Raw genomic sequence first — 115343 nt, 5'->3', positions numbered from 1 at the left:
TGGACGATGCCGATACCAAGCCGAGAGACGCTGGACTTTTTAGGGCAGAGCTTCGCGGGACTTGCGAAAGCGGATCGTGCCAACGGTTTTCGCGCGCTGGCCAGCCTGTCGGGCAGATACCAGCCCGAAGCGTCAGAGCTGACGTTCGCCTACGGGTTGATGTGTCACGATCAAGGCTATCCGGTGCATCGGATGGCCGCAGCGGTGCTAGACGGGGCGAAACTGCGCGGCATTTGCATCGACGCGCCGCCAAGTCGACCGCTCGACCTGAGCGGTATCTCCCTGCGAGGAGCTGATCTACGCGACGCCGTAATCCGAAACGTCCGTCTGCGAAACGCACGATTCGATAACGCCAACCTTACTCTGAGCGAGATCCACGACTGCGACCTCAGTCGGGTTTCACTGCAGAGCGCGACCCTCATCGGCACGGTCTTTCGCCGCTGCAGCCTCGGTGGCATCGACTGCGTCGGTGCCACGGTGTACAGAGCGCAGAACCTAAGACCAGAGCGAACGGGCACACTGCCGCAGCCCGGATGGCTCGTCGAACACCCTGCGGCGCAAGCAGATCCGCGGCTCAGTTTGCGATCGTTGATCGGCTACCGCGGCCCCGCATCGGCCGTCGCATACAGTCCGAACGGCGCGCGCCTGGTCACTGCCGGGGACGATGGGTTTGTACGGGTCTGGGATGGGGCGACCGGCGAGGGATTACTCACGCTGGCCGGCCACCACGGCTCGGTGTCAGTGGTGATCTATAGTCCTGACGGCAGCCGCGTCGTTAGCAGCGGCCGCTTGGATGGGTCCGTGCGGGTATGGGACGCGGCGACGGGCGAGCTACAACTCACCTTCCGCGCTCATCAAGACGGAGTCGCGGCGCTGGCCTACAGCCCCGACGGGACCCAGCTGGCCAGTGCCGGCGAAGCCGATGAGTCGGTGCGAGTATGGGACGCGGCGACGGGCGAGCTACAACTCACCTTCCGCGCTCATCAAGACGGAGTCGCGGCGCTGGCCTACAGCCCCGACGGGACCCAGCTGGCCAGTGGCGGGGGAGCCGATGAGTCCGTGCGGGTGTGGAACGCCGCCACCGGCGAGCCACTCCTCGCGCTTCACGGCCTCAACGGCCCGGTGTCGGCGGTGACTTATAGCCCCGACGGCGTGAACCTGGCCACTACCGGCCACGATGGGTGGGTACGGGTGTGGGACGCTGCGACCGGCGAAGCGGTCCTCACCTTTGCTGGCCACCGCGGTTGGGTACCGGCTGTGACGTACAGCCCGGACAGCACCCGCCTAGCAATCGTCGGCCGCGGCGATGGGTCCATTCAGGTTTGGGACGCGGCGGACGGTGAACCACTCGTCACGTTTCCCAGCGGCCGCGGGGCCGTGTCGACAATGACCTACAGCCCTGACGGCACCCGCATTGCCTTAGCCGGCAACGCTGAAGAAGCAGTACGGGTGTGGGACGCGACCACTGGCGAACCGCTCCTCACATTCCCCAGCGACCGCGGGGCGGTATCGGCGATGACCTTCAGCCCCGACGGCACTCAACTCGCCACAGCCGGCAGCGGCGACGGAGCCATACGGATCTGGAATCCAGCCACCGGCGAACCACAGCTGACCTTCACCGCCCACCACGGCGACGTATCGGCAATGACATACAGCCCCGACGGCACCCAACTCGCCACAGCCGGCAGCAGCGACGGAGCCATACGGATCTGGAATCCAGCCACCGGCGAACCACAGCTGACCTTCACCGCCCACCACGGCGACGTATCGGCAATGACATACAGCCCCGACGGCACCCAACTCGCCACAGCCGGCAGCAGCGACGGAGCCATACGGATCTGGAATCCAGCCACCGGCGAACCACTCCTCGCCTTCACCGCCCACCGCGGTGGCGTGGTCGCGGTGGCCTACAGCCCTGACGGCACCCGTCTGGTCAGCGGCGGCGGGTACAACGATCCGGTGCGAGTGTGGGATGCGGCCACTGGCCGAGATCGGCTCTCCTGCGCAGGCCACCGCGGCGCGGTGGCGACCGTGGCCTATAGCCCCGACGGCAAACGACTGATTAGCGGCGGCAAAGGCGATGGGGCCGTTCGAGTTTGGGACGCGGTCACCGGCGAGGAATTGCATACCTTTCCCGGCCACGCGGACGGAGTTGCGGCGGCGGCATACAGCCCCGACGGCACCACACTGGCCATAGCCAGTCGCTTCAACAGGTCGGTACGAGTGTGTGACGCTGCCACTGGCAAGACCGTCCGCAGCTTTCCCGGCCACCAGGACGGAGTAGAGGCAGTGACATACAGCCCTGACGGCACCACACTGGCCATAGCTGCTGGCGATGGGTCAGTACGGCTGTGGAACACGGCCACTAGCGAGCCGCTCAACTGGCGGATCGAGCATCTCCCCGAAGGCGAGGTCGCTACATGGCACGAACCGTCAGGCACTCTGCTGGCCGCGAGTGAGGCGGCTTGGCGCTGGCTCGGGTGGGTCGGCGTGATCGAAGGCGAGGCGGTTCGGCTACCAGCCGAAGCCTTCGGCGCACTGCCCGCCATGTGACTCTTGGCCGACGTTCGGGGGTGTCGTTCCCAGTCCGGCAATGGAATGCGCCAGTGCTGTGGCCGACAACAGCGGCAGACGACTTGAAAGCAATGAGACGGGGCAAGAAACTAGCTAATTGCGGGCTCCCCCGCCACTGGAATGCGCACCTCGAGGTCCTGTAGGACTAGCCGGGTACGGATGGGCTGTCGGTGGCTGGTGGCGGCCCTGGCCTGGCCCCGATCCGTCGATCCACGCGGACCAGTTCACGGGGTCCGGCCACTGTCCGCCCGAGCAAACAACCAGGCCGCAGCCAAAGATCGCTAATTCAACGCCTGTTGACCCCTCTTTGGGCTGCCCTGAACCCATGGTTAGACAGCCTTATGTTCCCAAACGTGTTCCCAAATGCCATGAAAACGGCCCCCGGAGAAGTCTCCGGGGGCCATTTCAACTGGTAGCGGGGACAGGATTCGAACCTGCGACCTCTGGGTTATGAGCCGGTCACTCGCGGTCTTACGGTTACGCTCACTTCGCTGACGAGCAGGTCAACCGCGATTTGGCGTCTCGCTTGCCACGCTGTGTCGAAGCGGTCGCCCCTGTCGCGCACGGTTTCGTTCACAAATCCGTTCACATCGAATGACACCGGCTCAACCATTGCTGCGCTGGATCGTGCACGTTGCCTGCCACTGTAGGATTGTGGGACGATTCGAGCCATGCGCACACCGTTGTCTAACCGAGTCGCTGGTATCCGCCCGTCGGCCACACTGGCGATTGACGCGAGAGCCAAGGCCCTGGCTGCCGCTGGTGAGCCCGTGGTGAACTTCGGCGCCGGCGAGCCCGACTTCGCGACTCCTGCTCATATCGTCACCGCAGCTGTGGCCGCCTGTACGCGGCGCAGCAGTCACTCGTACTCACCAGCCGGCGGTCTGCCGGAGCTCCGCGAGGCGGTCTGCGAGAAGACGCGGCGCGATTCCGGCTTGTCCATGATGCCGGAACAAGTGCTCGTCACCAACGGCGGCAAGCAGGCGGTGTACGAGGCTTTGGCCGCCTTGGTGGACGTCGGCGACGAGGTCATCATCCCGGCACCGTTCTGGACCACCTACCCTGAGATCGTCCACATGTTCGGCGGCTCACCAGTCGTCATCCCGACCGACGACACGACCGGTTTCAAGGTGTCGGTGAGTCAGCTCGACGATGCCCACTCCTCGCGGACCAAAGTTCTCATCTTCTGTTCGCCATCGAATCCGACGGGTGCGGTGTACACCCCCGATGAGGTTCGTGCGATTGGGCAGTGGTGCCTCGACAACGACGTCTGGGTGCTCACCGATGAAATCTATGAGCACCTCTACTACGGAGCCTCCGTTCCGGCGTCGATGCCAGTGCTCGTGCCGGACCTGGCCGATAGGTGCGTCGTGATCAACGGGGTGTCCAAGGCCTACGCGATGACGGGTTGGCGCGTCGGATGGCTGCTCGGGCCACCCGACATCGTCCGCGGCGCAACGGCGTTACAATCTCACGCGACGTCGAACGTGGCCAACGTCAGTCAGTACGCAGCCCTGGCTGCGCTCACGGGAGATCAGACCTGTGTCGGCGACATGCGTTCCGCATTCCATCGTCGACGGGACGTGATAGTCGAAATGCTTTCCGCCACACATGGTGTCGACTGCCCCACACCCGAGGGTGCCTTCTACGCCTTCGCGAGTGTCAAGCGACTGTTGGGGACGGTGATTGCTGGTCGCAGGGTCAGGTCGTCGGCAGAACTCGCTGACGTCATTCTCGACGAGGTCAGGGTTGCGGCCACACCCGGCGAGGCTTTCGGGTCCCCTGGCTACCTTCGCTTCTCCTACGCGTTGTGTGACGCAGATCTGACTTCCGGCATCGGTCGTCTACAGCACCTGCTTGTCGATCAACCTGCTTAATTCGCCTGCGGTCTTCCTTGTAGACACACTGGCCTCTCCGCCGATCTCGTCGCGTTGTCACCGACCCAGCTAGAGGTTCCGCCCCTTCGGAGCTGTCACGCGCAGCGCCGCCGAGATGGTCATGCGTCGTCATTGCTCGCGACCGACTCGCGTCCGCGACAGGCTTGCCGTGATCTCGACGACGGGTGGCCTCCGCTAGAGCTCGATACTCAGTCAAATTGTCTATTGACCAATTGTGGGTCAATCACCTACGTTACTTGTGGGGCCGATCACATGAACAGGGTCGCCCCTCACTCGAACCCTGAAAGGCTTCCCATGTCGCAGACGTTGATGACTCCCCTCGAAACTGAAAGTGGCGTCCGGCGATACGGCCTGTTCATCGACAACGAATTCATCCCCGCCTCGACGGAGACGTACATAGACGTCACGAACCCTGCGACCGGCGAAGTCTGGGCGCAGGTGCCCGATGCGTCGGAAGCTGACGTCGATCGCGCAGTTGCCAGCGCTCGCAAGGCATTCGAGGGCGACTGGGCAGGGTGGCGTGCCGCCGATCGGGCCAAGTTCCTCATCCGGTTCGGGCAGGCCATCGCCGACAACGCCGACGAGATCGCACAACTTCAGGTCGACGAGAACGGCAAGCTGATCCGTGAGATGGCGGGTCAGGCCAGGCTCATGCCCGAGTACTTCAACTACTACGCCGGTCTCGCGCAGATGCCCACCGGGAACACCAACCCGCTGCACCTCAAGGACATCTTCAACTACACGGTGCGCGAACCGCTGGGTGTCGTTGCGGCCATCACACCCTGGAACTCGCCGCTGCTGTTGCTGGTGTGGAAGCTCGGGCCGGCTCTGGCTGCGGGTAACACCGTCATCGCCAAGCCCTCGGAGATCACGCCCGTGTCGACGCTACGCATCGCCGAACTGGCTGCCGAGGCGGGTTTACCGCCCGGAGTCTTCAACGCGATCACGGGGCTCGGTGGACCCGGTGCCGCTCTCACCACGCATCCCGGGGTCGACAAGATCGCCTTCACCGGGTCGACGGCGACCGGACAGGCCATCGCCTCGGCAGCGGGCAAGTCCCTCAAGAGCGTGTCGCTCGAACTCGGCGGCAAGTCGCCCAACATCGTCTTCGACGACGCGGACCTGGACAGTGCGATGAACGGTCTGATCGCGGGAATCTTCGGCGCCAGCGGCCAGACGTGCATGGCGGGTTCACGAATCCTGGTGCAGGACAACATCTACGACGAGGTGGTCGAGGAACTGGTCATCCGGACCGAGCGCATCAAGGTCGGCAATCCCCAGGACGACACCAGCGAGATGGGCACGATCGCCTCCAAGGCCCAGTACGACAAGGTTCTGCACTACATCGAGGTGGCCAAAAATGAGGGCGCGAAGCTCGTTGCAGGCGGATCGCCCGCAAGAGTCGAAGGTTTCGAGGACGGCTTGTTCATCCGACCGACGGTTTTCGCCAACGTCCGCAACGACATGCGCATCGCCCAGGAAGAAGTGTTCGGCCCCATCGCTGCCGTCATCCCCTTTACCGACGAGGCGGACGCGATCCGCATCGCCAACGACACCGAGTTCGGCCTCGCCGCAGGTGTCTGGAGCCAGAACATTCAGCGCGCACACCGCGTCGGAGCTCAGCTGAAGGCCGGCACCGTGTGGATCAACAACTACCGCAAGACCGGCTACGCGACCCCCTTCGGTGGATACAAGCAGAGCGGCGTTGGGCGAGAGAACGGACCGAACGCCCTCCTGGAGTACACCGAGGAGAAGAGCGTCTGGGTCGACACCGGCCAGGGCGTGAAGGATCCGTTCAACCCGCGCGCGTGAGCATCACAACCTCCACGCCCTAAGCCCGCCAGGGCTTCAATACCTCGAGATCCGCGGCGCCACAACGCCGTTCCAGCACGAAGGAAGACGACATGACCACGGCTAGCAAAGGTGCTACGACCTCCGCCGACGTAGTAGTGATCGGCTCCGGCATCGCGGGGATGTCCGCCGCGGTATCCGCCGCGCAGACCGCAGTAGAGGACGGGGGCGGTCGGGTCATCCTCATCGACCGCGCCACCAAGGCCGAGGCGGGAGGCCTGACGAAGTGGACGTCGGCCTACTTGCGCATCGACGACGTCTACGAACCCGGAGAGTCCTTCGTCCCCGACATCGTCGAGTTCTCCGATGGCCGCACCCCGCAGTGGTACGTGGAGGAACTCGCCGAGCGCCTTCCCGAAACCATGGAATGGATCCAGACTCTCGGCATCCGGTTCAAGCGGTTGCCGACCTATTTCATCAACAGCTCCCGCAAACGGCTTCAGCCCGTCGGCGGGGGCGAAGCCCTGCTCAAGGCCCTCCAACCCGAGGCCGAGCGGCTCGGTGTGGAGACCCGCTACAACACCACCGCCCACCGGCTCGTCCTCGGCCAGGACGGCGCGGTCACCGGGGTGGAGGTCGCGGGCCCGGATGGGCCTGAAACCGTGTACGCCGGCGCCGTCATCATCGCCTCCGGCGGCTTCGAGGGGGACCCGGACTTTCTGGCGCGCGAACTCGGATCCGAGGAACCGCTCATCCCGATCGCTCCAGGCGTGCACTTCAACCGCGGCGAGGGCATCACCATGGCCCTGGACGTCGGTGCGGCACGCGCGGGTGAGTGGAACAACTTCCACGCCGAACCCGTCGACCCCCGATGCGAGTCGCCCGAGCCGCTCGTCATGGTCTTCCCCTACGGAATCCTGGTGGACCAGAACGGAAACCGTTTCATCGACGAGGGCCGCGGAACCGTCGACGAGACCTACGAGAGCACCGCCCGAGCAATCTGGGGGCTACCCGGTGGCATCGCCTACTACATCACCGACCGGCAACTGGACAGGGTCGAGGCGCGCGAGCGGGGCATCCTGACCACCGTCAAACCGGTCACCGCTCCCTCCATCGAAGAACTCGCCGAGGCCCTGGGCCTACCCATCGATCAGCTCCGCCAGACGGTCGAGGGGTTCAACGAGGCCGTCGTCGCCGGCCCGTTCGACTGGCGGCAACCCGACGGCAAGTCGACCGTCGGCCTCGAACCACCCAAGAGCAACTGGGCATTGCCCATCGAAGACGGCCCCTACCTTGCCTACCCGATCAAATGCGCCATCGTCTTCACCTTCGGTGGGCTGGACACCGACAGAAACGGACAGGTCCTCACCGACGCCGGCGAACCGATCGGCGGGCTCTACGCAGCAGGTGAATGCACCGGGCTCTACCACGGGAAGTACCCAGGTGGGACATCGGTGCTGCGCGGCATGATCTTCGGCCGCATCAGCGGCGCGGTCGCGATGAAAGCCACACGTTCACGCACGCCAGCGACGACAGCGCACTAAACCCTCTATCCCCCAGACGAAGTGCAGCGCCGTTGCGCTTCGTCGTCCGCTCAGGAAGCCGCCCATGACCACCTCGCCACCGACCAGTCCGGCTCACCCGACTGCTGAACACACCCCGCCGGATGGCCGACCGGGCCAAAGCAAGTTTCGCACCCTTCTCGGAGCCGGTGTCGGCAACACCCTCGAGTGGTACGACTGGAGCGTCTACGCGATCTTCGCCCCATTCTTCGCCGCTCAGTTCTTCGTCAGCGACAATCCCACCAGCGCATTGCTGTCGACTCTCGCGATCTTCGCCGCAGGATTCCTGATGCGACCCATCGGCGGATTCTTCTTCGGTTGGCTCGCAGACCGCCACGGTCGCCGCTTCGCTCTCACGACATCGATGATGACGATGGCAGCCGGGAGCTTGTTGATCGGGATAGCGCCGACCCACGACGTCATCGGGGTGTGGGCCGGGCTCGTTCTCCTCGTGGCAAGGCTCATCCAGGGGTTGGCCCACGGCGGCGAGATCGCCGCGTCCTACACCTACATCGCCGAGATCGCACCGCGGGCCAAACGCGGCCTGTGGTCCACCAGCGTGTACGTCTCGGTGACCGCAGGGATCGTCCTCGCCTCGCTGATCGGCGCGGGAGCGTCGAGCACCATCGGTCCAGATGCGTTGCGCGACTGGGCGTGGCGCGTACCGTTCCTCATCGGCGGACTGCTCGCCGTGGCCGGGCTGTACATCCGACGCACGATGCACGAGACCGAGGCCTTCGAGAACGAGCGCAGCACCGGCGAGCATGCCACCACAGGGGATCTCGTCCGCGGACTGCGCCGCAACAAGACGAGCATTGCACGCATCCTCGGCATGAGCGCCGGGGTCACGGTCGTGTACTACACCTGGGCGGTGGGAATCCCCGGCTTCGCCATTGCGAACCGGGGGCTCGACCCGACGCACGGACTGTGGGCCAGCGTCATCGCGAACGTCTTCTTCATGATCTCGCTTCCCCTGTGGGGCAAGCTGTCCGACAAGGTAGGCCGCAAACCGATCTTCATCACCTACGGCGTGGCGATGCTCGTGTTGACGTTTCCGCTCATGGCGCTCGTCGGCGACTCGGCGGTCGTGCTGACGCTGGTCATGATGGTGGCCCTGTTCTTCCTGGGCGCCTTCGTCGGGATCATGCCCGCCTACTTCGCGGAGCTGTTCCCGACAGACGTGCGGGCCTCAGGAGTCGGCGTCCCCTATTCATTGATGGTCGCCATCTTCGGCGGAACAGCTCCCTATGTGCTGACCTGGCTCAACAGCCACCACATGAGCTGGCTGTTCTCCGCCTACATGGTCGGACTGGTCGCGGTAGGTCTGCTGACGACACTGCTCACGCCCGAGACCAAGGGCATCGACCTGCGATGAGGAACCCGGACGTGTGACGCCGTCATCCACCGCCAAACCGCGGAGCCAGGACGCCTGCGCAGCCTCCCATCGCGGCCAGCCGAACCCATGAAGCCCCACCGTTAGTAGTATCGTCCCTCAGTTGGACATTCCAATAAGGTGTCGCTGGAGGTTCGTATGAAGATCACCCGCATAGTGGCCCCGGTGCGGGCTCAGGCGGTCGAGGCGATACGCGACGAGATCATCCGAGGCAACCTGCTGCCCGGCCAACGACTGGTCGAACGAGAGCTGTGCGAACAGCTCGACGTGTCCAGGAACACGATTCGCGAGGCCTGTCGGCAGCTGGAGGCCGAAGGCTTCATCGAGATTCCACCGCATAAGGGACCCGTCGTATCGACGATCTCCGATCGAGACGCTCGCGACCTCTATGAATTCCGGGAAGCCCTCGAGTGTTTGGCGGTCCGCCTCTTCGTCGAGCGAGCAACCCAGGATGCCATCAACGATTTGCATGACTCCTGCACAACGCTCTTCGCTGCCCACGATTCGCTCGACGTCGCCGCAATGATCGACGCAAAGAACCACTTCTACGAAATCATCTATGCCGGAACGGAAAACAAGGTCGTCGGCGCGCAGGCAAAATTGTTGAACGGACGCCTCGCCGGCCTGCGCGCACAGTCACTGTCGCAACCCGGGCGCCCTGCCCGGAGCAAGAACGAAATCAAAGACGTTCTGCTCGCGATCGAAGCGCGCGACGCCGCCGCCGCGGCGGACCTGTGGCGTCAACACATCGGCAATGCTGCGCGCACGGCGCTCAACGATCCACAGACCACCCCTGATTCACTTTGACCTATTGTGGGACAATAGGTTGACAGGGCGACGGCCGCCGACTTCAATGTGTTCATGGCCACAACCACGCCCGTCGGTTCACCTGGACCCGACACACTAGACGCTTCGCATCCGGTCAGCCGTGGGCCGCTCGACGGCTTACGGGTGCTGGACGCAGGATTCGTTTATGCGGCGCCCATTGCGGCGATGATGCTGGGTGACTTCGGTGCCGACGTCATCAAGATCGAACATCCTGATGGGGATCCGGCGCGCGCGCATGGGTGGCAGAAGGACGGCCATGGCCTGTGGTGGAAGGTGATTGCCCGTAACAAGCGAACGGTCACACTGAATTTCAGCGCCGACGAGGGTCGCGAGCTTCTCTGCGCCCTGCTGCGGGAGGCCGACGTCTTCATCGAGAACTTTCGTCCCGGCGTTCTCGAAGCATGGGGGCTTGGCCCAGACGTCATGCACGACATCAACCCACGTCTCATCATTCTGCGGGTCACCGGATTTGGGCAGACCGGCCCGTATGCGAAGCGGCGGGCCTTCGGAACTCTCATAGAAGCCATGAGCGGATTTGCGCATCAGACCGGACAGGAAACGGGACCACCGACTCTGCCGCCCTTCGGGCTCGCCGACGGCGTTGCAGGGATCACCGGAGCGCTCGCAATCTCACTTGCTCTCTACCATCGCGACGCTCGTGGTGGCGAGGGTCAGGTCATCGACCTGTCCCTGCTCGAACCGCTACTCGGAATTCTCGGCCCCGGCCCCACGGTCTATGACCAACTCGGCGAGATCCCCGGGCGCCACGGCAATCGGTCACCAAACAACGCCCCGCGCAACGCCTATCAGTGCAGCGACGATCGGTGGGTGGCCATCAGCGCCAGCGCCACCAGCATCGCGCGGCGTGTGCTGCAACTGGTAGGGCATCCCGAGATCGCCGAAGAGGCATGGTTCGCGCACGCCGGGGAACGCGCTCAACGGGCAGATCTTCTCGACAAACTCGTCGGCGAATGGATCGCGGCACGGCCCTTCGAAACCGTCGTCGAAGCATTCACCAATGCCGGCGCCGCCATCGCCCCGATCTACGACGTCGAACAGCTCGTGAACGATCCACACGTGCGACAACGCGAGTCCGTCATCACCTGCAAGGACGAAGACCTAGGACCACTACAAATGCAAAACGTCTTCTTCCGGATGTCCAAGACCCCCGGATCAGTGCAGCACACCGGCCGGCGTCTGGGCCAAGACAATGACGACGTCTTTGCCGAGCTGGGCGTCGACCGCATCACGATGGACAGACTGCGACAAGACGGGACCATGTGATGGACCGCAGCTATCTATTCGCTCCCGGCCACGTCGACAAGCTGGTGAGCAAGGTGTTCACCGCCGGCGCCGACGCGGTAATTCTGGACCTCGAGGATGCGGTACCACCTCAGGACAAGGCCCACGCACGGCGCAACGTGGCCGTCTCGACCACGACGAACGCCGCGTGGGTACGGGTCAACGCCGTCAGGTCAGAGGACTGTGCGGCCGACCTCGACGCCGTTGGCCCTGCTGTGGCCGGCATTCGGATTCCCAAGGTGGACGACCCCTCCGACGTCGAATGGGTAACCACACGCCGTCCGGGTGTCCCCATCATGTGTGCGATCGAGACTGCCCGCGGGGTCCTTGCCTCGGCTGACATCGCTGCTACCCCTGGGTGCAGATTCCTCGCGATCGGAGGGGTCGATCTGCGCCGTGACCTTGGTGCCGGGGCTGGCTTCGCACCGCTGCAGCACGCTCGCTCACAGATCGTCCTGGCAGCTCGCGCAGCAGGCTTACCGCCACCAATTGACAGCGTGTTCGCTCACATCGACGACGACGCCGCACTGACATTGGAGGCGGAGCAATCCCGAGATCTTGGCTTCTTTGGCAAGTCTGCGATCCATCCCATGCAACTGCCGGCAATACACCGCGTCTTCACGCCCACTGCTCAGCAAATCGATTGGGCACGAGCAGTTCTCACCGCCTTCGACGAGGCTGGTCACGGCGCCCTCAGAATGCCCGACGGCGAATTCGTCGACGCGCCCGTCGCTGCCCGGGCGGCGGATCTACTGCGAGCGGCCGAGCCACCCCTCAGCGCCTGCCGCGACCACTGAGTCAGAGCCCAAAAGACGGCGGCTGGACCTGCCAGAACACCCCCGTTGCGGCAGCTTGGATAGGTGCCTCCGTCGTTCTCGCAACGCTGAGGCACGTTTTCGCGCGGCTGGTCGCCTAGACGCTCGGCTGCAGCGAACGAACCATGGATGACGATTGACATCCACGACACTCTGACAACTGAGCCGTGCCACAGCCCGTTCGCCGACGCCCCCGCACCCGTCCGTCCTGAGTGTTTCGCCGACCCACGCCAATCGCGTAACCGGCACGCCGTCTGTCGGCGACGCTTGAAATGTCGACCAGCCGCGAAGTGGTGAGTTCTCGTCGAGGTCGCCAGCATGCCGCGGCGACCGCCATCGGGCCCGGGAAGAACGTGTCAGCGCCTCCCATTGAACGGGTCGCCCAACTCCAGCCCCGTCAGCGGTGCACTCGGCGGGCTGTACCAGGGACCGTGAGTCGCGCCAGACACCCTGCCAGGGATTCGTTCACAAACCGTACACAACGGCCATGAAAACGGCTCCCGGAGTTGCCTCCGGGAGCCGTCTTACCTAGTAGCGGGGACAGGATTCGAACCTGCGACCTCTGGGTTATGAGCCCAGCGAGCTACCGAGCTGCTCCACCCCGCGTTGGTGAATACAACGTTACAGAAGGGGTGCGTGCAGATCCAAATCGAGTGCTCAGAGGCTCTTTTCGGGCTGTTCTGGGGCTGGGTGACGCACGACTTGACCTGTCCGGAACACGCCGTCGGGGTCATACCGGTCAGCGAGGGCGGCCAGCCAGTGCCGGGTGTCCTCGTCGTACACCCGCGCTATCCGCGCGGGATCGGCCGACGGCACGAAATTCGGCATCAGACCACCGGTTGACCACGGCTCCAGTGCCCGCCCCAGCGCGCCGGCCTGGGCAGGCACCAGCTGCGCTGCGGGACCGGCGAGCACGCCGATGGTGGTGACCGCGTAGGCGGCGTTTCGGTGGCAGAACGCGCTGCTGTGCTCGGCCTGCCGGGCGAATGCTCCGCCGAGCATCCGCACCTCGACGATGGTCTGCACCGACGCCGACCCCGGCCCGGCCGCGGCGAGCAGAATGTCGACCGCATCAGTGGTGAGCTCGCGCAACAACGTCTGCTCCTCGTGCACCGGCATCGGATCGACCGGATCCGCATGTACCGCTGCGATCGCCGCATAGGGCTGGACCTCGACGGTGTCGAGGACCGGTGTTCCGGCGGCCCGGATGGGGTCCAGCAGCGTTGCCGCTTCGGCGAAATCGTCGAGGGCTGCGTAACGCACCGCAACGGTCAGTCGGCCGGCCAGTGGTTCCGGCACGCCGGGCAGCGGCGGCAGATGCTGCAGCGCGATCGAGGTGTTGACATTCTCGGGCAACGTGGCACACCAGTCGCGCCATGTCCGCAGCACCGTGGCAGCCTCATCGCCATCGAAATAGACGGCGCCGCCGTAGAATTCGGGAATCGGCAGCAGCTCGATCTCCACTGCGGTCACAATCCCCAGTGTCGCCTTCCCGCCGCGCAGTCCCCAGAACATGTCGGCGTGTTCGTCGGGGGTTACATGCAGCAACTCCCCCGCCCCGGTCACCACGTCGAAGGACCGCACATAGTCGGAGGACACCCCGACACTGCGCGCCAACGGTCCGACACCACCACCGGTGAGGAATCCCACCACCCCGACGCTGGTCGACGATCCGCACAGCGGCGCAAGGCCATACGGTGCAGCGGCATCGATCACCTGCTGCCATCTCACACCCGCGGACACCCGCGCGATGCGGACGTCGGCATCGATGACGCATTCGGTCATCGCCGAGGTGAGCACCAGAATGGCGTCCGGCCCGATCGGGATGGCCCCGTGACCGGTCGCCTGCACGGTAACCCGCCTACCGCACCCGGCGGCAAACCGGACGGCCTCGGCCACGTGGTGTGGTTCGGTGGCGAAGACCACCGCCGCCGGCTGCACCTGCGCAGCCACATTCCACGGGGTGCAGCGTTCGTAGCCGGGCTCGCCGGGCAGCGCGACCAGCGCGCTGACGTGGTCGGGCAGCGTGGACAGAACATCATCGCCGACAGTTTCGGCCAGGGTCATCGGAGTCCTTTCAACCATGCACGTATGACAGGCGAAAAGAATGGACGAACCCACTTGGGATCTTCTTGGAACGCACTCCAAGCACACGGGCGACGCGTTTGTGCGGTCTCATACGCTCGCACCGGCGAGTGACGTATGAAACCGCACAAACGCGGCTACATCGAGCTACTTGGCCTGGCCAGTCGGGCCAATCCGCAAGCTACTTGGCCTGGCCAGTCGGGCCAATCCGCAAGCTACTTGGCCTCTCGATACTTGTTCATCGCGTCGTCGAGCCTCTGCAACGCCGCACCGTAGTCGGAGAAATTGCCGGTGTGCTGCGCCTGCTGCACCGCATCCAGCGCGGTGTTGACGTCCTGCAGCGCAGCGGCTTTGGCGGTCGACAGCTGGACGCCACCACCGGGGATGGCCCCGACCGGCACCGGGACCTCGGGCGCCTGGCCCTGCTGCGGCGGCGAGGCCGGGGTCTGCGCCGCAGGCGGCGACGTGGGCGGCTTGGCACCCGGGACGTCGGTCGGAGCCGGTCCGGTGGCCGTAGCCGCCGCGCCGGGACCGAAGATCTCGGTGAGCGCATCGCCGACGGTGGGGCCGTATCCGACCTTGTCGTTGTACATCATCGCGACCCGGATCAGGCGTGGGTATGACGATGCGGCGTCACTGGCGCCCGGCGAGGCATACACGGGCGCCACGTACAGCAGGCCGCCCGCGCTGACCGGCAGGGTCAGCAGGTTGCCCCACCGGATCCGGTTCTGGTTGTCCCGGCCGATGACACCGAGGTCCTGGCTGACCGCGGTATCGGTACTGATGGCGTTGAACGCCAGCTTCGGACCGTTGACCTGACCCGGGATGGTGAGCACGGTGATCTTGCCGTACGTCTGCGGGTCGGAACTGGCGCTGATATAAGCGGCCAGGAAGTCGCGCCGGAACCGGTTCATTGCACTGGTCAACTGGAACGACGCCGAATTGTCGTTCTGCGCAATGTCTTTGGCAACGATGTAATACGGCGGCTGGTAACTGCTGGCGGTCGGGTTGGGATCCAGCGGCACGTCCCAGAAATCCGAGGTGGAGAAGAACGTCACCGGATCGTTGACGTGATAGCGGGCCAGGAGTTGACGCTGCACCTTGAACAGATCCTCGGGGTAGCGCAGGTGAGCCTGCAGCTCCGGAGACATCTCGCTCTTGGGCTTCACCGTGTTCGGGAACACCGACATCCACGCCTTGAGCACCGGATCGTTCTCGTCCTGCGCATACAGCGTCACGGTGCCGTCGTAGGCATCGACGGTGGCCTTCACCGAGTTACGGATGTAGGACACCTGCTTGTCCGGAAGCAGCCGGTTGACCGCCACCTCATTGGAGTCGATGGTTGCGCTGGACAGCGAGGTCAGCTCCGAATACGGGTAGTTGTCCAGCGTGGTGTAGCCGTCGACGATCCACACCATCCGCTTGTTGACGATGGCCGGGTACACCCCGTTGTCGGTGGTGAGCCAGGGCGCCACCGCCTCGACACGCTCGGACGGATCCCGGTTGAACAGGATCTTGCTGTTGGAACCGATCACGTTGGAGAACAGGAAGTTCCGCTCGGCGAACTTCGCCGCGAACACGCTGCGCGCCAGCCAGTTGCCGATCGGGACGCCACCGCTACCGGTGTAGGTGTAGTTCTTGGTCTCGGTGTTGGTCTCGTAGTCGTATTCGCGGTCACCGCCGTTGCGGCCGACGATCGCGTAATCACCGGGCGCGCTGGCGATCACCGGGCCGTAGTAGATCCGTGGCTGATCCAGCGGCGCGGGGCCGGGCGAGACCACGCTGCCGTTGGCGCCGACCACGCTGGCCAGGAACTCCGGGTAGCCGCCGTTCTGGTTGGGGTCGTTGGCGACACCGCGCACGGTGTTGGCCGGCGAGGCGATGAAACCGTTTCCGTGGGTGTACACGGTGTGCCGGTTGATCCAGTCGCGCTGGTTGTCGATCAGCCGTTCCGGGTTGAGCTCGCGGGCGGCGACGACGAAGTCGCGCAGGTTGCCGTCGGGCCCGTTGTAGCGGTCCATGGCCAGCTGTTCGGGGAAGCTGTAGAAGTTCTTGCCCTGCTGGAACTGGGTGAACGCCGGGCTGACGATGGTCGGGTCCAGCAGCCGGATGTTCGACGTCGTCGCCCGGTCGGCCGCCACCTGCTGGGCGGTCGTCGCCGCGTTGCCGCTGTAATCGCGGTAGGTGACGGTCTGATCGGTCAGCCCGTAGGCCTGTCTGGTCGCGGTGATACTTCGGCTGATGTATTCGCTTTCCTTCTGCGCCGCATTCGGTTTGACGCTGAACTGCTCGACGATCATCGGCCAGCCCGCGCCGATGATCAGCGAGGACAGCAGCAACAGCACCAGCCCGATGGCGGGGATGCGCAGGTCACGCAGCACCAGGGCGGAGAACACGGCGGCCGCGCAGATCAGCGCGATGGCCAGCAGGATCAGCTTGGCCGGCAGCACGGCGTTGATATCGGTGTAGCCGGCACCGGTGAACGGCTTGCCGCCGCGGGTGTTGCTCAGCAGCTCATAGCGGTCCAGCCAGTAGGCCGCGGCCTTGAACAGCACCAGCGTGCCGACCAACGACACCAGTTGGATGCGCGCAGCCCGGCTCAGTACCCCGGCGCGTCCGGACAGCCGGATTCCACCGAACAGGTAGTGCGTCACCAGGTTCGCCAGGAACGCGATGAACACACCGGTCATCAGCAAGTCCAGCAACCACCGGTAGAACGGCAGATCGAAAGCATAGAAACCGAGATCGCGGCCGAACTGCGGATCGGTGACGCCGAAATCGCCACCGTGCAGGAACATCTGCACGATCGTCCAGGAGTTCCAGGCGAAGACCGCCGCCCCGAGGCCGATGATCACCGGGACGCCGATGCCGAAGAGCCGCAGCCGGCTCATCACCGTGGTGCGGTACCGCGCGACCGGGTCGTTGGGCCCGTTCGAGGGCACGAACACCGGCCGGGTGCGGTAGGCCAGCGTCATGCCGGCGAACACCAACGCACCGATCACGACTGCGGCCGCGACGGCCAGCACCATCTCGGTGAACAGCCTGGTGGTGAAGACCGACCGGTAGCCCAGCTCACCGAACCAGAGCCAGTCGACATAGGTGTCGATGATCCGTGGTCCCACCAACAGCAGTAAGACGACGGCCAGGGCCACCCCGATGAGAATTCGGCTACGTCGTGTCAGCTTCGGCATTCGCGCCGCGGGCCGCATACCCACTCGTCAACTCCAGTCTGTGGTTCATGCTGATCGGGTGGCCGCCGCCACCGGAAGGGCCGCCACAACTGCAATAACTCTACGCATGGCCTGCCAAGCGCACTCTCAGCAACGCGGCGGTTCGCCACCGGCAGAAATGGTGTGCAAGGCGTCGACGGCCGTGGTGAGCGTATCGACCTTGACCAGGGTCAGCCGGTCGTCGCGCGCCGTCAGTGCCTCGGCGCAGTTGTCCGTCGGTACCAGGAACACGGTGGCACCGGCCTCCTGCGCGGCCATCATCTTGTGGGTGATCCCGCCGATCGACCCGACGACACCGTCGGCACTGATCGTGCCCGTGCCCGCGACGAACTTCCCGTCGTTGAGGTCGCCGGTGGTGAGTTTGTCGATGACGGCAAGGCTGAACATCAACCCGGCCGACGGCCCACCGATGTTGGCGAGGTTGAATTCGATGTCGAAGGGAGCCCATGGCGCGTCCAGCACGCCGATGCCCAGGAACCCGTGATCGCGGTCGGGATTGGAACCCAGGGTGACGGTGACGGTGCCGGCGGGCTGATTCTTCCGCCGGTAGTCGATCACCATCTGCTCCCCCGGCTTCGTGCTCTTCACGATCGCCTGGAATGCCTCCATGTTCGGCACCTCGACATTGTTGACCATGTCGATCGCGTCACCGGCCTTCAACTTGCCCGCCGACGGCCCGGGATCGGTCACCGATTCGACCGTCACCGCCTTCGGGTACTTCAGATACGACAGTGCCGCGTACTCGGCGTTGTCCTCCGAAGCCTTGAAGTCGTTGGTGTTGGCCTTGTCGATATCGTCCTTCGACTTGTCCGGCGGGTACACCAGCTCGCGCGGCACCAGCTGATCGCGTCCGGACATCCACAACGCCAGCGCCTCACCGAGGGTCAGCCCGTCCCGCTGCGACACCGTGGTCATGTTCAGATGCCCGGAGGTGGGATGCACGATGGAGCCGGCCGTGCTGTCGGTGCTCTTGATGTCGACGACCTGCTTACCGTCCACCTCACCGAGGGTATTGAACGTCGGGCCCGGGCCCAGCGACACATAAGGGACCGTCACCAACGACAGCAGTACGCCGAACGCCACGATCGGCACCAGCGCGACCACCAGCGTCATAATCCGCCTGTTCACGCCGCCCACAGTAGAGCGCGTTCACCCACAGCGTGACCCGCGGCCCCACGGCGATCGCCAGGTATGAGTACCGTTGAAGCCATGGCTGACCTGCCCTTCGGCTTCTCCCACGGGGACGACCCCGACCGTGACAAGCGCAAAGAAAACCCCGGCCAGGGGTCTGGCGCGGACCCGTTCGGACTGGGCGGGGCCGGATTCGACATGGCCGATCTGGGCCAGATCTTCACCAAACTCGGCGAAATGTTCAGCGGTGCAGGCAATGTGACGGGCACCGGCCAACAGGCCGGTCCGGTGAACTACGACCTTGCCCGTCAGCTGGCCTCCAGCTCCATCGGATTCGTCGCCCCGGTATCGGAGAAGACGAACTCCGCGATCGCCGACGCCGTCCACTTGGCCGAGACGTGGCTCGACGGTGTCACGGCGCTGCCCGCCGGCACCACGAAGGCCGTGGCCTGGACGCCGACCGACTGGATCGACAACACCCTGAACACCTGGAAGCGGCTGTGCGATCCGGTCGCCGAACAGATCTCGACGGTGTGGGCGTCGGCGCTGCCCGAGGAAGCCAAGGCCATGGCCGGCCCGCTGCTGGCGATGATGTCGCAGATGGGCGGCATGGCGTTCGGCAGCCAGCTCGGCCAGGCGCTGGGCAAACTGTCCAAAGAGGTCCTGACCTCGACGGATATCGGCCTGCCGCTGGGCCCCAAGGGCGTCGCCGCGCTGCTACCCGAGGCCGTCGAAACCCTGTCCGAGGGACTGGAACAGCCCCGTAGCGAGGTACTCACGTTCCTGGCCGCCCGCGAAGCCGCCCATCACCGGCTGTTCAGTCACGTGCCGTGGCTGTCCAGTCAGCTGCTGAGCGCCGTCGAAGCGTTCGCCAAGGGCATGAAGATCGACATGAGCGGGATCGAGGACATGGCCAGCGGGCTCAACCCGGCCATGCTCGCGGACCCGTCGGCCATGGAGCAACTGCTCAGTCAGGGCATGTTCGAGCCCAAGGCCACCCCAGAACAAGTCGCGACGCTGGAACGGCTGGAAACCCTGCTCGCCCTCGTCGAGGGCTGGGTGCAGACGGTGGTGACCGCGGCCCTTGGCGACCGCATCCCCGGCACGGCCGCCCTGTCGGAGACACTGCGCCGCCGGCGCGCGACCGGTGGCCCCGCCGAACAGACCTTCGCCACCCTGGTCGGACTGGAGTTGCGACCCCGCAAGATGCGCGAGGCGGCGGCGTTGTGGGAGAAGCTGACCGAGGCGGTCGGGCCCGACGCCCGCGACGCCGTCTGGCAGCACCCCGATCTGTTGCCCGGGGCCGACGATCTCGATGAGCCGGCCGCCTTCATCGACCGAGCCGTCGGCGGCGACACCACCGGCATCGATCAGGCCTTGGCCGAGCTCGAAGACGAAGGGAAACAAGGCCCCGAGGGCCCTGTGAATAACTGACGCGACCGGGCTTCGGGCCGTGGCACAGTCGATACATGAGGCGCTACCTGCTGAATCCGTCGATGCCGGTGCTGCTGCGACCCGATGACACGGTGCAGGTGGGCTGGGATCCGCGCCGGGCGGTGGTGGTACACCCGCCGGCCGGCCTCACCTCCACCTCACTGGCCGCCCTCCTGCGCCGCATGCAGACGCCGTCGACCGTGGCCGAGCTGTGGGATTGCGCACGGCGGCTCGGGGCGCCCGAGTCCGCCGGCACCACGGTGGTGACCGAACTGCTCGGTGTCCTGGAACGGGCCGGTGTGCTCACCACCGGCCAACGCGCCGGACGGTCGGTGACCATCCGCATCCACGGCCGCGGTCCGTTGTCGGATCTGCTGGCCGGCGCCCTCAAATGCTCAGGAACCCGCGTCACCCAGAGCAGTCAGCCCCATGCCGTCGTGACCACTGACCGCGCCGACCTGGTGGTGCTCACCGACGCCCTGGTCGCGGATCCCCGCGTGGTGCGTGACCTGCACGCGGCCGAAGTCCCGCACCTGCCGGTTCGGGTGCGCGACGGGACCGGATTGGTGGGACCGCTGGTGATTCCCGGTGTGACGTCGTGTCTGTCCTGCGCCGACCGGCACCGCCGAGACCGGGACGCGGCCTGGCCCGCGGTCGCCGCCCAACTGCGCCATGCCATCGGGGCAGCGGACCGCGCCACCCTGATGGGCACCGCGGCACTGGCCCTCAACCAGGTGGACCGGGTGGTCCACGCGCTGCGCTGTGCAGGTGATCCGCTGGGCACCCCGGAACCGCCGATGACACTGGACACCACCCTGGAATTCGACGTGGGCAGTGGCTCCGTGCTGGCCCGGCGCTGGTCCAGGCATCCGTCCTGCCCATGCTGACCTGGGCGGATGCAGGTTCCGTGCGGGACGGACAGCGTAGTCATGGATGATGGTCAACGTGGCTGATATCAAGCGTGGAAGCGTGGCGCGCAACGCCAAGCTCGCGACCCTGCCCGTCGGCTTCGCCGGCCGTGCGGCACTCGGTTTCGGCAAGCGGCTGACCGGCAAGTCCAAGGACGAGGTCACGGCCGAGTTGATGGACAAAGCGGCCCAACAGCTGTTCACCGTGCTCGGTGAGCTCAAGGGCGGGGCGATGAAGGTGGGCCAGGCCTTGTCGGTGATGGAAGCCGCCATCCCAGAGCAGTACGGCAAGCCCTACCGCGAGGCATTGACCAAACTTCAGCGCGAGGCCCCACCGTTGCCGGCCGCCAAGGTGCACCGCGTGCTCGACGCGCAGCTGGGCACGAAATGGCGCGACCGGTTCACGTCCTTCGACGACACCCCGGTCGCGTCGGCGAGCATCGGCCAGGTCCACAAAGCGGTGTGGTCCGACGGGCGCGAGGTCGCCGTGAAGATCCAGTACCCGGGTGCCGACGAGGCGCTGCGCGCCGACCTGAAAACCATCCAGCGGCTGGTGAGCGTGTTCAAACAGCTCGCGCCGGGTGCCGATATCGAGGGTGTCGTCAGCGAGCTGATCGAACGCACCGAGATGGAACTGGACTACCGGCTGGAAGCGGACAACCAGCGCGCCTTCGCCAAGGCCTATGAGAACGACCCGCATTTCGCCGTGCCACACATCGTGGCCAGCGCACCCAAGGTGGTGATCGCCGAATGGATGGACGGCATCCCGATGTCGGTGATCATCCGCGAGGGCACCCCCGAGCAGCGTGACCTGATGGGCACCCGGCTGACCGAGCTGACCTTCGGTGCACCGAAGCGCCTGGAGATGATGCACGGCGACGCGCACCCCGGCAATTTCATGCTGCTGCCCGACGGCCGGATGGGCGTCATCGACTTCGGTGCGGTGGCTCCGATGCCCGGCGGATTCCCGTCCGCGCTCGGCCGGACCATCCGGCTGGCACGCGACAAGAACTACGAAGAAGCACTGCCCGCCATGGAGGCCGCCGGTTTCATCCAGAAGGGCCAGCAGGTCTCGGCGGAAGAGGTCGACGACATGCTGCGCCAGTACGTCCAGCCCATCGAGGTCGACGTCTTCCACTATCGCCGGCGCTGGCTGCAGAAGATGGCCGCCGGCCAGATGGACAACTCGGTGGCCCAGATCAAGATGGCCCGTCAGCTCGATCTGCCGCCGCAGCTGGCCATCCCGCTGCGGGTGATCGCGTCGACGATCGCGATCTGCTGTCAGCTGGATGCCCACGTGCCCGTGAAAGCGATTGCCACAGAACTGGTTCCGGGGTTCGCCGAGGACGACGCCGCCTGAGGCCAGGCGGCCTAGCTTCTCAGCTAGGCCGCCTGGCCCTCGCGGTCGTCCTTCCGCGGACGCCCACGCGGACGCTTGCGCGCCACGACGGCACCCCGCTCGAGGATCTCGCCACCCCAGACGCCCCACGGCTCCTGGCGTTCCAGCGCCTCGGACAGGCACAGGCTGCGGATGGGGCAGTCGGCGCACAGCGCCTTGGCCTGCTCCAGTTGGATCGGGTTCTCGGCGAACCACAGGTCGGGATCCCCCCCATGGCACGGCACCGCGGGCAGTTCGAGTTCCTGGCATGTCATGTCCGACATGTCTCTCCCTATTTCCTGGTCGTTGTATCGGTGTCGGTCGTTGTTGTGGACCGGTGACCAGGTGTTCGGGAGTTCGGAAAAGGTTTCCCAAAAACGATGGCCACGGATCCGGTGACATCGGGTCCGTGGCCTTTTCGGCGTTCTGGGGGCTACCTAGGTGGTGCCCCGCTTGACGGACGTAGATGTCGCGGCGGCGGTGCGGCGCTTGTACTGCGGGTTAACGGCAGTGCGCGCCCAACCAGCTCGATGGGCGGAGGCGACGGCGGGCATGACGGGCATGCCCGGGTCAAAGGCCGCCCAGGAGAGGACAGACATCGCCACCGCATCGGCGTGTACGCCGCTGGTTCCCTGAATGTTCAGCATGATGTCGTTCCCCTCCTTTCGATGAGTCGCACGGAATCTGGTGATCTCGAGGTTAAACGGTACCAGCCCAAACCGACAAGCGATTTTCTGACCTGCGGTTTTGGCAGTATTTATGGGACCTATGACCGATTCTTGACGAGATCCAGGACATCCGTCCCGTACTGCTCGAGCTTGCGTGCTCCGATACCGGGAATCGATACCAGTGCCGTGTCGTCGGCCGGCCGCATCTCGGCAATCGCGATGAGGGTGTTGTCGGTGAACACCACATAGGCCGGCACGTTGAGCTCCTTGGAGGTGCGCAGCCGCCATTCCTTGAGCTCGGCCAACAGCGACTCGTCGATATCGGACGGGCAGCCCTCACAACGGCGCAGCGTGATCGCCGTCGCGGATTCGAGCGCCTTGTTGCACACCCGACATCGAGGCGCGGGGCCGCGCGCCTTACGGGCCCGCCCGGCTGGAGCGTCGACCGGGGACTGCGGAGCCACGCCGTTGAGGAATCGCGAGGGGCGCCGGCCCTGTCGTCCGCCCGCGGCCCGGGCCAGTGCCCAGCTGAGCATGAGATGCACCCGCGCCCTGGTGATTCCGACATAGAGCAGACGACGCTCCTCCTCGACCGGTTCGCTGTCGGCGCCTTTGGCCAAGGCATGCGAGATGGGCAGCGTGCCGTCGGTCAAACCGACCAGGAACACCGCGTCCCACTCCAGCCCCTTGGCCGCGTGCAGCGATGCCAGCGTGACGCCCTGCACGACCGGCGGGTGCCGCGATTCGGCACGTTGCCGCAGTTCGACCAGCAGGGTGCGCAGATCCAACGAAGGCCGTTGCGCCACTTCGTCATCCACCAGTTCGGCGAGCGCGGCCAGCGCCTCCCAGCGCTCCCGCGCCTTGGTGCCGGTGGGCGGCTCGGCCGTCAGCCCGAGCGGCTCCAACAACGCGCGCACGACCTGCGGCAGCTCACCGTCGTGTTCGGCCCCCGCGGCGCGCTGGATGGCCAGCAGCGCCTGGCGGACCTCCTGGCGGCTGAAGAACCCTTCGCCACCTCGCACCTGGAACGGGATGCCGGCCTCGGTCAGCGCCTCCTCGTAGACCTCAGACTGCGCATTGATCCGGTACAGCACCGCGATTTCGGATGCCGGCGTACCGGATTGGACGAGCTTGGCTACTCGTTTGGCCACGGCGGCCGCCTCGGCTGCCTCATCGGAGTACTCGGTGAAGGAGGGCTTGGGCCCCGGGTCACGCTGGCCGACCAGGTGCAGCTTGCTGCCGGCCATCCGGCCGCGGGCCGCCGCGATGACCTGATTGGCCAGTGACACCACCTGAGGTGTGGAGCGGTAGTCCCGCTCCAGGCGGACCACGGTGGCCTCCGGAAAGCGCCGGGAGAAGTCGAGCAGGAATCGCGGCGTGGCACCGGTGAACGAGTAGATGGTCTGGTTGGCGTCGCCGACGACGGTCAGATCGTCGCGGTCTCCCAACCACGCGTTGAGCACCCGCTGCTGCAGTGGCGTGACGTCCTGGTATTCGTCGACGACGAAACATCGGTAGCGGTCCCGGAATTCACTCGCGACGGCGGCGTCGTTCTCGATCGCCGCCGCGGTGTGCAGCAGCAGGTCGTCGAAGTCGAGCAGCGCGGTGCCGTCGCGGTGGGCCTTGAGGTGCTCGTAGCCGTCGTACACCTTGGCCACGGTGGCGGCGTCCATCGGAATGTCACGTCCGGCCTTGGCGACCGCGGTCGCATATCCCTCCGGTGTGATCAAGGACGCCTTGGCCCATTCGATCTCACCGGCGAGGTCGCGCACATCGTCGGTACTGGCTTGCAGCGCAGCGCGATTGGCGGCCTGAGCCACCACGGCGAACTTACTGTCGAGCAGCTGCCAATCGGTGTTGCCGACCACGCGGGGCCAGAAGTACTGCAGCTGCCGGCGCGCCGCCGCGTGGAAGGTGACCGCCTGCACCGCCGCGGTGCCCACCCCCGACTCGTCGCCGAGGGTTCGGAGCCTGGCCCGCATCTCCCCGGCCGCGCGCGCGGTGAACGTCACCGCGAGCACCTGTCCGGGTGCGACATGACCGGCGGCCACCAGATGCGCGATGCGCCGGGTGATGGTGCGGGTCTTGCCGGTACCGGCGCCGGCGAGCACACACACCGGTCCCCGGGGGGCGAGCACGGCCTCGCGTTGTTCGTCGTCGAGGTCGACGAGGAGGCTGTCGACGGACGGCATGGCGTCCATCATCGCAGGACGCGGTGACATCCTCGCTCCCCCGCCTCTCCCACCTGACTTCCCCGTCGCTTCGCTCGCCCCACGACGCCTCTCCCCCGTCGCTTCGCTCGCCCCACGACGCCTCTTCCCCGTCGCTTCGCTCGCCCCACGACGTCGCTTCGCTGCCGGGCATGCACATGAGGTCCGCTACGTTGTAGGCACTATGACTACCGCTGCGTTGACCATGTACACCACCTCATGGTGTGGCTATTGCTCTCGCCTGAAGACCGCCCTCAAGGCCGAAGGCATCTCCTGGACCGAGATCGATATCGAGGGCGATCCCGCCGCAGCGGAGTTCGTCGGCTCGGTCAACGGCGGCAACCACGTGGTGCCGACGCTCAAGTTCGCCGACGGGTCGACCCTGACCAACCCGAATATCAAGCAGGTCAAGGCAAAGCTGGGCTGATCGCGCGCTTGTCGGTGTATCGAACTAGTGTTCGATACATGAACGGCAACCTCGACACGATCGATGCACTTCGGGCCGAGTTCGACGCGGTCAACGCCGAGATCGACGCACTGTCATCCGAACCGTCCAGGCTGCGCGATGCGTGGCACCTGATGACGCTGTGTGACCGCGCCCGCGATATCGCGCGCGAGTACGAGCTGCGGGTACGCGGTCGGGCGGGTCAGCCGGCCGCGGCCCACGACTCGATGATCTCCCGGGCGATCGAGATGGATCCGGGCAGCAACAGCCGCGACGGTGAGTCGCTGTTCCAGTCGCCGTGCTCCAGTGCTTCGCGCACCTGCGCCCGGGTGAACCACTCAGCCTCGGCGATCTCGCCGTCGTTGAACGAGAACGGCTGGTCGGGGTCGCCGATGGCATGAAAACCCACCATCAGGGAGCGCGGGAACGGCCACGGCTGGCTGCCGAGGTAGTGGATATCGCGCACAGCGAGCCCGATCTCCTCGGCGATCTCGCGCTCCACGCATGACTCGAACGACTCCCCCGCCTCCACGAAGCCGGCCAGCAGTGAGAACAACCGTTCCGGCCAGACGGTCTGACGGGCAAGCACCGCCCGGTCGTGGCCGTCGTGCACCAGGCAGATGATCGCCGGATCGATACGAGGAAACTCTTCATGCCCGTTGACCGGGTTGATGCGGGCCCATCCGGCCTTGATCGTCTTGGTCGGTGAGCCGTCCACCGGGCTGAACCGGGCGGCGTCATGCCAGTTCAGCAGTGCCGTGGCCGTGGCCACCAGCTGTGCGCTGGCATCGTCGAAGATCGGGCCGGCGCGGCGCAGATCAAGCACCTCGGTTTCGACGGAGTCGTCCTCCGGGGCTTCCAGGGCGCCACGGATCGCCCAGACATGCCGTCCGTCGGCCAGCGTGCCCAGGAACACCGCGTGGTCCGGCGGGGTGTCACCGAGGGCGGTCGTCTTGCTCAGCACCACACTGCTGCCGGAGATCAAGACCTGGTTGCGCCGGTCGACATGCAATACGGCGGCGTCGGGCCAGCCGGCGATCGCGGCATCGATATCGGTGCGGACCTGGTCGTCACGGTCGGCGCCGATGCGCGACAGCAGCGGGACGTTGCGCAGCGTGAACGCGCTCATCGGTTACTCCTTCGACCGGATGTAGAGCAGGCGGTCGGTCGGCTCGAGGGCGTCGACACGTTCGTCGTCCACACGCAGCAGCTGCCCGTCGCGCACCACACCCAGCACGATGTCGGTGAGATGGCGCGGTGAACCGCCCTCCTCCTTGGGCTCGACGGGCCGTTCGGCAACCGCGAACCCGGCATCGGGAGTGAGCAGGTCCTCCATCATCTCCACCACACTCGGCGTCTGCGTGGCGATTCCCAGCAGTCGACCCGCGGTCTCGGAGGTGACGACGGTCGTGTCGGCGCCGGACTGGCGCAGCAGATGCTGGTTCTCGGCCTCCCGCACCGCGGCGATGATCTTCGCGTTGGGGGCGAGTTCGCGTGCCGTGAGCGTGACGAGCACCGCGGTGTCATCCCGGTTGGCGGCGACGATGATCGACTTGGCGTGCTGGGCGCTTGCCAGCCGCAACACCTCCGAGTCGGTGGCGCTACCGCGCACGGTGACCAGCCCCGCGCTCCTGGCCCGCTCCAGCGCGGCCGGGTCGTCGTCGACCACGACGATGTCCCCGGGCGCCACGTCATCGCCGATCATCGCGGAAACCGCAGTCCGGCCCTTCGTTCCGTAGCCGACGACGATGGTGTGGTTGCGCACGGATCTCCTCCATCGCTGGATCTTCAGTGCCTGGCGCGACTGGGTGGTCAAGGTCTCGACGGTGGTCCCGATGAGCACGATCAGGAACGCCACGCGCAGCGGCGTGATCACCAGAACGTTGACCAGGCGCGCGGATTCGGTATAGGGCGTGATGTCGCCGTAGCCCGTGGTGGACAGCGACACGGTGGCGTAGTAGATGCAGTCCAGCAGGGACAGCGGGTCGCTCTCCTCCGGGGTGGCCGCGACATCGCGGTAGCCGTGCCGGTCGATGTAGACGATGAACACGGCCGCGACCAGAGCGGACAGCGCCCAGATGACCCGCATGAAGATTCGGCGACCCGGACTGACGAACTTCTCCGGGATGTTGAGGATTTCGACGAGGTCGGCGTCCGGGCGGGAGGTCAGGTTCTGGTCGACCGCCTCCAGCCGCCGACGCAACCTACCTTTGGCCACGGTTCACCGATTGGCGTGAGCTGGGCACGCCACAATGTAACCATGACTTCCATTTCCTCGGCCGTTCGACAGTCATCCAACCAGTCCCGTGCTCGTTTCATGGGCGGCTGGCTGGTGGGCATGGGCATCCTGCACTTCGCCGCGCCCAAGCCCTTCGACACGATCGTCCCGGAGGAACTTCCTGGTAGCGCGCGGTTTTACACCTATGCCTCCGGTGTTGCGGAGGCCGGGGCAGGCGCGCTTCTGCTCGCACCGCGCACCCGTAAGCTCGGCGCGCTCGCCTCGATCGCGTTGTTCGTCGGGGTGTTTCCGGCCAACGTGAACATGGTCCGGCTGTGGAAGGACAAGCCGCTGCCGATGCGCATCGGCGCGGTGGCCCGGCTGCCGTTGCAGGTCCCGATGATCACGCAGGCGTGGAAGATCTACCGCCATTCGTGACCGTCACAGGGTCAGCTCTTCCTGCGCCAGCAGCGCGGCCAGTTCATCGGGTCCGGGGAGTTCGTCGGGCCGCACGGTGACCCCGCTACGCACGTAGTGGAACGCCGCCCGCACCGAGTCCAGCGGACGACCGGACATCCCCGCCCACGCCAGCCGGTACACCGCGAGCTGGACCGCGGCCGCCCGCTGAGCTTCGGGCGTGCCCGGCGGGTCACCGGTCTTCCAGTCGACCACGATCTGCGCGCCGTCCCCGTCGTCGAACACGGCATCGACACGTCCGCGCACCACCGTCGTGCCGATCATCATGTCGAACGGCACCTCGACGTCGACGGGGGTGCGCGCCGCCCACGCCGATGACGCGAACGCGGCCTGCAACCCGGCCAGTTCCTCGGCGTGCGCCCGCCCGGTGTCCCCATCGACAGCACCGGGCAGATCGTCCAGGTCGAACAGCCGCTCGGCGTGGAAGAAGCGCTGCACCCAGTCATGGAATGCGGTGCCCAGCAAGGCATGCGGGTCGGGCCGGACCGGCAGCCTGCGCCGCAACAGTTGCGCGGCGGCCGCCCTGTCCTTACCCAGTTCGACCAGCATGCTGACCGACAGTTGCGCGGGCAGTGTCACCGCCTCCGGCTCACCGGCCCTGGCCCGTTCGGCCAACAACGCATCGACGTCGGCAGCCCAGTTCTCCACGTCGGCGGCGCTGACATCCGCCGAAGAATCGGCTCGGCGCACGAGTTCGGCGCCACGGTCGAGCACCTCACGCCGCGCCGGCTCAGCCGGCCATACCGCCTCGACGACCGCGTCACGCAACGGGTTCGGGTCCCCTTCGGCCGGATCCGGGGCCCAGTGGTCGATGACTCCGCAGGGATCACCGGAGGCCGCCGAAGCGTCGATGATGCCCCGCAGTTCCAGAAGGAATTCCGATGGCCCGCGCGGCTTCGACTCGGTGGGCCCCCAATGGTGGCCGGACACCAGCAGCGTGTGTTCACAGCGGGTGAGCGCCACGTACAGCAGCCGGCGCTCCTCATCCACCCGCCGTTGCGCCAGATGGTCTTTGTGCGCAGCGATCCTCTCGGACAAGGCTTTACGATCGAAGACGTCGGTGGTGTCCAGTACCGGCACACCGTGCTGCGACTCGGTGGCCCGATCGCCGCGCAGCAGCGGCGGTAGGTCACCGGCATCGGTGAGCCAGGTTCGCGCCATCGCGGTGGACGGGAACACCCGGGCACTCAGATGAGGCACGGCGACCACCTGCCATTCCAGACCCTTGGCCGCGTGCACGGTGAGAATCTGGACCCGGTCGGCCGCGACGGTGACTTCGGCGGGCGCCAAACCGTTCTCGATATCGGCAGCCACCTCCAGATAGGCCAGTAGCCCGTCCGGGGAGGCCTCGGCGCGCTCGGCGAAATCGGCGACGACATCACCGAATGCGTCGAGATGTTCGGTGCCGCCCCAGCCGGCAGCCACCGGCCGGGCGGCCCTGGCCTCGGCGTCGACTCCGAGCACCCGGCGGATCTCGGCGATCAGGTCGGGCAGCGGATGTGCCAGATGAGCACGCAGGACCGTCAATTCGCGGCCGAGCGCGACGATGCGCGCGTAGCCCTGCGCCGAGTAACGGCCCTGCGCTCCCGGGTCGCAGATCGCGTCGGCGAGGCAGGCCGCGTCGGCATCCGGCGCGGCGGCGGCGACGATCTGCGTGGTGCTCGCCACCGCGGCCGGTCCGTCCAACTCCACCGCCCGCTGCCACAGGGCCGCGATATCGCGGGCGCCCAGACGCCAGCGCGGTCCGGTCAGCACCCGCATCGCGGCCGCCCCGGCCGTCGGGTCGGCGATCAACCGCAGCATGGCGACCACGTCGGCGACCTCGGGGATGGCCAGCAACCCGGCCACACCGACGACCTCGACGGGAACGCCGCGCGCGGTCAGCGCGTCGGCCATCGGGGCGGCATCGGCATTGCGGCGCACCAGCACTGCCGTGCTGGGCGGGGTGGGGCCGGCCAGGTAGCGCCGCGCGATCTCGTCGGCCATCCAGTTCCGTTCGGACATCACATCGGTGAGCAGTGCGCAGCGGATATCGCCGCGCTCGGCATCGGGACGCGGCAGCAGCTCGCGCACGCTGACCGAGCGGCGCCGGGCCTCCGCGGACACCGCGTTGGCCAGATGCAGTGCCTGCGGCGGATTTCGCCAGCTGGTCCGCAGCTCCAGGGTGGGTGCCGGCGTCCCGTCCGAGAGCGGGAAATCGGTGGCGAACCGGGGCAGATTGGTGGCTGAGGCACCGCGCCAGCCGTAGATGGACTGAATGGGATCTCCCACCGCTGTGAGCGCCAGCCCGTCGTCGATGCCGCCGCCGAACAACGACGACAGGGCGATCCGCTGCGCGTGACCGGTGTCCTGGTATTCGTCGAGCAACACCACCCGATAGCGTTGCCGCAGTTGCTCTCCCACCTGTGGCGCTGCCACGGCCAAGCGGGCCGCCGCCGACATCTGCGCGCCGAAGTCCATCACTTTCGCCGCGCGCATGCGGCGGTGCAGTTCGTCGACGAGCGGCACCAACTGGGTGCGTTCGGTCTGGGTGTCCAACAACTTCAGCAGCCACTGGCTGGGGCCGCGGTCGCGCTGGTTGGCGCCCGCGGGCAGATTCAGGATGAGCCGCTCCAACTCGATATGGGTGTCGGTCAGCGCAGCGGTGTCCACCAGATGCTCGGCGAGTGCACCGGCCAGCCGCAGCACCTGACCGGTGACCGCGGCCGGGGACTTGTCGGTGTCCAGTGTCCTGGGATGCTCACACACCACCCGAAAGGCCAGCTGCCACAGCTCGGTCGCCCCGATCAGCCGGGTGTCGGGTTCCACCGGCAGCAACAGGCCGTGTTCGCGCAGCAGGAAACCGGCGAACGCGTGGTAGGTGCTGATGGTCGGGGGCCCGTCGGCCCGGAGTTCCGGGCACAGCCCGGAGCCGGCGAGTCTGGCCAGCCTGGCGCGGACCCGGCGTAGCAGCTGACCGGCGGCCTTGCGGGTGAAGGTCAGTCCGAGCACCTCGCCCGGCGCGGCGTAACCATTGGCGACCAGCCACACCACCCGCGCCGCCATCGTCTCGGTCTTGCCCGCACCCGCGCCGGCGATCACGACCACCGGCCCCGGGGGCGCGGCGATGACGGCCGCCTGCTCGTCGGTCGGTGCGAAAAGACCCAGCGCATCGGCGAGTTCGGCCGGGCTGTACCTGGTGCTGATCACTGATCCTCCCCACGCTGGTGCGCCGGACACATCGCGCGCACCGGACAGTGCCCGCAATTGTCGTTCACCCGGGCGACGAATGCGGGCCCCTGGGTGGCCGCGGCGGCGGCGGCGACCTGCTCACGCCACCGGGCCACGGCATCCGGGGTCAGCGCATCCTGGTGGCGTTCGGTCGCCCCGCCCGCACTGGGCTTGCCGGGGTACACCAGCACACCGCCACCGGGTTCGTCGCCATGCGGCAGCACGCCCTCGGCGACGGCGAGTTGGTAGAGGGCCAGCTGGGCGTGGCGCTGGGCGTCGTCCTTGGTGACCGGGCTCTTCCCGGTCTTGACGTCGACGATCACCAGCCGGTCGGCGTTGTCCCGCTCCAGACGGTCGATGCGGCCCCGCACCCGGACCCCGGGGGCGACCATGCCGTCGACCGCGACCTCGGTGCCCACCTCGGTCAACTGGTGACGGGTGAGTTCGCGCCATTGCGCGAACGCGGTGAGCATGGCGCCGTGGCGGGCCAGTTCGTTGTCGGCGTACCACTGGGATTCGAACGGCAGTGCCCCCCAGATGCTCTCCAGCTCGGCCAGCAGTTGGTTCTCCGTCTTGGTCGAGTCGGCGACCAGGGCGTGTATCAGGGATCCGACCGCCGAGCGGACATCGCGGCTGTCGCTTGCGCCGTGGCGTTCCAGCAGCCAGCGCAGTGGGCATTCGGACAGGGTCTGCACGGTCGACGGCGACACGGTCACCACGTGCTCGTCGCCCGACCACAGCGGCTCGCTGGTGGACGGCGCCGTCCTGCCGTACCAGGATGCCGGATCCGCGCCGGCCACCCCGGCTTCGGAGAGCCGGGCCAATTGTGCTGCCGCACAGGCACGCACCTCGTCGCCGAGCTCTCCCTCCGGGGCGCACACCACGGCCCGCAGTCGGCCCACCAGCGCTGCGGGGGTCAGTATCCGCGGGGCGACGACGGGAGCGGGATCGCACACCTGCGCGTCGGTGGCCAGATCGGCCAGTTCGGCGCAGAACGGTGACGGCAGCATCGCGGCGTCGCCGGTGTCGCTGTCGACGGCCGTCACCAGCAGCCGGGTTCGGGCCCGCCCCATCGCGGCGATGAGCAGACGTCGTTCCTCGGCCACCAGCGGCGCCCGGACCGACACCGGCTGGCCGGGCTCGGTCACCCCATCCAGAATATCGACCAGGTGCTGGGTGGCCAGCACGCCGCCGCGCGGAACGGTATTGGGCCACAATCCTTCCTGTACACCGGCGATGACCACGAAGTCCCAGTCCCGGTCCAGTACCGCGTGCGCGCTGCACACCGCAACCGCCTCGCCGCGGGGGGTGCGATCGGCGGTCACCGGCAGGCTCAAGCCGTCGACATGGTCGAGCAGACCCGTCAGCGTCGCGCCGGTGGTCCGGGTGACGTACTGCTCGGCCACCTCGAACAGGGTGGTGACGGCGTCCAGATCACGTTCGGCGGCCGCTCCCGCGGCGCCGCCGCGCTCGGCGGCCGTCACCCAGCGGCGCTGCAGTCCGCTGCGGTGCCAGGCCTGCCACAGCGTGGCGCGGGGATCTTCCCCCGCGCGGTGGCTGCGCTGCGCGGCGCGCAGCACGGTGCCGACCCGCTGCAGGCTGCGGCCGTGTTCGGGGGCCAGTCCGTCGGGCACGTGCCATACGGCTTCGGCGAGGAGTTCGGGGAATTCGCGCTGATGGTTGTCGAGGCGGCGCAGTGTCCGACGCAGCTGGCGCAGGGAGACCGGGTCGATCCGGCCGATCGGACCGGTGACCAGGTCGAGCACCGCGTCACCAGGCATATCGCCTGCGGCGGCACCGAGCACGGTGAGCAGGGCATGCACGGCGGGCTGGCGGGCCAGGATCGGTTCGGCGGCGGGCAGGTCCACCGGGACACCGGCGGCGGCCAGGGCCCGCCCGAGCGCGGCGCCGGCCCGTGGCACCGACCGCACGATCACCGCCATCTGCGACCACGGCACCCCGTCGACCAGGTGGGCACGCCGCAGCGCGTCGGCGACCAGGGTGGCTTCGGCGTGTGCCGAGGCCGCGATACGCACCGAGACCGACCCGGGGTCCTCGGTGGCACTGGTGAATTCGCCGAACCCCTCGGCAGCTGGCAGCCTGCGGGCGATGCCGGAGATCGCGGTGGCCACGGCTGCCGAGCACCGATGCGAGGCGGTCAGCGTGACCGCGGGGGTGTCGGTGCGCAACAACGCGGGATCGGCACCGCGATACCCGAAGACCGCCTGGTTGGGGTCACCGGCGATGACCGTGAGCCCGGCACCGGCCGAGAGCACCCGCACCAGCAGCGCGGCCTGCGGGTCGAAGTGCTGGGCATCGTCGACCAGCAGCAGTTGGACGCGGGCGCGTTCGGCCGCCAGTAGGTCGGGATCGGTGGCCAGCGCGTCCAGGGCCGCCCCGACGAGTTCGGCGGCGCCCAGGGCCGGCACGGTGGCCTGCGGGGCCGCCATCCCGACCGCGGCGCGCAGCAACATGACCTGCTCGTAGACCTGCGCGAAGCGACCTGCCGCCAGCCATTCCGCGCGGCCCGACATCCTGCCCAGGCGTTGGAGCGCCACCGGGTCGACCCCGCGTTCGGCGCAGCGCGCCATCAGATCACGCAGTTCGGAGGCGAAGCCCGCGGTGCTCAGTGCGGGATGCAGCGCCGACGGCCACATGCCGGCGCCGTCTTCGAGATCACCGGCGAGCAGCTCACGGATGATGCCGTCCTGTTCGGCGCCGGTGATCAGGCGCGGGGGCGGGTCGCCGTTGCGTTGGGCGGCCAGCCGCAGCACCGCGAAGGAGTAGGAATGCACGGTACGCACCAGCGGTTCCCGGACCACGCCGGCTCCGCTGCGCAGCAGGGTGGCGGTGATCTCGGCCCTGGCGGCGGCACCCAGTCGCGCCGAGCCGGTGAGCAGCAGCACCGATTCGGTCGGGGCGCCGGCGGCGATGTGCGCGGCGGCCGCGTCGGTGAGCAGCCGGGTCTTGCCGGTGCCGGGACCGCCGAGCACCCGCACGGTGCCGCGCAGACCGGAGTCGGCCAACGCGCCGGGACTCAGCGCGATACTCGATGCGGTCATGGCGACATGTCATCACGGGGGTACGACAAGTCCGGGCGAGCGAATGTAGCGTCACCCACGTGCTGCACACCTATCGCTACGGTCCCGACAAGCCCGTCCAGGTCCTGGCCATCCACGGACTGACCGGACACGGCAGGCGGTGGGAGAAACTGGCCACTGCGCATCTGCCCGAGGTGTCGATCCTGGCCCCCGACCTGATCGGGCACGGCCGGTCGAGCTGGGCGGCGCCGTGGACCATCGAGGCCAACGTGGCGGCGCTGGCCGACCTGCTGGACGCCGAGGCTTCCGGACCGGTGCTGGTGGCCGGCCACTCGTTCGGCGGGGCGGTGGCGCTGACACTGGCCGCGACCCGCCCCGATCTGGTGGCCGGGCTGGTACTGCTGGATCCGGCGGTCGCGCTGGACGGCGGCTGGATGCGCGATATCGCCGACGCGATGCTGTCCTCCCCCGACTACCCGGATCGAGACGAGGCGCGCGCGGACAAGCTGTCCGGCTCATGGGGCGAGGTGGCCGCCGCCGACCCCGCCGAACTCGAGCGTGAACTCGACGAGCATCTGATCACGCTGCCCAACGGCCGGCTGGGCTGGCGGATCAGCGTTCCGGCCGCCATGTCGTACTGGAGTGAGCTGACCCGCCCGATCGCACTGCCCGCCAACGTCATTCCGGTCACCTTGATTCGCGCCACCCGGACTTCGCCGCCGTATGTGAGCGCCGACCTGATCGGCGCTCTGCAGGCGGCGCTGGGCGACCGGTTCGTCCTGACCGATCTGGATTGCGATCACATGGTGAGCCAGGCCCTCCCGGCCGAGACCGCCGCCATCATCCGCGGTCAGCTGGGCTGAGATGGCGCGCGTCACCGACGAGCAGGTGGAGGCGGTGCGCGCGCTGGTGGCCGCGATACCGGCCGGCCGGGTGAGCACCTACGGTGATATCGCCGCGGAGGCCGGTCTGTCCAGCCCGCGGATCGTCGGCTGGGTGATGCGCACCGATTCCTCAGACCTTCCGTGGCACAGGGTGATTCCGGCGTCCGGGCAGCCTGCCCCGCATCTGGCGGCCCGGCAACTCGAACGACTTCGGGCCGAAGGGGTGCTTGCCGCCGATGGGCGGGTGCCGCTACGCGAGTACCGTCACGCGTTCGCGTAGAAGTCCAGGTGCGCCCGGGCGGCCGCCTCCCAGGTCATCGACGCCGCCAGTTCCTGGCCGGGCGTGGGGTCGGCGTCTTCGTCAAGGGCCGCAACCATTTCGGCGGCGAATCCGGCCATATCGGCGGCAAAGCGCACCGTGTCGCCGAACACTTCCCGCAGCACCGGCAGATCACGGGTCACCACCGGCCGCCCGGCCGCCAGCGCCTCCATCGCCGCCAATCCGAACCCCTCCTTGGTGGACGGGAAGGCGAACACGTCACACCCGGCGACCAGTGCCGGCAGATCATCGTCGGCGATGGCACCGAGGATGACCGGGGCGACTTCGAGCTCGGCACAGGCCTTGTCGAATGCGGCCCGGTAGTCACGGTAGTCGAACAGCGTCTCACCGCCGGCGATCACCAGGGCCAGTTCGGGGTGCTGTTGTCGCAGAAGGTGATAGGCGCCCACCAGATCCAAGGTGCCCTTGCGCGGTTCGATACCACCGACGGTCAGGAGGTAGCCGCCCAGCTCGTCCCGCCAGCGGGATTGGCCGTCGATATCCGCCGCTGCATCGATGAATCGTTGTGCGTCAACACCATTGGGTATCACCACCGGGTCGAAACCCCAGCCGGCACGTACCTCGGCCGCCACGGCGGCGGACACGCAGATCCGAGCGTACGGCTCGACGATCGCCTTCTCGTGGCATTCCGCGAGCACCGGGGTGGTGAACTGGTCGAGGTGGTGGATGGTGCGGATGCAGACGCCGACGGCGTTGGCGCTGATGCAATCCTGCGCATGCACGATGTCATAGTCACCCGGGGTGAACGCGCGCCCGAGTACCTCGATCGACCGGACGATGCGATCGGTGACGGTGTCTCCCGCATGGTCGGTGAACTCCACCAGCCGGACCGTCACGGCCGGGTCGACGTCGCGGAAGAAGCCCCGGTCCCCAGCACGGGCCAGCGACCACACCGTCACCTCGGCGCCCAGCCGCGCCAGCGCCTCGGCCAGATAGAGCGTATGCACCACTCCCCCACGGGGTTTGGTGGAGTACGTCAGCAGGGCGATCCGCATCTCAGCCCCGCACCGACTTGGCCCGATACGTCTCCGGGCGCCGTTCGGCAAGATGGTTCAACACCCTTCTGGCGCGTGAGATCTCGGCTTCGACATCGATCTCGACCTTGGCCATCCCACCCTTGGACCGCGTGGTGGCCAAGATGTCCCCACCCGGTCCGACCACCTTGGCCTGCCCGAGGAAGCGCAGGTTGCCCATCACACCGGTCTGATTGGACGACACCAGGACCACCTGGTTCTCCGCCGCCCGGGCGCAGTCGTAGAGGTCGAACAGCCGTGACTGCCGATCGGCGGGCAGCCGGGACGCGCGGTCGGTGATGCTCGCGGGCCAGGCCGACAAGGCAGCGATGATGTGCGCACCGTCGAGCGCCAGCGCCCGGGCAGCCTCGGGGAAGGTCTTGTCGTAGTCGATGAGCATGCCGACCCGCCCGACGGGTGTGTCGAACGCCGCGAACGCGTCACCGGCCAGATAGGTCAGGGCCTCACCGGCGGGCTGGTGCACCTTGCGGTACGCGCCGAGCACACCGTCGCCGGACACGCAGATCGAGGCGTTGTACCGGCCCCCGCCCGGTGCGGCCTCGGCGTAGCCGACGCACACGGTCATCGGGCCCGCCGCAGCGATCACGGCGGCGATCTCGGGGCCGTCGGGATCCAGGGCCGGCGGCGGGTCGTCGGGGTCGGGTGCGGCGAAATCACCGATATAGCCCCCGAGGCAGGCATCCGGAAGCACCAAGAGGTCGACCCCGTCGCGGGCCGCCGATTCGACGATGCCGACGACCTTGGACACGCCGCGATCCACATCGCGGCCGAAATGAGCGGCTACGGCTCCCAGCGTGACTGTCGCCATGGCTCCCCTCAAGCCGCTCCGAGACCGGTGACCGACGACGTCAGTGCCGTCGTCGTCACCCCGTCAGGCCAGCGTAGGCGCACTCCCGGCGCTCTGGTGAGCGACCCGCAGGCGGCAGTGACCACCCCCGGTGGCGTCGGCACGGACTCGTGGGCACCCGCGGTGAGCATCGCGTAACCGGGAAAACAGGTCAGCCATGAGCCCATCGCGGCGCCGGCGGGACGCGGCACCGCGGCGACGTCCAGCTCCGCTCCGGTGCCGCCCGCTTCGGCCAGCATGCCCAAGGTGCCGACGACGCCGGCCATGCTGACATCCTTGGCCGCGGCGGGGCGCATCGCGGCGACCAGTCCGGTCATCGCGCGCAGGTCGGTACCATCCCGTCCGCTTGTCGAATCCCATTGCCGGCCGGTATATCCGGGCCGCCAGCCACCGGTGAGATCGGCGGTGAGCGCGATCGCGTCACCGGCGCACCCGCCGCCGCCGGGCACGGGTGTGCGGGTGCGGCCCAGTGCGGTGACGGCCAGCGCAGCGGGCACGCCGAGCTGGGTGTGCCCGCCCAGCACCGGCACGTCCCAGGCGTGCGACGCCGCGGCGATACCGCCGATGATCCGATCCAGCAGGGCCCGGGTGGGGGCACCGACCGCATCCAGCAGCCCCACCGGTGCGGCCCCCATCGCGGCCAAATCGTTGACATTCACCAACACCGAGCACCAGCCCGCCCACTCAGGGTCGCGTTCGACCATGGACGCAATGATGGCGTCGCACGCGGCCACGAGATCGGTGCCCGCGACCGGCGCCCCGTCGTCGCCGACGAACCCGACCGGGCCGAGCGCGCCGTCCGCAGCCCGCAGCGGAGCCAGCGCCGGCCCGAGGAACGTCTTGGTCGCCGCGGCCAGGGCCCGGAACGGGTTGAGCGGCCAGCGGACCGCCGCGTGCGGCCGGCCGGCGACCTCGGTGTCGCCCAGAGTCTGCCAGCCCAGTGCGTCGAACAGAGGCAGATAACGCTGTTGCACGGTGGCTTCGAAGCGCAGGACGCCCGCCGACTCGGCGTGTGCGCAGGCGGCCTGGATCAGCGCCGGCCCGACACCACGGGGCCCGCCGCGTTCGGCGACCAGCCGGCTGCCGGTCCACCAGCCCAGGTCCACCGCACCCACGGGTGCCAACCGGACTCCCCCGAGAACTCGCCCGTCGGGCCCGGTGGCGACCAACACCACGGTGCGGGGATCGTCATCGATATCGTCACGGTCGCTGTGGGCGAAAAGACCCTGCTCGAGGACGAAGGCGTCCCGCCGCAGCCGGTGGTACCCGTCGAGCTCGACACCCTCGGCCGGGTGGATGAGAAACGGTGCAGGCGGGCGTGTTCCGGCGAGAATGGACAGCTCCGAGGGCACCGGGCTGGCATCGAATCTGATCATCAGGCCCCCAGGCTTTGCAATACCGAGCAGGCTCCGCAGGCCGCGCACCCGGCCCGCTGGTCGGTCCCGGCCATCCCCGCCATGGCCAGCGCCGCGGCGACCTCGCGGGAGACCTTCTCCACCAGGGCCGAGTCCGGGGCGGCGGCAGCATCGACGTCGACGGCCAACGAGCCGGGCTGCGGCCGGTAGGGCACCACGAACGGGTAGACACCCATCTCGATCAGTTCGGTTGCCCCGGCGACGAGTTCGTCCGGATTCTCGCCCAGTCCGACCAGCAGGTACGTGGAGACCTGGTTGCGGCCGAACACCCGCACCGCCTCACGCCACGCGGCCCGATAGCTGTCCATCGGCACCGTGGCCTTGCCGGGCATCCAGCGCCGTCGCACCTCCTCGTCGAGCGATTCGACATGGATGCCGATGGCGTCTGCACCCGCCTCCCGCAGTTCGGTGAGTACCGCCAGGTCGGCGGGTGGCTCGCACTGCACCTGGATGGGCAGGTTCGGCACTGCGGCCTTGACGGCCCGTACGCAGCGCGCCAGATGTCGTGCACCGCGGTCGGTTCCGGCCGAGGTGCCGGTGGTCATCACCATCTGGGTGACGCCGTCGAGCCGGACGGCGGCCTCGGCCACTTCGGCGAGTTCGGCGGGACGTTTGACCGCCGTGGTGGCGCCGCTGCGCAGCGACTCCTCGATGGTGCAGAACCGGCACCGCTGGTCCTCCCCGTAGCGGATGCAGGTCTGCACCACGGTGGTGGCCAGCACGTTACGACCGTGCAGCCGAGCCAGTTTCTCGTAGGGCACCCCGTCGGAGGTGCTCAGGTCGTAGAACCTGGGTCGGTCGACGACCTCGACGTCCAACCCGGTGTCCTCACCGTCGAGCAGCACCCGGGCGCCGTCGAACACGAACGGACTCTGCGGATTCCGCGGAATGGCCGCGTTGAGGCCGTCGATGACGAGGTGGCCGTCGGCGCTCGGGCCGGCGCCCGCGGTGCGGCTGACCGGTGGCCGGCCGCGGAAGCCCAGCAGGGCCAGGTCGACTCGCGTGGATACAGACACAACAACTCCCTAGATCGCGACGGCGTCGGTATGGAAGGTGCGGCGGCGAACCTTGCTGCTGATGATGGTGTCGGCGACGTGCTTGGCGTCGCGGTCGATGCCCAGAAAACGGCCGGATCCCCAGGTGTGCATCCACGGTAGCCCGATGAAACTCAGCCCGTCGACGTTGGTGATCCCGCGGGTCTGCATGGGCCGACCGCCACCGTCGAAGGCGCTGGCCTCGATCCAGCGGTAGTCGGGCCGATAGCCGATGGCCCACACGATGCTGGTGACGCCGGCTTCGGCCAGATCCAGTGCGGTGGGTTCGGTTTCGGGTGACCACACCGGCTGGTAACGGGACGGCGGTGGCGCGTCGATTCCCGCTCCGTCGATGTAGCGGTCGATATCGGAGCAGATCGAGTTGTACACCGCATCCGCGTGGTCCAGCGCCTCGGTGAGGGTGGGCTCGAACCGCAACCACGAGTCCTTGCCGTCGGCCAGCGTGCCGTAGAGCTTCATCCCCTCGGCAGCGAACTGGCGCAGGTCGACATCGCGGCCGCCGTCGCGGCCGGTGACGTAGTGGTTGGTCTTCTCGATGGCGGCCTTACCACCCGGGTACTGCTGGGCAGGCTTGTCGTAGAGCCCCATATCCGCCAGCCAGGTCATGCAGTCCCGGCCCCGGTAGAACCGGGCGACGCGTGGCGCGCTGCCGACGGCCAGATGCACCTGGCGGCCTGCCAGATGGAGATCCTCGGCGATCTGGGCGCCGGACTGTCCGGTACCGACCACCAGGACCGCACCGTCGGGCAACTGGGCGGCATTGCGGTACAACTCAGAATGGATCTGGGTGATACCGGCGTCCAATGTGCTTGCGTACGGGGGTATCACGGGAAGTGGATAGCCACCGGTGGCGATGACGGCCTGGTCGCAGGTCAGTGTCTCCGGCCCGTTGAGGGTGAGCTCGAATCCGCCCTCGGCGCGGTTGGCCAGCCGGGTGACGCGGGTATGCGTGCGCAGCGGCGGCTCGAACGTGTCCAACCAGCCCGCCAGCCAGTCCACTACCTCGTCGCGGGTCATGAAGCCGTCCGGATCTGGTCCGGCATAGGCGTACCCGGGTAGCCGGCAGTGCCAGTTGGGCGTGACCAGAGTGAAGTTGTCCCAACGGGTGTCTGCCCAGGCATGCACCGGGGTTTGCGCCTCCAGCACGATGTGTTCGACGCCCATGCGGCCCAGGTACCAGCTGACCGACAGCCCGGCCTGCCCGCCGCCGATGATCGCAACCGGAATGTGCGTGGTGGTCATGACTGCTCCAGTGCGGGATGCATGCCGGTGATCTGGATGAGCGCCTGTTGCGGGAATCGGGCCGCGGCGCCGGCGATCCGCTCGGTGGTGTCGGCGGCCGAGGTGCAGGCGAACCCGAACTTGGCCCGCACCCGCTCACTGGCCTCGGCGAGTCCCCGGGTGGACCGGTCGACGAACTCACCGACGGTGTAATGCGTTCCGGTGCACAGATAGTCGTGCATGACCAGGCTCGGCGAGTAGCACCGCTGGGTGCTGCCGTCGGGCCAGCGCACCTCGAAGGTCATCTCAGGCATGGGCCAGCTCCCGCCACTTCGCCTCGCGCATGGCGTCGGTATCGGTGAGCGGGCCGTACACGTCGGGCCTGCGGTCGCGCAGATGGAACATCCCGGCGCGCATGGTGCGGAAGGTGTCGTCGATGTCGACCTCGGCCACGGCCATCCCGCTACCGAGAAGTGTGGTGGCCAAGATGTTTCCGCCGGGATCCACGACCTTGGCATTGCCGACGTAGCGCAGCGAGCCGAAGGTTCCGCTCTGGTTGGAGGCGATCCAGAACACCTGGTTGTCCAGCGCCCGAGCGGTGTCGAAGAGGTTGAACCGGTAGGTCCACCGGTCGTCCTGCAGGTTCTCCGCCGTGGCGGTGCGCGCCGCGGGCCAAGCCGACAGGCTGGCGATGATCTGCGCGCCGCCCAGCGCCATGATCCGGGCGGCTTCGGGAAAGGCCTTGTCGTAACAGATCTGCAGGCCGACACGGCCGACCGGGGTGTCGAACACCCCGTACCCGGATCCCGCGGAGTAGGACATGCCCTCACCGAGTGGCTGGTGCACCTTACGGTAGGTGCCGTATACGGTGCTGCCGTCCAGCACCGCAGCGGCGTTGTAGCGTGTCTCGCCGTCGTCGTCCAGTTCGCAGAAGCCGATCGCGATCACCAGGTCACCGATGATCTGCTGAACCCTGGCGATCTCCGGCCCGTCCAGCCGAATGGCCGGTGGCAGTGAGCGTTTGGTGTTCTTGACGGTGTCGCCGTGGTTCCCCAGCGAGGACAGGTAGCCGCCGATGGCGGCCTCCGGGAACACCAGGAAGTCGACGCCCTTGGTGCGGGCCTCCTCGGTGAGCGCCGCGATCAGCGCGTAGTTCTGTTCCAGGTCCCGGGTGAAGTTGGCCGAGACGGCGGCAAGTGTGGTCATGACGGCGCGCCCCTAGACCATGTAGGTCGAGTTGATGATGGCGCCCTTGCGGGCGTAGTAGATGAGCGCGTCCTGGACGTCGAGTGGATGCGCCGGGATCACGCCTTCGATGAGGTCCTCTTCGCGCCCGCCGTGCAGGGCGAGCCCGAACCGGCAGGCGAACACGGTGCCGCCCTCCTTGATGAAGGTCGCCAGGGCGTCGTTGATGTTCTGCTCACCGGGGAAGCCGGAGTCGCCGGTCTTCGGAAAGCCGCGGGTGGCAAGGCAATTGATGGCGCCGGGGCCGTAGAAGTAGATCGCCGACTCGAAGCCCTTGCGCAGCGCCCGGGTGGCCTGCAGCACGGCCACGAAGGAGACGGAGGATTCGTGGGCGATACCGTGCACGAGGGTGAAGTAGCTCTCGCCCTCCTCGGCCTGGTAGTCGGGGAAGATCTTGGTGCCGCCGTAGATGTTCGACCCTTTGGGTAGCGACGGGTGCGGGATCTCGGCCAGCGAGGTGGCGATGTTCTCGGCGATGGATGCGTCAAATGCCATGAAGGACTCCAAGTTTGGGTGTTGTTGGGGTGCTTCCAATTACAGGCGCCTGCCATTACCGACTGGTTAGGGATGGAATACATCTGCATTGCGCGCACCTCACCGCCGCAATGGTGGCGTAACACACCGACGCCGAGATCGACAAAATGGTGGAGTGTTCCTGGCACTTTCGCGCCCGTTTGTTCAATTGGGCGCGGTTGACAGTTAGAGCGCCAGGCGGACCAGCGCCGCGGTGCGGGCGAGCCCCGGGAATGCCGCCGCAGTCGCCCGTGGGTGCAGCGCGTGCACGGCGAGCCGGAACATCAGTGCGCGCAGCAGCATCTGCGGCCACTCCGGCAGCGGACTCCAGCGCTCGACCAGACCGTCGTCGGCGTCACCCCACGCCAGCGCATCGACGACGACGACGCCGGCCGCCCACACCGAGGGCCGCCAGTACGGGGTGATATCGGTGATACCGGGCGCGGCGGCACCGGCGAACAGCACGGTGCCGTACAGATCGCCGTGCACCAGCTGGCTGGGGCTTCGGGTCGGCTTGCGCAGCGAGGCCAGCTGATTGATCAGCTCGATCGATTTCTGCCCGTCCGCCGAACCCGGTGAGACCCGCGCTCCCGGCGGCAGGGCGTGCAGCGGCCGGTCTTCCCACGCGGCACGGTCGGCGGCGATGAACACGTCGACATCGGACCACGGCGCCACCGGCGGCTGGGTGAGGAATCGCGGCCGCTCGAGCTTGGCCGTCGCTTCGTGCAGACGCACGGCCGCCGAGACCACCTCGTCGTGCCGTGGTTCCGGAGTGCCTGCGACGAAGGTGTCGGCACGCCACCCGGCCACGACATAGCGGCCGTCGGTGGACCGGACAGGCCGGGCGAGCCGGATCCCATCGGCGAACAACGTCTCACGGATCTTCGCCGACCACGCGGCGCGCGCGTGGTCGGCGACCATCGACAGCACGACTTCGCCGCAGCGCCAGCCGCCCTCCCAACTGGAGCCGAGCGGGACGGGGGTCAACCCCGCCAATCCGAACGCCGCCAACACATGATCCGGTGGCAGTTCGTCAGTCACGCACGTCAGCCTAAGCGGTGCCTGCGTCACAGAGCGCTCAGTACATCACCATGTCGGGCTCGAGTTGCTTCGCCCAGGCCACGATTCCGCCCTGTAGATGCAGCGCATCGGCGAAACCGGCCTTCTTCACGGCAGCCAGCGCCTCGGCCGAACGCACCCCGGTCTTGCAGTACAACACCGGGGTCCGGTCCTGCGGCAGCTGCGCCAGGCCGCCGCCGGCCTCCAACGCCGATTTCGGGATCAGCTCGGCGCCTTCGATGTGGTTGATCTCCCACTCGACCGGTTCGCGGACATCGATCAACGCGACCGGTTTGCCCGAATCCAGCAGCTCACGCAGTTCGCGCGGCGTCACCGTGGAACCCGCGGCGGCGTCGGCGGCGGCATCGGACACCACGCCGCAGAAGGCCTCGTAATCGATCAGTTCGGTGATCTTCGGCGTCGACGGATCCTTGCGGATCTTGATGGTGCGGTACGTCATGTCCAGCGCGTCGTACACCATCAGCCGGCCCAACAGCGTCTCGCCGATTCCGGTGATCAGCTTGATGGCCTCCGTTCCCATCACCGAGGCGATGGACGCGCACAGGATGCCCAGCACGCCGCCTTCGGCGCAGGACGGCACCATGCCCGGCGGCGGCGGCTCCGGGTACAGATCGCGGTAGTTGAGGCCCAACCCGTCGGGGGCGTCTTCCCAGAACACCGAGACCTGGCCCTCGAACCGGTAGATCGAACCCCACACGTACGGCTTGTGGGCCAGCACGGCGGCATCATTCACCAGGTAGCGCGTCGCGAAGTTGTCGGTGCCATCGAGGATCAGGTCGTACTGCGCGAAAAGGTCCACCGCATTGTCGGGCTCCAGGCGCAGCTCGTGCAGCACCACGTTCACCAGCGGGTTGACCTCGAGCACCGAGTCGCGGGCGCTCTGTGCCTTGGACCGGCCGATATCGGACTGACCGTGGATGATCTGCCGCTGCAGGTTCGATTCGTCGACCACGTCGAACTCGACGATCCCGATGGTGCCGACGCCGGCCGCGGCCAGGTACAACAGTGTCGGAGATCCCAGCCCGCCGGCTCCGATGACCAGCACTTTGGCATTCTTGAGACGCTTCTGGCCGTCCACCCCGAGGTCCGGGATGATCAGGTGACGGCTGTACCTGGAAACCTCGTCCCGGGTCAGTTCGGCGGCTGGTTCCACAAGCGGTGGTAACGACGTCACCGTGGCTCTCCTTGACTCGATCGCAATGCTGGCGTCAATCTCACCAGGCCCACAGCTTCAACGGTAATCCAGGGGTAAACCTTCCCCTGCCTCCCCGTCAGGCGATCGGATACGGCCAGGAGTTGAACTTGCAGGTGAGTCCGTTGGGCTTCACCGACTCGGGGTCGAATTTGGCGGCATCGTCGTTGTCGGTGGAGAACGTCTGCTGCATCATCACCGGGGCCAGCGCGCCGTTCTCCGGGCACGGTTCGTGCTTCGGGTAACCGATCGCGTGACCCACCTCATGGTTGATCAGGTACTGCCGGTAGGAGCCGATATCGCCCTGGAACGGCACCGCACCGCGCACCCAACGGGCCTCGTTGACGAACACCCGCGGCTGATTCTCCGAATACGCCGGGTTGTAGCAGGACGCCTCCAGCTGGATGTCGTACCCACAGCCCTCCCGCACCGTCATCGGTGAGGTCAGCGACACCCGGAAATCCGGCTGGGCGTCGCCGTCGACGCGTTCGAAGGCGAACTGGGGGTTGTGCGTCCAACTCTTCGGGTTGGCCAGGGTCTCGCTGACCATGCGGGCGAAGCCGTCGTCGCCGCCGAATGATGTGGTGTCCACGCCGTCCTCGACCTCGACGGTGTAGCGGAAAGTCTTGGTGTTCCCCGCACCCACCTTGGGGGTGGTGCCGGGAACCACATGCCAGGTCTTGGCGCCCGACTCGGTGAACGGGCCGCCGGCGGGCAGGATGCCTGTCGGCAGGTTCGCGTCGAACTGGGTGAGGCCTTTGGGCGGCGCCCCGACGATCGCGGTGCCGGGAGAGTTGATGGTGGGCGGACCCTGGATCGGGCCGTCGGCATTGGCCGGCGTGGGGGCGCTCGTTCCGGTGACGGTCTGGTACAGCACCACGACGGTGAGTACGGCCAGCACCGGCAGTGCGTAGGCCCGCCATCCGTAGGTGGACACGAACCGGCCCAGCCACGTCTGTTTGCGCAGATTCCGACGTTCCTCGCGGTTGGAGCGGGGCCGGCCCTGGTCGTCGGCCAGCGGGTCGCGCTGGGCGCGCAGCGGCTCACGCCGGTCACTGCGCAGCACGGGAACATTCCCCCGGTCGCTTCGCTCCTCCCCGAGGGGCGCACGGTCGCTTGCGCGACGCCCCGGGTCGTAGGTCACCGCACCAGGATTACACAGACCGTGACGTGCGCAGGTCCGGCGCGCCACCGACACAGGGACCTGCAGCGGGGCCCACCTCACGGTGCGGTAGTAATGTCGTGACGATCAACACATGGGCACATGCCCGCTAGCGCCTGAGTGCGCGTATGAGAGTTCAAGATTGAGGACCTGATGAGCGATCTCGCCAATGCCGCCGAACAAAGAGGCGCCAAGGCGGGCACCGGCGGCACCCGGCGCGGAAACCGGCTCCCGCGTGACGAACGCCGCGGGCAGCTTCTCATCGCCGCCAGCGAGGTGTTCGTCGACCGCGGTTACCACGCCGCAGGTATGGATGAGATCGCGGACCGGGCCGGCGTGAGCAAACCTGTGCTCTACCAACACTTTTCGTCCAAGCTGGAGCTGTATCTGGCGGTGCTGCAACGGCATGTGGACAATCTGGTGTCCGGTGTCCGGCAGGCGTTGCGGACCACCACCGACAACCGTCAGCGACTGCGTGCGGCCGTGCAGGCCTTCTTCGATTTCGTCGAGCACGACAGCCAGGGCTACCGCCTCATCTTCGAGAACGACTACGTCACCGAGCCTCAGGTGTCGGCCCAGGTACGGGTCGCCACCGAATCGTGCACCGACGCGGTGTTCGACCTGATCAGCCGCGATTCCGGCCTGGAGGCGCATCGAGCCAGGATGATCGCGGTCGGTCTGGTGTCCACGAGCGTGGATTGCGCGCGGTACTGGCTCGACAACGACCGCCCCATCACGAAAGAGGCGGCCGTCGAGGGCACGGTGCAGTTCGCCTGGGGCGGCCTGTCACACGTGCCGCTCACCCGTTCTTGACGGCCTCGGCTCCCACCGCGCCCACACCGAAGCCGACGCGGCGCGTATCGGCGGCGCCGATTTCCACATAGGCGATCTTCGACGCCTGCACCAGGTAACGGCGCCCCTTTTCGTCGGTCAACGCAAGCACTCCGTCCGAACCCAGCGCCTTGGTGATGAGTTCTTCGACCTCGGCTGGGGTCTGCGCGCTGTTGATGACCAGCTCTCGCGGGCTGTCGGCGACCCCGATCTTGACGTCCACGCTGCGACCCTTTCGGTTGGTGTGCCTTGCGTGCAATCAGGCTAGTGGACGCGGCCCGGACCACGACGCCAAGGTCGGTACGCCGAGAGCGAAGCGGGGTGTCACACGGGCCGCGACACGACGGCTACGAGAACGAGTCCTGACCGTGACCGGCGGCCTCGCCGCGTCGGCCTCACCCGCCACAGCAGTCCCATTAGCATCGGCCAGGTATGCACCGCGACCACTTGGGAAACGCTATGAGCAGGCCTTATTCAAGAAATTCCGCGACGCGCGACGCCGGCTACCGGTCGCGTTATTCCGATGACTCCTACGAGTACGACGATGCCGACACGGGCGCGGAGTACGCGGAGTACGGGAGCGCGAAGTACGGCAGCACGAAGTACGGCAGCACGAAGTACGGCAGCACGGAATACGACGGCGCGGAATACGAGTATGCGTTCCCCGCCGACTACCACGACCAGTTGGACCGCCGGTGGATCTGGGTCGCGGGCGTTGCGGGCGTCATCCTGATGGTGGCCGTCATCTGCACCGGCGTGATCCTCGGCGGCGGCGACAGCGGTTCGGTATCAGCCACCCAGGCGTCGACCTCCGCGGCGCAGGCGACCACCAGCGCCCCCGCCACCACCTCGGCCCCGGCCCCGGCCCCGCTGCCCGCTCAGCAGCAGACCCCGGCCCTCCCGGCGGAAACGGTCACCACCGTGACCCCCACGCCGACGGCCACCGCGGCGCCGACCACGGCAGAGACCCCGGTGGCGCCGGCCGCCGCTCCCGCGGTCGACCCCGCCGCCGCCCGCACGATCACCTACACGGTCACCGGCAATCGGCAGATGCTGGACCTGGTGACGATCATCTACACCGACCAGCAGGGTGCCCTGCAGACCGATGTCAACGCGGCGCTGCCGTGGACCAAGACGATCACTCTCGACCCGGGGGTGCAGCTCAGCTCGGTCACCGCAACCAGCATCGGGGCTCAGCTCAACTGCGCGATCACCGACGCGGCGGGTACGCCGCTGGTCGCTCAGACCAACAACACGATCATCGCGACCTGCACCAAGTAGCGGGCCGGCCCGGCGTCAAGCCAGGCCGAGTTCCTGCATCCGGCTGGCGTGGGTGCGCTGCAACCGGTCGAAGAACTCCGACATCTGCAGCAGCCCGTCACCGCTGGAGATGACCAGATCGACGAGTTCGTCGTGATCGGCCATCACGTACTGGGCCTGGGTGATGGCCTCACCGAGCAGCCGCCGCGACCACAACGCCAGCCGATGACGCTGCCGGTCGCTGGCGGTGACGGCGGCGCGCACCTCGGCGACCACGAACTGGGAGTGGCCCGTCTCGGAGAGCACCGACCGCACCACGCCGGCCGCATCATCGGGTAGTACGTGGGCGATCTCGAGGTAGAAATCCGCGGCCAGCGCATCGCCGACATACGTCTTGACCAACGCCTCCAGCCATGTGCTCGGCGTCGTCAGTCGATGGTAATTCTCAAGTGCCGAAGCATATTTCGTCATTGCCGGGACGACGTCGACGTGGCGCTCGGCCAACGCGTCACGCAGCAGTTCGTAGTGCCGCATCTCGGCGGCGGCCATGCTGGCCATGCTGATCCGGCCGGCCAGATTCGGCGCCATCCGCGCCTCCTCGGTGAGCCGGTAGAAGGCCGCGACCTCGCCGTAGGCCAGCAGTGCGAACAGTTCGGTGACGCCGGGATGGTCGGCCGAGACGGCCGGCTGCGGCTCTGCACCCGGCTGCGCCGGGGACGTCTGAGACATGGGCCAACTCTAGACGCCAGGTGCCGTTGCGACCGAGCCGCGGACAAGCCAGCTATCATAGGGACAGGCAGCGGCTTGTTTACGGCTTCGCTGAGGCGCCGTCGCCTACGGCAATGTGCGTGCACGTGGTTCGGCCGGCCCGATCGACAGGGCAGGGCCCAGCGGGCTGACATCACCCCATCCGGGGAGAAGCGACCGCTTTCTCGTCATCTTCGTGCGCGCGTGACAACAGACGCGACGAGGAATGACACCGAAAGGCAGCAAGGCAGCGAAAGCTATGCCGACCACCATATGACCGCTCTGACCAGCAAATCGAATATCACCTTCGCCGACCTCGGCGTGCGCGACGAGATCGTCCGTGCACTCCTCGAGAGTGGCAAGGAGCACCCGTTCGCCATCCAGGAACTCACCCTGCCGCTCGCGCTGGCCGGTGAAGACCTGATCGGCCAGGCCCGCACCGGGATGGGTAAGACCCTCGCGTTCGGCGTCCCGCTACTGCACCGGGTGTCCACCGACCAGAACCGCCCGCTGACCGGCGCCCCGCGCGCCCTGATCGTCGTCCCGACCCGCGAGCTGTGTCTGCAGGTCTTCGACGACCTGACCACCGCGGCGAAGTACGTGCCGGGCCCGGACGGCCGCAAGTTGAAGGTCACCGCCATCTACGGCGGCCGCCCCTACGAACCGCAGATCGAGGCGCTTCAGAAGGGCGTCGACGTCGTCGTCGGCACCCCGGGCCGGCTGCTGGATCTGGCCCAGCAGGGCCATCTGCAGCTCGGCGGGCTGTCGGTGCTGGTGCTCGACGAGGCCGACGAGATGCTCGACCTGGGCTTCCTGCCCGATATCGAGCGCATCCTGCGGCTCACCCCGGACACCCGCCAGGCGATGTTGTTCTCGGCGACCATGCCGGATCCGATCATCACGCTGGCCCGGACGTTCATGAACCAGCCGACGCATATCCGTGCCGAAGCACCGCAGTCCTCACAGACCCACGACACCACCGAGCAGTTCGCCTACCGCGCCCACGCCCTGGACAAGGTCGAGATGGTCGCGCGCATCCTGCAGGCCGAGGGCCGCGGCGCGACGATGATCTTCACCCGCACCAAGCGCACCGCGCAGAAGGTGGCCGACGAACTGGGCGAGCGCGGTTTCAAGGTCGGCGCCGTGCACGGCGATCTGGGTCAGATCGCCCGTGAGAAGGCCCTCAAAGGCTTCCGCAACGGTGACGTCGACGTCCTGGTGGCCACCGACGTGGCCGCCCGCGGTATCGACATCGATGACATCACCCACGTGATCAACTTCCAGATCCCCGAGGACGAGCAGGCCTACGTGCACCGCATCGGTCGCACCGGCCGCGCCGGCAAGACCGGTATCGCCGTCACCTTGGTCGATTGGGACGAACTGCCCCGGTGGACGATGATCGACAAGGCGCTCGGGCTGAACACCCCAGATCCCGCCGAGACCTACTCGAACTCGCCCCATCTGTACACCGAACTGAATATCCCCACCGAGGCCAAGGGATCGATCGCGGCCCCACGCAAGCCCAAGACGCGCACCGCCGACGAGGGCGGCGAGCGGACCGAAAGGGCCGAGCGCCCGGCACGCACCCGCAGTCGGCGGCGCACCCGTGGTGGTCAGGGGGCGACCGGCCATCCCGAGCAGGTGGACGGCGCAGCTCTCAACGAGGTCGCCGTGACCGAGCTCAGTGGCACCGGTGAGACCTCCGAGGAGGGCACCGACGAAGCCGGTGGTGCGCCCAAGCGCCGGCGTCGCCGCCGTCCGCGTAAGGCCGCGACCCCCGCCGCCGGCTAAATGCCCGCACTCCCCCGACCGGAACGCCGCACCCGCGGTGACCTGGTGGCAGCCGCAGCCATCGCTGTCGTGGTGGCGGTGGTCGCCGCGCTGATCTGGTGGACCAGTGATGCGCGGGCCACGATCAGCACGCCGGCCGCCGCACCGGTGCCGAGCCTGAAACTCGCCGCGAAAGTTCCCGACGCTCTGCACGAGCTGTGGTCGACCCCGAGCGCCAAGACGACCCAGCCCCTGGTGGTCGCCGGTGCCGTCGTCACCGGCGACGGGCGCGAGGTCATCGGGCACGACCCGGCCAGTGGTGCGCGGCTGTGGTCCTATGCACGTGATCTCGACCTGTGCGGGGTGACCTGGGTCTACCAGTACGCGGTGGCGGTGTACCCGGACAACCGGGGCTGCGGACAGGTGAGCACCATCGACGCCCAGACCGGGCGCCGTGGCCCCACCCGGACGGCCTACGCGGACGCCGAGGTGACGCTGTCTTCGGACGGCACGACCGTGCTCTCGGCCGGTGACAGCCGACTGGAACTGTGGCGCTCGGACATGGTGCGCATGCTCAGTTGGGGCGCCCTGGACGCCCGGATCAAACCCGATGTGCCGCAGGACCCGCTGTGCCGACTGGTGTCCGCCGCGGCCAGCTCCTCGCAGGTATCGGTACTGGAGGGCTGCCCCAATCAGGCCGATATGCGCCTGACGATGCTGACGCCGTCGGACGAGGAGGACACTCCCAAGACGAAATTCCAGCAGCAGCCCGGTGTCTCGGTCGACTCCGACGCGCGGGTGATCGCGGTGTCCGACACCACCACCGCGCTGTACATCCCGACCCCGAAACCGACCGTGAACGTCGTGGACGACACCGGCACCGTCACGGCGAGCACCCTGCTGAACCAGCAGGTGTCCCCCCACGCCGCGGTATCCCATCCCGGTGACCTGATCACCTGGTGGACCGGCGATTCGGTGCTGGTGTTCGACGCGAATCAGCTGCGCTACAAGTACACGGTGGCACCGTCGGGATCCAACGCTCCGGTCGGGCCCGCGACGTTGATGGCCGGCGAGTTGCTGGTGCCGGTCACCTCGGGCTACGACGTGTTCAATCCCGAAACCGGTGCCGGGGTGCGCCATATCGACCTCAAGCGGCCGCCGTCGCAGGACCCGGTGATCCCCGCGGTGGCCGGGTCGACGCTGCTGGAGCAGCGCGGGGGCACCGTGGTGGCGCTGGGGTGATCCCCTCCGGCGCTGGGGCTCAGAGCTCCGGGGTGAACGTCGCCAGCGCCTTGCCGGTCTTCCAGTGTCGCAGCAGCGCGCCGGCCAGATCGCGATAAGCGTTGGCGCCCTTGTTCTTCCGGCCCGTCAGGACCGAGGCGCCGGAGGCTGTGGCCTCCGCGAACCGCACCGTGCGGGGAATCGGTGGAGCGAGCACCGGCAGGTTGTACCGGTCGACGACGTCGAAAAGCACGTCACGGCTGTGGGTGGTGCGCGAGTCGTAGAGCGTGGGCAGCGCACCGAGCAGCTTGAGATCCGGGTTGGTGATCTGCTGGACATCGCTGACGGTGCGCAGGAACTGGCCGACGCCGCGGTGCGCCAGCGTCTCGCACTGCAGCGGCACGATCACCTCATCGGCAGCCGTCAGACCGTTGAGCGTGAGCACCCCGAGCGACGGTGGACAGTCGATGATGATGACGTCGAACTGATCGGACACCTTGGCCAGGGCGCGCTTGAGCGCGTATTCACGGCCGGCCCGCATCAACAGCATCGCCTCGGCACCGGCCAGGTCGATATTGGCCGGCAGCACCGTCATGCCCTCGGCGGTGGTCACCAGCGCCGCACTGGGCTCCACGTCACCGAGCAGCACCTCGTGCACCGACACCGCCAGGTCGTCCGGATCCTGGCCCAGCGAGAACGTCAGACAGCCCTGCGGGTCCAGGTCGATCAGCAGCACCCGCTGCTTCAGCTCGACGAAGGCAGCACCCAGCGACGCCACCGTCGTGGTCTTGGCGACCCCACCCTTTTGATTGGCGACCGCTAGTACTCGCGTCACACCGACCATCCAAGCACGCGAGCATCCACTGCGGCCGGGCGTGGGGCAGAATCGGCCCGGTGGATCTCCCCCATCGCTTCGCTCGCCCGACAAGTTTCCCCGTCGCTGCGCTCGCCCCGAGATGAGCGTCCAGCAACACCGACTGTTCCTGCTTCGACACGGTGAGACCGAATGGTCGAAGATCGGCAAGCACACCGGCCGCACCGATCTCGAACTCACCGATGTCGGCAGGAGGCAGGCCGAACTCGCCGCGGAGGCGCTGGGTGATCTGCAGCTGCGCAACCCGCTGGTGGTGAGCAGTCCGCGCCGGCGCGCCCTGGTGACCGCCGAGCTGGCCGGGCTGACCGTCGACGAGGTCACGCCCCTGCTGGCCGAGTGGGATTACGGCGACTACGAAGGGCTCACCACACCGCAGATCAGGCAGTCCGTGCCGGGTTGGACGGTGTGGACGCATCCGTGCCCGGGCGGCGAGAGCATGGCCGATGTCACCGCACGGGCCGACGCGGCGCTGGAGTTGGCGCTGGGCCAGATGGTCGACCGTGATGTGGTGTTCGTCGGGCACGGCCACTTCTCCCGCTCGATGCTGACCCGATGGATCGAGTTGCCGGTGTCCGAGGGCATCCGGTTGTCGATGGCCGCGGCCTCGATCGCCGTATGCGGTTTCGAGCACGGCGTACGCCAGATCACCGCGCTGGGCCTGACCGGCCATGTGAACCCGTGCCTGCCGGCGTGACACCGTCGTTCGTGCTCTCCGGGCCGTCGGGCACCATGCTCGCCGACGGAGCCCTCCGGCACTATCCCCGGATACCCGACGCCCAAGAGGCGCTGCGGACCGGAGCCGCCACTATTGTGTTGGGCGCGTTGCCTTTTGACCTGAGCAAGCCCGCCGCGTTGTTCACCCCGGAGCGGGTGGAGTTCACCGACGCCCTGCCGGACTGGCCCGTCACGGCGGCCCCGACGGTGCGCGCACGCACGACCCTGCCCGCCGGCGAGGTGCACCGGGCCCGGGTCGCCGAAGCGGTGCGCCGGCTGCGCGGGTCGGCCCTGGACAAGGTGGTGCTGGCCCGCGCGCTGAAACTGACCGCCGACGACGGCTGGGATCCCCGCTCGGTGCTGCGCCGGCTGGCGAGCGCCGACCCGGCCGCCACCGTCTATCTGGCGGAGCTGGGATCGGCGGGCACGCTGGTCGGCGCCAGCCCCGAGCTGTTGGTGGCACGCGAGGGCGAGACGGTGATCTGTCAGCCGTTCGCCGGATCGGCTCCACGATCGGCGGACCCGGCCGTCGACGCCGCCCACGCCGCGGGGCTCGCGGCCTCCGAAAAGAACCGCCGCGAACACGCATTCGTCGTCGATGTGATGCGTAAGGCGCTCGACCCGCTGTGCGTGGAGCTGCAGATTGCACCCGAACCCGAGTTGCACGGCACCGACGCGCTGTGGCACCTGAGCACCCCGATTCGCGGCCGCTTGCGCGAAAGCAGCACCACCGCATTGGATCTCGCGCTGGCCCTGCACCCCACTCCGGCCGTCGGCGGGGTACCCACCGACGCAGCGGCCGCCCTCATCGCCGAACTCGAGGGTGACCGCGGCTTCTACGCGGGCGCGGTGGGCTGGTGTGACGCCCGCGGCGACGGCCGGTGGGTGGTGTCGATCCGCTGTGCGGTGCTCTCGGCCGACCGCCGCACCGCGCTGGCGCATGCCGGTGGCGGGATCGTCGCCGAATCGGATCCCGACGACGAGGTCGACGAAACCACCACCAAGTTCCGGACGATCCTGACAGGACTAGGAGTAGCGAATGAGTGAGTTGATCCGCTGGGCCCGACCCGGTGACGAGCCCGAGATCATCGGGATGATCCGGGAGCTCGCCGAGTTCGAGAACGCTTCCGACGAATGCACCGTCACCGAAGGGCACTTGCACACCGCCCTTTTCGGCCCGGAGCCGGTGGCGTACGCGCATGTGGTCGAGGTCGACGGACAGGCCGCGGCCACCGCGGTGTGGTTCCTGAACTTCTCCACCTGGGACGGGGTGACCGGGATCTACCTCGAAGACCTGTTCGTGCGCCCGGCATTTCGGCGGCGCGGTCTGGCCCGGAAGTTGTTGGCCACCTTGGCCGCCGAATGTGTGCGGCGCGGCGGCACCCGGCTGTCGTGGGCGGTGCTCAACTGGAATGTCAACGCGATCGCCCTGTACGACAGTGTCGGCGGCAAGCCGCAGACCGAGTGGACCACCTATCGGGTGTCCGGACCCGAACTGACCGCACTGGCGCAAGAGAGCGCCTGACCACACGCGACCGACAGGATCCGCGGCGGTTTCGGTCTCGGCCGGCCTGCGGTTGCGTAAATTCTTGACAAATCCCATCAGGCACTTGGTCCCCATCTGTCACTTCGGTGTTAATCTGCGGCCGGACCGGTGAGGTCGGAGCGGCGAAGGGATGCCGATGGCAGAGGTATCGGAGCAACACGCTGCCGCGGATCGGGGTGACAACGCGCCCGGATCAGGTACCAAACCCTCGGCGCTGTCTCGGCGAATCGACCGCTTCCAGCGTCGTCGGCTGCTCGCCAATGTCAGCATCCAGTCCAAGCTCGTGGTGATGTTGGTGCTGTGCACCATCGTGGCGGCCACCGTCGTCGGCATCATCGCTTTCCAGGCGGGCCGGACCTCACTGCGCGACTCCGCCTTCACCCGCCTGACGGAAGTGCGGCAGTCACAGTCGCGCGCGCTCCAGGAACAACTGAACGACCTGAAGAACTCGATGATCATCTACGCCCGGGGTGCCACCACCCGGAGCGCCCTGGCGGACTTCACCGCCGGATTCGACGCACTGGAGAACAAACCCCTCAGTCCGGCGCAGGCGCAGTCACTCACCGACTACTACACCAACACCTATCTCACACAGGTTCAGCAGGCCAGCGGGGTCAAGCTCGACGCCGACCAGTTGATCCCGCAGGACACCGCGCAGCGCTACCTCCAGGCCAACTACACCGCACTTCGGCAGAACGACGACACTGCCGTCAAGATGGACGACGCCCACGACGGCAGCCCGTGGTCGGCCGCCAACGCCCGATACCAGGATTTCTTCCGCGAGATCGTCACCCGCTTCGAGTTCGAGGACGCGATGCTCCTGGACACCCGCGGCAACATGGTCTACACCGCGTACAAAGACGTCGATCTGGGCACCAACATCCTGACCGGACCGTACAGCGGATCCAAGCTGCGTGCCGCATACCAGAAAGCCCTGTCCTCCAACGCAATCGACTATGTGGGATTCACCGATTTCGAGCTCTACCAACCCGCCGAGAACGAGCCGACGGCGTGGATGGTCACTCCGGTCGTGGCGGACGGTCACGCGGTGGGTGTACTCGCGATGCAGTTCCCGGCGTCGAAGATCAACAGGCTGATGACCTTCGACAAGCGCTGGACGGAGTTCGGCCTCGGTGACACCGGCGAAGTCTTCCTGGTCGGTCCCGACAATCTGATGCGCTCCGATTCCCGGGTTTTCCTGCAGGATCCGCAGGTCTACCGACACGATGTCGTCGAGGCCGGCACCCCGCGCGATATCGCCGACCGGGCCATCCAGTTGGGCGGCACCACGCTCGTCCAGCCCATCCCACCGGAGACCACGCGCGCGGCCGCGCGCGGTGAGTCGGGGACCCAGATCGCGACCGACTACCTCGGCAACAGATCGCTGCAGGCCTACGCCCCGGTGGTGATCCCCGATTCGGAACTGCACTGGTCCATCGTCGCGACGGTCAACACCGAGGAGGCCTTCGCCAGGGAGTCGACGTTCACCAGGACCATGGTGATGTCGACGGTCGGGATCATCTTCGCCGTCTGCGTGGCCTCGGTGTTCCTCGCCCAGCTGTTCGTCCGGCCGATTCGACGACTGGAAGCCGGCGCGCAACGGATCAGCGCCGGTGACTACGACGTCGCGATACCGATCGAGACGCGGGACGAGATCGGTGATCTGACCGAGGCATTCAACGAGATGAGCAGAAGCCTGACGGTCAAGGAGGAACTCCTCGTCGAGCAGCGTAAGGAGAATGCCCGACTGTTGGCACTGCTGATGCCCGAGCCGATCGCCGAGCGCTACCGGCAGGGTGAGGAGATCGCCGCCGAGGAGCATCAGGACGTCACGGTGATCTTCGCCGATATCGTCGGGCTCGACCGCCTCCAGGCCGAGCTGACCTCGGATCGCTCGCTGGCCCTGGTCAACGAGATCGAGCGCCAATTCGACGCCGCTGCAGACAGTCTCGGCATCGAGCGCGGCCGGGCGGTGCGCAACGGCTATCTGGGCAGTTGCGGCTTGAACGTGCCGCGGCTGGACAACGTGCGCCGGACGGTCGATTTCGCGGTGGAATGCCAGCGCATCATCGACCGGTTCAACAGCGAGACCAACAACAATCTGGGCCTGCGTGCCGGTATCGACACCGGCACGGTGAGCAGTGGTCTCGGCGGCCGCCATTCCGTCGTGTTCGACATGTGGGGAGCGGCGGTGAACGTCGCCTACCAGATCAAGAGCGGCTCGTCACAACTCGGGATCGACGTCACCGACCGGGTGTACCAAGCGCTGCGCGAGACGATGACCTTCACCTCCGTCGGCACGGTGAACGTGGACGGGCACGACGAACCCATCTGGCGATTGGTGGAGCCACGATGACGGCCGACGTCTTCACCTCGTCCTGGTTCTACTGGGCCGTCGGCATCGCGATCGGACTGCCGATCGGGCTGGTGCTGCTCACCGAGTGGCAGCATGCGCTGCGGCGGAAACAGAGCGCGCTGGCGCGACCGGTGACGGTGATGCGCAACTACCTGTTGCCGCTCGGTGCGCTGTTGCTGCTGCTGACCGAAGCCAGACAGGTTCCGGCCGAAGCCACCTCGGTCCGCACGGTCGCCACCCTCTTCGCCTTCGTCGTGCTGGTGCTGCTGCTGTCCGGGGTGAATGCCACCCTCTTCCAGGGCGCTCCCGCGGGCACCTGGCGCAAGCGGGTTCCGACGATCTTCGTCGATGTCGGGCGCTTCGTGCTGATCGCCGTCGGCTTGGCGCTGATCTTCTCCTACATCTGGGGCGCGAACGTCCGCGGCCTGTTCACCGCGCTCGGCATCACCTCGATCGTCATCGGTCTGACCTTGCAGAACTCGGTCGGCCAGATCATCTCCGGCCTGCTGATGCTGTTCGAGCAGCCGTTTCAGCTGGGCGACTGGCTGGACACCGCGGCCGCCCGCGGCCGGGTCGTCGAAGTCAATTGGCGCGCAGTCCACCTGGAAACCAGCACCGGATTGCAGATCACGCCGAACTCGGTACTGGCCGGCGCCTCGTTCACGAACCTCAGCCGGCCCGGCGACACCCACAAGATCACCGTGACCACGATCTTCTCGCTGGCCGATCCCCCCAATCAGGTGTGCGCTCTGCTGACCAGGGTGGCCGCCGAACTACCGCAGTTGCGCCCCGGCGGCACCGTGTCGTCGACACCTGTCGGCGGGCTGGAGTACCGCACGACGATCCCGCTGACCTCGCCCGCCGATGACGGGCCCGCCAAGACCACCTTCCTGCAATGGATCTGGTACGCGTCGCGGCGCGCGGGTCTGCATCTCGACGAGGCCGCAGACGATTTCACGACACCCGAGCGGATCGCCGCAGCGGTGGCCGAAGTGGTGGCACCGACGTTGCGACTGAACGCCGAACAGCAACAGGAGCTGATTCCCTCCGCCACGCTGGATCGCTACGGCGCCGACGAGGTGATCCAGCGCGCCGGTGAGGTGCCGGATCGTATGACGTTCATCCTGGCCGGTCGTGTCGCACTGACCACGGGAACCGGAGATGAACCGCGGCTGACGATCGGCACGCTCGAAGAGGGCGGGTTCCTCGGCCAGAGCACCCTGACCCGGCAGCCCGTCATCGGCTACGCGCATGCCCTCAGCGAGGTCACGGTGGTGCATGTGGACCGTGAGCACATCGAGTTGGTGGTCCAGCGGAACCCCCTGCTGCTGCAGGAATTCGGCCGCGCCATCGAGGACCGGCGAGCCAGCGCCCGGCGGGTGCTCAGCACCCGCACCGAGGGCTAGTCTTCACCGGTGGTCCAGTGCACGGCCGACGGGCTGAACAGCATGCCCAGCGTCAGTACGGCGAGCGCCGCGACGGCGAACCCGTAGGCCACCTGGTGCGAGGTGAACAGGTACCACGCCACGCCGAGCAGCAGCAGGTTGGCGAACACACCGATCCCGCGCCCCCAGCGTCGGCCGGTGATCAGCGCCCAGCCGCCGGCCAGCAGGCCGGCGCCCATGATCGCGAACCAGCCCGCGGTGCCGTAAGCGTTGAATCCCTGCGCATGTTTGTCGGTGCCGCCACTGGCCAGCACCGCGAGTACGACGGCCACGGCGAGGGCGGTGACCGCCTCCGCGGCCACCAGATAACCCGCGTAGCGCACGATCGGGGGCTGCAGGCTCATGTCAGCTTGGCGGCGAGATACCGCACCGCGTAGTCGTAGCCGGCGGGCCCGGCACCGGCGATGACGGCGTCGGCCACCGCCGAGACATAGGAGTGGTGCCGGAATTCCTCGCGGGCGTGGATATTGCTCAGGTGTACCTCCACGACCGGCAGGTCGACCGAGGACAGCGCATCGCGGATCGCGATCGAGGTGTGGCTGTAGGCGCCCGGGTTGATGATGATGCCGGCGCATTCGCCGCGGGCGGCATGGATCGCGTCGATCAACGCACCCTCGTGGTTGCTCTGCACCGCCCGCACCCCGAATCCGAGCTCGGCGGCGAGGGTGGTCACCGCGGCCTCGATCTCCGGCAGCGTGGTGGCGCCGTACACCTCGGGCTGCCGGGTACCCAGCAGGTTCAGGTTGGGCCCGTTGACGAGCAGCAGTAGGCGTTCGGTCACGTCCGTACGGTACCGAGGCGGCCCCGCTGAGCGGCAAGGCGCACCGGTGCATTGTCGGTCCCGTAACCGTCGTAGGCGCCGAACCGCTGCACGAATTCCAGGAACACGGTGCCGACCGTGCGGGTGTAGAAGTGGATGAAGTGACCGTGCGGTGACCGGTCGTAGAGCAGGTTGAGCTCGCGCAGTTCGGCCACGGTGTCCTCGGCCAAGCCGAACCGGCCGGACAGGTAGTCGTAGTAGTTGTCCGGTATGGCCAGGAACTGCAGCCCCGCGGCCTGTGCGGCGCGGGCCAGCGCGAGGACATCGGTGCAGGAGAACGCGACGTGCTGGGGCAGGCCCGCGCCGTCCAGGATGTGCGGCGCGACGTTCAGCGGCAACCGCACGGACTTGTCGGCGTTGTGCATGACCTGGCTGCGCACCAACCCGGTGGGCCCGGGCACCTCGGCCGGCTCCCCCGCGCTCAGGCCGAACACACTGGTGAGGAAGAGCACGGCATCCTCGGCGGTCTGCCAGGGCTGGGTGAGGTTGACGTGGTCGATCGCGGCCACCGGGCTCGGGCCCTGAGGTACACCGCGTTCGAACTCGGCGACCCAGGCGGGCTCGCTGCTCCAGAACATCTCGGTCCCGTCGGGGGCGACGGCGGCACCGAACGGCTGCTCGGCGGCGTACGTGCGCCGGTAGGCCACCGGCGCCATCAGTTCGGCCGCGCGCCGCGAGGTGGCCTCGGCATCGGGCACCTGCAGGCCGATGGCCGCGACGTGCGGCACCTGATCGCGAGCCTGCTGTTCGTTGAGCACCACCCGGGCCGCACCGGCCGACCACAGCGAGACCGGTTTGGTGCGGTGGCGTCCGCGCGGGGTGAAGCCGAGCTGGGTGAGCAGGACTTCCACCTCGCTGGTGTCCTCGGCCTTGATCTCCACGAAGTCGAAGCCGGTCGGCGGTGTGGCCTCGGTGAGGGTGTGGGCCACCTGATCGTCCAGCCACACCAGCGACCGAAGGGCGTGCACGGCGGTGTGACCGGGATCGGTCTGGCGGAAGGTGTCGTTGAAGACCTCCAGCGACAGCGGGCCGGTGTAGCCGGCGGCCAGCGTGTGGCGGACGAATCCGGCGAGGTCGAATGAGCCCTCGCCGGGGAACAGGCGATGATGGCGGCTCCACGACAACACGTCCATGGACAGTGCGGGCGCGTCCGCCAGTTGCAGGTAGAAGATCTTGTCGCCGGGGATGTCCGCGATTCCCGAAGGATCGTGCCCGCGCGAGAGCACATGGAAACTGTCAAGGCACACACCGACATTCGGGTGTGCGGCCAGTTCCACCACCCGCCAGGCGCGGCGGTAGTCGTCGATGAAGCGGCCCCAGGCCAGCGCCTCGAAGGCGATCCGCACACCGTACTCGGCGGCGAGCTCCCCCACGCGGCGCAACTGTTGCGCCGACACCTCGTCGGAGTCGATGGTCGCCGTGGCCACGTTGCTGCACACCAGCACGGTGTCGATACCGAGACGGCGGGCGGTGGCGAAGGTGGCCCCGGCTCGGCGCAGATTGTCGGCGAAGACGGCGTCGTCGACACCCTCCAGGTCGCGCAGGGGTTGGTAGAGGTCCAGCGACAGCCCCAGTCGGCGGGCCAGCTGGCGGATCTCCTCCGGTGAGTGATCACCGGCGATCAGGTCGGGTTCGAAGATCTCGACGCCGTCGAATCCCGCCGCCGCGCAGGCGTGCAGCTTCTCGACGAGCGAGCCGGAGAGCGAGACCGTGGCGATCGATGTCTTCATCATTCCTCCTGTGACGGGGGCCACTCTTGACATCAATGTACCAAATAGTTAATTGAGCCGGAAGCGGTGCACCGGCCGAAGCCGGTCACCAGTAAGCTCTGCCGTCATGGCCGCCAAGCCGAAAGCCGATCTGCAGCGTGATGCCGAACGCACCCGCGCGGAGCTGCTGGCGGTGGCGACCGAGGTGTTCGCCGAATCCGGCTACTCCGGCGCCCGGGTGGACGAGATCGCCGAGCGCACCCGCACCACCAAACGGATGATCTACTACTACTTCGGCGGCAAAGAGCAGCTCTACCTGGCCGTTCTGGAGAGCGCTTACCGTGGCATCCGCGATGCCGAGCAGAAACTGCGGGTGGATCACAAGAGCCCGGTGGAGGCCATCAGGATGCTGGCCGAGGTCACCTTCGACCACCACATCGCACACGATGCGTTCATCCGACTGGTCGCCATCGAGAACATCCACCGTGGTGAATTCATCACCCAGCTGCGTGAACTGCCCGAACTGTCCCGGCCGGCGACGTCCCTGCTGGACGAGATCCTGCGCGACGGCCGCGCCGCGGGCGTCTTCCGCGATGACGTCGACGCCCTGGACGTACACCTGGTGATCAGCTCCTACTGCGTGTTCCAGGTGGCCAACCGGTACACCTTCGGGTACCTGTTCGGGATCGACTTCTCCGATGTCTCCCAGCGCGCCCATCTGCGCCGGATGATCGGCGATGTGGTCGTCGGCTGGCTGACCAGTCAACCCTGACGTCACGAGACCCGCCTCACAATTCCTTCTTGACGCGACGCGCACCACAGTGCTCTACTTTGCGTACGTACTAGTTCGTACATTAAGGAGTGAGCGCAGATGACCACACCGCACCCCTACCTCGTGGGGCTGGTCGGCACCGGCGTCGGCCCTTCGCTCACGCCGGCCCTGCACATGACCGAAGGCCACGCCCAAGGCCTGGACTACGTGTACCGCACCCTGGACCTCAACGTGCTCGGCCTGTCCCCCGATCGCGTCGGCGACGTACTGAGCTGGGCCCGGACCCTGGGCTACGACGCCCTCAACATCACCCACCCGTGCAAGCAACTCGTCGTCGAGCACCTCGACGACATCGACGACACCGCGCGCGCCCTGGGCGCCGTCAACACCGTCGTGTTCCGCGGCGGGCGCGCGCACGGATACAACACCGACATCACCGGCTTCGCACACGGTTTCACCGAAGGCCTTCCCGGCGCGTCCACCTCGCACGTGATCCTGGTGGGCGCCGGCGGCGCCGGAACCGCGGTCGCCGCAGCCCTGCTGGGCCTGGGCACCGACCACCTGACCGTCGTGGACCTCGACGTCGACCGGGCCACCGCACTCGCGGGCGACCTGGCCGCCCGCCATCCGCAGGCCCATGTCGACGCATCCTCGTTCGACAAGCTTTCGGTGCTGCTGCCCGAGGCCGACGGCGTCGTACACGCCACCCCCACCGGGATGGCCGAACACCCGGGTATCGCCTTCGACACCGCGCTGCTGCACCCGGGTCTATGGGTGGCCGATATCGTCTACCGCCCGCTGGACACCGCCCTTCTCCAGACAGCCCGCGCCACCGGCTGCCGGACCCTCGACGGCGGCCATATGGCCGTGCACCAGGCCGTCGACGCCTTCGCCCTGATCACCGGTCTCGCACCGGACGCCGCCAGAATGTCCGCCCATTTTCGCAATCTCGTCGCGTAAGACAGCTCAGCCCAAGATAATTCGTTCATAGGAGAACCGATGACCACCACAGCGCATCCTCCCGAGACCGCATCCGGCCGAACCCCACGGCGCGCCGCCCTGGCCAGCTTCATGGGAAGTGCCGTCGAGTATTACGACTTCTTCCTGTTCGGGTCGGCCGCCGCGCTGATCTTCCCGCACGTGTTCTTCCCCTCGGGTGACGAAGCCGCGCTGGTGATGTCCTTCGCCACCTTCGGCTTCGCCTATGTGGCCCGACCGGTGGGCGCCTTCATCCTCGGCCACTTCGGCGACCGGATCGGCCGCCAGAAGGTCCTGATGTTCACCCTCGTGCTGATGGGGCTGTCCACCTTCCTCATCGGCTGCCTGCCCACCTTCGAGACCATCGGCTGGGCCGCCCCCGCCCTGCTGGTGATCTGCCGTCTGATGCAGGGCTTCTCGGCCGCCGGCGAGCAGGCCGGTGCCAGCTCGCTCACCCTGGAGCACTCCCCCGACCACCAGCGCGCCTACTACACCTCGTGGACGCTGACCGGGACTCAGGGCGGCCTGATCCTGGCCTCGCTCGTGCTCATCCCGTTCGTGTCGCTGCCCGACGAGGCCAAGTACAGCTGGGGCTGGCGGGTGCCGTTCTGGCTGAGCGCCGTGGTGGTCGTGGTGGCCTACTTCATCCGCCGCCAACTGCACGAGACGCCGCAGTTCACCGAGGCCAAGGCCGCGGGCACCATCGCCCGGATGCCGCTCATCCCCCTGCTGCGCAACCACTGGGCCGACGTGCTGCGGGTCATCTTCTGCGCCTTCATCGCCGCCGTGTCCACCGTGTTCGGCAACCTGGCCATCGCCTACGGCAAGAAGGTGGGCCTGCCCGCCGATGTCACGCTCTGGCTGGTCGTGGTGGCCAACGTGTTCGCACTCGTCACCCAGCCGCTGTTCGGCAAGCTGGCCGACCGGATCGGGCGCAAGCCGGTGTTCATCTACGGCGCGCTGTCCTCGGCGGTGCTGATGCCCTTCTACATGCTCTCGATGAGTGAGGGCAATCAGCTGCTGACCTTCGTCCTCGCGGTGGCCACCTTCTCGTTCGGCTACGCCGCGGCCAACGCGGTCTGGCCGTCCTTCTACGGGGAGATGTTCGCCACCCCCGTGCGGTTCTCCGGTGTCGCGATCGGTACCCAATTGGGTTTCCTGGTGGCCGGTTTCGCCCCCACCATCGTCACCGCACTGGGTGGCGTGCGCGAGGGCGGCTGGGCGGTCATCAGCATCTTCACCGCCGTGGTCTGTGTGATCGCCGCGGCCGCGGCACTCACCGCCCGCGAGACGCGCGATGTGCCCACCGATCTGCTGGGCCAGAAGGCGCCCGCCGACCACCTCGTCCGGCACTGAATCACAGGAGACGATATGACCGCCCGCATCGACACCAACCCCGACAGCGCATCGGCGAGCCAGGCTGAGGTCAACGCCGAGATGTCCGCCATCGAAACCGCCTACCTGCAAACGGGTATCGAAGAATTCCAACCGAGACTGGACTACGCGCCCTACCGCAGCAGCCTGCTGCGCCATCCCACCAAGGATCTGCACCACGCCGATCCCGAGACGCTCGAGATGTGGTCACCCGTTTTCGGGGAGCGCGATGTGCACCGCCTGGAATCAGATCTGACCATCCAGCACAACGGTGATCCGATCGGTGAGCGCATCGTCGTGACGGGCCGCATCGTCGACGGCGACGGACGTCCGGTGCCCCGCCAGCTGGTGGAGATCTGGCAGGCCAACTCCGCGGGACGCTACATCCACAAACGCGACCAGCACCATGCGCCACTGGATCCGAACTTCACCGGCGTCGGTCGCTGCCTCACCGACGACGACGGGACCTACCACTTCACCACCATCAAACCCGGCCCGTACCCGTGGAAGAACCACCACAACGCCTGGCGGCCGGCCCACATCCACTTCTCCTTGTTCGGCACCGATTTCACCCAGCGGATGATCACCCAGATGTACTTTCCCGGCGACCCGCTGTTCCGGTTGGACCCGATCTACCAGTCCATCACCGATCAAAAGGCGCGTGACCGACTCGTCGCCACCTACGATCACGACGTCACCAGCCACGAATGGGCCACCGGCTACCGCTGGGACATCGTGCTGACCGGTTCGCACCGCACGCATTTCGAGGAGGACCACCGATGAGCACGCTGCTGACGCCGACCCCGGGCCAGACCATCGGACCGTTCTACGGTTACGCCCTGCCCTTCGAACGCGGGAATGAGCTTGTGCCACCTGGTGTTCCGGGCTCCATCAGGTTCCACGGCACCGTCACCGACGGCGCGGGAAAGCCGGTACCCGATGTGATGCTGGAGATCTGGCAAGCCGACGCGACCGGCCAGGTACCGCACACCGCGGGCTCGCTGCACCGGGACGGCTGGTCGTTCACCGGCTGGGGCCGGGTATCCACCGATGACGAGGGGCATTTCAGCTTCACCACCGTCGAACCCGGCGCCACCGATCCGGGTAAGGCTCCGTTCATCGCCGTCACGGTGTTCGGCCGCGGGCTGCTGAACCGCCTGTTCACCCGCGCCTACCTCCCCGATCCCGGCCCGGATGCGTTGCTGGACAGCCTGCCCGCCGGCCGCCGCGACACCCTGATCGCGCAGCGTGACCAGCACGGACTCCGTTTCGATATCCGGTTGCAGGGCGAGGCGGAGACGGTGTTCCTGCGCTTCCCCGGCCAGTGAGCGACCTGTTCTGGCCCGGCGACCACCGCGCCGGGACTGCGATGGCTGAGGAGTCTTTGTTCACGGCTCTGGTGACAGCCGAAAATGCCTGGCTGGCAACCCTCGTCGCCGCCGGTATCGCACCGCGGGCCGCCGCCGCCGATCTCGGCACACTGACCGGCGATGCGGATATCGCCGACATCGCGGCGGGCGCGGAAGCCGACGGCAACCCCGTGACGGGACTGGTCGGCCTGCTGCGGGACCGTGCCGGTGCAGCTACCGCGCGGTGGCTGCACCGCGGACTCACCAGTCAGGACGTGCTGGACACCGCGCTGATGCTGTGCCTGCGGGATGCCGTCGCCGCGCTGGCCGGTGCACTCGACCAGCAGGTGCACGCCCTGATCGGGCTGACCGAACGGCACCGGGCCACCCCGATGCTGACCCGTACGCTCACCCAGCCCGCACTGCCCGGGACGGCGGCGCGCAAGTTCGCGAACTGGCTGGCCGGCATTCTGGACGCCATCGACACGCTCAAAGCACTTCCCGCCCGGCCCGTTTCGGCCGGCGGGGCGGCCGGAACGCTGGCCGCGACCACCGAACTGGCCGGCTCCGCGGAGGCGGCGCTCGCGTTGGCGGCGGCCTGGGCAGACAAATTGGGCCTGGCACAGGCGTTTCCGTGGCACACCACGCGTGCGGTGATCACCCGCACCGGTGATGCGCTCGTCGGCTGCTGCGATGCGTGGGGGCACATCGCCAACGACATCGCCGCGGGCGTGCGCGCCGGCGAACTCGCCGAAGGATCCGGCGGCGGGTCATCGACCATGCCGCACAAGAGCAATCCGGTGCTGACCGTGCTGTTGCGCCGAACAGCGCTGACGGCCCCACACCTGGGCGCCACCCTGCACGCGGCGTCCGCGGCCAGCGTCGACGAACGCGCCGACGGTGGCTGGCATGCCGAGTGGGCGACCCTGCGGACCCTCGTCCGACGCACCCTGGTGGCCGCGTCCCAGGCCACCGAACTGTTGTCCGGGCTGCGCGTCGACACCGCGCGGGCCACCACCCATCAGCGGGAAGCACAGGGTATCTACGCCGAACAGCAGACCATGGCCGGCCTGACCGGCCGGACCCCGGCCGCGCAGTATCTGGGTGCCACCGACGTGCTGGTGGATCTGGTGCTGCAGCGAGCCCGCAACCATCTCAAGGAGGCACAGTGAGCGGCTACGACGACGGCATGGCGGTGCGGCGGGCGGTGCTCGGCGACGCGCATGTCGACCGCGCCATCGACACCACCACCGATTTCACCGCCGACTTCCAGGACCTGATCACCCGCTACGCCTGGGGTGATATCTGGACCCGGCCCGGCCTGGACCGACGCAGCCGCTCACTGATCACGCTGACCGCTCTGGTGGCCCGCGGCCATCACGAGGAGTTGGCGATGCACGTTCGCGCGGCACGGCGCAACGGTCTGACCGTGGACGAGATCAAGGAACTGTTGTTGCAGACCGCGATCTACTGTGGGGTCCCCGACGCCAACACCGCGTTCCGGATCGCTGCGCGCGTGCTGACCGACGACGGCGATCTCTGAGCGTTTCCGTATCGGAAACGTATCGGTGTCGCGATACGTGATGTACACCATGCCCGCGGTCGCGTTGCATGGACGGATGACGATCAGCGTGGCCGAACGCGCCGAACTGCGATCCGCGGTGCGCGATCTGCTCTCCAGCCAGGCACCGGGTGAGTTCGATCGGGCACTGTGGCACAAACTGGCCGCCCAGGGCGTGGCCGGACTGCTGGTGGGCACCGAATACGGCGGGGTCGGCCTGGGCGCCCAGGAGTTGGAGGCGGTGGCCGAGGAGACCGGCGCGGCCTTGCTGCCCGCCCCGTTCCTGGCCAGCGCCGTGCTCACGGTCGCGCTCATCGAGGCGGCGGGCACGGAGCAGGACCGCCGCCGCCTGTTGCCGGGCCTGGCCGACGGCAGCCGGATCGGCACCGTCGCGCTCACGGGTGCGACCGGCACGTGGTCCCCCGGCGGCGTGGCGGTACGGGCAGACGGCGATACCCTGCACGGCACCGCGCATTACGTGTTGCATGGGCAGATCGCCGATGTGCTGCTGGTGGTGGCGCGCATCGGCCACGACTTCGGCGTGTTCGAGGTGGCGCCGGAAGCACCGGGCCTGCAGCGCACCGCGGCAACGGTTTTCGATCCCTCCACGCCGCTGTCCGTCTTCGCCTTCGATGGGGTCCCGGCTCGCAGGCTCGGCACCGCCGGATGGGACGCGGTGCAGCGCGCCCTCGATTTGGCGGTGATCGCGCTGGCCGGTGAGCAGGCCGGCGGGGCGCGGCGGATCTTCGAGATCACCGTCGACTACCTGAAGACCCGGATCCAGTTCGGCCGGCCGATCGGCAGCTTCCAGGCGCTCAAGCACATGGCGGCCGATCTGCTGCTGGAGGTCGAATCCGCGACCTCGGCCGCCCAGCATGCGGCCGCGCAGTTCGGCACCGAGAATGCCGACGCGGCAATCGCACTCGCCGCATTCACCTGCGCGCAGGTGTATCACACCACTGCCATGCAGGCCATCCAGATGCACGGCGGAATCGGCTTCACCTGGGAGCATCCGGCACACCGATTCCTGCGCCGGGCACGCACCGGCGTGCCGTTGTTCGGCAGTCCCGCGCAGTTCCGAGAACGCTACCTGGTCGCAAAGGGGGCCTGACATGTCGGACCATTCCCCGTCGCTTCGCTCGCCCCAGGACCATTCCCCGTCGCTGCGCTCGCCCCAGGACGACCTGCGGACCGAGGTCCGCGAATGGCTGGCCCACCATTGGACCGGCCTGCCCAAATCCACTGACCCGTGGTCCAGCTCACCGGAGAAGATCGCCTGGCTGGAGAAGGTGCTCGACGCCGGCTACGCCGTGCCCACCTACCCCACCCAGTGGTTCGGCCGCGCGTACCCCAACGAGTTGGCCGTCATCATCGAGCAGGAGTTCCGTGCGGTCAAAGCGCCGGGAGCCCGGCAGGACAAATACAGCATCCCGGCCAACACCGTGCTCACGTTCGGCAGCGATGACCTGAAAGCCCAACTGCTACGCGGCTTCATCACCGAACGATCCCGCACCTGCCTGCTCTACAGCGAGCCCGGCGCCGGATCGGACCTGGCCGCGGTGCGCACCACGGCGGTGCGCGACGGCGACGACTGGGTGATCAACGGCCAGAAGGTGTGGACCTCGGGCGCGGCGACAGCGGAGTACGGACTGCTGATCGCGCGCACCGACTGGGATGTGCCCAAACACAAGGGCATCAGCTTCTTCGTGATCCCGATGCGCCAGCCCGGGATCGAGGTGCGGCCGCTGGTCCAGATCACCGGGGAATCCCATTTCAACGAGGTGTTCATCACCGATGCGCGGGTGCCCGACGCCAACCTGATCGGCGGCGAGGGCAACGGCTGGCGGGTGCTCCAGACGGCGCTGGCCTATGAGCGGTCGGTCATGGGCGACGCCGGTCGCTCGTCCCGCAACCGGTCCCGGGCCGACAGTCTGATCGAACTGGCCCGCGACCACGACCGCCTGGACGATCCCGCGATCCGCGGGCAACTGGCGGAGGTCCTGGCGCTGCGCGAACTGAACGCGCTGAACAACGCCCGCGCCAAAGCCGCGACCGCACAGGGTACGTCGAGCTCGATCATGTCCCTGGGCAAACTCGCGATGTCGCGCATCCTGCACTCCGAAGCCGCGTTGAAGACCGAGATCATCGGCGCCGAGGCGCTTTTGGCCGGACCCGACAACGCCGAGGCCGACGACGTCAACTTCCTGGCGCTCAACGCCTTCTTCACCTCCATCGGCGGCGGCACCGACCAGATCCAGCGCAACATCATCGGTGAGCGGGTGCTGGGACTGCCCAAGGAGCCCGAAGTGGACCGCGACATCCCGTTCCGCGAGGCTCGGCGGAGCTGAGCGTATGAATCCCCGTCGCTCCGCTCGCCCCAGTGTGACTTACGACCCGCCGCTGTCCGGTGTCCGGATCCTGGACCTGTCCTCCGGCCCGATGACCGCCGTCGGCCGGCTGCTCGCCGACCTCGGCGCAGAGGTCACCCCGGTACTGCTGCCGGGCGTCACCGAGGACAGACCTGTTGGTCCGCATATCGATTCGGTTCCGTTGACGACGGCGATCAATCGGCACGGAATGACTCCGCTGGAGGTCGACGCCGCAGACTGGAGCCGGCTGCTCGGCGACGCGGACATCCTCATCGAGAACACCGCCCCAGGTTCCGCGGCCGAGCAGGCGCTGTCCGTCACCACGATCCGCACCCGGCACCCGGGCCTGGTGATCCTGTCCCTCAGCGATTTCGGCCGGGACACCCGATTCAGCGGCTGGCAGGCCACCACCCCGGTGTTGCACGCCCTGAGCAGCGAGCTGTCCCGCTCGGGTATCCCGGGACGCGAGCCCCTGGTCCCGCCGGCGCACCAGCTGCCCTATCACGTCGCCGCCGCACAGGCCGCCGTCATGACGATCAGCGTGTTCCTGGACCGATTACGCACCGGCGCAGGGGATCTCATCGACTTCTCGGTGCTCGAAGGCGCGATGCAGACCCTCGACCCGCCGTTCGGCACGGCGGGGACGGCGTCGGCCGGTGTCGCCCTGAACGCGCAGCGCCGCAATTGGGATGCCGAACAACTGCGTTACCCCATCATCGCCTGCAAGGACGGGCACGTCCGGATCTGCCTGTTGGCCAAACGGCAGTGGCAGGGCATGTTCGAATGGATGGGCCGGCCCGACGAATTCGCCGACCCGTCGTTCAACGGCCTGCGCGTGCGGTTGAGCTCGCCGGCCCTGCTGGCGGCGATCGGCCGGTTCTGCGCCGATCGGACCCGCGCCGAGTTGGAGGTCGAGGGCCAGCGCCACGGCGTGCCCACCGCCGCGGTGCTCACGCTGCCCGAGGCGCTGCGTACCGAGCAGGTCGAACAGCGTGGTTTCTTCCGCGAGGTGGAACTCGAGGCCGGGCTCCGCGTACCGGTCCCGGTCGGTGTGGCCGAGATCGACGGTCACCGGGCCAGCGCACTCAACGCCCCCGATACCGCCGCCGGCGCACCCCGCAGCGCGCCGATCCTGGCCGACCGGCCCCGTCGTCACGAGGGCCTGCCGCTGGAGGGGGTGCGGGTACTCGATCTCGGCGTGATCGTGGTGGGCAGCGATACCGGCCGGCTGTTCGGCGATCTGGGCGCCGACGTGGTGAAGATCGAGAACTCCGCGTTCCCGGATGGGCTGCGCGGCAACCTGACCACCGTGAGCCACACCTATGCGGCCGGACACCGCAACAAACGGTCGATCGGCCTCGATCTGCGCGGCGCCGAGGGGCGTGCATTGGCGCACCGCCTCGTCGAGATCTCCGATGTGGTGCTGACCAATTTCAAACCCGGGGTGGCCGCGAGCCTCGGGATGGACCACGCCACCTTGAGCGCGATCAATCCCGGCATCGTGGTGGTGGACAGTTCGGCGTTCGGGCCCACCGGGCCGTGGGCCACGCGGATGGGCTACGGCCCGCTGGTGCGGGCAGCGGCAGGCTTCACCGACCTCTGGGTGTACCCGGGTGAACCGGAGACATTCTGCGACACCGTGACCGTCTACCCCGACCACGTCGCCGCCCGGATCGGGGCGCTGAGCGCGCTGACCCTGCTGCTGCGCAGGGAACGCACCGGCACCGGCGGTGCGGTCAGCGTGGCGCAGTCGGAGGTGATGCTCAGCCATCTGGCCGCCGAGATCGCCGGCGAGGTACTGGCCCGCCGTGGACACACCCGCACCGACAGTGCCGAACCCGACGCGCCGTGGGGACTGTTCCCCGCGTCCGGTGCGGATGCCTGGGTCGCGGTGACCGTCCGCGACGCCGCCGACCGCGAGGCACTGCGCACCGTGATCGGCACCGAGGACCTGCGCGAATGGACGGCTCGGCGGACTCCGGCCGAGGCCATGGAGCTGCTGCAGGCCGCGGGCGTCCCCGCGGGTGCGGTTTTCCACGCGGCTGACGTACCGGACTGGGAGTACTACGTCGCGCGCCGCGATTTCCGGGAGGAGTTGCACCCGCATGGGGCCGAGCCATTCGTGTTGGAGAACGTGCAGATCCACTCCGAGCGGATCGCCGATCCGCCACTGCGGCAGGCGCCGCTGCTGGGGGAACAGACCCGGGAGATCGCCCGCGAGCTGTTGGGACTACCCGATCCGCAGATCGACGACCTCCTCGCGCGCGGCGTGCTGGAGATCGCCGGCACCTGAGCCTCGTACGATGCGGGGATCATGGGTATCGACATCACCCGGTTGCGATACTTCGTCGCAGTCGCCGACGAACTGCACTTCAAACGTGCCGCCGACCGGCTGATGATCACCCCTCCCCCGCTCAGCAAGCAGATCAAGCTGCTGGAACGCGAACTCGGCGGGCCGTTGTTCGAACGCAACTACCACGAGGTCCGACTCACCCCGCTGGGCACGCAACTGCTCGAGCCGGCGCGCGACATCCTGCGCCGGGTCGACGACCTGAGCGCGGCCGCGGCACGGATCACCGGTGCCGCCGCGCCCGTGCGGATCGGCGCCACCGCCTACGCACCGTCGGATTTCCTTGCGCTACTGGAGACCACGGTTGCCGCCCTGCCCGTCCCGGCAGAGTTCAGCCTGCCAGGCTCGGCCGCCGAGGTGACCGCCAAGCTGGTGTCCGGGAACCTGGACATCGGACTCATCCATCTGCCGTCCTCGGACAAGCGCCTGCAGCACCGCGTGGTGGCCCGGTATCCGGGCGCCATCGCGGTCCGCTACGACGATCCGCTGGCCGCCCACGATCTGGTCACCATCGAGGCGCTGCGCGACCGGGACGTGGTGATCGACTTCGCCCGGCCCAACCCGGTGGTGCTGGCCGGCCTCACCCGCAGCCTCAATGCCCGCGGCATCACCAGAATCGTGCGCACCACCAACCAACTCGGCGGTGAGCTTGAGATGGCCACCCAGGTGTTCAACCGCCAGCTGGTCGCGGTGGTCACCTACGCACCGGCGTCCTTCATCGGCCGGATCTTCTCACCGCCGGAGTTCAAACTCATTCCCATCGACGAAAGCACGTGGGCCCCAGCACAGATCGCGCTCGCATGGGTGACAGCCCAGCCGGACGCGGAGGCACTGGTGGATCAGCTCGCCGGCGAACTGGAGCTGGCACGTGCCCGGCCGTGACACCTGCCCCTGCGGGTCCGGTACGGATTACGACGAGTGCTGTGGCGCGTTGCATCGCGGCGAGCGGTCCGCTGCCACCGCCGAAGCGCTGATGCGTTCGCGTTTCAGCGCTTTCGCCCTCGGCGCGGTCGAGTACCTGCTGGCCAGCTGGGATCCGGCCACCCGGCCCGCTGGGCTGGAATTGGACGACACCATGGCCTGGCGCCGGCTGCAGATCGTGGACACCGAAGCCGGCGGGCCGGCTGACGCGACCGGAATCGTCGAATTCCGCGCCCAGTACGTTGCCCACGGTCGGCGGCAGATCCTGCACGAGCGCAGCCGGTTCCGTCGTGGTCGTGACGGCGCGTGGCGCTATGTCGACGGCATCTTCCCAGGAGAGCGAACGTAGGCTGGCGGACATGCGGACGACGAAGGTGATCGGGCTGGCGGTGGGTGCCCTGGTGATCGGTTTGCTGGCGGCGCCCGTGGCCCAGGCCGATACCGCGGACGGCTCGCTGACCGATGACCAGGTGCTCACCGCGTTCGACGTGCAGAATCCGGCGATCGGCCGGCTTGATCCGGCGCTGCTCACCGCCATCCAGAATGCCACGACCGCGGCGGCAGCCGACGGCGTCACCATGACCATCACCTCCGGCTGGCGCTCCCCCGAATTCCAGCAGCGCCTCCTCGACGACGCGGTGGCCACGTACGGCAGCCTGGCGGCGGCCCGTCAGTACGTGCAGACCCCGGAGCACTCCAAGCACGTCTTCGGTGCCGCGGTCGACGTCGGCGGGACAGGTGCCGACCAATGGCTGATCACCAACGGTGCCCGATTCGGGCTGTGCCGGACGTACGCCAACGAACTGTGGCATTTCGAACTGACCGCCGACCCGTACGGGAACTGCCCGGCGCTGCTGCCCGACGCCGCGGGCTGATGTTGGGGGCGCCCAGTGGCCAGTTAGTGCACGCTTTCCGCAGGTTTGCGCGTCATAAGTGGCCACTCGGCGTGAAGGACGGGCGCACCCGTCTTGGCAACAACGTCCTCGAGGGTGACACCGGGGGCCAGCTCGACGACCGCGAATCCGTCACCGGTCACATCGAACACGCCGAGATCGGTGATGACCTGACTGACTACACCCTTGCCGGTGAGCGGCAGGTCGCAGGCTGACACCAACTTGGCCGCACCGGATTTGGCGACGTGGTCCATCAGCACGATGACCCGGCCGGCCCCGCTGACCAGATCCATCGCACCGCCCATCCCCTTGACCATCGATCCGGGCACCATCCAGTTGGCCAGGTCGCCGTTTGCGGCGACCTGCATGCCACCCAGGACGGCGACGTCGACGTGGCCCCCGCGGATCATCGCGAAACTGGTGGCGGAGTCGAAGAACGACGCCCCCGGCACCACCGACACGGTCTGCTTGCCCGCATTGATCAGGTCGGGATCGACCTCATCGTCATAGGGGAACGGCCCGACACCGAGGATGCCGTTCTCGGCGTGCAGCGTGACATCCGAGCCTGCCGGCAGGTAGTCGGGGATCAGCGTGGGCAGCCCGATACCGAGGTTGACGTAGTCACCATCGCGCAGTTCACGAGCGGCACGAGCTGCCATCTCATCGCGGGTCCAGCTCACTGGTCGGCTCCTCGGGCTCGGATGGTGCGCTTCTCGATGTCCTTGTGGGCGGCCTGCTCCGGGGTCAACTCGACGATCCGCTTCACGAAGATGCCCGGCAGGTGGATCTCGTCAGGATGCAAGGCCCCGACCTCGACGACCTGCTCGGCCTCGACCACGGTGATCCGTCCCGCCATGGCCGCGGGTGGGTTGAAATTCCTGGCGGCGGCATGGAACTTGCAGTTGCCCGCCTTGTCGACAACTGCCGCTCGCACCAACGCATAGTCGGTGACGATGGACTCCTCCAGCACCATCTCCTTGTCGCCGAAGGTGCGTACCTCCTTGGCCGGTGACGCGAGCGCGACCGAACCGTCGCTGCGATAGCGCCACGGCAGACCCCCTTCGGCCACCAGCGTGCCCACACCGGTCGGGGTGAAGAACGCTCCGATTCCGCTGCCGCCGGCCCGCAGCCGCTCGGCCAGCGTGCCCTGCGGGGTGAGTTCCACCGTCAGCTCACCGGCCAGGTACTGCCGCGCGAATTCCTTGTTCTCGCCGACGTACGACGCGACCACCCGGCTGATCCGGCGGGCCTCGAGCAGCAGGCCCAGGCCGGCCCCGTCCACACCGCAGTTGTTGCTGACGATGGTGAGATCGCCGGCACCCTGCTCAAGCAACGCACTGATGAGAAACCAAGGGATTCCGGCCAATCCGAATCCACCGACGGCCAGGCTCGCGCCGTTCGGGATATCGGCGACCGCCTCGGCGGCCGAACCGACGACCTTGTTGAGGGTCATGACTGCTCCAGGTGATCGATGATGGCGGAGGTGATGATGGCGGGCTGTTCGGCGTTGGCCAGATGCGCGGCCTGCTCGACGACGAACAGCCGGGCACCCGGTACGGCGTCGGCGATCGAGGCGAGTACGGCGGGCGGGGTGGCGGGATCGTCGCTGCCGGCGATGGCGAGCGTCGGCGCGGCGATGCCCTGAAGTTGTTCGCGTATATCGAGTGTCGCGATGGCCTCACAGCATGCCGCGTACCCTTCGGCATCCGTGGCGGCCACCATCTGCTGCCAGTACGTGCGGTCGCCCGAGTAACCGGGACTGAACCAGCGCGCGACCACCGCCTCGGCGACCGCGACACTGCCACCGGCCCGGACGGTGGCGGCCCGGTCGATCCAGCCCTGCGCGGGCGGCAGGTGAGCCCCGGTGCACAGCAGGACCATCCGGTCGACGCGTTCGGGGTTGCGGGCCGCCAGTCGCATGGCGGTCATCCCGCCGAGTGACAGGCCCACCACATGGGCTCGCTCGATGTCGAGACGGTCCAGCAGGGCGACCAGGTCATCGGTGAGATCGTCGATCGAGTAGGGGCCGGTGGGCACCGGGGAGGCGCCGTGGCCACGGGTGTCGTAACGCACCACGGTGAAGTGCTTCTCAAGCTCGGCCACCTGGGCGTCCCACATCCGGTGGTCGGAACCCAGGGAGTTGGACAACACTACGGCCGGGCCGGACCCGGTCACGACGGCGTACACCTCGACGGCGCTCACTTGACCGCCTCGAAAACCGCTGCGAGGCCCTGTCCGCCGCCGATGCACATGGTCTCCAACACGTAGCGGGCGTCGCGGCGGCGCGCTTCGTAGGCGGCCGTGGCCAGGATCCGTGCGCCGGTGGCACCGATCGGATGGCCCAGCGAGATGCCGGACCCGTTGGGGTTCAGCCGCTCATCGAGGGCGTCGACCTTCCATTCCGCCAAGACCGCGAGCACCTGGGCGGCGAAGGCCTCGTTGAGTTCGATCAGATCGATCTCGTCGAGGGTGAGCCCGGCCCGGTCCAGCGCCGCAGCGGTGGCGGTGACCGGTCCGATCCCCATGGCCTCGGGGGCGCACCCGGTGACCGCCCAGGACCGCAGCGCCAACAGCGGTGTCAGGCCCCGCTTTTCGGCCTCCGCACGGGTGGTCACCACACACATCGCCGCGCCGTCGTTCTGCCCCGAAGCATTGCCCGCGGTGACGGTGGCCGCGGCGTCGGACTTACCGCGGATCGGCCGCAGGGCGGCGAGCTTCTCGACGGTGAGGTCGGCGCGCGGATGCTCGTCCCGGTCGATCACGGTGTCCGGCGTGCCACGCCGGCCGGGGACCGTGATCGGCACGAGTTCGTCTGCGAACAGCCCGGATTCGTGAGCGGTGACGGCGCGCTGATGCGAGCGCACGGCGAGTTCATCCTGTTCCGCACGGCCGATCCCGTATTCGCGGCGCAGGTTCTCGGCCGTCTCGATCATTCCGCCCGCGATCGGATGCGTTGCCCCGCCGGCGGTTTCCCGGGCCCGGTCCAACCGGTCGGCCAGCGTGATGCCGCCCTGCCGGACACCGGTGCGCAGGCCGAGCGCGTAATGCTCGACATTGGACATCGATTCGGCACCGCCGGCGACGATGACGCGGCCCGCGCCGGTCGCCACCTGACCGGCGGCGTAGAGCACCGCCTGCAGTCCGGAGCCGCAACGACGGTCGATCTGCAGGCCGGGCACCCCGGTGCCCAGACCCGCGTCGAGCGCCGCGATCCGCCCGATCGCCGGCGCCTCGCCGCTGGCGTACCCGTTGCCCAGGATGACGTCGTCGATATCGCCCTCACCCAGACCGGTGCGCCGGCTCAGCTCGCGCAGGGTGGCCGTGGCCAGGTCTGCGGCGGTCAGGGCCGCGAGCGCACCGCCCATCCTGCCGACCGGCGTGCGGAGCGGGTTGCAGATCACGACGTCCATGCATCCGACGTTAGGACCCCAGCGCCATATTCTGAAGTACTTAGATAAGCACTATTGATAGGTATAGAGTCTCAATTGTGGAGCTTCGTCACCTGCGCTACTTCCGCGCCGTCGCCGAACACCTGCATTTCGGCCGTGCCGCAGAAAGCCTGCACATCGCGCAGCCACCCCTGTCCCAGCAGATTCGCCAGCTCGAGACCGAGCTCGGCGTCGCCCTGCTGACCCGCACCACGCGCAGCGTCGAGCTCACTCCCGCCGGCCGGGCCTACCACGCCCGCGTCATCCGGATCCTCGACGCCGTGGACGACGCCGGCGCGCAGGCCCGCCGGATCTCCGGCGGGACCGAGGGCCAGCTCGCCATCGGCTGCGTCGGCTCGGCCACCTACTCTCTGCTGCCCAGGCTGGTGCGTGCGCTGGGCGAGTCACTGCCCGGCGTGGAGGTCAGCGTGCGCGGCGAGATGCTCGCCCCCGCACAACTGGCGGCACTGGCGGCCGGCGATATCGACCTGGCCTTGCTGCGCCCTCCGGTGCAGCAGGACGGCATTGTCACCGAGACGATCCGGCGGGACCGACTCCTGGTGGCATTGCCCGCCGAACACCCGCTGACCGTCCGCGACACCTTGGCCGTCGAGGACCTGCGCGAGGCGGATTTCATCGCCCACGCGAGCCAGGGGCGCTCGGTGATGAGCAGCGTGCTGTCCGCGGTGTGCGCCGAGGCCGGATTCGTCCCTCGGGTCCGGCACGAGGTGATGGAGACCTCGACTCTGGTCACCTTGGTGGCCGCGGGACTGGGCGTGGCGATCGTTCCCGCACCGACCGCGGCGCTCGACATCGCCGGGGTGCGCTACCTCCCGCTGGTACCGGAGAGCCTGGGCGTGGATCTGGTCGCCGCCCACCTGGGCGGCGACCGGTCCCCGCTGATCGAGAATGTGTTACGGGTACTCCACGAGCAGTCCGACCTGTAGCCGGCTCACGAGATCATCTGTGCGCCAACACAACACCCGATGGTCATGCGCCGGCTACCTGGCGTTGCCGTGGCCGCGGCGGAGTACGGCCGTTCCAGGTTAGGCTGATACCCCGTGCGTGCCGTGCTGATCGTGAACCCGAACGCTACGTCGACCACCGCCGCGGGACGTGATCTGCTGGCACACGCCCTGGAGAGCCGCACCGAGCTCAGCGTGGTGCACACCAACCACCGCGGGCACGCCATCGAGATCGGCCGGGAGGCCACCGCGGCGGGCATCGACGTGGTGATCGTGCACGGTGGTGACGGCACGGTGAACGAGGTGGTCAACGGCATCCTGGAGAACCCGGCACCCAAGACGCCCGCGGTCGGCATCGTGCCCGGCGGTTCGGCGAATGTGTTCGCCCGCTCATTGGGTATCAGCCCGGACCCGATCGAGGCGACCAACCAGCTCGTGGACCTGCTCAGCGCGCACCGCAACGGTGCCGCATGGCGCCGTATCGGCCTCATGCACTGCGGCGAGCGGTGGGGCGTGTTCACCGCGGGGATGGGCGTGGACGGAGCCGTCGTCGCCGCGGTGGAGGCGCAGCGTGAGAAGGGCCGCAAGGTCACCGCAGGGCGCTACATCCGCGTGGCGATCCGGGAAGTGCTCGCCAACGCCCGCAAGGAACCCACCCTGACCCTCGAGCTCCCGGACCGCGATCCCGTACCGGGCGTCCATTTCGTCTTCGTGTCCAACTCCAGCCCGTGGACCTACGCCAACACCCGTCCGGTCTGGACGAACCCCACCACGACCTTCGATACCGGGCTCGGCGTCTTCGCGACCACGAGCATGAACGTGTGGGCCAACCTCGGGCTGGTGCGACGGATGATCTCGGCCAAACCGGACATCAAGGCTCGCCATCTCATCCGCGAGGACGACCTGCCCTGGCTGCGGGTGACCAGCGCCACACCCGTCGACTGCCAAATTGACGGTGATTACATCGGAAAGCGGGAAACCATGACGTTCACGTCGGTCCCGGACGCTCTGGCCGTCGTGGCACCCGCGGCGAAAAAGTCCTGACCAGCGGATTTAGGAACGCCTCAAAAATTTTTGAGCGCAAGTGAGTTGAGTGTAGTACAAACGGGTAAGCGGTCAGGTAACCCGGTCGGGTAGTGACATTGCCCACGAGTTAACGCGCCGCTATTGACATCTGTTCAGCCTGTGAAAGCATCGGATGCAACAGTGCAGAAACATTTCGTGTGCACGCGTTAACAACAGCCGAAAAACAAAATTAGCGCGCTGCCGCGCGCAAACGATAAGGAGTTGGACTCATGGATTGGCGCCACAAGGCGGTCTGTCGCGACGAGGATCCGGAACTGTTCTTCCCCGTGGGAAACAGTGGGCCGGCCATCGCTCAGATCGCCGACGCGAAGCTCGTCTGCAACCGGTGTCCGGTAACCACCGAGTGCCTGAGCTGGGCACTTGAGTCGGGCCAGGACGCCGGCGTGTGGGGCGGGATGAGCGAGGACGAGCGTCGCGCGCTCAAGCGTCGCAACGCTCGCACCAAGGCCCGCAGCGGCGTCTGACGCTTCGCTCGCGAAAAGGTGTGGCTCCGCCGAAATCGGCGGAGCCACACCTTTTTTGAGCAATGATCTGTGTCACAGCTTACTGTCCAATGTGAATCTGCTGCGACGTCCGATCGGTACCCGCAACACCACATCCGTGCCACCGGTGGGGACATCGTGCATTCCCAGCGATCCGTCCAGTTCGGCCGACACCAACGTGCGAACGATCTGCAGGCCCAGCCGATCTGACTTCTCCAAGCTGAAGCCCTCCGGCAGTCCCCGCCCGTCGTCGTGCACGACGACATCCAGCCAGCGCGCGGATCGCTCCGCGCGAATCGTGACCGCGCCATACACCTGACCGTCGAACGCATGCTCCAGCGCGTTCTGGACGAGCTCGGTGATCACCATGATCAGGGCCGTCGCCCGGTCGGCGTCCAGCACGCCGAGGTCGCCTTCCCGGGTGATCCGGATGGGGCTGTCGACGGACGCGACATCGTTCATGATCGGCACGATGCGGTCCACCACCTCGTCGAGGTTGACCTCCTCGTCCACCGACATCGACAGCGCGTCGTGCACCAGGGCGATGGAAGACACCCGGCGCACCGATTCGTTGAGCGCCTCGCGGCCTTCGGCATTGTTGGTGCGACGAGCCTGCAAGCGCAGCAGTGCGGCCACCGTCTGCAGGTTGTTCTTCACCCGGTGATGGATCTCGCGGATGGTGGCGTCCTTGGACAGCAGCGCCCGGTCCCGGCGTTTGATCTCGGTGACGTCGCGGATCAGCACGGCCGCACCGGCCGCCTCACCGCCCGTGAGCAGCGGGATGGTGCGCAGCAGCACCGCCGCGCCACCGGCGTCGAGTTCCATCCGGGTGCTGGCGCCGCCGGCCACCGAGATCCGCACGTGCTTGGCGAGTTCCTGGGCCTCGAACGAGTCCATCATGAGCGGGCGGGTGATGGCGATCAGGTTGTGCCCTTCGAGCTCGGCGTTCAACCCCATCCGGTGATAGGCCGACAGCGCGTTCGGGCTGGCGAACGTGACATCCCCGTTCACGTCCAACCGGATGAACCCGTCACCCACCCGGGGGCTGGAGCGCGACATCGCGGCGTCACCGACGTTGGGAAAGGTGCCCTCGTTGAGCATGCGCAGCAGGTCACGCGCGCAGTCCAGGTAAGCCCGCTCCAACGGACTGACCTTACGGCGATCGGCCAGCGCGGTCTGATGCGTGAGCACGGCGACGACCTGATCGCGGTGCCGGACCGGGACCGCTTCCACGTTCAGCCAATTGCCGTCATGCGAGTCCGTTTCGCCGGCATCGCTTTCCCGGCCGATGGTCCCGGAGTTGAAGGCGTCCACGACGACCGGCATCGCCGGGCCGTCCTGGGTGGTGCCGACGGCATCGGTCAGCAGCACGGTGGGAGCGGTATTCGGCCGGACCTGGGCCACGCACACCAGCATTCCGTCGTCGCGGCGTACCCACATCAAGTAGTCGGCGAAGGACAGGTCCGCGAGCAACTGCCACTCCCCGACCACCGCGTGCAGGTGGTCGACGGCGTTGCCGGGCAGGACGGTGTGCTCGGCAAGCAGGTCGCCGAGAGTCGACATGGGCCGGCAGTGCTAGCTGATCACGGCGATGAGGTCGCCGGCCTGGATGACGTCGCCGACCGCGACACTGACCTCGGTGACCGTGCCCGCCACCTCGGCGAGCACCGGGATCTCCATCTTCATCGACTCCAGCAGCACCACGGTGTCGCCGGCGCCGATCTGGTCACCCTTCTTCACGACGACCTCGAGCACACTGGCCACGATTTCGGCGCGTACGTCCTCGGCCATCTTCACCCCACTCTTTCGGCGAACACTTACTAGAGGGCTCTATCGAACCACACCGTCCGATGGACGGAGCACCACCTGCGCCGTGAGACACTGGACGTAAGCGTCAACAAACACGGAGGTAGAAACATGGCCAAGCGGGGCCGCAAGAAGCGCGATCGGAAGCACACCAAGGCCAACCACGGCAAGCGGCCGAACGCAGGCTCGAAGTCAGTGCGCTGACCCACACGCATAACGAAACCGCCCGGACTCGCTGAGTCCGGGCGGTTTCGTCTGTGGGGCGAATTCAGCCCCGGATGATGGTGGTACGGCTGATCTCCAACCGCAGGCGCGCACGGAGACCGTCAGGGGCCTTTTCGCCACCGCACTTGGTGGACAGCAGCTTCTTCACCCGCTCCTCCACGCCGTAGTGGCGCAGGCAGGTCGGGCACTCGTCCAGGTGATGACGGAGCTTGTCCCGCGTCTCGGCGGTGCATTCACCGTCGAGCAGTGTCCACACCTCGGCGATCACCGCCGCACACTCGGGATGGTCGGGATCGACCGGACCCACCGGGGGTACGAACGTGTGCTCCTCGGACCGCGGGTACTCGCTCATGACGAAACCTCCTCGGTGGCCAGTCGCTCGCCACGCAGGAATCCGCGTTCGCGGGCCACATCGGCCAGCAGGTCGCGCAGCTGTTTACGGCCTCGGTGCAGTCGAGACATCACCGTCCCGATCGGGGTATCCATGATTTCCGCGATCTCCTTGTACGGGAATCCCTCGACATCGGCGTAGTAGACCGCCATGCGGAATTCCTCCGGTAATGCTTGCAGGGCATCCTTGATCTCGCTGTCCGGCAGGGCCTCCAGCGCTTCCACCTCCGCCGACCGCAAGCCCGTGGAACTGTGCTCGGCGTTCGCCGCCAGCTGCCAATCGGTGATCTCGTCGGTCGGATACTCCGCCGGCTGACGCTGCTTCTTGCGGTAGTTGTTGATGTAGGTGTTGGTCAGGATGCGGTAGAGCCACGCCTTCAAGTTCGTGCCCTCGCGGAACGACCGGAACCCTGCGTAGGCCTTGACCATGGTTTCCTGCACCAGGTCCTCGGCGTCGGCGGGGTTGCGCGTCATCCGCAACGCGCCACCGTAGAGCTGATCCAGCAGCGGGATCGCGTCGCGTTCGAAACGGGCGGTGAGTTCGGCGTCGGTCTCTTCGGTCGGGGCGGGCGCCTCGTCTATATCGGTCATCGTGACAGGACCCATCCCTTCCGTCGCGGCACGACCGAACGGCTCCAGCAGGTACACCGGGCGTTCCAGGCATGCCGTTGACACTGAAAAACTCCTTCCACGATCCTAAAGGTTGCCGCCGACAATTCCTGCCGGTGGCCGTTGCGCCCCGTCGCACCTGCAGTAACACCGGTACCCGGCTCCGTCATTCCCAGCGCTGGGACTCGGTCCTAGGCTGACGCCGTGGCACACGCAGCGACTCCCGCGATCGCGGCCCTGATCACCGCCGGCCTCCCGCACGAGATCCTGCGCTACGACCACGACCCACGAGCCGAGTCGTTCGGCGCGGAGGCTGTCGCACAACTGGCCTCCGCGCATGGTCTGCAACCAGGGCAGATCTTCAAGACTCTGGTGGTCGCGTCGGGTCGTGACCTGGCGGTCGCGGTGCTACCCGTGCCTTCGAAGCTGTCGCTGAAGGCCGCGGCCGCCGCACTCGGCCTCGCCAAGGTCACGATGGCGGACCGAACCGCGGCGGAACGCTCCACCGGCTACGTGCTGGGCGGTATCTCTCCCCTGGGCCAGCGCCGGACACTGCCGACCGTCGTCGATGCCTCCGCACTCGGCTGGGACCGGGTGCTGTGCAGTGCGGGCAAGCGCGGCTGGGATGTCGCGCTGTCGCCTCAGGATCTGATCACCGCGACCAAGGCCGTCATCGCCGACATCAGCGCCGGATAGGCGGCATAAGGTTTCAGCCATGACGCAAGCGCCACTCTCCGGGAAGACCATGTTCATCTCCGGCGCCAGCCGCGGTATCGGGCTGGCGATCGCCAAACGGGCCGCCGCCGACGGTGCCAACATCGCCCTACTCGCCAAGACCGCCGAACCGCATCCCAAACTCGAGGGCACCGTCTACACGGCCGCCAAGGAGATCGAGCAGGCCGGCGGGCAGGCCCTGCCCATCGTGGGCGATGTCCGCGACGGGGACTCGGTGGCCTCCGCGGTAGCTCAAGCGGTCGCACAGTTCGGCGGTATCGACCTGTGCGTGAACAACGCCTCGGCGATCAACCTCGGCTCCATCGAAGAGGTGCCGCTCAAGCGCTTCGACCTGATGAACGGAATCCAGATCCGCGGCACCTACGCGGTGTCCCAGGCCTGTATCCCGCATATGAAAGGCCGCGCCAATCCGCACATCCTCACCCTTTCGCCGCCCATCCGGCTGGAATCGAAGTGGCTCAAGCCGACCGCGTACATGATGGCGAAGTTCGGTATGACGCTGTGCGCGTTGGGAATCGCCGAGGAACTACGGTAGGCGGGAATCGCGTCCAACACGCTGTGGCCGCGCACGTTGGTGGCCACCGCGGCGGTGCAGAACCTGCTGGGCGGCGACGAGGCGATGGCCCGGTCGCGCACACCGCAGGTGTATTCCGATGCGGCCTACGCGATCTTCACCAAACCGGCCCGCGAATACACCGGCCAGAGCCTGCTGTGCGAGGACGTGCTGCTGGATTCCGGGGTCACCGACCTGTCGGTCTATGACTGCATCCCCGGGTCCGATCTCGGCGTCGACCTGTGGGTGGACACCCCGAATCCGCCGGGATACGTCGGGCCCTGATCCATGCAACCCACGGTCGTCAACGCCCCGCCACTGTCCCGGTTCGAGGTGTACTACGGCAGTGACCTCGCCGGCTTCGCCGAGTACCTCGACCACGAGAATCAGCGGATCTTCTTCCACACCGAGATCGGCGCCGAATTCGGCGGTAAAGGTCTGGCCAGCACGCTGATTCGCGCTGCCCTGACCGCCACCGTCGAATCGGGACTGCGGGTCGTGCCGCTGTGCCCGTTCGTGAAAAGCTTCCTGGACAAGCACGCCGAAGACGAAGCCTTCGCGGCATCGGTGGATCCGGTGACCGAGTCGGCGGTGGAACTGGTCCGCGCTCGATGACCTGAAGGGAACGACACGTGGGCGAGTCCCGGGTGCCGCTGATGACCATCGCCGGCCAGTGGGGCCGAATCGGTTGCCTGGGCTTCGGTGGGCCACCGGCCCATATCGCCCTGCTCAGGGAGCTCTGCGTGCAGCGGCGCCGGTGGCTGGACGCAGACGAGTTCGAGGACGCGATCGCCGCGATGAACCTGCTGCCGGGTCCCGCGTCGACACAGCTGGCGATCTACACCGCCTGGCGGCTACGTGGGTTCAGCGGGGCGATCGTCGGCGGTCTGGCGTTCATCCTGCCCGGGTTGTTCGTGATCCTCGCGCTCGCGGCGTTCTTTCTGTCCGGCGGCGCACCCGGCTGGGCACGCGGCGCCGCCGCCGGCGCGGGTGCCGCGGTGGCGGCGGTCGCGGTACATGCGGCCTTCGGATTGATCCCGTCGAGCTGGCAGCGCGCAGGCGTGAGCCGCTGGAACCGGGCCCGCTGGATCGGCTACTTCGCCGCCGGGGCGCTCGCCGCCGCATTGACCGGTCCGTGGCTGGTACTGGTGTTGATCGCGGCCGGCCTGCTGGAGATCACAGCCCGGGTCAGACCGTCGCGCGCCGCCGCACATGCCTGGCCGGTACTGCTGGCCGCCGCCCCGGCACTGGCCGGGATCCCGGCCCTGCTGTGGACGGCGTTCAAGGTCGGTGCGCTGTCCTACGGCGGCGGGTTCGTCATCATCCCGCTGATGCAGGACGACGCCGTGCACCAGCACCGCTGGATGACCGATGCCGAGTTCCTCAATGCCGTGGCGCTGGGCCAGCTCACCCCGGGGCCGGTGCTGCACACCGTCGCGGTGGTCGGCTACGCCGCGGCGGGGCTGGGCGGCGCACTCCTGGCCGCGCTGTTCGCCTTCGGACCGTCGTTCGTGATGGTCATCGCGGGCGGTCGGCATTTCGACGCACTGCGCGCGAACCGGTATGTGCAGGCGTTCCTGGCCGGTGCCGGGCCCGCGGTGATCGGGGCGATCACCGGGTCCGCGGTACCGCTGGCACTCGGCGCCGAACATGCTTGGCAGTTCGGCGTTCTGGCGGCGGCCGCGGTGGCCCTGCTGATCGCCCGCCGCGGGGTGGTCAGCACACTGGTCGGCGCGGCCCTGCTCGGCGTCGGCGCGTACCTGATCGGGTGGCCGGTCGGCTGACCGGTGGGTGTCAGACCGGGCGGGTGGGAGCGAAGCGACCGGGTGGGTATCTGACCGGGCGGGTGTCAGACCAGACTGGGCCGGCCGAAACGGGCACGCACCCCCGCCGAGTACAGCGCCCGCAGCCGCGGCCCCGCCACCGTGACACCGCTCGCCGGCACGAGATCGTCGTCGAGCCCGATGACCTCGGCGGCGTGCAGGGACCACGCCGGGTGTTCGTTGGGCACCCACCAGGTGTGCCCGGCCTTACGGGTGTGCGCACCCCAGCGGGCGGTCAGCCAGATCTCCAGCGGGGTCGGTTGCACCGGATCCCCGACCAGCACCTCCAGCCGGGAGCGCAGTCCCCGCCGCGGCCAGCGCCGGACACTGGCGTAGGCAATCGTGTTGTCGTGCCGGGTGACTCGCATCTGGGCCCAGGTGTAGGGCACGCCGAGCACGGCCCGGGTGAGCCCGACGACCGCGAGCCGCTCGGTCTCCAACGACCGGAACAAGACACCGTGCCGGCCGGCGTCGTCGACCGAGTACAGCCGGACGTTGGTCTCGGCGAACGCGCCGAAGTACGGCAGCGGCAACCGGTCGCCGAGTGCGCTGCACGTCATGACGAACGGCACCAGACCCACGTAGGTCAGCCCGTCCTCGAACACATCCGGACGGGTACCGGCGGGGTACAGGTGCGCGACGGAGTCCGGTTCGACGGGCCAGTGCAGGAACGTCAGGTCCCCCCAGAACTGCCCGATGAACACCGGGCGCGGCAACGGCGGCGCGGTGACGGAGAAGCCTGACACCGAGTCATCCTGACATAGGGTGACCCGGTGACGACCTGGTCCGCGGGACGGTATGAATCCGTCGCCGAACACATCGCCCCGATCGCCGCGCGCATCGTCGCAGCGCTGGGACCACTGCACGGTGCCGACGTGATCGACGTGGCCTGCGGGACCGGCAGCGCGGCGCTGGCCGCCGCCGCCGCGGGTGCGAAGGTCACCGGGGTGGACATCACGCCCGAACTGTTGGCGATCGCCGCCGCGAAACCCGGCGGTGACGCCGTGCGCTGGGTGGCCGCCGACGCCAGCGCCACCGGGCTGCCCGCTGCCGAATTCGATGCCGCCGTGTCGAATATGGGCCTCATCTTCGTCGAACCCGGCGCCATGGTCGCCGAACTGACCCGGTTGCTGCGCCCCGGCGGCGTACTCGGCTTCTCCACCTGGGTGCGCGCTGCCGACAACCCGTTCTACAACCCGATCGTGGAGGTGCTCGGGCCGCCGCCACCCGCCGCATACGGTCCCGACCAGTGGGGTGAGCCGGGCACCGCCGAGGCTCGACTGGCCGGCGATTTCACCGATATCCACGTCGAATCCGGTGTGCTCACATGGCAATTCGAATCAACCGAGCAGGCGATGCGGTTCCTCACCCGGGAATCGCCGATACACCTGTCGATCCTGGGTCAGCTCGAGGACGGGACGCGGTCCCGGCTGCTGGACGCGTTCACCTCGGCGTTCTCCGCGCACGCCGGACCCGGTGGGGTGACCTTCGATTCGCCCTATGCGGTGGTGACCGCCGTCCGACGCTGACTCAGCCTGCCTGGTAGAGGATTCCGCGGCCGATGGCCTCGCGGATCTCGGGCAGCGCGGCTTCGGCCAGCGCGTCGGCGTCGACACCGTGGTGGGTGGCCAGCAGTTGCAGCAACGTGCCGAGTGGCACCTCGCCGCGGCATCCGGCCAGCAGGGCCCGCAACACGTCGTCGACGCCGATCACCGCGGCCGGCCCGCCGGGCCTGCGCACCGCCGCACTCACCTGCTGCCAGCCTTCGGGACCGGGCAGCGACCGCTCCTCCAGAATCACCGGCGCCGTCGACAATCTCGCCGCCAGCAGGTCCGCATCGGTGGTGTCGCGCAGGTAGGCGCGGCGCGCGAAGAAGGCGTCGACTTCGGCTCCCGTGACCGGCTCGTCGAGAATTTCCTCACACGTCTGTTCCGCCTCTTCCCCGGGACGGGGCACGCGCAAGGCGATCAGCCCCATGCCGATACCGGTGACGCCCTGTTCGGCGAACCAGTCCAGCCACGCACCACCCCGCGCCGCGGCCTGCTCGGGTTCCTCACCGGCATCGGCCAGCCACAGCGAGACATAGCTGACCGGGTCGGCCAGTTCGCGCTGCACCACCCAGGCATGCAGTCCGGTGCCGGCCAGCCAACCCTGCACGCGGGGACGCCAATCCTCGCCCTGGACAATCCAATTGGCCATGACAAAGGCAGTACCGCCGGGATTCAGATGGTCGCCGATCTGTTCGACGATGGTGCGGCACAACGCATCTCCGGCCATGCCGGAGTCGCGGTAGATATAGTCCTGAGACCCGACGCCCACCACGAACGGCGGGTTCGACACGATCAGGTCGAACCGCTCCCCCGAAACCGGCTCGAACAGGCTGCCGCGCCGCAGATCCCACGTCATGCCGTTGAGACGCGCAGTAGCCGCGGCCAGCGTCAACGCCCGCTCATTGGTATCGGTCGCCACGATCTCCGTACAGTGCGCATCCAGGTGCAGGGCCTGGATGCCGCAGCCGGTGCCGAGATCGAGTGCACGTCGCGCGGGTGTGCGCACCACGGCACGGGCCAGGGACATCGAGGCGCCGCCGATACCGAGGACCTGGTCGGGCTGGACGGGCCCGCTGCGCACGGCGGCATCCTGATCGGACACCACGAGAAAGTCGCGAGCCCCGTCGGAATGGGGCCGGATGTCGAGGATCGCGCGGACGGTGTCGCCGGTGTCCTGCAGGACACCCTCGGCCGTCAGCGCCGCCAGTCCAGCGCTGGGGAACGCCGCCGCGACCCGCTCAGGGGTCTCCTGCGCACCGAGCAGGAACAGCCGCACCAACGTGGCCAGCGGCCCACCGGCCGCGTCGCAGGCACGCAATGCGGGCCACCACACGCCCCTGCCGAGTGCGGCGTGCGCGTCGGCGCCCAGCAGGTCGGCGACGCCGTCGACGGTGTAGCCGGCCGCGCGCAGGTCTGCACCGAGAGCATCGACCAGGTCGGGGGTCACAGGGCCGCCTTTCTCAAAAGAGGCCGGGTTCGGGTTCGACGGCCTCGATGAGCTCAGGGCCGTTGTTACGGACGCTGTTCACCAGCCGAGACACCTCGCGGATCTCGATGCGGTCCAGATCCCCGTGCCCGCGCAGCAGTCCCTCGTCGATGGGCGCATCGGGGTCCAGCCAGCGGTCCCAGTCGGCCTCGCTGATGGTCAAGGGCATCCGATCGTGGATATCGGACAACTGGGCGGCCGCGTCGGTGGTGATGATGGTGCAGCTCAGCAGCGGGGTGCTGTCCTTCGCCGCGTCTTTCGGCCGCCAGGTGGACCACAACCCCGCCATGAACAGCGGTTCACCGTCACCGGCGTACATGTAGAACGGTGTCTTGGTCGCCTTCTTGCCGTCCGCCGCGGGATTGGGTTTCCACTCGTACCAGCCGTCCATCGGCACCAGACAGCGCTTGCTTTTCGCCGGCCCGCGAAACGCAGGTGAGGTCGTGAGCGTCTCGGCGCGGGCATTGATCAGCAGCGGCCCCTTGGTGTCGGGGCTGCCGTCGGCATTGGACTTCGCCCAGGGTGGGACCAGTCCCCACCGCATCGACCGCAGGCGTCGGGTGGATTCGTCGTCGGGTTGGTCATGCCGTTTGACCACCGTGCTCACGGTCGTGGTGGGCGCCACGTTGTAATTGGGACCAGCATCTTTGGCGGTCTCAGCCGTCTCATCGAGAGCCTTGATTTTCTCGGCCAGCAGCGCCGGGTCGGTGGTCACCGCAAATCGCCCACACATACCAGGCAGGATAGAGGTCGTGACTGACTGGCCGGCACCGTCGACATCGGAACCCGTGAACGCCACCGTGACCGTGCCCGGGTCCAAGTCGCTGACCAACCGGGCGCTGATCCTGGCCGCGCTGGCGACGTGCCGGGGCGAGCGAAGCGACGGGGAAGAACGGCGCACCTCGACCGTGAGCGGCGCGCTGCGCAGTCGGGACACCGACCTGATGATCGGCGCCCTACAGGCGCTGGGGCTGACCATCCTCGGCGACACCGAGCTGACGGTCAGCGGGACCATCGCCCCCACGCCGGGAACCCGGATCGACTGCGGACTGGCCGGCACGGTGCTGCGGTTCGTTCCCGCGGTGGCCGCCCTGAGCACCCAGACCGTCACCTTCGACGGGGACGAGCAGGCCCGTGCCCGGCCCATTGCCCCGCTGCTGGACGGGTTACGTGGCGTCGGGGTGCGGATCGACGGCGACGGACTGCCGTTCGAGGTGCGCGGGCAGGGCGGGGCCGACGGCGGCGAGGTGTACATCGACGCCTCCGGGTCGTCGCAGTTCGTGTCGGGTCTGCTGCTGGCGGGCGCCACTTTCCGCGACGGCCTCACCGTGGTGCACACCGGCGAGTCGGTGCCGTCGGCTCCGCATATCGACATGACGGTGTCCATGCTGCGCGACGCCGGTGTGACCGTGGACGATTCGCAGCGCAACCGCTGGCGGGTCGAGCCCGGCCCGATCGCCGCGCGGCACTGGGACATCGAGCCCGACCTGTCCAACTCGGTGCCCTTCCTGGCCGCTGCGGCCGTCACCGGCGGGACGGTGCGGATCAATCGCTGGCCGGCCGTCAGCATCCAGCCCGCCGAGGTCATTCTGGGCTTGCTGGCGCTCCTGGGTGTGGAAGCGGTGCAAAAGGATTCGTATCTGGAGGTGCAGGGCGCATCGTCCTATGACGGTATCGACGTCGACCTGCACGATGTCGGTGAACTCGCCCCGTCCATGGCTGCGCTGGCCGCTCTGGCCCGCCCCGGTTCGGTGTCCACGCTGCGTGGAATCGCCCACCTGCGCGGACACGAGACCGACCGGCTGGCCGCCTTGAGCGCCGAGATCAACGGCCTGGGTGGTGACTGCGTCGAAACGCCGGACGGTTTGGTGATCACCGCCACCGCGCTGCACGGCGGAACCTGGCATTCCTATGCCGACCACCGGATGGCCACCGCCGGGGCGATCATCGGGTTGCGCGTACCCGACGTGACGGTGGAGGACATCGGGACCACCGCCAAGACGCTGCCGGACTTTCCCGGGATGTGGACCGACATGCTGCTGGACGATCAGGGATAGCCGGATCGTGAAGGCGGCCGACTATGACGAGTCCGATGTCCGGGTGCGCCCGGGCAAGGGCTCGCGGCCGCGCACCAAGAACCGCCCCGACCATGCCGACGCCGCCGAAGCGATGGTCGTCACCGTCGACCGCGGGCGATGGGGGTGCGCCCTGGACGGTGACCCGGACCGGCACGTGACCGCGATGCGGGCCCGCGAGCTGGGCCGCACCCCGATCGTCGTCGGCGACGAGGTGGACATCGTCGGCGACCTGTCCGGGCGCACCGACACGCTGGCCCGGATCGTTCGCCGCAAGGATCGGCGAACGGTGTTGCGCCGCACCGCCGATGACACCGATCCCACCGAGCGCGTGGTGGTCGCCAACGCCGACCAGCTGCTCATCGTGGTGGCACTGGCCGATCCGCCGCCACGGACCGGCTTCGTGGAACGGGCCCTGATCGCCGCGTATGCGGGTGGGCTGACGCCGATCCTCTGCCTCACCAAATCGGATCTTGCGCCGCCGGAGCCCTTCGCGGCGCAGTTCGTCGATCTCGACCTGATCGTGTTGACGGCCGGGCGCGAGGATCCGCTCGATGTGGTGGCGCCCATGCTGCAAGGTCACGTGACCGTGTTGCTGGGACATTCCGGGGTCGGCAAGTCGACTCTGGTGAATCGTCTTGTGCCCGACGCGGACCGAGCCACCGGGTCGGTGACCGGTGTCGGCAAGGGCAGGCACACCTCGACGCAGTCGATCGCGCTACCGCTGCGCGGATCCGGCTGGGTGATCGACACCCCGGGTATCCGCTCGTTCGGCCTTGCCCACATCGCGCCCGATGACGTGGTGCAGGCCTTCTCCGATCTGGCCGAGGCGGTGCAGGACTGTCCGCGCGGGTGCGGGCACATGGGGCCGCCTGCCGATCCGGAGTGCGCGCTCGACGAGTTGACCGGTCCCGCCGCCGCACGGGTGGCCGCGGCGCGGCGGCTGCTGGCGACGCTCAATGAGCCCGCATACTGAACATCTTTCGCGCACAACACAAACCCCGCCTTCCGTTGCCGGGAGGCGGGGTCTGCATGTGCTCGTGTCCTACGCGGCGCGCCTGTCCTGACGCCAGCCGCGAACCGTCGCGATGGCGGTCTTGAGTCCGCGTCGCCTACCCGTGACGGGGTCCTCGACCCCGAAACCTTCCAGCTCCGTGAACATCCGCTCGCTGCGGGTCTCCGGCGCATTGTCCGCGGTGTCGCGCAGATACTTGTTCGGCAACGACAGTTTCGCGATGGTGCGCCATGTCTTGGCGTACTGCAGCAGGAATGACCCGGTGGTGTAGGGCAGGTCGTACTTGTCACACACCGCCTGCACCCGAAGGGACACCTCGTAGAGCCGGTTGCTGGGCAGATCCGGATACAGGTGGTGCTCGATCTGGTGGCACAGGTTGCCACTCATGAAGCGCAGCACCGGACCGTTCTTGAAGTTGGCGCTGCCAAGCATCTGCCGCAGATACCACTCGCCGCGGGTCTCCCCGACCATGTCGGTCTTGGTGAACTTCTCTGCCCCGTCCGGGAAGTGACCGCAGAAGATCACCGCGTTGGCCCACACATTGCGAATCACGTTGGCCCAGAAGTTGGCTTTCGCAGTCGACTTGAAGGTCGCGGCGGGCGACAGCGAGGTGAGCGCCGGGAAGGCGACATAGTCCTTGAACAGCTGATGCCCGATCTTCACCCCGACCTCACGCAGGCGCACCATGGTCGCCTTGCGGTCGTCGCGGCCCTTGGCGATCTTGCCCAGTTCCAGGTGCTGCAGCCCGATGCCCCACTCGAACAGCATCGCCAGCACCGTGTTGTAGAGCAGATTGAAGGCGTTGAACGGCTTCCAGCGCTGGTCGCGGGTGACGCGCAGCAGGCCGTAGCCCACATCGTCGTCCATGCCGAGGATGTTCGTGTACTTGTGATGCATGAAGTTGTGCGTGAACCGCCAGTGCTTGGACGCACCGTTCATGTCCCACTCCCACGACGAGGAGTGGATCTCGGGATCGTTCATCCAATCCCACTGACCGTGCAGGACGTTGTGGCCGATCTCCATGTTCTCGATGATCTTGGCCACGCCGAGTGCGGTCGTGCCGGCCCACCAGGCCGACCGTCGCGAACTGGCCGCCAGCACGATCCGGGCGCTCACCTCAAGGGCGCGCTGCGCGGCGATGGTACGGCGGATGTAGCGCGAGTCGCGCTCACCGCGAGAGTCCTCGATGTCCTGTCGGATCGCGTCGAGTTCGACGGCGAGGCTTTCGATATCGGCGTCAGTCAGATGCGCGAACGCAGGTACGTCGGTAATAGCCACTGGTCAACCCTCCTTTGCAATTCCTACTCTAGCGTAACCTACGCTACCGTAGGTTAGCTCTTGGTTAACAGTTATACGTCGACGACGCAGTCGCCGGATGCCGCCGAGACACAGGTCTGCACCCGGGTTCCCGGCTCGTGCTCCACACCTGTCCGCAAGTCCCGGACATGGCCCTCGACAAGCCCGACGACACAGGACTGACAGATTCCCATCCGGCAGCCGAACGGCATCCGGATACCGACCTCCTCGCCGGCCTCCATCAGGGAGGTCGCCGCATCGGCTTGCACGGTTTTGCCGCTGCGTTCGAAAGTGATCTTCCCGCCGGTGCCGTGGGGAGCGGCCCGCGTTACCGCGAACCGCTCAAGATGCAGTCGCTCCCCCACACCGGCCGCGGTCCAGATGCGCTCGGCGTCGCCGAGCATGCCCTCAGGGCCGCACGCCCACACCTGACGATCACGCCAGTCGGGCACCACATCGGCCAGTCGCAGCAGGTCGAGCCGCCCCTGGGTGCGGGTGGTCCGCACGATCAGACGGTAGCTCGGGTGCGCGCGCTGCAGTTCGGCCAGTTCGGCCGCGAACAGCACGTCGGATTCGGTCGGCGCCGAATGCACGTGCACGATATCGGTGATCTGGCCGTGGCGGGCCAGCGTCCGCAGCATCGATATCACCGGGGTGATACCGGAGCCCGCGGTGAGGAAAAGCACCTGGGCCGGCGCCGGGTCGGGCATCACGAAATTGCCCTGCGGCGCGGCGAGTCGCACGATGGTGCCCGGCGTGACGCCGTCCACCAGGTGGGTGGACAGAAACCCCTCGGGCATCGCCTTCACGGTGATGCTGATGGTCCGCTTGCCCCGGCCCGGCACCGGCGCCGAGGTCAGGGAGTAGGACCGCCACCGCCACCGCCCGTCCATCAGCAGTCCGATGCCGACGTACTGACCGGGCTCGTAGTCGAAGGTGAATCCCCATCCGGGTTTGATCACCAATGTCGCCGAGTCGGGCGTCTCCCGACGCACCTCGACCACCCGGCCCCGCAATTCGCGGGCCGACCACAGCGGGTTCGCCAGCTTCAGATAGTCATCGGGTAACAGCGGCGTGGTGATCCGGCCGGCGATGGCGCGCAATGTCTTCCAATGGGGCGCCCCGGGAACCGCGGGACGGACCGTGTCAGCCACATTGGCCGAGGTCTTGACAGTGTTCTTGGCCACGCAACCTACGGTACCGTAACTTACGCTTCCGTATCTAGTACCAGCCGGTAACTTATTGCCGAAAACTACGTCGACAATGTCACAGCAGGTCGAGCAGGAACGGCAGCTCCTGGGGGGCGTACCAGGCCAGATCGTGATCCTGGGCATCCCCGACCGTGAGTTCGGCATCCTCATCGCCCAGGTCTGCCGCGTCGATGACCTCCACCGCTGCCACCACCGCCGCCTCCGCTGCGGCATTGTCCACGTACGCGGCGACGACGTCGTCGTAGCCGATCGGACCGGCCAGCCGCACCACCGCATCATCCAGATCAGGTCGCGCGGTCACATCCGCGGCGTCCGCGACGAGCACCACACGACGCGGCGGAAGGTCGCCGGTACCGCCGGCGAGCAATCGCAGCGAAGCCAGCGCCGCCTCGCCCAGGGCCACCTCGGCCAGCTCCTCGTCGTCACCGTGGGCGTACGCCTCACGCAGCGTCGGGGTGACCGCGAAAGCCGTGCCGCTGCGGGCGTGGATCATCCGCTCGGCGACCAACTGTTGCAACATCGCCAACGTGGCCGGCACATACACGCGCATCAACGGGCGGCCTCCAACAACTCGTCCAGGGACTCTCTCAACAGGGTGGGAAACACGTCCACATCGCTCATCGCGTCGCGGTCGGCGTTGATCCCGAAGTACAGCATGCCGTTGTACGACGTCACCCCGATGGCCAACACCTGATTGTTCAGCAGCGGCGGCACAGCGTAGGTCTCGACGAGCTTGGTGCCGGCGATGTACATCTGCTTCTGCGCACCCGGCACGTTCGTGATCAGCAGGTTGAACTGCCGTGCGGAGAAACTGGTCGCGACCCGGATACCCATCGCGTGCAGGGTGGGCGGCGCGAAGCCGGACAGCGTCACGATGGTGCGCGCGTCGACCAGGCTGGCCGCGGTCGAATGTGACTCGGTGGCGTGCGCGATCTGCGACAGCCGGACCACCGCGTTACCCTCCCCGATCGGCAGGTCCACCAGGAACGGGGACACTTCGCTGATCGCCTGCCCAGGCCCGGTCGAATCGATCTCGGCATCGGGATACACGGAGTTCGGTGCCATCGCGCGCACGCTCGAGGTTGCCGTGACCGGCTCACCGCGGGACAACAACCAGTTGCGCAGGGCACCCGCGACCACCGCGAGCACCACATCGTTGACATCGCAGTCGTACCGCGCCCGCAGCAACCGGTAATCCTCCAGCCGGTGGCCCGCCACCGTGAAACGCCGATTGCGCGACACCGTGGTGTTGAGCGGGCTACTGGGCGCGGTGCCCCTGGCGACCGTGCGCGCCACATCGGCCACCCGGCGCCCAACGTCGACGAGCGCGCTCGCACTGGTGGCCACCTCGGTCACCGTCGAGCGCAACGACGCCAGCTGGGCCGTCGGGCGGGTGATCCATTCGCCGAGCGCACCCAGCAGCAGCCAGGTATCGCTCGGCTCCCGGCCCGGGATCCAGATGTCCTCGCCGAATTCCGGCGCTTTCGGGGTGCGATCGGCGATCACGTGACCGATCTCGAGCGCCGACATCCCGTTCACCAGCGCCTGATGCGATTTGGTGTAGATCGCGATCCGGTTCTGGGTCAACCCCTCGATGATGTACATCTCCCACAGCGGACGGGTCTTGTCCAAGGGCCGCGAACCCAGCCGGGCGATCAGGTCGTGCAGTTGCGCGTCGCTGCCCGGCGACGGGAGCGCCGAACGCCGGATGTGATAGGTGATGTCGAACTCGCGGTCGTCGACCCACACCGGCCGGCCCAGACCGTAACTGACCTCGCGGACCTTCTGCCGATAGCGCGGGATCTGCGGCAAACGCCGCTCCACCGTCTCCAACACCGATTCGTAACTCAGCCCGGCACGCGGTTTGCGCACGATCGACAACGACCCCACGTACATCGGGGTGGCGGTGTTCTCCCGGTGGTAGAAGGCCGCATCGGATGCCGACAGCCTGGTCACCATCGCGGTGTGGCCCCTCCCCTCGCCGGATCAAGCACGAATGACCGTCAACTTAGTCGGCATCGGCTCCGCACCGCATCACGGGTGCATGGGACACCTTCGGAACCGTGCGATCATCAATATGCCTGTGCCTCTCCAGCAGCGCCCTGTCCGTGCCGTTCAGCTGGATTTGTCTTGGAGAGACACTGTGACGACCCTTCCGCATGTAGCCACACAACCGACCACCCCGCGCGTGGCGATGCCGATCATCGATTGCGAGCCGCCGGCACTGGGGCCCGTCGCCTGCCCGCCACCGGTACTGCGCAGGCGGTCCGCAGCGCATCTACGGCCCGTTACCCGGGCCGATGCGCCGCCGCCGGGCGCCGGAACTCCCCTGCCGCCACCGGCGGCCGGCACCTTCGCCGATCATGCCCTGCGCCGCGTCCTTGAGGTGATCGACCGCAGGCGCCCGGCCTCGCAGCTGCGGGGTGTGCTGGCGCCGGGCCTCGTCGACGCCACCGCGGCGCTGGCCCGCACACCCCAACCGGGCGGCACCGCGGTGCTGCGCCGGGTGGGTTTGCGCCGGGCCTCCGACTGCCCCGACAACGACGTCAGCGCCGCCGAGGTGTTCGCCAGCTACACCCGGGGCGCGCGGGTGCGTGCCATTGCCGCACGCATCGAACTGGTCTGTGACCGCTGGCAGGTGGTGGCCCTGCAGGTGGGTTAGCGCCGCTCAGCGGCCGCGGGCCTTGGCGTCGCGCGCCTGCTGACGGGCCGCCTCGCGACGCTCCTTGCGGGTGCCCGGTTCCGTCGCTGCGTGCCGCCCACCGGCGGGCCGCTGCACCTCTGCCGAACCGTCCTCGGACGGCCCGGAATAGGTGAGCCGCGACGAACCGTCTGCTCCGTCGTCGATCCCCTTGGCGTGCAAGCCCGATGGCCGCTGCTTGGTGGCCACTTGGCCCTGCGCCTGCTGGGCCGCGGCCGCCGCGAATTCGGCCAGACCCTGCGACATCGGCTGCGCCGCGGGAGCGGGCGCCGGCGGTGCGGCCTCGACGGCGACGTTGAACAGGAAGCCGACCGACTCCTCCTTGAGACCGTCGAGCATCGCGACGAACATGTCGTAACCCTCGCGCTGGTACTCGACCAGCGGGTCACGCTGGGCCATCGCGCGCAGGCCGATGCCCTCCTTGAGGTAGTCCATCTCGTAGAGATGCTCGCGCCACTTGCGGTCGATCACGTTGAGCAGCACATTGCGCTCCAGCTGACGCATCGCGCCCTCGCCGCCGATCGCATCGATCTGCTTCTCGCGCTCGGCGTACGCCCGCTCCGCGTCCTCGACCAAGGCGCCGAGCAGTTCATCGCGGGTCAGCTCGCCGGGCTCTCCGACTGCTCCCGAATCGAGGAGATCGTGATGATCGATACCCACCGGGTACAGCGTCTTGAGCGCCTCCCACAGTTTCTCCAGATCCCAGTCCTCCGAGTAACCCTCGGCGGTGGCACCGTCGACATAGGCGGTGACCACGTCGACCAGCATGTCGTGGGCCTGCTTCTGCAGGTTCTCCCCCTCGAGGATCATCCGGCGCTCTTCGTAGATGACCTTGCGCTGCTGGTTCATCACCTCGTCGTACTTGAGGACGTTCTTGCGGACCTCGAAGTTCTGCTGCTCGACCTGGGTCTGTGCACTCTTGATCGCGCGGGTCACCATCTTGGCCTCGATGGGGACGTCCTCGGGCAGGTTCAGTCGCGTAAGCAGGGTCTCCAGCGTGGCACCGTTGAACCGCCGCATGAGCTCATCACCCAGCGACAGGTAGAACCGCGATTCACCCGGGTCGCCCTGACGGCCGGAGCGACCACGCAGCTGGTTGTCGATACGTCGTGACTCATGACGCTCGGTACCCAGCACGTAGAGACCGCCGACCGCGATCACTTCCTCGGCCTCGGCCTTGGCTTCGTTCTTGATCGCCTTGACGGTCGACTCCCAGGCGGCGTCGTACTCCTCCGGCGTCTCGACCGGGTCGAGGCCCATATCTTTGAGCCGCTTGTCGGCGAGGAACTCGACGTTGCCGCCCAGCACGATGTCGGTACCGCGGCCGGCCATGTTGGTGGCCACCGTGATGGCTCCGCGCCGCCCGGCCTCGGCGATGATGTTCGCCTCCTGCTCGTGGTACTTCGCGTTGAGCACGTTGTGCGGGACCTTGCGCTTGGTGAACTGCCGCGACAGGTACTCCGAGCGTTCCACCGAGGTGGTGCCGATCAGGACCGGCTGCCCCTTCTCATAACGTTCGACGACATCGTCGACGACGGCGATGTACTTGGCCTCTTCGGTCTTGTAGATGAGGTCGGAGGCGTCGACGCGGATCATCGGCCGGTTGGTCGGGATGGCCACCACACCGAGGCCGTAGATCTCGTGCAGCTCGGCGGCCTCGGTCTGGGCGGTACCGGTCATACCGGAGAGCTTGTCGTAGAGCCGGAAGTAGTTCTGCAGCGTGATCGTGGCCAGCGTCTGGTTCTCGGCCTTGATCTCGACGTGCTCCTTGGCCTCGATGGCCTGGTGCATACCCTCGTTGTAGCGGCGGCCGATCAGCACGCGGCCGGTGAACTCGTCGACGATGAGCACCTCACCGTTGCGGACGATGTACTCCTTGTCGCGCTCGAAGAGTTCCTTGGCCTTCAGCGAATTGTTCAGGTAGCTGACCAGCGGCGAGTTGGCGGCTTCGTACAGGTTGTCGATGCCGAGCTGATCCTCGACGAACTCGACACCGATCTCGTGCACGCCGATGGTGCGCTTCTTCAGGTCCACCTCGTAGTGGACGTCCTTCTTCATCAGCGGGGCCAGCCGGGCGAACTCGGAATACCAGTGCGAGGCGCCGTCGGCCGGACCGGAGATGATCAGCGGGGTGCGGGCCTCGTCGATGAGGATCGAGTCGACCTCGTCGACGACGGCGAAGTTATGGCCGCGCTGCACCATCTCGGGCACCGAGTGCGCCATGTTGTCGCGCAGGTAGTCGAACCCGAACTCGTTGTTGGTGCCGTAGGTGATGTCGGCCGCGTAGGCGGCGCGGCGCTCATCGGGGGTCAGCCCCGACAGGATGACGCCGACGTCGAGCCCCAGGAAGCGGTGCACGCGACCCATCTGCTCGCTATCGCGTTTGGCCAGGTAGTCGTTGACGGTGACGATGTGCACGCCCTTGCCGGACAGTGCGTTGAGGTAGGCCGGCAGCACACCGGTCAGGGTTTTGCCCTCACCGGTCTTCATCTCGGCGACATTGCCGAAGTGCAACGCGGCGCCACCCATGATCTGGACGTCGAAGTGGCGCTGGCCCAGCACCCGCCAGGCGGCCTCGCGGGCCACCGCGAACGCCTCGGGCAGCAGGTCGTCGAGTTCTACGCCGTCGGCGACGCGCTTGCGGAACTCGTCGGTCTTGGCACGAAGTTCGGCGTCGGTCAGCTTCTCCACGTCGTCGGACAAGGTGTTCACATAGTCAGCGACCTTTTTGAGGCGCTTGACCATGCGGCCTTCACCGAGACGGAGCAACTTATCCAGCACGCTATTTCCTCTTCAGTGGATGAACATCACAGCAGGTAACTGCGGTCCATCGTAGGTGAACGAAATCGGCGGCCCGGCGAGATACGGCCCGAAGACGCAACGAGCCCCCGGCTGCGCGCCGGGGGCTCGTGCTCGGATCTCGCTCCGTGGGAGTCAGGACAGCCTGATCAGCCCGTAGTCGTAGGCGTGTCTGCGGTAGACGACGCTCGGTCGGTCGGATTCCTTGTCGTGGAACAGGAAGAAGTCGTGCCCGACCAGTTCCATCTCGTAGAGGGCGTCATCGACGGTCATCGGGGTGGCCTCGTGCTCCTTGGTACGCACAATCCGGCCGGGCTCGTGATCGTCCACCGCGATCTCGGTCTGCACCGACTCGGGGGCGGTGGTGGGCAGGTCCTGCTCCGGGATCACCGCGGTCGCCTCGTGCAGAGAGACGGGCCTCTTGTCACCGTAGTGAATCTTGCGCCGGTCCTTGCTGCGACGTAGCCGGTTCTCGAGTTTGCAGACCGCCGATTCCAGGGCCGCATAGAAACTGTCGGCGCAGGCTTCCCCGCGTACCACGGGGCCTCGGCCGCGCGCGGTGATCTCGACATGCTGACAATTTTTGCGCTGGCGCCGATTCTTCTCATGGTCGAGTTCGACATCGAAAAGGTAGATGGTCTTGTCGAACCGCTCCAGTCGCGCCAGCTTCTCGGAGACGTAGAGGCGGAAGTGGTCGGGAACCTCGACATTGCGGCCCTTGACGACAACGTCGGCGTTGGTGGCCGGCGTGAGGTCCTCGTCTTCGACGACCATGGTAGTGCGATCGGTTTGCACGGATTGGGTTGACATACTTGACAACTCGTTTCTCCTGCGGTGTCGCACGCGCGTTGCGTGCCCGGATTGTCAGAACACGCGTCGGCGGGAAAGTGCATATGCGGCGCCCGCCGGCGCAAGGTGTCGAGTGATCACCTCCTACCGTGTCTTGGCAGCCGCTCGGTTCACGGGCGCCCCGGTGAGGGGGTGCCGCCGTGAAACCTTCACGGGTGGTTGGCCCCAACGTAGTCCGTGTTCACCTGACTGTGCCACCAATTTCGCAGACCTGTTTTGAGTTCTTCATCTGACGGCAATCGAAGACATCGTCGCCGCGGGTCATCACGCGTTTGCGATGGCGAGCACCGCGTGCACCGACACGCCGGAGGTTTGCAGCGCGTCGACGGAGGCACATGCCGTGGCGCCGGTGGTCACCACATCGTCGAGCAGTACGACGGGGGCTGCGGGCAACGCGCGGACGCGGACGCGGCCCGCCAGATTCCGTTGCCGGTCCGCACTGGAGAGGCCGACCGAATCGCGTGCGAGGCCGGTCAACCGCAGCGCGCGGGTGACCGTGACGCCCGCCAGGGGTGCGACCGCGGTTTCGGCCACCCTGGTGACCGGGTCGCCTCCGCGTCGACGGGCCGCCGTCCAGCGCGTCGGCGCGGGCACCACGATCAGCGGCGTCTCCAGCAGGCCCCAGGTGAGCAGCTGCGTCAGTCCGGTGCGCACCGCCCCTGCCAGCGGCTCCACCAGATCGGCCCGGCCGTGTTCCTTGACCGCGACGATCGCCTGCCTGCGTGCCGCGGCATAGCGGCCCAGCGACAACACCGGCACCCCGGGGTCCAGCCGCGGTGTCACGACGCGGGGGTCGGCGGCCTTGGTGCGCAGTTCGGCGGCGCATGCCGGGCACCAGCGCACACCCGGGGCGCCACAGCCTCCGCACTCCACCGGCAGCACCAGATCAAGCAGCACGGACCCAGTGTGGCCGTGGCGTCTGACATCCCGTCCCGGGCGGAGGTGCCGACAGACCGGCCCGTTGCCACCGTCAGCCGGGGAGCACCGGCAGCGCCCCGGCGACCATGAGCGGCCGCACCTCGGCCCAGCTCATGTTGTCCTCGGCGGCCGACCCGGACAGCTGCAGCACACCGCGCTGATCGGCGACGTACACCGTGGATGGATTGGCCGCGACGGTGGTCACCGGCGCCAACAGGTTCTGGGCCGGCCCGTCGGAGTTCACCCCGTCGAGATTCACGTACGACACCGGGTGTGCCGTATCGGTGCGGGTGACGACGATGTCGTCCCCGGTGCGCCAGGACAGCGACACCGCGGTGTCGCCGAGCCCGAAGCCCAGCCGGCGCGGGTACGTCAGCGCGTACTGCCCACCGGGAGTCTGCTCGACGCCCGCCAGGATCACCTGGCCGTTGATCACCATGGCCGCGCGGGTGCCGTCGCGGGAGAGTTGCAGTTCGGAGATGGGCCCGGAGAACTTGGTCGCGACGGCCGTCGAGTCGACGGGGATGCGCGCGGGCTGCCCCGAGGCCGCCTCCTGGAGCACGCGCACCACATTGTTGCCGTCGACGACGATCCAGATGGCGTCGTCGAGCGACCAGGTGGGCCTGGTGAGCGTGCGCCCGTCGATGGCCTGGCCGGTATCTCCGCCGAGCGGACCGATCCACAGCGAGGACGACATGTCGGGGGCGCCGGGTCGCAGCAGTACCACCGTTGCCGCCTCCTGGCCGCTGCGCGACAGCGCCGCGGACACCTGACCCGGCATCTGCCCGAACGAACCGGGAACCCGGGGTGCGTTCTGGCCGTCGAGGGACACCATCGAACCACCGATGAGCGCATGCAAGCCCGCCGCGGCACCGTCGGCAGCACCGGGGTCGCTGGCCGCCACGTCGGCGGTGTTCCACCCGTCGGCGAATCTGTCGTCGAGGGCCGCGCCGTCGGCGTTGATGACGTACGGCCCGTTGATACCGGCCCGGGACAGCGTCCAGATGATCTGCGCCGCAAGCAGTTGACGGGTGTGCGGATCCGTCGTCGGCAGATTCTCCAGGTCGATGCGGGCGCCCCCGTAGCCGCGTCCGACACCCGTCTTGCCACCGTCGGCCCGGGTCACCGGGCCGCGCAGGCGCAGCGGGGCGGCCAGCAGGTTGCGCACCGTGCGCGCCATCTCCGGACGCGGCCCGGTGGTCAGTTTGGTGACGAGTTCGGTGGCCAACTGGTCGGCGTCGGCGACCGCCACGTAGCGCGGATCGGGTACGACGGTCTTGCCGGTGGGGTCGGAGAAATACAGCGTGCTGCGCTTATAGGTCTGCTGGAACTGCTGCCAGTCCAGGAAGACACCGTTGGGCAGTTTGTCGATGCGCCAGCCGCCCGGGGTCTTCACCAGTTCGATCGGACCCGGGTCGGGCAAGGCGCCCTCCGCAGTCTCGAACACCCCGACGTCGGACAGCGAACCCAGCATGTCGGCCCGCATGTTCACCGAAACCCGTTCGGGTCCACGGGTTTCCACGAACACGACCCGGTCGATCAGCAGGGCACTACCGGCGTCGTCCCAGCCACGTGACGCCGATTCGGTGAGAAACTGCCGGGCCGCCAGATGCCGGTTGGCGGGATCGGCGGTCGCCTTGAGGAATTCGCGCAACAACACATCGGGGTCCATGCCCGGGGTGGGCGTGGGCAGGCTCGGCGGGGCGGGCCGGTCGACGGTGCCGATCGCCTGCGGGGACGACGAACTCGGTACGCCGGCGCAGCCGGCCAGCGAAACGATCAGCACCACAAGCCACGTCAAGGCCGGCAGGCGCTTCACACGCCCTCCCCCGCCGGTTCGCGTTCCCGGCGTGCGGGTGCGGCCTGATCGACGGGTTTGAGCGGCAGCGGGCTGGTGGTCACCTTGTGACCGCGCACCAGCGGCAGGGTGAGCCGGAAGCATGCACCCTTACCCGGTTCGCCCCAGGCCTCCAGCCGACCCTGGTGCAGCCGGGCGTCCTCGATGCTGATCGCCAACCCCAGCCCCGTGCCGCCGGATCGGCGCACCCGGGACGGGTCCGACCGCCAGAACCGGCTGAACACCAACTTCTCCTCACCGGGGCGCAGACCGACGCCGAAGTCACGGACCGTCACGGCGACGGTGTCCTCGTCGGCGGCCATCCGGATCTGCACCGGCTTGTGCTCGGCGTGGTCGATCGCGTTGGCGATGAGGTTGCGCAGAATGCGTTCCACCCGACGGGGATCCACCTCGGCGATCACCCCGGTCAACGGCATGTCGACGTCCAGTTCGATACCTGCGTCGGCGGACAGGTGCCCCACGTTGTCCAGCGCGCTCTGCACCACCGACCGCAGATCGACCGCTTCGACGGCCAGCTCGGCGACGCCGGCATCGTGGCGGGAGATCTCCAGCAGATCGGCGAGCAGGGTCTCGAAGCGGTCGAGTTCGTTGACCATCAGCTCGGTGGAACGCCGCAGCGCCGGGTCCAGGTCCTCGCTGTGGTCATAGATCAGGTCCGCCGCCATCCGCACCGTCGTCAACGGGGTGCGCAGCTCGTGACTGACGTCAGAAGTGAAGCGGCGCTGCAGGTTTCCGAACTCTTCGAGCTGGGTGATCTGCCTGCTGAGGCTCTCGGCCATATCGTTGAAGGACACCGCCAGCCGCGCCATGTCGTCCTCGCCGCGCACCGGCATGCGTTCGGTGAGATGGCCTTCGGCGAACCGCTCGGCGATCCGCGACGCCGACCGCACCGGCAGCACGATCTGGCGTGCCACGAGCAGCGCGATGGCCGCGAGCAGTCCGAGCAGCACGACGCCGCCGGTGGCCATGGTGCCGCGCACCAGCGAGATGGTCGATTCCTCGTTGGTCAGCGGAAAGATCAGGTAAAGCTCCAGATTGGTGACCTGCGAGGATGTCGGGCTGCCGACGATCAACGCGGGACCGGAGAAGCCGTCGGTGTGTACTCCGGCGTACTGGTAGCTGACCTGGCCGGCCTTGACGAAATCGCGTAATTCCTTGGGCACCTGCTGTACCGGTCCGGCCGCGGTGGCGGCGCGGGGTCCGTCGCCGGGCACCACGAGAACGGCGTCGAAGGCGCCGGCCAGCCCCGCACCGGTGTCGACCTTGCGGTCGATGAGGGTGTTGCGCGCGAGTTGCAGGCTGCTGTCGAGGGATCGGGTCTCCTCGCCACCGACGATGCGACTGACGGTGTTGCGGGCGCGTTCGATCTCCTCGGTCGCGGCCCTGACCTTGACCTCGAGAATGCGGTCGGTGATCTGACTGGTGAGCACAAAGCCGAGCACCAGGATGACCGCCAGCGACAACCCGAGCGTCAGGCTGACCACCCGCAGCTGCAAGGACCGCCGCCACGCGAAACCGACTGCCCGGCCGAGCGCAGCCAGACCCCGCACCATCGGGCCCGAGCCGCGGAAGCGGCTGCGGACGCGACGCCGCGAGCCGAAGATCACGGCGGTCCGGCCTTGTATCCCACTCCTCGAACGGTCAGCACCACCTGCGGGTTCTCCGGGTCGGTCTCGACCTTGGCCCGCAACCGCTGGACATGCACGTTCACCAAACGGGTGTCGGCTGGGTGACGGTATCCCCACACCTGTTCGAGCAGCACATCACGAGTAAACACCTGCCGCGGTTTGCGTGCCAACGCCACCAGCAGGTCGAACTCCAGGGGCGTGAGGGAGATCTGTTCCCCCGCACGGGTCACCTTGTGTGCGGGCACATCGATGTCGATGTCGTGGATGGACAGCAGCTCAGCGGGCTCGTCGTCGTTGCGGCGCAGCCGGGCCCGGACGCGCGCCACCAACTCCTTGGGTTTGAACGGCTTCATCACGTAGTCGTCGGCGCCGGACTCCAGGCCCAGCACCACGTCGACGGTGTCGGTCTTGGCCGTCAGCATGACGATCGGCACGCCGGAGTCGGCGCGCAGCACGCGGCACACGTCGATTCCATTCATGCCGGGCAACATCAGGTCGAGCAGCACGAGGTCGGGGCGCAGTTCGCGCACCGCGGTGAGGGCCTGGGTGCCGTCGCCGATGACCGCGGTGTCGAAACCCTCGCCACGCAGCACGATGGTGAGCATCTCGGCCAGGGAGGGGTCGTCGTCCACGACCAGGATCCGTTGCCTCATGGGCCCCATCGTGTCACCAAATCGTGACAAACCGCCGGTGCCACACCGCGTCAGTTTCGACCTATGCGAGGAGGGTCTCGGCCAGTTGCCCCGGATGGATATCCGGGGCGGCCACCGCCCACCGGCCGGCCCAGTCGGCAGCGGCCAGCGCGCGGTACACCTCACCGGTCCGGCGTTGCAGTCCGCCGTCACGCTCGTAGGCGTCGCGGGCGCGGTCGGCTTCCTGCGCCGCGCGGGACACGGCGCGCTGCTCGGCCAGCTCCACCGGGACGTCGAGCAGCACCTGCCAATCCGGTCCGGGCAGGTTCAGCCGGCCGAATTCGAGGTCACGCACCCAGGCCACCACCTCCCCGTCGGCGTGCTGGTGCAGCCGGGCCGCGCTGTAGGCGGCATTCGACGCCACGTAGCGATCCAGGATGACGACGTCGTGAGAATCCTTGCGGCGGTTGATCTCGTCGCGGGCGCCGGCCCGGTCCAGGGCGAACAACGTCGCCATCGCGTACACCGAGTCGGCCAGGTCGCCATGGCCGCCGTGCAGCGCCTCGGCGGCCAGGTCGGCGTGGATCGATTCGCCGTACCGGGGGAAGGCCATCGTGGTGACGGTTTTCCCGCGGGCCTCGAAGTCCGCCCGCAGGCCCTCGGTCAGAGTTCGCTTGCCGGCGCCGTCCAGACCTTCGATGACGATGAGCACGGGGCGAGCGTAACTGGTGCATCAGGGTGCCCTTGGGGGCGAATAAGCTGCACAGTGGTGTCGGCCGTCCGATGACACGGGGGTGAGATGGAACGTCCGGTCGAAGTTGTCGTGTCCGAACTGCATCTTGCCGCGAACCGGCTGCGGGAGGCGGGGCAGCGCTTGCAGGACGGCCTGTCCAGCGTGGACCTCGAAACCCGGGAGCTCTTGGGGTCGGGCTGGAAGGGTGACGCCGCGTCCGCCTACTCCACCGCGTGGGACCAGTGGCACCACGGTGCGGGCCAGGTGGTCCGCGGGGTGCAGACCATGTCGGACCTGCTTAGGGTGGCCGGCGATCAATACGAGAGAACCGACGAGCAGGCCGCCGGTGCGGTGGCGTCGTCGTTCCCCGCGTCGGGTGCCGGTGACGGTCAGGGCACCCCGTCGGGCTCTCCGGCGGGCTCTCCAGCGAGCGGCGCGACGGCGCAGCCCTCGTCGGGTGCGGCGTCCGGTTACTCAGGATCGTCCGACGCACTGTCTTCTTCGGTAGGGCAAGTGGGTCAGGTCGGTGGGCAGGTGACCTCCGGGCTGGCACAGGCCGGTCAAACGGCCGGCGCCATGGTGACGCAGGCCGCACAGGCAGCCGCTGGGGTGGCGCAACAGGTCGGCCAGACCATCGAGCAGGCGGTCGAGAAGGCCGTCGAGACGGCGAAAGATGCCAAGGACCCGGAAGACCACGACGGGGCAGCGCCCGGCGATGACGGGCCGACGGGGGCACCGGTCGAGCCGCCCGCTGACTCCCAGACGCCCGGCCGCGAGGTGCCGCAGTGACTCAACTGGTGGTCGATTTCGGGAAGATGCAGGCGGCAATCGAGCACATGCAGGCGTTCGAGCGTGAAGTCACCGAATGCCTGGAGGACATCGACAGCACGATGGCCACGCTGCGCACGTCCTGGCATGGCGAAGGTTCGGATGCCCAGGCGCAGGCTCAGCAGCAATGGGAGGACGGCGCCGAGCAGATGAAGTCGGCGCTGAAGCAATTGCGGTCCATCGCCCAGTCGGCCGAAAAGAACTACACGGAAGCCGTCACCAAGAACGGCGCGATGTGGGGGTAGTCGCCTCGGCACACGGCCGGATCGACGTCGACCCGGATGTCCTGATCGATGCCGGCAAGCGGGTCGAATCGCTCGGGTCACAACTGGGGATGTTGTGCGACTCGTTGAGTTCCGCTCTGGGAAGCGGCATCTCCTCAGGTGCGGATACGGCCGGGCTGAGTTTCGCTCTCGATTACGGGCGCCAGGCACAGGATTTCGCCGATACGCTCGCCAAGGCGGCGAATGCGTACAAGGCCGTTGGGCGGATGCTTCAAGCCACGGGCTACAACTACAAAAACGCCGATGCAGGGTCGACCATCGGCGGTCATGGTGCGCCCGGCGCCGTCGGTCCACAGCCGAGCGACACCGTGGCCGGCGATATGCCCGCGGGCCCGAACGGGGTCATGGTCCCGCCGCCTCCCATGTGGTACCTCGTCGAGCCGCTGCTGCTGACGCTGCCCGGCCTGGGATTGTTCGGGGCGGCAATGACCTGGCCGTCCGGAAACGCGGCAATGATGAATGTGCTTGCCGCCCAATGGCGTAACTTTGCGACCGGGTTCGCCATCTTTCAATCCGAATTGAACGGGCTCAAGCCCGCTGTCGCCGCCCAGGACATCCCCGAAGGCGCGAAGATCGGCGAGGCCTTCGACTCCATCGGCGAGGCCATGGCGGGCCTGACGACCACGGCTTCGGATTTGGCCCAGCACATCACCAGTTTCGCCCGGGAGGTGCAGCAGACCCAAGATGCCATTCGCCGCCTGCTGGATCGACTGTCACTGTCGGGTTTGTGGGACACCGTCACCGACTTCTTCAGCGGCGACGGAATGAAAGTCCTGCGCGAGGTCGCACACGACGTGGGCACCGTGCTGAGCAATTTCCAGCGCCAGGTCGAGGGAATTGTCGGTCTGCTCAACGAACTCAAGAATCTCATCAGCGATGCCGCAGACGCATTCGAGAAGTGGGTCCGGCCTGTCCTGGTGGCGCAGTTCGGCGACGGCGTGGGCAATGCCCTGGCCGATGCCGTCACGCTCTACACCGATTTCGAGGTCGGTATCGCGAACGGCCTGATCAATACGGTGTCCGGCGTGGTGTCGATGGCCAACCCGGAGATGTGGGAGGGCCTGGCCAAGACGGCATGGGCAGTGGCCAACGATCCGTCGAAGGCACCGGGCGTGCTGGCCGAGATGGGCAAGCAGTTCATCGCCTTGGACCAGTGGACAGGTGACCATCCGACCCGCGGCGCGGGCGAGGCGGCGTTCAACATCGGGTCCTTGTTCGTGCCCGGTGGCGCGCTGTCGAAGACGGGCAGCGTCGCCAAGAGTCTGAACATGACCAGGCGAATCTTGGATGAAGGTCGCCTGCCCAAGCTCGGGGAGATCGGCCCGTGGAGTCGGGGCGCACCCAGCGTCGAGGGTCTGGGTGATCTCCCTGGCGGACAACGGATTCCAGATGTTCCCGAGGTCCGGCCCGGTGCGATTCCCGACTCGCTCGTGGGCCCGAGCGCACCTCATGGCATCGACGCGCCCACCGCCCCGCACGGACTCGAGGGGCCGTCCGGACCGCCCGATCCGCCGGGACCGCAGAGCACCCCCGGTGGACCTCATCAAGGAACAGGTGGCGGTGACGGTCCCCCGCCGGAGCCTCCCGGACGTTCCGTTCCGCCTTCGGATCCCGGCCCGGGGCGCGTCGACGGTCCGTCGCCGGAGTCCTCCGCTTCGCCGCACTCCCCTGACTCGTCGGCACCGCCTGCGCCCACGCATGTGCCCGACTCGCCCAGTCCGACTGGCACGCACGAAGCCCCGCGAGCACCGTCGGAGTCGGCGCCCGCCGCCCCGGCACATGCGCCTGAGTCTCGCGTGCCGGAGTCCAACCCGCATGCGCCGGAGACTGGTTCGCGCCCAGTCGAGCACCAGCCGACGATGGAACGGCCCGTTGGGCACGAGGCGCCAGCGGTGCACGAACCCAACATGCACGAACCGGCGGCGCATCAGCCCACCTCACCTGACTCCGTCGACCACGGTTCAGCTCAGACCCCGACAGACCGCAACGCGGGACAGCATTCGGCGCCGGCGCCCATGATCGGCGGCATGCCGATGGCACCGCATGCCGCGGGCGGCATGCACGGTCCGACCGACGCGCCGAGCCGAACGCCGGCCCCCGAGACCCCGGCGCGCAGCCCGGAAAACCGGACACCGCAGGGCAATACACCAGAGTATCCGCGCACCCAGGCACCCAGCGGCGCCGGGCCGTCGGTTGAGCGCTCGCCGCAGGCGCCGGTGAAGCCGGCGGCGGCGCATGAGCCGGACGCGGCCACAGCGACCCCGCGGCCCGGGCCAGAGACACACGCGCCGAGAGCGGGAGAAGGCACACCCACTCCCCCGATTCACGAGACGCCCCATGCAGGTGACCCCTCTGGGCATCACCCCGATCCGTCGGGCTCCAGCCATGAACCGGGCGGCGGCCAACATCCTGATCCGGATCCGACTGGCCCAGTGGGCAATCCGGCGAACGACCGTATCTACGGCCCACATCAGCTGGATCGTGTCGAGGACCCTGCGTATCAGACCGCGGTAGAGCATGCCCTGCGCGACTCGCACGGTGACTACCTCAGGCACGCCGATCCGCGAACAAACGACTACGGCAACCTGATCAACGATGGCGGCCCGGAGGTCAGGGGTCGGTCGAACAACTGCCTTGACTGCTCACTGTCCGCATTGTCGTCGTTCCATGGAGACCCCACCGTATCGGCACCAAGATTCCCGGATAAGTTGCCGGACGGCATGATCGACACACGTTCGGGCGAGCTCGGCGGGTTGCACCGTGCCGCAACGTGGCTCGGCAGGCCCCTGCTCGAGTTCCATGGCATGGGACTCGTAGACCAGTTCGACGCACTCCACAGGCACATCAGCGACCTCGGGCCCGGCTCGTCTGCCTTGGTGGTCAACGGCTGGCATGCCCGCGATCCACATACTGGCCAATACCTGCATCATCCCGACGGCTCCCCCGTGACCGACGGCTCCCACGCAACGGTCGTTGTTTATCCCGAAGGCGCTGACGGGCCGGTCTGGTGGGATCCGCAGCAACGTATCACTTCCGATCGGCCGCCCCCGTGGATGGTCGACCGGTCGTCTTATCTGAATTTCACACCGATCGAACCCAGCCGAGGAGTACACGATGGCGGAGTTGGAGACCAGGGAACAGGCGCTGGCGTATCTGGCGCAGATGTCACCGACCGAGACCTTCCAAGTGCACCCGGTGAGCAAGGGGTGGGTCGCGACGAAAGTGCTGTCCCCGGAACAGATGGCGACGGGCCAGTCAGTGGGGCTGGCTCGGCTGGTGATCGATTCGGAGACGGGGATCATCTACCAGTACCCGAGTTGGTCGGAGACCATGGTGGCCGAGGCGTACACGACGTTCAAGGAGACGGGATTCAACCGGGGCGGGACCCAGATCTACCCGTATCAGTCGAGGATCACGATTCAACGGGTGCGGGAGGACGCGCAGACCATCGTGTATCAGATGACGGTGGAGTCTTTGACCAATCCACCGGAGCCCACGCAGCAGAGTCAATTGACCATCGAGAAGGCGACATTCGCGCACGAGCCGAGGGGTTGGCTGGCGAGCGTGGCGACGTCTCACGCGGAGTGGCTGAGCCGGCAGAACCGCGGGGTGTGGCCGGAGGTGGCGACGACCGAGGTGTAGGGGGCGACGCCTCAGATCGCTCGCCCGTCTCCACTGAGCACAATCCATCCACGGATCGCCCCGCGGCCGAACTTCTCGAAGGAACGCGCGATGAGAAAGCTGGAGACCAGGGAACAGGCGCTGGCGTATCTAGCGCAGATGTCACCGACCGAGACCTTCCAAGTGCACCCGGTGAGCAAGGGGTGGGTCGCGACGAAAGTGCTGTCCCCGGAACAGATGGCGACGGGCCAGTCAGTGGGGCTGGCTCGGCTGGTGATCGATTCGGAGACGGGGATCATCTACCAGTACCCGAGTTGGCCGGAGACCATGGTGGCCGAGGCGTACACGACGTTCAAGGAGACGGGATTCAACCGGGGCGCGAACCAGATCTACCCGTATCAGTGGGAGATCACGATTCGACGCACGCAGGAGGACGCGGAGAAGATCGTCTATCAACTGACGGCGGAGTCTCTGACCGATCCACCCGAACCGACCCAGCAACACCCGCTGACCATCGAGAAGAACTCATACCTGTCCGATCCGAGGGATCCGCTGTCCAAGGTGGCGGCGTCACACGCGAGATGGGTCAGCGACCAGAATCAGGGAGCGTGGCCGGAGGCGGAGACCATGCACCGATAGGTGCCGACGGCACCAAACCCTTCTCCAACGAGCCTTCGGTTTCGGACAATCCAGCACAAGACAGTGAGCGACGCGAGCTGAGTGCGGGCCGCACTGAAAAAAGCCCTGACCCCGAAGAGCAATCTGCTCATACCGGCGCCGATTCGGAAGGTAACGCCGTCAACTCAGATGAAGGGACACATGCCGACTATTCGGATACTGGAGGTGTCCCCATCAGTAGGGAGAAGTTTGACGAGATCCTCGCCACCGAAAAAGGACAGCGACCACCGCCTGATACGTATTTGCCTGCTGAGTACATCGCCGAACACCTTCAGAATTTCGAGGACGGCGCGTCACGGATCTTGATCCGAAGCAGCTATGAGGAATACGGCATCGGGAAACCAGATCCGGGTAGGAGCGAGTTCGTCTTGACCAACGCTGATGCAAAGGCAATGCTCGACGAGTCCGGCGGCGATCCAATCAAACTCGCTCAGAAGCTCGGCATTCCTGAAGATCAGCTAGCCAATGACAGCCTCGTCATCGTCCACTTCCACCCGACGAGCTCGTACGCTTCGCACATGCCTTCGGGCAACGAGTGGGGTGCCAATGACCAGTGGCTCCCCGGCGGAAGGCTTCCAAAGGGAGACTTGGAGGCAATCGTTCACACGGAAGACATGGCCAATGGGCGCGATTACACGGTGATAGACATAGCGACAGGAGACGTACTGTAGTGGAAGTAACTCGAGTGGCGATGAATCCATGGGACTTCACGCTCTATAGGTCTACCAATGGCGACCTTATCCTGAAGGTGATTTTCAGCGAGGGCGAGTACAAGACCGATATCGGCCGGTACTTCCTCATCAACTCCCTGAACGTCGACGTAAACAACATCGAACAACTGAAATCACTGGCTGCCCGAATCCGAGAAGATTATCCCGCAGTACCCCATCAACAGATCGACAAGTCAGACGTGATCATCGTCAAGTAGGTGAGGAGGCATGTCCTCTGATGGCCGGGCCCCTCTGAAAACCCCTTGCCCCCACCCACCCCATCCCGGACCCTGGACCCATGTACGTCCCCGCACACTTCGCCCCCGACGATGACGCGGTCCGTGAGCTGCTCACCCACCACGGCGCCGCCGATCTGATCACGGCGACAGCAGAGGGCCTCGTCGCGACGATGCTGCCGTTCGTCTACGACGCCGAGCACCGGACGCTGCTGGGACATCTGGCGCGCAACAACCCGCAGTGGCAGTTGCCCGTCCTGGGCGAGGCGATGGTCATCGTCCGCGGCGCCGACTCCTACATCAGCCCCAGCTGGTACCCGTCCAAGGCCGAGCACGGCCGCGTGGTCCCCACCTGGAACTACTTGACCGCCCACGTCTACGGCACAGTCACCATCCACGACGATCCGGTCTGGCTCGACGCTCTGGTGCGCCGACTCACCGACAAGCACGAAGCGAACCGTCCGCGACCCTGGAGCGTCGATGACGCTCCCGAGAAGTTCCTCACCGGGCAGCTGCGGGCCATCGTCGGCGTCGAGATCAACATCAGCCGGATAGAGGCCAAGTTCAAACTGAGCCAGAATCGGCCCGCCGCCGATATCGACGGAGTCATCAACGGGCTCAAGGAATCCGGGGACGAGGAAAGCGCCGCAGCAGTCGAACGCTGGTCAGGGAATGATCGGTAGCGTGACCGACGACGGGTGCGCGGGATCATGCAGGATGGTCTGCACGGCCGGCACCGTCACGGTGTCCTGCCCGAACGGCTCCCCGGTGTTCGGGTTGGGTGCGAACTGCGGGTAGTCGCTGCTGGAGATCTCCAGCCGCACCCGGTCCCCGGACCTGAACTCATAACTCGTGGGCCAGATTTGGATGTGCAGCTCATACGGTTGACCGGCCATCATCGGTGTGGGCTGCGACAACGAGTCCCGGAAGGCGGTCCGCAGAATGCCGTTGTTCAGGTTGACGGCCTGCCCGTCGGGTTTCACCACGACGAGCTTGGCAGTGAAGTCGGTATCGACTGCCGAGGACTGCGCCCACAGTGTCACCGACACCGGCCCGGTGATCTCGGTGTCGTGCGTCATCGGCGCCGAGTCGTAGACCAACACATCAGAACGCTGCTCGACCGGCGTCTGATCGTAGGGGCCCTGTGGTCCCGACATCGCGCCGCAGCACGAGTGCCCGCCGAGGCTCGGCGCCGGGTAGGCCGGGTCATAGGTGTAGGTATCCGGCCCCTGCGCCGCCGGTAAGACCGGCAACAGCGATCCCTTACGCTCGGCCGATCCCCCATTGCCCGACAGATACCAGTTGGCCCATTCCGTCTGCGGCAGTGGCCAACCCGATGCCTGCCGCCAGCTGTTGGCACCCATGACGAAGTAGTCGACCCGCGGCTTGCCGCCGATGCCGTTGTCGGCACCTTTGAGGAAGTGGTCGAACCACTGCAGCATCAACTCGTTGATGGGGCTGTTGCCGACGGGACCGATATCGGCGAGCATCGGCGCGGGGCGGGAGTCCGGCCGACCCCATGCCACGTGATCCCATGGCCCGATCACCAGCCGCTGATTGGCGCGGGCGGTCTCGGTCCCGCCGCGGGTGGTCATTCCGGTGAAGTTCTCCACCCCGCCCGCGAGAAACGCGTCATACCAGCCCTCGACATCCAGTACCGGGATGCGCACCGAAGGATACCGGTCCC

Annotated in this window: 106 protein-coding genes, 1 tRNA gene and 4 pseudogenes (2 of these 111 cut by a window edge); 58 read left to right on the top strand and 53 right to left on the bottom strand. The window is 67.5% G+C overall.

All coding sequences use genetic code 11. The features are described 5' to 3' along the window. The 8 genes from FHU31_RS09230 to FHU31_RS09195 form a co-directional block, all read left to right on the top strand. Positions 1–2553, top strand: partial view of an NACHT and WD40 repeat domain-containing protein gene (locus FHU31_RS09230; RefSeq protein ID WP_167157661.1) — the 3' portion only. It extends 2112 nt beyond the left edge of the window; the window shows 2553 of its 4665 coding nt (coding positions 2113–4665); the start codon falls outside the window, past its left edge; its stop codon occupies positions 2551–2553. Between the two features lie 791 nt (positions 2554–3344). Continuing rightward, entirely contained in the window at positions 3345–4451 is a 1107-nt protein-coding gene (locus tag FHU31_RS09225; protein ID WP_263987919.1) for a pyridoxal phosphate-dependent aminotransferase, read from the top strand. 330 nt (positions 4452–4781) lie between these two features. Then, complete coding sequence (locus FHU31_RS09220) at positions 4782–6284, top strand: aldehyde dehydrogenase (protein WP_208410181.1); 1503 nt, start codon at positions 4782–4784, stop codon at positions 6282–6284. A 92-nt stretch (positions 6285–6376) separates the two neighbouring features. Continuing rightward, entirely contained in the window at positions 6377–7807 is a 1431-nt protein-coding gene (locus tag FHU31_RS09215) for an FAD-binding protein (RefSeq protein WP_167157655.1), read from the top strand. Between the two features lie 64 nt (positions 7808–7871). Next, positions 7872–9200 (top strand): MFS transporter, encoded by a 1329-nt coding sequence (locus tag FHU31_RS09210; RefSeq protein ID WP_167157653.1) that lies wholly within the window; start codon positions 7872–7874, stop codon positions 9198–9200. Between the two features lie 156 nt (positions 9201–9356). Beyond that, on the top strand, positions 9357–10025 hold the full coding sequence (locus FHU31_RS09205; RefSeq protein WP_167157651.1) for a GntR family transcriptional regulator: 669 nt from the start codon (positions 9357–9359) through the stop codon (positions 10023–10025). 54 nt (positions 10026–10079) lie between these two features. Further along, a complete protein-coding gene (locus FHU31_RS09200; RefSeq protein ID WP_167157649.1) occupies positions 10080–11330 on the top strand; it encodes a CaiB/BaiF CoA transferase family protein in 1251 nt (416 codons plus the stop codon). Further along, positions 11330–12145, top strand: a complete 816-nt coding sequence (locus FHU31_RS09195) for an HpcH/HpaI aldolase/citrate lyase family protein (protein WP_167157647.1) — start codon at positions 11330–11332, stop codon at positions 12143–12145. The genes FHU31_RS09200 and FHU31_RS09195 overlap by 1 nt, the downstream gene beginning before the upstream one ends. Positions 12146–12695: 550 nt before the next feature. On the opposite strand, the gene FHU31_RS09190 is transcribed toward FHU31_RS09195, so the two are convergent. The 4 genes from FHU31_RS09190 to FHU31_RS09175 form a co-directional block, all read right to left on the bottom strand. Then, positions 12696–12769: transfer RNA gene (locus FHU31_RS09190), tRNA-Met, on the bottom strand. Positions 12770–12820: 51 nt separating this feature from the next. Then, on the bottom strand, positions 12821–14230 hold the full coding sequence (locus FHU31_RS09185; protein WP_167157645.1) for an FAD-binding oxidoreductase: 1410 nt from the start codon (positions 14228–14230) through the stop codon (positions 12821–12823). Between the two features lie 233 nt (positions 14231–14463). Then, a complete protein-coding gene (locus FHU31_RS09180; protein WP_167157643.1) occupies positions 14464–17463 on the bottom strand; it encodes a UPF0182 family protein in 3000 nt (999 codons plus the stop codon). Between the two features lie 102 nt (positions 17464–17565). After that, complete coding sequence (locus FHU31_RS09175; RefSeq protein ID WP_167157641.1) at positions 17566–18606, bottom strand: YlbL family protein; 1041 nt, start codon at positions 18604–18606, stop codon at positions 17566–17568. Between the two features lie 81 nt (positions 18607–18687). On the opposite strand from FHU31_RS09175, the gene FHU31_RS09170 reads away from it, so the two are divergent. The 3 genes and pseudogenes from FHU31_RS09170 to FHU31_RS09160 all read left to right on the top strand — a co-directional run bounded on the left by FHU31_RS09170 (position 18688) and on the right by FHU31_RS09160 (position 22311). After that, complete coding sequence (locus FHU31_RS09170) at positions 18688–20043, top strand: zinc-dependent metalloprotease (RefSeq protein WP_167157639.1); 1356 nt, start codon at positions 18688–18690, stop codon at positions 20041–20043. 35 nt (positions 20044–20078) lie between these two features. Continuing rightward, entirely contained in the window at positions 20079–20930 is an 852-nt protein-coding gene (locus FHU31_RS09165; protein ID WP_167157637.1) for a bacteriocin biosynthesis cyclodehydratase domain-containing protein, read from the top strand. A gap of 42 nt (positions 20931–20972) precedes the next feature. After that, a pseudogene (locus FHU31_RS09160) lies at positions 20973–22311 on the top strand (macrolide-binding ATPase MABP-1). Positions 22312–22334: 23 nt separating this feature from the next. Here FHU31_RS09160 and FHU31_RS09155 read toward each other — a convergent pair. The 3 genes from FHU31_RS09155 to FHU31_RS09145 form a co-directional block, all read right to left on the bottom strand. Continuing rightward, positions 22335–22613: a WhiB family transcriptional regulator gene (locus FHU31_RS09155; RefSeq protein ID WP_167157635.1), complete on the bottom strand. Its 279-nt coding sequence runs from the start codon at positions 22611–22613 to the stop codon at positions 22335–22337. A 153-nt stretch (positions 22614–22766) separates the two neighbouring features. Beyond that, positions 22767–22976, bottom strand: a complete 210-nt coding sequence (locus FHU31_RS09150; RefSeq protein ID WP_167157632.1) for a hypothetical protein — start codon at positions 22974–22976, stop codon at positions 22767–22769. Positions 22977–23095: 119 nt separating this feature from the next. Further along, positions 23096–25219: an ATP-dependent DNA helicase UvrD2 gene (locus FHU31_RS09145; protein WP_272953395.1), complete on the bottom strand. Its 2124-nt coding sequence runs from the start codon at positions 25217–25219 to the stop codon at positions 23096–23098. A gap of 172 nt (positions 25220–25391) precedes the next feature. On the opposite strand from FHU31_RS09145, the gene mrx1 reads away from it, so the two are divergent. Continuing rightward, on the top strand, positions 25392–25634 hold the full coding sequence (mrx1, locus tag FHU31_RS09140) for a mycoredoxin Mrx1 (protein ID WP_167157630.1): 243 nt from the start codon (positions 25392–25394) through the stop codon (positions 25632–25634). A 220-nt stretch (positions 25635–25854) separates the two neighbouring features. On the opposite strand, the gene nudC is transcribed toward mrx1, so the two are convergent. Then, positions 25855–26781 (bottom strand): NAD(+) diphosphatase, encoded by a 927-nt coding sequence (gene nudC, locus FHU31_RS09135; protein WP_167157628.1) that lies wholly within the window; start codon positions 26779–26781, stop codon positions 25855–25857. A gap of 3 nt (positions 26782–26784) precedes the next feature. Beyond that, positions 26785–27870 (bottom strand): potassium channel family protein, encoded by a 1086-nt coding sequence (locus FHU31_RS09130; RefSeq protein ID WP_167157626.1) that lies wholly within the window; start codon positions 27868–27870, stop codon positions 26785–26787. 42 nt (positions 27871–27912) lie between these two features. Here FHU31_RS09130 and FHU31_RS09125 point away from each other — a divergent pair, with 42 nt between their 5' ends. Further along, positions 27913–28308, top strand: a complete 396-nt coding sequence (locus tag FHU31_RS09125) for a DoxX family protein (protein ID WP_167157624.1) — start codon at positions 27913–27915, stop codon at positions 28306–28308. 3 nt (positions 28309–28311) lie between these two features. On the opposite strand, the gene FHU31_RS09120 is transcribed toward FHU31_RS09125, so the two are convergent. Then, the gene (locus FHU31_RS09120; RefSeq protein ID WP_167160813.1) at positions 28312–31533 is read right to left on the bottom strand and encodes an ATP-dependent helicase; all 3222 of its coding nucleotides are present in this window, start codon (positions 31531–31533) and stop codon (positions 28312–28314) included. Further along, a complete protein-coding gene (locus FHU31_RS09115) occupies positions 31533–34619 on the bottom strand; it encodes an ATP-dependent DNA helicase (RefSeq protein ID WP_167157622.1) in 3087 nt (1028 codons plus the stop codon). The genes FHU31_RS09120 and FHU31_RS09115 overlap by 1 nt, the downstream gene beginning before the upstream one ends. Positions 34620–34678: 59 nt before the next feature. Between FHU31_RS09115 and FHU31_RS09110 the strand changes: the two genes are divergently transcribed. Further along, positions 34679–35461, top strand: coding sequence for an alpha/beta fold hydrolase (locus tag FHU31_RS09110; protein ID WP_308206727.1), 783 nt, complete (start codon positions 34679–34681; stop codon positions 35459–35461). Position 35462: 1 nt separating this feature from the next. Then, positions 35463–35762, top strand: coding sequence for an MGMT family protein (locus FHU31_RS09105; protein ID WP_167157618.1), 300 nt, complete (start codon positions 35463–35465; stop codon positions 35760–35762). On the opposite strand, the gene FHU31_RS09100 is transcribed toward FHU31_RS09105, so the two are convergent. From FHU31_RS09100 to FHU31_RS09050, 11 genes are all read right to left on the bottom strand, one after another. Further along, positions 35747–36817 (bottom strand): MSMEG_0565 family glycosyltransferase, encoded by a 1071-nt coding sequence (locus FHU31_RS09100; protein ID WP_167157616.1) that lies wholly within the window; start codon positions 36815–36817, stop codon positions 35747–35749. The two genes, FHU31_RS09105 and FHU31_RS09100, sit on opposite strands and share 16 nt — an antisense overlap. Before the next feature lies 1 nt (position 36818). Then, positions 36819–37664: a carbon-nitrogen hydrolase family protein gene (locus FHU31_RS09095; protein ID WP_167157614.1), complete on the bottom strand. Its 846-nt coding sequence runs from the start codon at positions 37662–37664 to the stop codon at positions 36819–36821. A gap of 8 nt (positions 37665–37672) precedes the next feature. Continuing rightward, positions 37673–39079 (bottom strand): MSMEG_0567/sll0787 family protein, encoded by a 1407-nt coding sequence (locus FHU31_RS09090; protein ID WP_167157612.1) that lies wholly within the window; start codon positions 39077–39079, stop codon positions 37673–37675. Further along, positions 39079–40134 (bottom strand): MSMEG_0568 family radical SAM protein, encoded by a 1056-nt coding sequence (locus FHU31_RS09085; protein ID WP_167157610.1) that lies wholly within the window; start codon positions 40132–40134, stop codon positions 39079–39081. The genes FHU31_RS09090 and FHU31_RS09085 overlap by 1 nt, the downstream gene beginning before the upstream one ends. A 9-nt stretch (positions 40135–40143) precedes the next feature. Then, positions 40144–41415, bottom strand: coding sequence for an MSMEG_0569 family flavin-dependent oxidoreductase (locus FHU31_RS09080; RefSeq protein WP_167157608.1), 1272 nt, complete (start codon positions 41413–41415; stop codon positions 40144–40146). Continuing rightward, positions 41412–41708: an MSMEG_0570 family nitrogen starvation response protein gene (locus tag FHU31_RS09075; RefSeq protein WP_167157606.1), complete on the bottom strand. Its 297-nt coding sequence runs from the start codon at positions 41706–41708 to the stop codon at positions 41412–41414. Before FHU31_RS09075 ends, FHU31_RS09080 begins: the two co-directional genes overlap by 4 nt. After that, positions 41701–42600: a carbon-nitrogen hydrolase family protein gene (locus tag FHU31_RS09070; protein WP_167157604.1), complete on the bottom strand. Its 900-nt coding sequence runs from the start codon at positions 42598–42600 to the stop codon at positions 41701–41703. Before FHU31_RS09070 ends, FHU31_RS09075 begins: the two co-directional genes overlap by 8 nt. A gap of 12 nt (positions 42601–42612) precedes the next feature. Continuing rightward, positions 42613–43134, bottom strand: coding sequence for an MSMEG_0572/Sll0783 family nitrogen starvation response protein (locus FHU31_RS09065; protein WP_090355635.1), 522 nt, complete (start codon positions 43132–43134; stop codon positions 42613–42615). Positions 43135–43338: 204 nt separating this feature from the next. Next, the gene (locus FHU31_RS09060) at positions 43339–44193 is read right to left on the bottom strand and encodes a TIGR02569 family protein (protein WP_167157602.1); all 855 of its coding nucleotides are present in this window, start codon (positions 44191–44193) and stop codon (positions 43339–43341) included. A 37-nt stretch (positions 44194–44230) separates the two neighbouring features. After that, on the bottom strand, positions 44231–45406 hold the full coding sequence (gene moeZ / locus FHU31_RS09055) for an adenylyltransferase/sulfurtransferase MoeZ (protein ID WP_167157600.1): 1176 nt from the start codon (positions 45404–45406) through the stop codon (positions 44231–44233). Between the two features lie 97 nt (positions 45407–45503). Further along, a complete protein-coding gene (locus FHU31_RS09050; protein ID WP_167157598.1) occupies positions 45504–46568 on the bottom strand; it encodes a DUF3152 domain-containing protein in 1065 nt (354 codons plus the stop codon). Between the two features lie 171 nt (positions 46569–46739). Here FHU31_RS09050 and FHU31_RS09045 point away from each other — a divergent pair, with 171 nt between their 5' ends. Then, positions 46740–47399, top strand: a complete 660-nt coding sequence (locus tag FHU31_RS09045; RefSeq protein ID WP_090355646.1) for an HTH-type transcriptional activator FasR — start codon at positions 46740–46742, stop codon at positions 47397–47399. Here FHU31_RS09045 and FHU31_RS09040 read toward each other — a convergent pair. Next, entirely contained in the window at positions 47386–47640 is a 255-nt protein-coding gene (locus FHU31_RS09040) for a DUF3107 domain-containing protein (protein WP_167157596.1), read from the bottom strand. The two genes, FHU31_RS09045 and FHU31_RS09040, sit on opposite strands and share 14 nt — an antisense overlap. Positions 47641–47876: 236 nt before the next feature. Here FHU31_RS09040 and FHU31_RS09035 point away from each other — a divergent pair, with 236 nt between their 5' ends. Then, a complete protein-coding gene (locus FHU31_RS09035) occupies positions 47877–48698 on the top strand; it encodes a hypothetical protein (RefSeq protein WP_208410179.1) in 822 nt (273 codons plus the stop codon). 15 nt (positions 48699–48713) lie between these two features. Here the strand turns inward: FHU31_RS09035 and FHU31_RS09030 are convergent, their stop codons facing one another. Then, positions 48714–49406, bottom strand: a complete 693-nt coding sequence (locus FHU31_RS09030) for a ferritin-like fold-containing protein (RefSeq protein WP_090355654.1) — start codon at positions 49404–49406, stop codon at positions 48714–48716. 291 nt (positions 49407–49697) lie between these two features. Here FHU31_RS09030 and FHU31_RS09025 point away from each other — a divergent pair, with 291 nt between their 5' ends. Both FHU31_RS09025 and FHU31_RS09020 read left to right on the top strand, forming a co-directional pair. Beyond that, the gene (locus FHU31_RS09025) at positions 49698–51215 is read left to right on the top strand and encodes a DEAD/DEAH box helicase (protein WP_167157594.1); all 1518 of its coding nucleotides are present in this window, start codon (positions 49698–49700) and stop codon (positions 51213–51215) included. Further along, positions 51216–52436 carry an Rv3212 family protein gene (locus FHU31_RS09020; protein WP_167157592.1) on the top strand — a complete coding sequence of 407 codons (1221 nt, stop codon included), beginning with the start codon at positions 51216–51218 and terminating at the stop codon, positions 52434–52436. Between the two features lie 19 nt (positions 52437–52455). On the opposite strand, the gene FHU31_RS09015 is transcribed toward FHU31_RS09020, so the two are convergent. Further along, positions 52456–53259, bottom strand: a complete 804-nt coding sequence (locus tag FHU31_RS09015; RefSeq protein WP_167157590.1) for a ParA family protein — start codon at positions 53257–53259, stop codon at positions 52456–52458. Positions 53260–53371: 112 nt separating this feature from the next. Between FHU31_RS09015 and FHU31_RS09010 the strand changes: the two genes are divergently transcribed. The 5 genes from FHU31_RS09010 to FHU31_RS08990 all read left to right on the top strand — a co-directional run bounded on the left by FHU31_RS09010 (position 53372) and on the right by FHU31_RS08990 (position 59311). Further along, on the top strand, positions 53372–53983 hold the full coding sequence (locus FHU31_RS09010) for an acid phosphatase (protein ID WP_167157588.1): 612 nt from the start codon (positions 53372–53374) through the stop codon (positions 53981–53983). 35 nt (positions 53984–54018) lie between these two features. Then, positions 54019–55050, top strand: coding sequence for an isochorismate synthase (locus FHU31_RS09005; protein WP_234901354.1), 1032 nt, complete (start codon positions 54019–54021; stop codon positions 55048–55050). Next, complete coding sequence (locus FHU31_RS09000; protein WP_167157584.1) at positions 55043–55528, top strand: GNAT family N-acetyltransferase; 486 nt, start codon at positions 55043–55045, stop codon at positions 55526–55528. Before FHU31_RS09005 ends, FHU31_RS09000 begins: the two co-directional genes overlap by 8 nt. Before the next feature lie 157 nt (positions 55529–55685). Further along, a complete protein-coding gene (locus FHU31_RS08995; RefSeq protein ID WP_167157582.1) occupies positions 55686–57905 on the top strand; it encodes an adenylate/guanylate cyclase domain-containing protein in 2220 nt (739 codons plus the stop codon). Then, positions 57902–59311, top strand: coding sequence for a mechanosensitive ion channel family protein (locus FHU31_RS08990; RefSeq protein WP_167157580.1), 1410 nt, complete (start codon positions 57902–57904; stop codon positions 59309–59311). The genes FHU31_RS08995 and FHU31_RS08990 overlap by 4 nt, the downstream gene beginning before the upstream one ends. On the opposite strand, the gene FHU31_RS08985 is transcribed toward FHU31_RS08990, so the two are convergent. The 3 genes from FHU31_RS08985 to FHU31_RS08975 are packed head-to-tail and all read right to left on the bottom strand — an operon-like array spanning position 59308 to position 61900. After that, a complete protein-coding gene (locus FHU31_RS08985) occupies positions 59308–59694 on the bottom strand; it encodes a hypothetical protein (protein ID WP_167157578.1) in 387 nt (128 codons plus the stop codon). The two genes, FHU31_RS08990 and FHU31_RS08985, sit on opposite strands and share 4 nt — an antisense overlap. Next, the gene (gene aroQ / locus FHU31_RS08980) at positions 59691–60131 is read right to left on the bottom strand and encodes a type II 3-dehydroquinate dehydratase (protein WP_167157576.1); all 441 of its coding nucleotides are present in this window, start codon (positions 60129–60131) and stop codon (positions 59691–59693) included. Before aroQ ends, FHU31_RS08985 begins: the two co-directional genes overlap by 4 nt. Further along, on the bottom strand, positions 60128–61900 hold the full coding sequence (locus tag FHU31_RS08975) for a sugar phosphate isomerase/epimerase and 4-hydroxyphenylpyruvate domain-containing protein (RefSeq protein WP_167157574.1): 1773 nt from the start codon (positions 61898–61900) through the stop codon (positions 60128–60130). Before FHU31_RS08975 ends, aroQ begins: the two co-directional genes overlap by 4 nt. Positions 61901–62006: 106 nt before the next feature. Between FHU31_RS08975 and FHU31_RS08970 the strand changes: the two genes are divergently transcribed. The 13 genes from FHU31_RS08970 (at position 62007) to FHU31_RS08910 (ending at position 74428) form a co-directional block, all read left to right on the top strand. Beyond that, complete coding sequence (locus FHU31_RS08970) at positions 62007–62651, top strand: TetR/AcrR family transcriptional regulator (protein WP_167157572.1); 645 nt, start codon at positions 62007–62009, stop codon at positions 62649–62651. Between the two features lie 99 nt (positions 62652–62750). Further along, positions 62751–63611: a shikimate dehydrogenase gene (locus FHU31_RS08965; RefSeq protein ID WP_167157570.1), complete on the top strand. Its 861-nt coding sequence runs from the start codon at positions 62751–62753 to the stop codon at positions 63609–63611. A gap of 39 nt (positions 63612–63650) precedes the next feature. Next, on the top strand, positions 63651–64985 hold the full coding sequence (locus FHU31_RS08960) for an MFS transporter (protein WP_167157568.1): 1335 nt from the start codon (positions 63651–63653) through the stop codon (positions 64983–64985). 15 nt (positions 64986–65000) lie between these two features. Further along, entirely contained in the window at positions 65001–65786 is a 786-nt protein-coding gene (pcaH, locus tag FHU31_RS08955) for a protocatechuate 3,4-dioxygenase subunit beta (protein WP_167157566.1), read from the top strand. After that, positions 65783–66331, top strand: a complete 549-nt coding sequence (gene pcaG / locus FHU31_RS08950) for a protocatechuate 3,4-dioxygenase subunit alpha (protein WP_167157564.1) — start codon at positions 65783–65785, stop codon at positions 66329–66331. The genes pcaH and pcaG overlap by 4 nt, the downstream gene beginning before the upstream one ends. Beyond that, positions 66328–67524, top strand: coding sequence for a lyase family protein (locus tag FHU31_RS08945; RefSeq protein ID WP_167157562.1), 1197 nt, complete (start codon positions 66328–66330; stop codon positions 67522–67524). Before pcaG ends, FHU31_RS08945 begins: the two co-directional genes overlap by 4 nt. After that, positions 67521–67895, top strand: a complete 375-nt coding sequence (pcaC, locus tag FHU31_RS08940) for a 4-carboxymuconolactone decarboxylase (RefSeq protein ID WP_263987917.1) — start codon at positions 67521–67523, stop codon at positions 67893–67895. The genes FHU31_RS08945 and pcaC overlap by 4 nt, the downstream gene beginning before the upstream one ends. Positions 67896–67971: 76 nt before the next feature. Beyond that, positions 67972–69024: an acyl-CoA dehydrogenase family protein gene (locus FHU31_RS08935; RefSeq protein ID WP_167157560.1), complete on the top strand. Its 1053-nt coding sequence runs from the start codon at positions 67972–67974 to the stop codon at positions 69022–69024. Between the two features lies 1 nt (position 69025). Further along, positions 69026–70261: an acyl-CoA dehydrogenase family protein gene (locus tag FHU31_RS08930; RefSeq protein ID WP_167157558.1), complete on the top strand. Its 1236-nt coding sequence runs from the start codon at positions 69026–69028 to the stop codon at positions 70259–70261. A gap of 4 nt (positions 70262–70265) precedes the next feature. After that, complete coding sequence (locus tag FHU31_RS08925; protein WP_167157555.1) at positions 70266–72575, top strand: CaiB/BaiF CoA-transferase family protein; 2310 nt, start codon at positions 70266–70268, stop codon at positions 72573–72575. A 21-nt stretch (positions 72576–72596) separates the two neighbouring features. Beyond that, a complete protein-coding gene (locus FHU31_RS08920) occupies positions 72597–73514 on the top strand; it encodes a LysR family transcriptional regulator (protein ID WP_167157553.1) in 918 nt (305 codons plus the stop codon). Continuing rightward, entirely contained in the window at positions 73501–73902 is a 402-nt protein-coding gene (locus tag FHU31_RS08915) for a YchJ family protein (protein ID WP_167157551.1), read from the top strand. Before FHU31_RS08920 ends, FHU31_RS08915 begins: the two co-directional genes overlap by 14 nt. Positions 73903–73912: 10 nt before the next feature. Then, complete coding sequence (locus tag FHU31_RS08910) at positions 73913–74428, top strand: M15 family metallopeptidase (protein ID WP_167157549.1); 516 nt, start codon at positions 73913–73915, stop codon at positions 74426–74428. Between the two features lie 23 nt (positions 74429–74451). Here the strand turns inward: FHU31_RS08910 and FHU31_RS08905 are convergent, their stop codons facing one another. From FHU31_RS08905 to FHU31_RS08890, 4 genes are read right to left on the bottom strand one after another with little or no spacing between them, the layout of a single operon-like run. After that, a complete protein-coding gene (locus FHU31_RS08905; RefSeq protein ID WP_167157547.1) occupies positions 74452–75126 on the bottom strand; it encodes a CoA transferase subunit B in 675 nt (224 codons plus the stop codon). After that, positions 75123–75899 carry a CoA transferase subunit A gene (locus FHU31_RS08900; RefSeq protein ID WP_167157545.1) on the bottom strand — a complete coding sequence of 259 codons (777 nt, stop codon included), beginning with the start codon at positions 75897–75899 and terminating at the stop codon, positions 75123–75125. The genes FHU31_RS08905 and FHU31_RS08900 overlap by 4 nt, the downstream gene beginning before the upstream one ends. Continuing rightward, entirely contained in the window at positions 75896–76648 is a 753-nt protein-coding gene (pcaD, locus tag FHU31_RS08895; protein ID WP_167157543.1) for a 3-oxoadipate enol-lactonase, read from the bottom strand. Before pcaD ends, FHU31_RS08900 begins: the two co-directional genes overlap by 4 nt. Continuing rightward, positions 76645–77856 (bottom strand): acetyl-CoA C-acetyltransferase, encoded by a 1212-nt coding sequence (locus tag FHU31_RS08890; RefSeq protein ID WP_167157541.1) that lies wholly within the window; start codon positions 77854–77856, stop codon positions 76645–76647. Before FHU31_RS08890 ends, pcaD begins: the two co-directional genes overlap by 4 nt. 77 nt (positions 77857–77933) lie before the next feature. Between FHU31_RS08890 and FHU31_RS08885 the strand changes: the two genes are divergently transcribed. The 3 genes from FHU31_RS08885 (at position 77934) to whiB1 (ending at position 80389) form a co-directional block, all read left to right on the top strand. Continuing rightward, on the top strand, positions 77934–78821 hold the full coding sequence (locus FHU31_RS08885) for a LysR substrate-binding domain-containing protein (RefSeq protein WP_167157539.1): 888 nt from the start codon (positions 77934–77936) through the stop codon (positions 78819–78821). Between the two features lie 114 nt (positions 78822–78935). Further along, complete coding sequence (locus FHU31_RS08880) at positions 78936–79883, top strand: diacylglycerol/lipid kinase family protein (RefSeq protein WP_167157537.1); 948 nt, start codon at positions 78936–78938, stop codon at positions 79881–79883. A 251-nt stretch (positions 79884–80134) separates the two neighbouring features. Then, positions 80135–80389 (top strand): transcriptional regulator WhiB1, encoded by a 255-nt coding sequence (gene whiB1, locus FHU31_RS08875; protein ID WP_036402183.1) that lies wholly within the window; start codon positions 80135–80137, stop codon positions 80387–80389. A gap of 72 nt (positions 80390–80461) precedes the next feature. Here whiB1 and FHU31_RS08870 read toward each other — a convergent pair whose 3' ends face one another. Both FHU31_RS08870 and FHU31_RS08865 read right to left on the bottom strand, forming a co-directional pair. Further along, a complete protein-coding gene (locus tag FHU31_RS08870; RefSeq protein WP_090355723.1) occupies positions 80462–81970 on the bottom strand; it encodes a two-component system sensor histidine kinase PdtaS in 1509 nt (502 codons plus the stop codon). 12 nt (positions 81971–81982) lie between these two features. Next, positions 81983–82198: a biotin/lipoyl-binding carrier protein gene (locus FHU31_RS08865; protein WP_090356248.1), complete on the bottom strand. Its 216-nt coding sequence runs from the start codon at positions 82196–82198 to the stop codon at positions 81983–81985. Positions 82199–82324: 126 nt separating this feature from the next. On the opposite strand from FHU31_RS08865, the gene FHU31_RS32160 reads away from it, so the two are divergent. Then, a complete protein-coding gene (locus tag FHU31_RS32160) occupies positions 82325–82417 on the top strand; it encodes a 50S ribosomal protein bL37 (RefSeq protein ID WP_090355725.1) in 93 nt (30 codons plus the stop codon). Positions 82418–82481: 64 nt separating this feature from the next. On the opposite strand, the gene rsrA is transcribed toward FHU31_RS32160, so the two are convergent. Together rsrA and FHU31_RS08855 are read right to left on the bottom strand one after the other, a co-directional pair. Further along, on the bottom strand, positions 82482–82790 hold the full coding sequence (rsrA, locus tag FHU31_RS08860) for a mycothiol system anti-sigma-R factor (RefSeq protein ID WP_090355727.1): 309 nt from the start codon (positions 82788–82790) through the stop codon (positions 82482–82484). Beyond that, positions 82787–83434, bottom strand: a complete 648-nt coding sequence (locus tag FHU31_RS08855) for a sigma-70 family RNA polymerase sigma factor (RefSeq protein ID WP_170847192.1) — start codon at positions 83432–83434, stop codon at positions 82787–82789. Before FHU31_RS08855 ends, rsrA begins: the two co-directional genes overlap by 4 nt. 207 nt (positions 83435–83641) lie before the next feature. Between FHU31_RS08855 and FHU31_RS08850 the strand changes: the two genes are divergently transcribed. The 4 genes and pseudogenes from FHU31_RS08850 to chrA all read left to right on the top strand — a co-directional run bounded on the left by FHU31_RS08850 (position 83642) and on the right by chrA (position 86509). After that, positions 83642–84133 (top strand): YbaK/EbsC family protein, encoded by a 492-nt coding sequence (locus FHU31_RS08850; RefSeq protein WP_167157535.1) that lies wholly within the window; start codon positions 83642–83644, stop codon positions 84131–84133. 19 nt (positions 84134–84152) lie between these two features. Continuing rightward, positions 84153–85010: pseudogene (locus tag FHU31_RS08845) on the top strand (SDR family oxidoreductase). Positions 85011–85013: 3 nt separating this feature from the next. Next, positions 85014–85340: a GNAT family N-acetyltransferase gene (locus tag FHU31_RS08840; protein WP_167157533.1), complete on the top strand. Its 327-nt coding sequence runs from the start codon at positions 85014–85016 to the stop codon at positions 85338–85340. A gap of 17 nt (positions 85341–85357) precedes the next feature. Continuing rightward, positions 85358–86509 (top strand): chromate efflux transporter, encoded by a 1152-nt coding sequence (gene chrA, locus FHU31_RS08835; protein ID WP_263987916.1) that lies wholly within the window; start codon positions 85358–85360, stop codon positions 86507–86509. Positions 86510–86574: 65 nt separating this feature from the next. Here the strand turns inward: chrA and FHU31_RS08830 are convergent, their stop codons facing one another. After that, positions 86575–87294: a YqjF family protein gene (locus FHU31_RS08830; protein WP_167157531.1), complete on the bottom strand. Its 720-nt coding sequence runs from the start codon at positions 87292–87294 to the stop codon at positions 86575–86577. A 27-nt stretch (positions 87295–87321) separates the two neighbouring features. On the opposite strand from FHU31_RS08830, the gene FHU31_RS08825 reads away from it, so the two are divergent. Further along, positions 87322–88077: a class I SAM-dependent methyltransferase gene (locus tag FHU31_RS08825; protein WP_167157529.1), complete on the top strand. Its 756-nt coding sequence runs from the start codon at positions 87322–87324 to the stop codon at positions 88075–88077. Position 88078: 1 nt separating this feature from the next. Here the strand turns inward: FHU31_RS08825 and FHU31_RS08820 are convergent, their stop codons facing one another. Continuing rightward, positions 88079–89545, bottom strand: a complete 1467-nt coding sequence (locus tag FHU31_RS08820) for a DUF7782 domain-containing protein (protein WP_167157527.1) — start codon at positions 89543–89545, stop codon at positions 88079–88081. A gap of 13 nt (positions 89546–89558) precedes the next feature. After that, positions 89559–90317 carry an SOS response-associated peptidase gene (locus FHU31_RS08815; RefSeq protein ID WP_167157525.1) on the bottom strand — a complete coding sequence of 253 codons (759 nt, stop codon included), beginning with the start codon at positions 90315–90317 and terminating at the stop codon, positions 89559–89561. A gap of 19 nt (positions 90318–90336) precedes the next feature. Here FHU31_RS08815 and aroA point away from each other — a divergent pair, with 19 nt between their 5' ends. Together aroA and rsgA are read left to right on the top strand one after the other, a co-directional pair. Further along, entirely contained in the window at positions 90337–91641 is a 1305-nt protein-coding gene (gene aroA, locus FHU31_RS08810) for a 3-phosphoshikimate 1-carboxyvinyltransferase (RefSeq protein WP_409371210.1), read from the top strand. Positions 91642–91648: 7 nt separating this feature from the next. Continuing rightward, positions 91649–92635 (top strand): ribosome small subunit-dependent GTPase A, encoded by a 987-nt coding sequence (rsgA, locus tag FHU31_RS08805; protein WP_167157522.1) that lies wholly within the window; start codon positions 91649–91651, stop codon positions 92633–92635. 69 nt (positions 92636–92704) lie between these two features. On the opposite strand, the gene FHU31_RS08800 is transcribed toward rsgA, so the two are convergent. The 4 genes from FHU31_RS08800 to FHU31_RS08785 all read right to left on the bottom strand — a co-directional run bounded on the left by FHU31_RS08800 (position 92705) and on the right by FHU31_RS08785 (position 97140). After that, positions 92705–93952, bottom strand: coding sequence for a fatty acid desaturase family protein (locus tag FHU31_RS08800; RefSeq protein ID WP_167157520.1), 1248 nt, complete (start codon positions 93950–93952; stop codon positions 92705–92707). 71 nt (positions 93953–94023) lie between these two features. Then, positions 94024–95157 carry a ferredoxin reductase gene (locus FHU31_RS08795; protein WP_167157519.1) on the bottom strand — a complete coding sequence of 378 codons (1134 nt, stop codon included), beginning with the start codon at positions 95155–95157 and terminating at the stop codon, positions 94024–94026. A gap of 79 nt (positions 95158–95236) precedes the next feature. Next, a complete protein-coding gene (locus FHU31_RS08790; RefSeq protein ID WP_167157517.1) occupies positions 95237–95731 on the bottom strand; it encodes a DUF6912 family protein in 495 nt (164 codons plus the stop codon). Beyond that, a complete protein-coding gene (locus FHU31_RS08785; protein ID WP_167157515.1) occupies positions 95731–97140 on the bottom strand; it encodes a WS/DGAT/MGAT family O-acyltransferase in 1410 nt (469 codons plus the stop codon). The genes FHU31_RS08790 and FHU31_RS08785 overlap by 1 nt, the downstream gene beginning before the upstream one ends. Positions 97141–97375: 235 nt before the next feature. On the opposite strand from FHU31_RS08785, the gene FHU31_RS08780 reads away from it, so the two are divergent. After that, on the top strand, positions 97376–97843 hold the full coding sequence (locus FHU31_RS08780) for an Rv3235 family protein (protein ID WP_167160803.1): 468 nt from the start codon (positions 97376–97378) through the stop codon (positions 97841–97843). A gap of 6 nt (positions 97844–97849) precedes the next feature. Here the strand turns inward: FHU31_RS08780 and secA are convergent, their stop codons facing one another. The 7 genes from secA to FHU31_RS08745 form a co-directional block, all read right to left on the bottom strand. Continuing rightward, positions 97850–100663 (bottom strand): preprotein translocase subunit SecA, encoded by a 2814-nt coding sequence (secA, locus tag FHU31_RS08775; protein WP_167157513.1) that lies wholly within the window; start codon positions 100661–100663, stop codon positions 97850–97852. A 153-nt stretch (positions 100664–100816) separates the two neighbouring features. Beyond that, entirely contained in the window at positions 100817–101491 is a 675-nt protein-coding gene (hpf, locus tag FHU31_RS08770) for a ribosome hibernation-promoting factor, HPF/YfiA family (RefSeq protein WP_090355765.1), read from the bottom strand. Positions 101492–101794: 303 nt separating this feature from the next. Then, positions 101795–102424 carry a ComF family protein gene (locus FHU31_RS08765; RefSeq protein ID WP_167160801.1) on the bottom strand — a complete coding sequence of 210 codons (630 nt, stop codon included), beginning with the start codon at positions 102422–102424 and terminating at the stop codon, positions 101795–101797. A 76-nt stretch (positions 102425–102500) separates the two neighbouring features. Beyond that, on the bottom strand, positions 102501–104267 hold the full coding sequence (gene lpqB, locus FHU31_RS08760) for an MtrAB system accessory lipoprotein LpqB (RefSeq protein WP_167157511.1): 1767 nt from the start codon (positions 104265–104267) through the stop codon (positions 102501–102503). Continuing rightward, positions 104264–105913: an MtrAB system histidine kinase MtrB gene (mtrB, locus tag FHU31_RS08755; RefSeq protein ID WP_167157509.1), complete on the bottom strand. Its 1650-nt coding sequence runs from the start codon at positions 105911–105913 to the stop codon at positions 104264–104266. The genes lpqB and mtrB overlap by 4 nt, the downstream gene beginning before the upstream one ends. Then, positions 105910–106596, bottom strand: a complete 687-nt coding sequence (gene mtrA, locus FHU31_RS08750; RefSeq protein WP_090355772.1) for a two-component system response regulator MtrA — start codon at positions 106594–106596, stop codon at positions 105910–105912. The genes mtrB and mtrA overlap by 4 nt, the downstream gene beginning before the upstream one ends. A 52-nt stretch (positions 106597–106648) precedes the next feature. Next, positions 106649–107278: a dTMP kinase gene (locus tag FHU31_RS08745; RefSeq protein ID WP_167157507.1), complete on the bottom strand. Its 630-nt coding sequence runs from the start codon at positions 107276–107278 to the stop codon at positions 106649–106651. An 87-nt stretch (positions 107279–107365) separates the two neighbouring features. Between FHU31_RS08745 and FHU31_RS08740 the strand changes: the two genes are divergently transcribed. The 3 genes and pseudogenes from FHU31_RS08740 to FHU31_RS32275 all read left to right on the top strand — a co-directional run. Further along, positions 107366–108088 (top strand): WXG100 family type VII secretion target, encoded by a 723-nt coding sequence (locus tag FHU31_RS08740; protein WP_167157505.1) that lies wholly within the window; start codon positions 107366–107368, stop codon positions 108086–108088. Beyond that, positions 108085–108372: a WXG100 family type VII secretion target gene (locus FHU31_RS08735; protein ID WP_263987914.1), complete on the top strand. Its 288-nt coding sequence runs from the start codon at positions 108085–108087 to the stop codon at positions 108370–108372. The genes FHU31_RS08740 and FHU31_RS08735 overlap by 4 nt, the downstream gene beginning before the upstream one ends. Beyond that, a pseudogene (locus FHU31_RS32275) lies at positions 108255–109046 on the top strand (PE domain-containing protein); the annotation flags it as partial. The gene FHU31_RS08735 and the pseudogene FHU31_RS32275, both read left to right, overlap by 118 nt. Positions 109047–109124: 78 nt before the next feature. Here FHU31_RS32275 and FHU31_RS31470 read toward each other — a convergent pair. Together FHU31_RS31470 and FHU31_RS31465 are read right to left on the bottom strand one after the other, a co-directional pair. Then, entirely contained in the window at positions 109125–109790 is a 666-nt protein-coding gene (locus tag FHU31_RS31470; RefSeq protein WP_234901166.1) for a hypothetical protein, read from the bottom strand. Between the two features lie 587 nt (positions 109791–110377). Then, positions 110378–110719, bottom strand: a complete 342-nt coding sequence (locus tag FHU31_RS31465) for a hypothetical protein (protein WP_234901165.1) — start codon at positions 110717–110719, stop codon at positions 110378–110380. Between FHU31_RS31465 and FHU31_RS32155 the strand changes: the two are divergent. The 6 genes and pseudogenes from FHU31_RS32155 to FHU31_RS08720 form a co-directional block, all read left to right on the top strand. After that, positions 110628–111422: pseudogene (locus tag FHU31_RS32155) on the top strand (toxin glutamine deamidase domain-containing protein); the annotation flags it as partial. The gene FHU31_RS31465 and the pseudogene FHU31_RS32155 overlap by 92 nt on opposite strands. A 103-nt stretch (positions 111423–111525) precedes the next feature. After that, complete coding sequence (locus tag FHU31_RS31460) at positions 111526–112053, top strand: SUKH-4 family immunity protein (protein ID WP_234901164.1); 528 nt, start codon at positions 111526–111528, stop codon at positions 112051–112053. Between the two features lie 90 nt (positions 112054–112143). Further along, on the top strand, positions 112144–112671 hold the full coding sequence (locus FHU31_RS31455) for an SUKH-4 family immunity protein (protein ID WP_234901163.1): 528 nt from the start codon (positions 112144–112146) through the stop codon (positions 112669–112671). Continuing rightward, a complete protein-coding gene (locus FHU31_RS31450; RefSeq protein WP_234901162.1) occupies positions 112641–113381 on the top strand; it encodes a hypothetical protein in 741 nt (246 codons plus the stop codon). The genes FHU31_RS31455 and FHU31_RS31450 overlap by 31 nt, the downstream gene beginning before the upstream one ends. Before the next feature lie 77 nt (positions 113382–113458). Beyond that, positions 113459–113638 carry a hypothetical protein gene (locus tag FHU31_RS08725; RefSeq protein ID WP_167157501.1) on the top strand — a complete coding sequence of 60 codons (180 nt, stop codon included), beginning with the start codon at positions 113459–113461 and terminating at the stop codon, positions 113636–113638. Between the two features lie 80 nt (positions 113639–113718). Continuing rightward, positions 113719–114339, top strand: coding sequence for an FMN-binding negative transcriptional regulator (locus FHU31_RS08720; RefSeq protein WP_167157499.1), 621 nt, complete (start codon positions 113719–113721; stop codon positions 114337–114339). On the opposite strand, the gene FHU31_RS08715 is transcribed toward FHU31_RS08720, so the two are convergent. Further along, positions 114322–115343, bottom strand: the 3' portion of a protein-coding gene (locus FHU31_RS08715) for a CocE/NonD family hydrolase (protein ID WP_234901352.1). It continues 793 nt past the right edge of the window; only the last 1022 of its 1815 coding nucleotides appear in the window; its start codon lies beyond the right edge, outside the window; the stop codon is at positions 114322–114324. The two genes, FHU31_RS08720 and FHU31_RS08715, sit on opposite strands and share 18 nt — an antisense overlap.

It is taken from the genome of Mycolicibacterium fluoranthenivorans (assembly GCF_011758805.1).
GTDB lineage: Bacteria > Actinomycetota > Actinomycetes > Mycobacteriales > Mycobacteriaceae > Mycobacterium > Mycobacterium fluoranthenivorans.
This window is presented reverse-complemented; position numbering and strand designations above follow the sequence as displayed.

Bases quoted from the DNA above. Each gene is read 5' to 3' on its own strand.
- FHU31_RS09220 (WP_208410181.1), top strand. From the start codon at position 4,782: ATGACTCCCCTCGAAACTGAAAGTGGCGTCCGGCGATACGGCCTGTTC.
- FHU31_RS09215 (WP_167157655.1), top strand. From the start codon at position 6,377: ATGACCACGGCTAGCAAAGGTGCTACGACCTCCGCCGACGTAGTAGTG.
- FHU31_RS09210 (WP_167157653.1), top strand. From the start codon at position 7,872: ATGACCACCTCGCCACCGACCAGTCCGGCTCACCCGACTGCTGAACAC.
- FHU31_RS09205 (WP_167157651.1), top strand. From the start codon at position 9,357: ATGAAGATCACCCGCATAGTGGCCCCGGTGCGGGCTCAGGCGGTCGAG.
- FHU31_RS09200 (WP_167157649.1), top strand. From the start codon at position 10,080: ATGGCCACAACCACGCCCGTCGGTTCACCTGGACCCGACACACTAGAC.
- FHU31_RS09195 (WP_167157647.1), top strand. From the start codon at position 11,330: ATGGACCGCAGCTATCTATTCGCTCCCGGCCACGTCGACAAGCTGGTG.
- FHU31_RS09185 (WP_167157645.1), bottom strand. From the start codon at position 14,230: ATGACCCTGGCCGAAACTGTCGGCGATGATGTTCTGTCCACGCTGCCC.
- FHU31_RS09170 (WP_167157639.1), top strand. From the start codon at position 18,688: ATGGCTGACCTGCCCTTCGGCTTCTCCCACGGGGACGACCCCGACCGT.
- FHU31_RS09165 (WP_167157637.1), top strand. From the start codon at position 20,079: ATGAGGCGCTACCTGCTGAATCCGTCGATGCCGGTGCTGCTGCGACCC.
- FHU31_RS09155 (WP_167157635.1), bottom strand. From the start codon at position 22,613: ATGTCGGACATGACATGCCAGGAACTCGAACTGCCCGCGGTGCCGTGC.
- FHU31_RS09150 (WP_167157632.1), bottom strand. From the start codon at position 22,976: ATGCTGAACATTCAGGGAACCAGCGGCGTACACGCCGATGCGGTGGCG.
- FHU31_RS09145 (WP_272953395.1), bottom strand. From the start codon at position 25,219: ATGTCACCGCGTCCTGCGATGATGGACGCCATGCCGTCCGTCGACAGC.
- mrx1 (WP_167157630.1), top strand. From the start codon at position 25,392: ATGACTACCGCTGCGTTGACCATGTACACCACCTCATGGTGTGGCTAT.
- nudC (WP_167157628.1), bottom strand. From the start codon at position 26,781: ATGAGCGCGTTCACGCTGCGCAACGTCCCGCTGCTGTCGCGCATCGGC.
- FHU31_RS09125 (WP_167157624.1), top strand. From the start codon at position 27,913: ATGACTTCCATTTCCTCGGCCGTTCGACAGTCATCCAACCAGTCCCGT.
- FHU31_RS09115 (WP_167157622.1), bottom strand. From the start codon at position 34,619: ATGACCGCATCGAGTATCGCGCTGAGTCCCGGCGCGTTGGCCGACTCC.
- FHU31_RS09105 (WP_167157618.1), top strand. From the start codon at position 35,463: ATGGCGCGCGTCACCGACGAGCAGGTGGAGGCGGTGCGCGCGCTGGTG.
- FHU31_RS09100 (WP_167157616.1), bottom strand. From the start codon at position 36,817: ATGCGGATCGCCCTGCTGACGTACTCCACCAAACCCCGTGGGGGAGTG.
- FHU31_RS09095 (WP_167157614.1), bottom strand. From the start codon at position 37,664: ATGGCGACAGTCACGCTGGGAGCCGTAGCCGCTCATTTCGGCCGCGAT.
- FHU31_RS09090 (WP_167157612.1), bottom strand. From the start codon at position 39,079: ATGATCAGATTCGATGCCAGCCCGGTGCCCTCGGAGCTGTCCATTCTC.
- FHU31_RS09080 (WP_167157608.1), bottom strand. From the start codon at position 41,415: ATGACCACCACGCACATTCCGGTTGCGATCATCGGCGGCGGGCAGGCC.
- FHU31_RS09075 (WP_167157606.1), bottom strand. From the start codon at position 41,708: ATGCCTGAGATGACCTTCGAGGTGCGCTGGCCCGACGGCAGCACCCAG.
- FHU31_RS09070 (WP_167157604.1), bottom strand. From the start codon at position 42,600: ATGACCACACTTGCCGCCGTCTCGGCCAACTTCACCCGGGACCTGGAA.
- FHU31_RS09065 (WP_090355635.1), bottom strand. From the start codon at position 43,134: ATGGCATTTGACGCATCCATCGCCGAGAACATCGCCACCTCGCTGGCC.
- FHU31_RS09045 (WP_090355646.1), top strand. From the start codon at position 46,740: ATGAGCGATCTCGCCAATGCCGCCGAACAAAGAGGCGCCAAGGCGGGC.
- FHU31_RS09035 (WP_208410179.1), top strand. From the start codon at position 47,877: ATGAGCAGGCCTTATTCAAGAAATTCCGCGACGCGCGACGCCGGCTAC.
- FHU31_RS09030 (WP_090355654.1), bottom strand. From the start codon at position 49,406: ATGTCTCAGACGTCCCCGGCGCAGCCGGGTGCAGAGCCGCAGCCGGCC.
- FHU31_RS09025 (WP_167157594.1), top strand. From the start codon at position 49,698: ATGACCGCTCTGACCAGCAAATCGAATATCACCTTCGCCGACCTCGGC.
- FHU31_RS09020 (WP_167157592.1), top strand. From the start codon at position 51,216: ATGCCCGCACTCCCCCGACCGGAACGCCGCACCCGCGGTGACCTGGTG.
- FHU31_RS09015 (WP_167157590.1), bottom strand. From the start codon at position 53,259: ATGGTCGGTGTGACGCGAGTACTAGCGGTCGCCAATCAAAAGGGTGGG.
- FHU31_RS09010 (WP_167157588.1), top strand. From the start codon at position 53,372: ATGAGCGTCCAGCAACACCGACTGTTCCTGCTTCGACACGGTGAGACC.
- FHU31_RS09005 (WP_234901354.1), top strand. From the start codon at position 54,019: ATGCTCGCCGACGGAGCCCTCCGGCACTATCCCCGGATACCCGACGCC.
- FHU31_RS09000 (WP_167157584.1), top strand. From the start codon at position 55,043: ATGAGTGAGTTGATCCGCTGGGCCCGACCCGGTGACGAGCCCGAGATC.
- FHU31_RS08995 (WP_167157582.1), top strand. From the start codon at position 55,686: ATGGCAGAGGTATCGGAGCAACACGCTGCCGCGGATCGGGGTGACAAC.
- FHU31_RS08990 (WP_167157580.1), top strand. From the start codon at position 57,902: ATGACGGCCGACGTCTTCACCTCGTCCTGGTTCTACTGGGCCGTCGGC.
- FHU31_RS08985 (WP_167157578.1), bottom strand. From the start codon at position 59,694: ATGAGCCTGCAGCCCCCGATCGTGCGCTACGCGGGTTATCTGGTGGCC.
- FHU31_RS08975 (WP_167157574.1), bottom strand. From the start codon at position 61,900: ATGAAGACATCGATCGCCACGGTCTCGCTCTCCGGCTCGCTCGTCGAG.
- FHU31_RS08970 (WP_167157572.1), top strand. From the start codon at position 62,007: ATGGCCGCCAAGCCGAAAGCCGATCTGCAGCGTGATGCCGAACGCACC.
- FHU31_RS08965 (WP_167157570.1), top strand. From the start codon at position 62,751: ATGACCACACCGCACCCCTACCTCGTGGGGCTGGTCGGCACCGGCGTC.
- FHU31_RS08960 (WP_167157568.1), top strand. From the start codon at position 63,651: ATGACCACCACAGCGCATCCTCCCGAGACCGCATCCGGCCGAACCCCA.
- pcaH (WP_167157566.1), top strand. From the start codon at position 65,001: ATGACCGCCCGCATCGACACCAACCCCGACAGCGCATCGGCGAGCCAG.
- pcaG (WP_167157564.1), top strand. From the start codon at position 65,783: ATGAGCACGCTGCTGACGCCGACCCCGGGCCAGACCATCGGACCGTTC.
- FHU31_RS08935 (WP_167157560.1), top strand. From the start codon at position 67,972: ATGACGATCAGCGTGGCCGAACGCGCCGAACTGCGATCCGCGGTGCGC.
- FHU31_RS08930 (WP_167157558.1), top strand. From the start codon at position 69,026: ATGTCGGACCATTCCCCGTCGCTTCGCTCGCCCCAGGACCATTCCCCG.
- FHU31_RS08925 (WP_167157555.1), top strand. From the start codon at position 70,266: ATGAATCCCCGTCGCTCCGCTCGCCCCAGTGTGACTTACGACCCGCCG.
- FHU31_RS08920 (WP_167157553.1), top strand. From the start codon at position 72,597: ATGGGTATCGACATCACCCGGTTGCGATACTTCGTCGCAGTCGCCGAC.
- FHU31_RS08910 (WP_167157549.1), top strand. From the start codon at position 73,913: ATGCGGACGACGAAGGTGATCGGGCTGGCGGTGGGTGCCCTGGTGATC.
- FHU31_RS08900 (WP_167157545.1), bottom strand. From the start codon at position 75,899: ATGACCCTCAACAAGGTCGTCGGTTCGGCCGCCGAGGCGGTCGCCGAT.
- FHU31_RS08890 (WP_167157541.1), bottom strand. From the start codon at position 77,856: ATGGACGTCGTGATCTGCAACCCGCTCCGCACGCCGGTCGGCAGGATG.
- whiB1 (WP_036402183.1), top strand. From the start codon at position 80,135: ATGGATTGGCGCCACAAGGCGGTCTGTCGCGACGAGGATCCGGAACTG.
- FHU31_RS08870 (WP_090355723.1), bottom strand. From the start codon at position 81,970: ATGTCGACTCTCGGCGACCTGCTTGCCGAGCACACCGTCCTGCCCGGC.
- FHU31_RS08865 (WP_090356248.1), bottom strand. From the start codon at position 82,198: ATGGCCGAGGACGTACGCGCCGAAATCGTGGCCAGTGTGCTCGAGGTC.
- FHU31_RS32160 (WP_090355725.1), top strand. From the start codon at position 82,325: ATGGCCAAGCGGGGCCGCAAGAAGCGCGATCGGAAGCACACCAAGGCC.
- rsrA (WP_090355727.1), bottom strand. From the start codon at position 82,790: ATGAGCGAGTACCCGCGGTCCGAGGAGCACACGTTCGTACCCCCGGTG.
- FHU31_RS08855 (WP_170847192.1), bottom strand. From the start codon at position 83,434: ATGGGTCCTGTCACGATGACCGATATAGACGAGGCGCCCGCCCCGACC.
- FHU31_RS08840 (WP_167157533.1), top strand. From the start codon at position 85,014: ATGCAACCCACGGTCGTCAACGCCCCGCCACTGTCCCGGTTCGAGGTG.
- FHU31_RS08815 (WP_167157525.1), bottom strand. From the start codon at position 90,317: ATGTGTGGGCGATTTGCGGTGACCACCGACCCGGCGCTGCTGGCCGAG.
- FHU31_RS08790 (WP_167157517.1), bottom strand. From the start codon at position 95,731: ATGCGCGTGTATGTGCCGGCCACGTTGGCGATGTTGCAACAGTTGGTC.
- FHU31_RS08785 (WP_167157515.1), bottom strand. From the start codon at position 97,140: ATGGTGACCAGGCTGTCGGCATCCGATGCGGCCTTCTACCACCGGGAG.
- FHU31_RS08780 (WP_167160803.1), top strand. From the start codon at position 97,376: ATGCCGATCATCGATTGCGAGCCGCCGGCACTGGGGCCCGTCGCCTGC.
- hpf (WP_090355765.1), bottom strand. From the start codon at position 101,491: ATGTCAACCCAATCCGTGCAAACCGATCGCACTACCATGGTCGTCGAA.
- mtrA (WP_090355772.1), bottom strand. From the start codon at position 106,596: ATGGGGCCCATGAGGCAACGGATCCTGGTCGTGGACGACGACCCCTCC.
- FHU31_RS08740 (WP_167157505.1), top strand. From the start codon at position 107,366: ATGGAACGTCCGGTCGAAGTTGTCGTGTCCGAACTGCATCTTGCCGCG.
- FHU31_RS31460 (WP_234901164.1), top strand. From the start codon at position 111,526: ATGGCGGAGTTGGAGACCAGGGAACAGGCGCTGGCGTATCTGGCGCAG.
- FHU31_RS31455 (WP_234901163.1), top strand. From the start codon at position 112,144: ATGAGAAAGCTGGAGACCAGGGAACAGGCGCTGGCGTATCTAGCGCAG.
- FHU31_RS08720 (WP_167157499.1), top strand. From the start codon at position 113,719: ATGTACGTCCCCGCACACTTCGCCCCCGACGATGACGCGGTCCGTGAG.